Source organism: Nonomuraea sp. SYSU D8015, assembly GCF_008065375.1.
GTDB lineage: Bacteria > Actinomycetota > Actinomycetes > Streptosporangiales > Streptosporangiaceae > Nonomuraea.
Genome location: NZ_VJYI01000013.1, coordinates 167264 through 279935, shown reverse-complemented (window position 1 = coordinate 279935; position 112672 = coordinate 167264). Strand labels below are relative to the sequence as shown.

Below are 112672 nucleotides of genomic sequence, written 5' to 3'. Positions count from 1 at the left end.
TGAGCAGCTCCTCGTGCCGGATGACGTACTTCAGGCCCTCCCTGAGCTGCCCCTTCGCCCGCGGCACCGGCTCGGCCGGGTTGAGCTCGGACTTCCTCATGAAGATCAGGCTCGAGATGACGCCGCCGAACGTGAGCGCGTTGATCAGGAAGAGCGGCCCCGTGCCGCCGAGCAGGTAGATCAGCACGCCGGCGATCGCCGGGCCGACCACGCGGGCGAGGTTGAAGATGGAGCTGTTCAGCGCGATCGCGTTGGGCAGGTCGCGGCGGCCGACCATCTCGACCACGAACGCCTGCCGGGTCGGCACCTCCACGCAGGAGATCAGGCCGAGCAGGAACGCCATCACATAGACGTGCCACACCTGGGCGGTCCCGGTCATCGTGAGCACGCCGATGCTGAGCGCCAGCACGGCCATCAGCGACTGGGCCGCGATGAGGATCGGGCGCTTGGGGTAGCGGTCGGCGAGCACGCCGCCGAACATCCCGAACAGCAGCATCGGCAGGAACTGCAACGCGGTCGCCGTGCCCAGCGCCGCCGCGCTGCCGTGGGTGAGGTCGAGCACCAGCCAGTCCTGGGCGGTGCGCTGCAGCCAGGTGCCGACGTTGGAGACGGTGCCGCCGGCGGCGAACATGCGGTAGTTGCGAATCTTGAGCGACCGGAACATCCCGGTCTTGGGTTGCTCGGGCTCTATATCTTGCTGAGCTTCTCCAGAATCGGGGCGGCCTGCCTCAGGATCGACCGCTCCTCCGGCGAGAGCTCCTTCAGTCGCTGCGTCAGCCACGCCTCCTTGCGGCGCCGCTCCTCCTTCAGCAGCTTCTCGGCGGCCTCGGTCACGGTCACGGTCACCTGGCGCCGGTCGGTCGGGTGCGGGGTGCGGGCGACCAGGCCGCGTTCCTCGAGCCCCGCGATCACGCGGGTCATCGAGGGCGGCTGCACCTTCTCGAGCTCGGCCAATTCGCCGGGGGTTATCCCGGAATGCCGTTCCACCGCGGCGAGCGTCGCGAACTGTGTGGGCGTCAGCGAGTGCGCCGCCGCCTGTCGTCGGAGGCGCCTGGTCAGCCTTGCCAGTGACACGCGCAGGGCTGAAGCCAGGCCTGCGTCGCTGCGCAGGTCCATCTTGTGCTGGGTGTTGGTTAGCATGAGTCATTACCTTTGCTAACTATACGGCATGGCAAGATATTTCCCAATGTGAATCCATCTCACCTCTTGATACCCCGAAGCCGGCCCACCTGCGCGGGGAGCTTGCTCCCGCGACGGGAGAACGCCTCTTCCGAAGCTTTTGGGGGCCTCGCGGGGGGCGTGCCCCCCGCGAGGGCTTCGGTGCGTGGGGCTCAGACTCCGAACAGCGTCCGGATCGGGCCGATCGCGAAGTAGAGGACGAAGAGGATGGCGACGGCCCACAGCAGCGGGTGGACCTGCCGTGCCTTGCCCCGGACGACCTTGATCAGCACGTACGTGATGAAGCCGGCGCCGATGCCGTTCGAGATCGAGTACGTGAACGGCATGATCACGATGGTCAGGAACGCCGGGATGGCGATCTCGTAGTCGTTCCAGTCGATGTCGCGGACCGCGGTCATCATGAGGAAGCCCACCAGGACCAGCGCGGGCGCGGCGGCCTCGTACGGCACGACCTCGACGAGCGGCGTGAAGAAGATCGCCACCAGGAACAGGAGCCCCGTGACCACGCTGGCGAGGCCAGTGCGAGCGCCCTCGCCGACGCCGGCGGCCGACTCGATGTAGGTGGTGTTCGACGAGACCGAGCCGGCGCCGCCCGCCGCCGCGCCGATCGAGTCGACGAGCAGGATCTCCCTGGTACGCGGCAGCGTCCCGTCCGCCTGGACCAGGTCCGCCTGCCGGCCGACGCCCACGATGGTGCCCATGGTGTCGAAGAAGTCCGTGATCAGCAGCGTGAACACCAGCAGCCCGGCCAGCAGCACGCCGACCCGGACGAAGCCGCCGAACGGGTCGAACTCGGTGAAGAGCGTGAGCGGGTTGTCGAAGCCGAAGATCCGCTCCGGGACGGTGGGCCGGTTCAGCTGCCAGCCCCCGGGGTTCTCCGGAGTGAAGCCGCCCGCCCTGACGATCGCCTCGACGATGATCGCGAGAATGGTGGTGCCCACGATGCCGATGAGGATGCCGCCCTTGACCCTGCGCACCACCATCGCCGCCGTGGCCAGCAGCCCGACGACGAACACGAGGATCGGCCACGAGGTGAGCTGACCGGCGATGCCCATCTGCAGCGGCGTGCCCTCGGCCCGGCGCACGAAGCCCGCGTCCACGAACCCGATCAGCGCGATGAACAGCCCGATGCCCACGCTGATGGCGGTCTTCAGCTGGGCTGGGATGGCGTGGAAGACGGCCGTCCTCAGCCCGGTCAGCACGAGCACGGCGATGATGATTCCTTCGAGGAAGACCAGGCCCATGGCCTCTTCCCAGGTCATGACCGTGGCGATGTTGAAGGTGACGAAGGCGTTGAGGCCCAGTCCGGCCGCCATGGCGAAGGGCACCTTGCCGATGACGCCCATGAGGATCGTCATGACACCCGCCACGAACGCCGTCCCTGCGGCGACCAGCGCCAAGGGGGGCGTCGAGCCGTCCCCGATGTACTGACCGGTCACGTCTTTGCCGTTGGCGATGATGAGGGGGTTCAGCACCACGATGTACGCCATGGTGAAGAACGTGGCCAGGCCGCCGCGGATCTCACGGGAGAATGTCGACCCTCGTGCGGAGATTGCGAAAAAACGATCTATTGCGGTACGTGTGTCGCTCACGACGCGAAGAGTGACAGTCGTGGTGAACTGCGAAAAGAGTCGGTGATGAGATCGAGACCCGATTGCAAGCCCGATGAAGCAGGTTTCTTGTCGGTAGGCTGCATACGTGGAGAAGCAGTGGCATCCCGACCCTGAGCCGATCAAGACCAATGACGTGGCCGCCGTCGGCGTGGGCACTGCCCTGTGGGCCGTCGCCCTGGTCGTCCTGCTGATCTTCCGGCCCGCCCCCGAGAACACGTGGTGGATCTGGACGTGCGCGACCGGGGTCGGCTTCGGCTTCCTCGGCATGTGGCTGGTGCGCCGTCCCCGGGACAATTGACATTCGTCATGTCCGGCGATTCCCCGAAGTCACCCCCAAGTAGTGTTACCTCCCACTACATCGGCATATCCCGCACACACCATGCTTGTCAGCATGAAGAAGCCCATAGTGACATTCCTTCTGGGCGCGGCGGTCCTCGCCGGCTGCGGCACCGCGGAGAAGCCCGCGGCCACCACGCCTCCGGCGACCAAGACCACCGGTACGGGCGCGGGCACGGTCGCGTGGAGCCAGTGCACGGACCTGACCGGCGCCGACGGTCGGCCGACCACCCCCGCCTCCGGCGTCGAGTGCGGCAAGATCCAGGTGCCGCTTGACCACGCCAAGCCCGACGGCGACAAGATCGATCTTGCCCTGATCCGGGTGAAGGCCGGCGGCGACCGCCTCGGCTCGCTCGTGTTCAACTTCGGCGGCCCCGGCGCCTCGGGCGTGGACACGCTGGCGCTGGCCGCCAGGGCGTTCGGCAACCTGGGCGGCCGCTACGACCTGGTCAGCTTCGACCCGCGCGGCGTCGAGCGCAGCGCCGGCGTCAAGTGCGGCGGTCAGGTCGACAAGCTGCTCGAGGCCGAGTCCGACGCCGACGCCGACAAGCTGGCCGCGGAGTTCGCCGCCGCCTGCCAGAAGGACTCCGGCAAGGTCCTCCCGTACGTCGGCACCGTCAACGCCGCCAAGGACCTCGACCTGCTCAGGGCCGCGCTCGGGGACGAGAAGCTCAACTACTTCGGCCTGTCGTACGGCACCCACCTCGGCGCCGTGTACGCCACCCACTTCCCCCAGAACGTCGGCCGCTTCGTCCTCGACGCCGCCTTCGACCCCACTGTCACGTTCGAGGAGCGGGCGGTCACCCAGGCGACCGGCTTCGACCGCGCCTTCGAGGCGTTCGCCAAGGACTGCGTGGCGCAGAGCTGCGAGCTGGGCGCCGACCCGGCCGCCGTCGAGAAGACGGTCGAGAAGCTGCTGGACGGGCTGAAGGACAAGCCGCTCAAGGTGGGGAACCGCGAGCTCACGTACGGGTTGGCCCAGCTGGCCGTCATCACGCCGCTGTACGCCAAGGCCACCTGGCCGATGCTGGAGCAGGCCGTCGCGGCCGCCATCAAGGGCAACGGCACCGCGCTGCTCACCCTGGCCGACTCCTACACCGGCCGCAAGCCCGACGGGACGTACTCGACGGCCATGACGAGCCTGCAGGCCATCAACTGCGCCGACACCGCCGAACGGCCCAGCGCGGCCGAGACCGCCCAGATCAACGAGAAGATCGGGAAGATCTTCCCGATCCTGGAGACCGAGTCGTCGAGCGGCGTGTGCGCCCACTGGCCGGTGCGGGGGGACGACGCGGCCAAGCGCATCGACGCCACGGGCTCGGCGCCCATCGTGGTGGTCGGCGGCAAGGGGGACCCCGCGACGCCGTACGAGTGGGCCACCGAGCTGACCGAGCAGCTCAAGACCGGCGTCCTGGTCACCTACGAGGGCGAGGGCCATGGCGCGTACCTGAGCGGCAACGGGTGCGTGATGAAGACGGTGGACGCGTACCTGCTGGAGGGCAAGGTCCCCGGTCAAAACACCACCTGCGCGGTCTGACGCCGTATGACCCGGATCGCCTGACGCCCCGGCCCGCCGGCCGGGGCGTCGGCCGGATTGGGACGGCGGTGCGTGAGGCATGATGTCGGGATGGGGGATGTCGTGATCCGGGTGCTCGCCGCCGTGGCGGCGACCTGCTGTCTCACCGCCGTTCCCGCGTATGCGGCGGACGACGGGACGGAGAAGCTCTTCACCTTCAAGGACCCGGGGATCACGGAGTCCAGCGGGCTCGCCGTGTCGCCGACGCACGACGGCGTCTACTACACCCACAACGACAGCGCCGCCGCCCCGACCTTCTACGCGGTGGACGGCAGCGGGCGGACGCGGGCGACCTACCGGGTGCGGGGCGCGGAGGCCAGGGACTGGGAGGCCATGGCCGCGACCAAGGACCCGGCGACCGGGCGGGGGGTGCTCTGGTTCGCCGACATCGGCGACAACCTGGACGGGGCGTGGCCGGACATCTCCATCTACAAGGTGATGGAGCCGCGCACGCTCGGCGACGCGACGCTGCCCGCCACCCGCTACCGCTTCCGGTACGCGGACGGCGGGCGCAACGCCGAAGGCATGATGATCAACCCGAGGACCGGCCGGCTTTACGTGGTGTCCAAGGAGTTCGCGGGAGCCGTCTACGCCGCCCCCAAGAAGCTGCGCACGGACCGGGTGAACATCCTGCGCAAGGTCGCCGGTGCCCCCATCATGGCCACGGACGCCGCCTACGCGCCCGACGGCTCCTCGTACGTCATCCGCACGTACTTCTCCGCCACCCTCTACGAGCCGTCCGGCAAGACGATCGCCAAGGTGACGATGCCGGACCTGAAGCAGGCCGAGTCGATCGCCTACACCCTTGACGGCACGGCGCTGCTCACGGGCACGGAGGGGCCGCAGAGCCCGGTGTACCGCGTCCCGATCCCTTCCCGCGCCCAGCCGACGGCCACCCCCACACCCACCGCGAGTCCGGCCAGGGCGGCGAGCACGCCGGAGCCTCAGGCCGCGGAGGCGGTCATGACGGGGTTGACGGTCAAGGACATCCTGATCTGGCTCGCGGCGGCCTTGACGGCCATAGGCGTGATCACCTTCATTGCCCGCCGCACCCGCTGACCCCGGCGAGGTCGAGACCGGTCAGCCTGATCGTCGCAGGGCGTCGACGTATCGGTGGGCTTCTTGCGCGGCGCCGCGCCACAGGGCGAGTGTGGCCGCGCGGTCGTCCTGGGCCGGAATCGCGATCCACTCGCGCATGGTCCGCTTGCCCATGACGACTTTCTCGGCGGTTCCCGCGTCGACGAACTCGCCGGCTCGATCGCTCGGGAGTTTCACGATGAGCTGCCCCTCCTGCCCCAGGAAGGCGAAGATCTTGCCGCCGGCCCGAAGCCCGGGGCTGCGGAACATCGTCCCCATGACGACGTCGGGTTCGTCCTCGAAATCATCGGCGACCCGATCGAGGAGGTCGAGGTTGAGTGCTTCCGGCCTGTCAGTCATGTGACCCTCTTCCGGGGAGAACGCGTTGGAGCGCGGCGGTGGAGCCGTCCACGACCAGTCCTTCGGCTGTGGCCGCCCGTATGGTCAGCTGTCCGGTGAAGAGCGCGACCAGCACCTCGGGAGGCGCGGTGATCGTGGCGTCGGGCCGGCGCTCGGTCGAGCACGGGCGCACATCGACCTGGCCGTGTTCGGCGATGATGTCGCAGCCGTCGTGCAGGTCGCCCAGGCGTACGGTGATGCCCGGCTCATCGGGTGCGCCGTCGCGGCACAGGTGACGCAGCGGCAGCGAGAACCAGTGCATCCGGAACGCGTCGCCCTCCGGCGGGTCGAGCATCAAGGGCGCGCCCCAGCGGGTCAGCTCTCGGACGACGCCACTGAGGTCCTGGCCCCGGTCGGTGAGGCTGATCAGTGTGGCGGCGATCGGGGGCGGCTCGTCGTGCCGGGCGATCAGCGCGGCCGACTCCATCTCCCGCAGGCGCTCCGCGAGCAGGTTGCTGGCGATGCCGGGCAGCCCACGTCGCAGGTCGGAGAACCGGCAGGGGCCTTGGGTCAGCAGCTCCCGGACGATCAGCAACGTCCAGCGGTCGCCGACCAAGTCCAGGGCGCGCGCCATCGAACAGTACTGGTGGTACGAGCGCATGACGCCAGCTTACTCAGCATGGTTGCCATTCTCAATCGAATGGTTTAATTTCTCTACCTGTCCGATGAGGCCGATGCCAAGGGAGATCGACATGACCGTGGTCGGCGACAACGCGCCACCCGTGATCCAGGCGTACTACCAGGTGCTCACGAGCGGGATCGAGAACTACGGGGACGGCCGGGACCTGCTGCCCCTCCTGGCCGACGACCTCGACTTCGAAGGGCCCATCGCCGGCCGTGTGACCGGGGCCGCCCCCTTCAAGGAAGGCGTCAAAGGCTTCATCGCCAACGTCGCCGAGATCGACCTGATCCAGGAGGTCCACGACGCCGACGGCACGGCCACCGTGTACGACGCTCACATGCCGAAGGGGGTCGTCAGGATCGCGGAATTCTTCAGGGTCTCCGACGGCAGGATCCGGCGGCTTCGTCTGCAGTACGACCCGGCCGACTACATCGCCAAGGGCGGTGGGTGACGCCGTAGGCGGCCGATTCAAGGGAGAGGGAGTCTCCGGACCGGCAGCCCAGCGGATGACCCAAGCGGACCCGAGTCGGCGTGCCCGACCGAGAGCGGAAACTGTGCGAGGAGATCCGGTCGCTACGTCATCGAAAGTTGCGCATGGTGGCCGTGAACATGTCGCCGCGCAAGGCTTGCTCGACGACGGCGACGGAGCGAGCCAGGCGGACCAGACGAGGCCCCTCCTCACGATAGACGTCGAGCACCGCCTCGACGGCATGTGGAGGGAGATGCCCCTTGAGATCCACCGCGGCGCTTCGGTATCCCGCCCTGGCGGCTTCGACTGCCGCGTTCACGTGGTGAACGGCCATCCTGGCCAGGGCAATTGGATGGCGTTTCAAGACTTCGTAGGCCCTGTAGTCGGGGGGCACGGCGTCGAGCAGCCAGGCCACGGCAGAGGTCTCCCAATCGGGAACGCTGGGTGGACGGACCTCGGGCGGCCACTCCGGCGGGAGATACATACATCAATCGTACTCAGGTTCGATTAACGGTGGGAGAGTGCTTCGGGCCGCGCGTGGATGTCGAGAACCCGCCCGCGGCTCCGTCCCCGGAGTGAAACACGGCCACAATGGGCCTATACCACACCAGGGAGAAACACGATGGCCAAGTACCTGCTGCTCAAGCACTACCGGGGCGCGCCGGCGCCGGTCAACGACGTGCCGATGGAGCAGTGGACGCCGGAGGAGCTCTCGGCCCACGTGCAGTACATGCGTGACTTCGCCGCTCGGCTCGAGGGCACCGGCGAGTTAGTCGACAGTCAGGCGCTCTCCCCGGAGGGCACGTTCGTCCGCTACGACGGCGAGGGGCGGCCGCCGGTCACCGACGGCCCGTTCGCGGAGACCAAGGACCTGATCGCCGGCTGGGTGGTGATCGACGTCGAGACCTATGAGCGGGCAATCGAGCTGGCGGGCGAACTGTCCGCGGCTCCGGGTGCGGGTGGCAAGCCGATCCACGAGTGGCTCGAGGTGCGCCCGTTCTACGCCGCGCAGCCCACGGTGACCGAGTGAACGATTCGCTGCTGCGGGAGCTGGTGCCCGCGGTGATCGGTGTCCTCGTCCGGCGCGGAGCCGACTTCGCGGCGGCCGAGGACGCCGTGCAGGACGCCCTGGTCGAGGCCGTGCGCGTGTGGCCGGACGACCCGCCGCGGGACCTCAAGGCCTGGCTGGTCACCGTGGCCTGGCGTAAGTTCCTCGACGCCGCCCGCGCCGACACCTCCCGACGGCACCGCGAGGTACGCGTCGAGACCGAGCCCGTGCCAGGCCCGGGCGAGGCGGTGGACGACACGCTCCGGCTGTACTTCCTGTGCGCGCACCCGTCCCTGGCACCGGCCTCGGCCGTCGCGCTCACACTGCGCGCGGTCGGCGGCCTGACTACGCGTCAGATCGCGCGGGCCTACCTCGTGCCGGAGGCGACCATGGCCCAGCGGATCAGCAGGGCCAAGCGGACCGTCTCGGGCGTCCGGTTCAACCAGCCCGGGGACGTCGCCACCGTGCTGCGCGTGCTCTACTTGGTCTTCAACGAGGGCTACTCCGGCGACGTCGACCTCGCCGCCGAGGCGATCCGGCTCACTCGCCAACTGGCGGCCAAGACCAGCGACGAGGAGGTCGCGGGCCTGCTCGCGCTCATGCTGCTCCACCACGCACGGCGTACGGCACGGACCGCTCCCGACGGCAGGCTCGTGCCCCTTGCCGAGCAGGACCGCGGCCTGTGGGACACCCGCCTGATCGCCGAGGGCGTGGACGTGCTCCAGGCAGCCCTCACCCGCGACCGCCTGGGTGAGTTCCAGGCCCAAGCCGCCATCGCCGCGCTGCACGCCGACGCCCGCACAGCCGAGGAGACCGACTGGGTGCAGATCGTCGAGTGGTACGACGAACTGGTGCGCCTCACCGACAGCCCGGTGGCCCGCCTCAACCGGGCCGTCGCGGTCGGCGAGGCCGACGGCCCGCGGGCCGGCCTGGCCGCCCTGGCGGAACTCGACCCCGCCCTGCCCCGCTACACCGCCGCCGCGGCGTACCTGCACGAGCGTGACGGTGACCCAGTGACCGCGGCACGGCTCTACGCCGAGGCCGCCCGATCAGCGTCCAGCCTCCCCGAACGCGACCACCTCACGCGACAGGCCGCGCGGCTCAATGCGCAACTGCGCACTTGAGCGGCGACCCCAGGAGCCCCGTTCACGACGATTGACTGGAGGCCGCGGTGTCACACGGCGTTTCCCGTCGGGTGCCGTGCCAATGGCGATCGGCTCGGGCCGCGCACCGTCGGCGGGATCCGGTGCGAGCAGTCGGGCGCCGTGGGCGGAAGGGCGGCGGTGGTATCGCCCCGGCCGATAGTCCGGCGGTAGCGCGTCCGAGCCACGTCGTGTGGCTCCCTTTGTGTCCCTGAGGGCATAACAGTCCTTATATAAGGACTGTTATGATGTCCTCGTGGTCGAACCTCATGCATCAGATCCCACCGAGGAGAGCCTCTGGCGGCCTCTGCGGCTCCTCCAGGAGTCGATGGACGCGGACATCGCCCGGCTCTACTCCGAGAGGCGCATCAAAGGGCTCAAGCCGAGCTTCGTCATGGAGTTGCTCCGGCTCCACGCCCGCGGGCCGATGACCATCACCGAGCTGGCCGAGTCGGTCGGCCGGACCCATTCGGCGCTCAGCCAGAAGGTGGCCGCGATGCGGGCCGCCGGATGGGTCCGGACCGCCGCGGGCGACGACGCGCGAAGCAAGAAGGTGACGCTCACGGACGAGGCCCGCGCCATCGTCGGCCGTCTGGCGGCGGAGTGGCGGGCCACCGAGGCCGCCATCGCGGAGATCGAGGCCGAGATCCCGTACCCGCTCACCCGGGTCGTCGCCGACATCGAGCAGGCCCTCGCCCGCAAGAGCTTCCACGATCGGATCGCCGAGAAGCTGGCGGCGGACCCCGAGTGGGAGTGAGAGGAGCCCGAGGGGGAGCGGAAGGGGCCCGCGCGTGGGAGTGAAGCGGGCGCTGCTCGACGTGTCCCCCTTGCGGGCCTCGCCACCCTTCCGCCGGCTGTTGATCGGCTAGGCCCTGTCCGGGCTCGGCAACCAGATGACGCTCGTCGCCGTGATGTTCCAGGTCTGGCAGACGACGAAGAGCACCGCCTGGACCGGCGGCGCTACAGGGCTTATTCGGACACCTCCCACCCGCCGGAGTCCTGGGGCTGGTGGTCGCGCATGCCTGCTTGGCCGCTGTCGGCGGCCCGGCCTCACGCACCTTCGTTCCGCACCTGCTGCCCAAGGATCAACTGGCCGCCGGGCTGGCGCTGAACCGGATCGCCTCCCAGGCCACCATGCTCGTGGGCCCCGCGCTGGGCGGGCTGGTCGTGGGTGCGCTGGGCGTCGCCGGCTGCTACCTGGTCGATGCGCTCACCTTCGTCGTCGCGCTCTACGGCGTGCTCGGACTGCCGCCGATCACCCCTGTGGGCGAGCCCGCCCGTCCCGGTCTGCGGGGAGTGCTGGACGGCCTGGTCTTCCTGGCCCGCACGCCCGTCGTCCGCGGCGCCCTGATCACGGACCTGGCCACCACCGTGCTCTCGATGCCGGTCAGCCTGTTCCCCCTGATCAACGCGGACCTCGGCAACGTGCGCGGTGGTCTCGTCGCGGACGCCACGTCCGGCATGACGGCCCTGGTCAGCGGGGGCCTGCTGTGCCTCGGCGCCGTCGCCGTGGTGGGAGCCGCCACGCCGGCACTGCGGCGGAGGCCATCGGGCATCGTGGGGTGATGCCCCGGCCGAAGGCGATCCTCTTCGACGCGATGGGCCCAGACCGAGGGGGAGATTCGCGCCGCCTACCGTTCGGCCACGTCGGGACACATGACGACGGATCGTTCTGGTCGGTCGCCGGGTATCAGGGGAAGGGCGTGACGAGGACTACTGCCGACGGCATCAACTCACCGAAGGTGCGGTGGAGGCGCCGGCGGGCGGCGGTCTGGAGCTCGCCTGCGCACTCTCCCGGCAAAAGCCGTTCTGTGATCTCGGACCATGCCGGAGCTGATCGCCGCTGTTCGTGGAGATATGGCGGGAGCGGCTGGTTAGCCGGAAAATCGTCGTGTGACGGAGAAGATCGGGATCGTGGGTGCGGGCATCGTCGGGCTCGCGGTGGCGCGTGAGCTCGCCGCCACCAGGGGCGCCGAGGTGACGGTGCTGGAGAAGGAGGGCCGCGTCGCCGCCCATCAAACCGGGCACAACAGCGGCGTCGTGCACGCGGGCATCTATTACCCGCCCGGCTCGCTCAAGGCCAGGCTGTGCCGGGAGGGGGTGGCGCTGCTCAAGGAATACTGCGCTGCCAACGAGTTGCCGTACGACGAGGTCGGCAAGCTGGTCATCGCGAGCACCAGCGCCGAGCGGCCCCGGCTGAGCGCGCTGGCCGAGCGGGCGCGCGCCAACGGCGTGCCGGGCATCGCCGAGCTGGACGCGCTGGCGCTGCGCGAGATCGAGCCGCACGCGGTCGGCGTCGGCGCGATCCACTCGCCGCACACCGCGATCTGCGACTTCCCCGCCGTCGCCCGCCGCCTCGCGCTGGACGTGGTGGAGTTGGGCGGGTCCGTACGCCTCTCGCACCCCGTGCGGGCGATCAGGGAGCGTCCGGCGGGCGTGCAGGTGCTGGCGGGGCGGCGGCGGTTCGCCTTCGACCGGCTGGTGGTGTGCGGCGGGCTGTGGACCGACGCGGTTGCCAGGATGGCGGGGCATCCGGGGGACGTCAGGATCGTCCCGTTCCGCGGGGAGTTCTACGCGCTGAGGGGCGCGGCGAAGGACCTCGTCCGCGGGCTGATCTATCCGGTGCCGGATCCGCGGTATCCGTTCCTGGGGGTCCATCTGACGCGGCAGACCGACGGTGAGGTGCTGGTGGGGCCGAACGCGGTGCTGGCGCTGGCCTACGAGGGCTATCGATGGCGCAATATCCGGAATTTTCGGCAAATTCTTGGCTGGCCGGGCACCCTCCGCATGGCCCGCCAACACTGGCGCACCGGGCTCAAGGAGGTCCACGGGTCTCTCAGCAAGCGCGCCTTCCTGCGGGCGGCGCAGCGCTACGTGCCCGAGCTCACCTCCGCCGACCTGGTCCGCGTCCCCGGCGGTGTGCGCGCCCAGGCGGTGTCGAGGGACGGGCGGCTGGTCGACGACTTCGTGGTGGACGTGCACGGCAACGTGGTGCTGGTGCGTAACGCGCCGTCCCCCGCGGCCACGTCGAGCCTCGCGATCGCCAAGCACATCGCTGGAATTGTCCCAGCACTCGTCCGATGAGTGCATTCTTGGATGTGATGGAATCACGCCTGCTGATAGTCGAGGACGACCCCAACATCCTCGAGCTCCTCGCCGCGAGCCTCAGGTTCGCGGGTTTCGACGTGACCACGGCCAAGAGCGGCCTCGACGCCGTCGCCGCCGTGCAACGGCACCGCCCTGACCTCGTCGTGCTCGACGTCATGCTGCCCGACCTCGACGGTTTCGAGATCGTCAAGCGGATGCGCGGCGGCGGCCTGCACACGCCGGTGGTGTTCCTGACCGCCCGTGACGAGACCGAGGACAAGATCCGCGGGCTCACGATCGGCGGCGACGACTACGTGACCAAGCCGTTCAGCCTGGAGGAGGTGGTTGCCAGGATCCACGCGGTGCTCCGCCGTACGAGCGGGGAGCAGCCGGCGGCGCCGCCCAGGCTGACGTTCGCCGACATCGAGCTGGACGAGGAGAGCCACGAGGTGTGGCGTGGGGGCAACGCGGTGGCGCTGTCGCCGACCGAGTTCAAGCTGCTGCGCTACTTCATGACGAACGCCGGCCGGGTCCTGTCCAAGCCGCAGATCCTCGACCACGTGTGGGACTACGACTTCAGGGGCGAGGTGGGCATCGTCGAGTCGTACGTGTCCGTCCTGCGCCGGAAGATCGACAATCGCAGCCCCCGGCTCATCCACACCCTGCGGGGTGTCGGATACGTCCTTCGCCTGCCGCCGAGTCCCTGATGAGCGCTCTGCCGCTGAGGGTCAAGCTGATCGCGTCGATGCTGGCGCTGCTGGGATTCGGCATGACCTTCATCGGCCTGGTCAGCGTCTCGGTGCTGCACACCTATCTCATCGGCCGGGTGGACGGCCAGCTGGGGCTCCTCGCCCAGCGCATGCAGAAGAAGGTCGTGCACGACTGGAAGAAGGACAAGCAGACCTCCCAATCGCCCCTCCTCATCGAGTCCGACGCGATCGCCCTGGTCAAGGAGCCCGGCGGCGTGTTCGAGCCCATGCGCGACGACCGCGACGTCGACCTGAAGCCCAAGCCGGTCCTGTCGCCCACACCGGGGGCCGTTCCCTACACCACGCCCGCGGTCCAGGGCGGCGGGGAGTGGCGGGTGCTGCACTCCCAGATCCAGCGCAGCACCATCGTGGTCGCCGTGGACCTGGAGGAGGTCGATGCGATCACCCGGCGGCTGGCGCTCATCGAGCTGCTGGGCGGCGGCGGCATCCTGCTCATCCTGGCCGTCGTGGGCGTCACGATCGTCCGGCGCAGCATGCGGCCGCTCGGCGAGATCGAGCGTACGGCCGAGGCCATCGCGGGCGGCGAGCTCGGCCGGCGGGTGCCGGACGGCGACCCCCGCACCGAGGTGGGCCGCCTGGCCAGGTCGCTCAACGGCATGCTGGCCCAGATCGAGGCCGCCTTCGCCGCCAGGTCGGCCTCCGAGGCGGCGGCCAGGCGGTCCGAGGACCGCATGCGCCAGTTCGTCGGCGACGCCTCGCACGAGCTGCGCACCCCGCTGACCTCCATCCGCGGCTTCGCCGAATACTCCCGCCAGAACCCCGGCGCCGACCCCGCCGAGCTGATGCAGCGCGTGGAGAAGGCCGCGGGCCGGATGAGCCTGCTGGTGGACGACCTGCTGTTGCTGGCCAGGGTCGACCAGCAGCGGCCGCTGCAGATGCGGCCGGTCGACATGCTGGCGCTGGCCGCGGACGCCGTACAGGATGCCAGGATCCTCGCGCCCGAGCGGACGATCAAGCTGGACGTGGTCGGCGGCGCGGCCCTGATCGTCTCCGGCGACGAGGTACGCCTGCGCCAGGTCATCAGCAACCTCGTCACCAACGCGATCGTCCACACCGAGCCCGGATCGCCGATCATCGTCCGCGCAGGGGCGGGCGCCGACAGGGTCTTCCTCGAAGTCGTCGACTCCGGCCCCGGGCTCACCCCCGAGCAGGTCGAGCACGTCTTCGAACGCTTCTACCGCGCCGACTCCGCGAGGTCCCGCCGCCGCTCGGCCGAGGACCGGGGCAGCGGCCTGGGCCTGGCCATCGTACGGGCGCTCGTGCGGGCCCACGGCGGCGCGGTCACCGTGGACAGCTCGCCGGAGCGCGGCTCCACCTTCCGCGTCGAACTCCCACTTGCCTTGGAGTGAGCCTTCAGCTAACCCTCAGGTGACTGCGTCACTCTAAGTAGGTGACGAAACCCGAGGCGCTGATCATGGTGGTGGACGACGAGCCCAGCATCAGGGACCTGCTCTCCGCCAGCCTGCGCTTTTCCGGGTTCGAGGTGCTCACCGCCGCCGACGGGCAGGAGGCCGTCGAGGTGGCCGAGCGGGCCTCGCCCGATCTCGTGGTGCTCGACGTCATGCTGCCCGACCTCGACGGGTTGGAGGTGGCCAAGAGGATCGACGCGCCCGTGCTGTTCCTGACCGCCCGCGACGCCACCGAGGACAAGATCGCGGGGCTGCGGGTCGGGGACGACTACGTGACCAAGCCGTTCAGCCTGGAGGAGGTGCAGGCCAGGATCCGGGCGGTGCTGCGGCGCACCCGTTCCGACGGCGCGCCCGCCAGCAGGCTGAAGGTGGCCGACCTGGAGCTGGACGAGGACGCCCGCGAGGTGTGGCGGGGTGGGCGCCAGGTGCGCCTGTCGCCGACCGAGTTCAAGCTCCTGCACTACTTCATGGTCAATGCCGGGCGCGTGCTGTCGAAGGCGCAGATCCTCGACCACGTGTGGAACTACGACTTCGGCGGTGACGCCGGCGTCGTCGAGTCGTACGTCTCCTATCTGCGGCGCAAGGTGGACGATGTCGAGCCGCGCCTCATTCACACGTTGCGGAGTGTCGGTTACGTACTGAGAGAGCCGCCCGCGGGCCAGTAGTAGCACGTCAGGGCGGGTGGCGAGGTGCCACGCCGGGAGCCAGGGCGAGCTGGACTAGGGACAGCCAGTCCATCGGCAAGGTCCCTATGCCGCTGTGCATGTTGTCTGCGTGCAGCCTGTTCTGCATGGTCAGGGCGAAGACGAACGTCAACTACCACAGGCTGAAGCCGATGGTTTGCTCTCACGGTCCCGTCTGGCTGAAGGGAAGCCGGTAGCGTGCGGCTGGTTGACAACAGCCCAGCCCGCAACACCGCGTGCTGCGATGTTGCGGGCCGCGATGTGATCGGCGTGCCCAGCGAGGCCACACCGGGTGCAGGAGAACCGGCCCCGCGCCGGCCGATTCGCCCGGGAGACATACCCGCACTCCGGACACGCCTGCGACGTATACGCGGGATCGACCAACACGAAAGCGATCCCGGCGCGGGCGGCCTTGTAGCGGGTGAAGGCGATCTGCTGGGCGAAGGCCCAGGAGTGGAGAGTGCGCCGCTGGAGCCGGTGAGCCCTTGCCCGCCCGCGGATGCCCTGGAGGTCTTCCAGGGCGATGCCGCGGCCGGTGCGTTCGGCTTCGCGCACCACGTACTTAGATATTTGGTGGTTGAGGTCAGTCATCATCCGGTGCTCACGCCCGGACAGGCGGCGCAGCACTCGCCGCGCCGCAGGAGTGCCCTTCTTCTGAAGGCGGCGGCGTTGACCATGCCGCCGCTGCCTTAGCGCGCGGACGTGGCCGTTGAAACTAATCGTCCCGCTCAGCGCGAGACCGGGCAGCACCACACCGTCGCTGGTGACCGCCAGGTTGGCCACTCCTTGGTCCACTCCTATGAAACCGTTGACCGGCTCACGAACCGCCGGTTTAGGCAGAGTGACGGCGACCTGGAGCAGCCATATGCCGCGACGGCAGATCAGGTCAGCCTCCCCGATCGGCAGCGTGTCGATGGCCTTGAGGGCTTCTAGCCGTCCGGTGTAGGGCAGGGTTACGCGGCCTCTGGGTGTCCACAGGGACACGGCGCGGGCATCGCGGTTCCAGCTCATCAGGCGCGCGTCGTAGGGGATGGCGCCGTGAGGGCGGAAGATGTGAGCCCGCTTTTTCGTGGCGCGTCGGTTGGCATATGCGCCGGCCACCCTGGCGATGGCCCGTATAGCGGCCTGCGCGCCCAGCCCGACCACCTGTGTGCGCACTGGATGGTAGGCCAGCCGGTGCAGGTTCAGTACTGTAAAGACACGCTGCTGCCAGGCCAAGCGGGAGATGACGGTCGCCGCTTGATTGCACACCCGCACTGCTGCGGTCAGTGCGTCGGCCTGATCCGGGGTGGGCGTGAGCCGCAGTTGCACCACCGACGGCAGACCTTGCCGTTTGGTGGCAGAGCGGCGGATCGCCATCGCGCATCTCCTGTCACAGCTACATCACGCATTCCATAGGTTACCCAATGTGACAGAGTCTTTCCATAGTGTTTTCGAAAGAGGGGTGGCGCTTCCTTCGGTGTCGCAGGACCGGTCCGGTCACGACACCGGCCGCCTCGACGCCGCGCTCGCGCTGCTCAAGGCCGTCGAAGCCGGGCTGGTGGCGGCCCGATCCGGGATTCCGCTCTCGAACCCGGCAATGTGAGTCCCTATCTGCGAAAACAGTCTCCCCGTGGAAGCTCTCAGGCGAAATGGGGGTCTAGCGTGGGGGTATGGACCTGCTGAGCGCGTTGGAGAGGCTGCGCCGGCCGTTGGATCGCGAGCTGTTCCCGCTGGCGATCGGTGAGGCGGCGGCGGACCGGCGTGCGCTGCGGGAGCTGACCGGGCAGCTCGACGACTACCTGCTCCCCAGGCTGCGCGCCCTGGACGCGCCGCTGCTCGCCGTCGTCGGCGGGTCCACGGGCGCGGGCAAGTCCACGCTGGTCAACTCGCTGGTCGGGGCCGACGTGGCCGAGCCGGGGGTGCTGCGGCCCACCACGCTGGTGCCCACGCTCGTGGTCAACCCGGCCGACCGAGCCTGGTTCATGGGACAGAACGTGCTGCCCGGCCTGTCCCGCGCCACCGGCGACGGCCCCGGCGCGCTGCGCGTGGTGACCTCGCCGGCTCTGGGTGCCGGTCTCGCGCTGCTCGACGCGCCCGACATCGACTCGGTGGTGACCGCCAACCGGGAGCTCGCCGCGCAACTGCTGGCCGCCGCCGACCTGTGGCTGTTCGTCACGACCGCCGCCCGCTACGCCGACGAGGTCCCGTGGAGCTTCCTGCGCTCGGCCCGGGAACGCAGCACGGCGCTGGCCGTCGTCCTCGATCGGGTGCCCCCGGACGCCGTGGACCCGGTCTCGCGCGATCTCGCCCGCCTGCTGGCCGAGAACGGACTCGACGGCACCCGCCTGTTCACCGTCCCCGAGGCCGTCCTCCCCTCCGAGAAGGCCAGGCTGCCCGCCGAGTCGGTGGGGCCCATCGTCTCCTGGCTGGCCGGGCTGGCGGAGGACGCGGCGGAGCGGTCGCGTGTCGTGCGCCAGACGCTGTCGGGGGCGCTCGACAGCCTGGACACCCGGGTGCCGGCGCTGGCCGTGGCGATCTCGCGCCAGCAGGGCGCCTTCGACGGGCTGCGTTCGATCGTCTCGGGGGCGTACGCGGGCGGGATGGCCGACTTCGACGAGGGCATGCGGGACGGCTCGCTGCTGCGGGGCGAGGTGCTGGCCCGCTGGCAGGACTTCATCGGCACCGGCGACCTCATGCGTTCCCTGGAGAGTCGGGTGGGGTGGCTGCGCGACCGGATCGTCGGCTTCTTCACCGGGCGGGTGCCGGAGGTCCAGCTCAAGGAGGCACTGGAGAGCGGTGTCGAGGCCCTGATCAGGGGCGCCGCCGACGGGGCCGCCGAGCGCGCGCTGGAGGGCTGGTCGGCGGCCCCCGGCGGGCCCGGCCTGCTCGAACGGCTCGGCGCCGTCGAGTCCGCCCGGCTCGGCCGCGCCTCGCCCGACCTCGGCAAGCGGGCCGAGGCGGCGGTGCGGGGATGGCAGGAGTACGTCCTGGACCTGGTGCGGGCCGAAGGGGCCGAGAAGCGGACCACCGCCAGGTTGGCCTCACTCGGAGTGAACGGGGTCGGGCTGCTGCTCATGCTGGCCGTGTTCGCCTCCACCGGCGGACTGACCGGGATCGAGGTAGGGATCGCGGGCGGGACGAGCGTGCTGTCGCAGAAGCTGCTGGAGGCGGTGTTCGGGGATCAGGCGGTGCGGACGCTGACGGTGCGGGCACGGGAGGACCTGCGGGAGCGGGTGCGCGGGCTGCTGGAGGCCGAATCCGCCCGCTTCACCGCCCTCCTGGAGTCCATCGAGCCGCCGCGCGGCACGGCGGCCGAGCTGCGCGCCGCCCTGCAGACGGTACGCGCCCACCGCGCCGACCTTCCCCCGGCGACCGCACCTGCCTCACCACGGTCCGGTGACACGGCCGAGCTCCCGGCGGTCGCTGCACCAGACACGACGGCCGACCGGCGGCAGAGCGACACGATCGAGTTCCCGCCCCTGCCCGCAGGTGACGCGCGAGGCGCAGGACCGGGCGCAGGACCGGGCGCAGGACCGGGCGCAGGACCGGGCGCTGGCGCCGCTGAGCCCTCTACGCCGCCTGCGTCTCCGCCGTCCGGGGGCGGCGGTGGTGCGGGAGAAGGGGAGGGCCGGTGAGGCTGCTGCGCCGTAAGGAGGGGCCCTCCCTCGACTCCCGGCTGGCCGCACTGCTGGAGGCGGCGTCGCTGGGGGAGGGGCGGTTGGCCGAGTCGGCGGTGTCCGAGGCGCGGGCAGTCGCCGAGCGAGCCGGGGTACGCCGCGAGCTCTCCATCGACCACACCGTCGCCGCGCTGGCCGGGGCCACGGGCAGCGGGAAGTCGTCGATCTACAACGCCCTGGCCGGAGAGGACCTGGCCGCCGTCGGCGTCACCAGGCCCACGACCTCGACGGCCCAGGCGGCGCTCTGGGACGGGGAGGGAGCGGGCCCGCTGCTGGACTGGCTGGAGATCCCGCAACGCCACTCCGCCACAGCGGCAAACCCCGACATCAATCCCGAAATGTCGGGACTCGTCCTCCTGGACCTCCCGGACCACGACTCCATCCGGCTCTCCCACCGCCTGGAGGTGGACCGCCTGGTCGAGCTGGTCGATCTGCTGGTGTGGGTGGTGGATCCGCAGAAGTACGCCGACGCCGCGCTCCACGACCGCTACCTGCGCCCGCTGGCCGAGCACAGCGACGTGATGCTGGTGGTGCTCAACCAGGTGGACCGCCTGCCCCCGCAGGCCGTCGAGCGCTGCGTACGCGACCTGCGCCGCCTCCTGGAGGAGGACGGGCTGGCGGGGGTGCCGGTGCTCCCCGTCTCGGCCCGCACGGGCACGGGCCTGGCCGAGTTCCGCTCACTCCTGGCGGATCGCGTGGCCGAGCGTACGTCCTGGTCCGCCCGCCTGACCGCCGACATCACCACCGCCGCCGGACTCCTCGCCACCGCCCCGGCGGCTTCGACGGACCGGGCGGTGGGCGCGCTGATCGGGCCCGCATCGAGTGCTGCGGGTGCCGCGGATGGCATGGATGGCATCATGGCGCAGGCGGCCACGCACCGCGACTCGCCCACAGCGCCGCTCGAGACAGCGGCGTCGGTCAGGGGCTCGGAACCTGGTGAGCGCGTGAGCTCGGGAAGCAGCGCCGGGCCCGGTGGGGTCCTGGGCTCGGGCCGGAGTGCCGAGCCAGGCGGGCGCGTGGCGGTGGGCGGTTCCGCGGGGGTCGCCCACGGTGGGAAGCGTGGCGTGGCGCTGGAGCGAACGCTCACGGGGGCGCTGTCCGAGGCGGCCGGGGTGCCGCTGGTTCTCGAGGCCGTGGCCAAGGGGCACCGGCACCGGGCGGTCGTGGCCACGGGGTGGCCGGTCACCCGGTGGATCCGCAGGTTCCGGCCGGATCCGCTCCGCAGGCTGCGCATCGCCGCCATCGCCCCCGCCAGGAAGCCGGGCGGACCGGCTCGCGAGGTCGTCGGCCGTACGTCCGTCCCCGCCGCGTCCGCCACGCAGCGGGCCCAGGTCGAGACGGCGATCAGGGACGTCGGTGAGGCGGCCGCGGCCGGGCTGCCCGGGCCGTGGGCCGCGGCGGTGCGGCATGCGTCCCGATCCCGCCTGCAGGACCTGGCGGACGCGCTGGACAGGGCGGTGGCCACCACCTCTGTCGTCGCGACCAGGCGCCCCCGGTGGTGGCGGGTCGTGAACGTGCTGCAGTGGCTGGTGTTCGCGGCCATGGCGGGCGGGGCTTTGTGGCTGGGCGGGTTGTTCGGGATGGACTACCTGCGGCTGCCGCAGCCGCCCCTCCCCACACTGGGGACGATGCCGTGGCCGACGGCGCTGTTGATGGGCGGGGCGCTCGCGGGTGTGCTGATCGCTCTGTTGTCGCGGCTGGCGGCCTGGGCGGGCGGCAGGCGCCGCGCCCGGCGTACGGCCAAGGCCCTGCGTGCGGCGATCGGCCAAGTCGCCAGAGAGCACGTGCTGGACCCGGTGGAGGCGGAGCTGGACAGGTACGCCCGCTTCACCGAGGCGCTCGACGTCGCCCGAGCCGAAGCCTGAGCAGCGCCGTAGCGCCTGCCACCAGTGCCGGGACGAACCACGGCACGGCCTGTCCGGGCACTCCGGACAGGCCGAGCAGCGTACGGTGCGGAACAGTCATACGACGACGTCAGCCACGAAGATCACGACGAGGGGCAACCGTTGGCGGCGTTGAGGTTGTCGATGTTCTTCTGGGGCATCGGCTTTTCGTGCACGACAATGGTGGCCGATCCGGGCTCGTTGAGGGTGCCGCCGTGCACGAGCCACGAGTCCGGCACGGAATCCGCCACGTCGTAGTCACGGGCGTCCTTGGAGTCGGGATCGGTGACGATGAACTCCTCGATGCTCACGCCCCGCTCCCGCAACATGGCCCGCACCTCGGCGACGCTCTTGTTGTAGTAGGGGACGCAGTGCATGGGCTCGCCCTTGGCGTCGAACGAGGTGGTGCTCTCATAGCGCTCGCCCGGCCGCGCCTTCCTGCCAACGTCGATGTGGGCGGTGCCCTTGAAACCGACTGGGATCTTCACCCCGATGGCACAGCCGTCCATCTTGCCGCACTGGCCGGGCGGGTTGATGCCCTGGATCTCGGGCAGGTGCCGCTTGTCCGGAGATGTGGGGAAGACCGAGCCCTCGAGCGCGGGGGTCGTGGGAATCACCCGCAGCGAGATGTTGAGTCCCACAGCTCGCAACTGAGTCTCGTAGCTCTCCGGATCGGCGTAAAGGTCCTTGATCGCGATGATGTAGTAGCCACCCTCGCGCTTGATGTCCAGCGCGACCGCGGATGAAGTGGGCAACAGCCAGCTCATCGCCAGGACGGCGGCCGTGAGCAGGGCGCCCGCGGGTATGGCCACCCGCAGGCTCAGACGCCTGCGGGTCCTGCGGGGCGCGGGCTCGGCGGTGCTCATGATGTCATGCATGAGCTCGCGGGCGCCCTCGCTCACCTCGGTGACGGGCGGGGCCGCGAATCGGGCGACGAGCGCGTCGATGTCCCTGGTCATGAGTCTCCTTTCGCGAGCGACACGACCCGCCGGCCGTAGCCGGTGAGGTCGGGGTCGAGGTCGGCGAGTTCCTTGGCCAGCCGTTTGCGGGCGCGGTGGAGCCGGAGCCGCGCGGCTCCGCGCGAGCAGCCGAGCACCTTGGCGATCTCGGGACCGCTGAGTCCCTCCCAGGCGACCAGCGAGAGCAGCTCCCTGTCGTCGTCGGAGAGCCGCCTGAACGCCTGGTGGGCGAGGCCGTCGCCGGTGACGGACGTCTCCCAGGTCGTGATCTCGTCACGGAGCCGCAGGGCCAGGGCGGCCCGGCGTTCCTCGGCGCGGAAGTGGTTGGCGAGCACGCGCCTGGCCACGCCGTACAGCCAGAGCCGCGCCTCGTCGCCCTTGGGGACGTCGCTCAGCCGGCGCCAGGCGGTGGTGAACGTCTCGGAGATCACGTCCGCGATGTCGTCGGGTGAGGAGGCGCGCCGCCGGACATAGGTGGCCACGGCGGGATAGTGCGCCATGTAGATCTCCTCGAAGCGTTGTTCGGGCTCGGGTGGCCCCATGTGGCGATCCTTCCGTTGGGCTAACACACCTGAGGAGATGTCCGGATAAGAGGGGGTGTTTCATCCGCTCTTCATGCCGGGCGGGGCGGCGACCGTGCGGAGGTCGACCGTGCGGAGGTCGACGGGGCGGGCGTGCCGCTGTCGCAGAGACCGCCACGACGGCGATCGCCGAGGCGTCGAGCGCCACGTCCACGCAGTCCGTCCTGGCCAGGTGGCGGTACTACGACACCTTCGTGCTCTGGACCACGTGCATGGACAAGGGCGCAGAACTGGTGCGGACCGGATACGCGAGCAGGTACGACTGCAGGTCCGACCACCCCTTCTGGCAACTGTGGGTCTTACGCTGACCTGCTGACGGCTCACGCCCTCCGGTGTAGGCACCGGGGGCGTGGCCTGGAGGAGCGGGCCGCCCTCGCGGCCGAGCGCCGGTGCGTACGCCGTCCCTCACCCCGTTCCGAGCGAGGCGGCGACCGTGCGGAGGGCGGAGAGGAGGGGGCGCACGAGGGGATGGGAGTCGGCGCCCCTGCGGACGGCGGCGAAGACGCGGCGTTCCGGCCCGGGCGCGTGGCGTACGACGACGCCCGGCAGCACCATGTCCCGCAGCGCCAGCCGCGGTACGAGGGCCACCCCCGCGCCCGCGCCGACGAGGGCGACCACGGCGCGGAAGTCGTCGGAGCAGTGCGCGAGGTCGGGGGTGAAACCCGCCCGCTGGCAGGCGAACGTGATCACGTCGTGCACGGGGTTGCCCGGATACGGGCCGATCCAGGTCTCGGAGGCGAGAGACGCGAGGGACGTGAGCGGGGCCTCCGCCGCCGGGTGGTGGCCGGGGAGCACCAGGTCGAACGGCTCGGCGTACAGCGGCAGGCGGGACAGGCGACGGTCGGAGGCGTCGGGCGCGCCGCGGTATTCGACCGCGATCGCCAGGTCGGCCTCGGAGTCGAGCAGCATGGCCAGGCTCTGGTCGCCTTCGGCGTCGAGCACGCGCACCCGGACGCCGGGCGCGTTGTCGCGCAGGGCGATGATCGCGGGGGACAGCACGGCGCTGATGGCGGTGGCGAAGCAGGCCACGGTGACCTCGCCGACCTCGCCCGCGGCGTACGCGGCCACCTCGGCCTCGGCGCGCTCGAGCTGGGCGAGGACCTCGTTGGCGTGGCTCAGCATGATCTTGCCGACGGCGGTGAGGTGGACGCCGCGCCCGTCGCGGGTGAACAGGCGGTGGCCCACCTCGTGCTCCAGCGCGACGAGCTGCTGGGACACGGCGGAAGGGGTGAGGTGCAGCGCGGCCGCCGCGGCGGTGACCGTGCCGTGGTCGGCCACCGCGCGCAGCGTGCGCAGCCGCCGCGTGTCTATCACGCAGCGAGAATACTCACCGGCGGACCGGGCGCGGTCCTCTTGGGGGTCGGGCGGGCCCGCGGGTCGGCGGGCGCGCCGCTCCAGGCTGGAAAAGGGGCGCGGGTCGGCGGGCCCACGCCGTCCTCTCGGATGGGGAGGGGTCAGCCTCGTGCCTGGATGAAGGCCTGGACGGCGCGTTCGACGTCCTCCTCCGAGTGGGCCGCCGACAGCTGGACGCGGATCCTGGCCTGGCCGTGCGGCACGACCGGGTACGAGAACCCGATCACGTAGATGCCCAGGTCGAGCAGGCGCTCGGCCATGGCGGCGGCCTCGGCGGCGTCGCCGATCATCACGGGCACGATCGGGTGGTCGCCGGGCAGGATGTCGAAGCCGGCCTTGGTCATCTCGCTGCGGAAGCGCGCCGTGTTGGCGCGCAGCCGCTCGCGGGCCTCGTTCGAGGTCTCCAGGAGGTTGAGGATGCGCAGCGACGCCGAGGCGATGACCGGGGCGAGCGAGTTGGAGAACAGGTAGGGCCGGGAGCGCTGGCGCAGCAGCTCGCAGATCTCCTTGCGGGCCGCGACGTAGCCGCCGCTGGCCCCGCCGAGGGCCTTGCCCAGCGTGCCGGTGATGATGTCGATCCGATCGGTGACGCCGTGCAGCTCGGGTGTGCCCCGGCCGGTCGGGCCGACGAAGCCGACGGCGTGGGAATCGTCGACCATGACCATGGCGTCGTAGCGTTCGGCCAGATCGCAGATGTCCCGCAACGGCGCGACATATCCGTCCATGGAGAACACGCCGTCGGTCACGATCAGCCGCCGCCGCGCCTCCGACGCCTCCTTCAGCCGGGCCTCCAACTCGGCCATGTCGCGGTTGGCGTACCGGAAACGCTGGGCCTTGGAGAGCCTGATGCCGTCGATGATGCTGGCGTGGTTGAGCGCGTCGGAGATCACCGCGTCCTGGCCGTCGAGCAGGGTCTCGAACACGCCGCCGTTCGCGTCGAAGCACGAACTGTAGAGGACGGTGTCCTCCATGCCGAGGAAGTCCGACAGGCGTGCTTCGAGCTCCTTGTGCACCTCCTGGGTGCCGCAGATGAACCGCACCGACGCCATGCCGAACCCCCACCGGTCCAGCGCCGCCTTGGCCGCCTCGATCACGTCCGGATTGTCGGCCAGGCCCAGGTAGTTGTTGGCGCAGAAGTTCAGCACCTCGCGCCCGGCCACGCCGACCTGGGAGCTCTGCGGGGTGGAGAGCACACGCTCGGGCTTGAGCAGCCCGGCCTCGGTGATCTCGTCGAGCGTCGCACGCAGCTGCTCGCGTACGTTCGTGAACATCAAGCGCTCCTGTCTATGGTCGCGGCCGCTTCGGCCTCCGTTGGCTCGTTCCTCGCTCTCTCCGGCCGAGCTCCTCCGCTCCAGTCCAGGATGACCTTGCCGGTGCGGCCGCTCGCGGCGGTGTCGAAGGCCGCGTCGAAGTCCCGGTACGAGAACCGATCGGTGATCACGGGAGTGAGGTCGAGGCCCTTCTCCAGCAGGACGGACATGTTGTACCAGGTCTCGAACATCTCCCGGCCGTAGACCCCCTTGATCGTGATCATGGAGGTCACGACGGTGGCCCAGTCGATGGCGAACTCCTCGGCGGGCAGCCCGAGCATGGCGATCTTCCCGCCGTGCGTCATGTGGGCGATCATGTCGCGCATGGCCTGGGGGCTGCCGGACATCTCCAGGCCCACGTCGAAGCCCTCGCGCATGTGGAGCCTGCGCATGCCTTCCTCGAGGGACTCGCGGGAGACGTTCAGCGCGAGCGAGACGCCGAGCTTGCCGGCCAGCTCCAGCCGCTCGTCGCTGACGTCGGTGATCATGACGTTGCGGGCGCCCACGTGCGTGGCCACGGCCGCCGCCATCAGCCCGATCGGCCCCGCGCCGGTGATCAGGACGTCCTCGCCGACCACGGGGAAGGACAGCGCGGTGTGCACGGCGTTGCCGAACGGGTCGAAGATGGCCGCCACGTCGGGGTGGACCTGGACGCGGTGGACCCAGACGTTCGAGGCGGGCAGGGTGACGTATTCAGCGAAGGCGCCGTCCCTGTTGACCCCGAGCCCGATCGTGTTGCGGCACAGGTGCCTGCGCCCGGCCATGCAGTTGCGGCACTTGCCGCAGACGAGGTGCCCCTCGCCGCTGACGAGGTCGCCGACGGAGACGTCCTCGACGCCCGGCGCCACCTCCACCACGTGGCCGGAGAACTCGTGCCCGACGATGAGCGGGAGTTTCAGGGCGTGCTTGGCCCAGTCGTCATATTTCCGGATATGGAGGTCGGTGCCGCAGATGCCGGTCCTCAGGACCCGGATCTTCACCTCGCCCGGCCCCACCTCCGGCTCCGGCACGTCGACCAGCCACAGACCGGGCTCGGCCTTCTCCTTGACCAGCGCTTTCATGGCTCCCATTCCCCCTAGGTCGAACTTAACGCACTCTGCCCGCCGGCCCCGGTCCATGTCCATCGAGGACTTCTTAAGTGCCCCCACAGCTAAGCTTCACGCCGTGGACGATCTGCGCATCGGGGTCATCGGCCTCGGCCTCCGTACGAGCCTCGCGCTGAACGCGCACCGCCCGGGCAAGGGATCGGTCGTGACCGCGTTATGCGACTCCGACCCGGCCACGCTCAAGCGGCAGGCCGATCGCTTCGACGCGGGGTTCACCACATCGGACCACCGCGAGCTGCTCGACCGCGACGACCTGGACGCGGTCATCGTGATGACGCCGGACGACACGCACGAGCGCATCGCGATCGACTGCCTGGAGGCCGGCAAGAGCGTCTACCTGGAGAAGCCGCTGGCCATCACCGTGGAGGGCTGCGACGCCATCCTCCGCGCCGCCCGCCGCACCGGGACCAGGCTGTACGTCGGCCACAACATGCGGCACATGGGCGTCGTACGCCTCATGCGCGACATCATCCGCAAGGGCGTCATCGGCGAGCCGAAGACCGTCTGGGTGCGCCACTTCGTCTCGTACGGCGGCGACTACTACTTCAAGGACTGGCACGCCGACCGCACCCGCACCACGGGGCTCCTGCTGCAGAAGGCGGCCCACGACCTCGACGTGATCCACTGGCTCGCGGGCGGCTACACCACCAGGGTCAACGCCTTCGGCGACCTCATGGTCTACGGCGACCTGCCGCACCGCGCCCCGGGCACGCCGCGCCCCGAGGGCTGGCTCAAGGAATACCAGTGGCCGCCGACCTCGCGCCGGGACCTGCACCACGTCGTGGACGTCGAGGACGTGTCGGTGATGAACATGCGCCTGGACAACGGCGTCATCGCCGCCTACCAGCAGTGCCACTTCTCGCCCGACTACGTGCGCAACTACACGGTCATCGGCACGGAGGGGCGGCTGGAGAACTTCGGTGACGGGCCGGGCGACACGGTCAAGGTGTGGAACACCGGGCCCACGGGCTACCGGGACGACTGCGACATCGCGTACAAGGTGCCGCCGGCGCAGGGGCCGCACGGGGGAGCGGATGCGGAGATCGTGGCGGAGTTCTGCAGGTTCGTCCGGGACGGTGGCGCCACGGACACCTCGCCGGTGGCGGCGCGGATGAGCGTGGCGGCCGGGTACATGGCGACGATGTCGCTGCGGGACGGGGGGATGCCGTACGACGTGCCGCCTCTGGATCCGGAGCTGGCCGCGTACTTCGACGGTGGGCAGGCTTGATGGCCGGGGAGGTGGGGGCGACGCCCGATGTGCCGAGCGCTCGGGTGGTGTCCATGCTCACGGGAGCGCCGGTGGAGGTCGATATGAGGCCCGGCAGCCCGCGTCCAGACGGTCTCACGCGAGGGACACGGCCGAGTGGCTGGACCTCCTGGCCACGATCAGGTGCCGCGTGCCGGAACCTGATGAGCCGGCCGGACAGTAGATATGTGTGGACATGTCATTACGGGCCCGGATACGGAGCGGGGATAAAGCCGCGTTCGGCGAGCTCTTCGACGACTACGCCAAAGCCGTCTACAACCATGCCTTCCGCCTGACCGCCAACTGGTCCACGGCCGAGGACGTGATGGCGCTGACGTTCCTCGAGGCGTGGCGATCAAGGGCACGGATCGACCCCGAGGGCGGCTCGCTGAAGCCCTGGTTGCTCGTCATCGCCACCAACGTGGCCCGTAACGTGCGCCGGGCCGCCCGCCGCCACGACGACGCCCTGGCCCGGCTGCCCAGAGGTGAAGAGGTGCCCGACTTCGCGGACGAGGTGGTGGGCCGCATGGACGACGCCGAGCGGCTGGCCGCGGTGCGTCAGGCGTACGGCCGGCTGCGCCGCCACGAGCAGGACGTCTTCGCCCTGTGCGTCCTCGGCGGCCTCGACTACGCCGAGGCCGCCGAGGCGCTCGGCATCCCCGTGGGCACCGTCAAGTCCCGGCTGTCGCGGGCTCGCAGAAAGCTCGCGCTTCTCGGGGAACCGCCCCCGGCGCCGCGACAGGTAGTAGGTGACCGAGGCCCCGAGAAGGAGGAGATCCGATGAACTGGCCGGCTGAACGCGATCTTCCCGAGGGCCGTCACCGACTGCTCAAGGAGTTCGTGATGACCGAGATCGACGCCAAGCCCGCGCGCAGGCGCCTCCCGCGCCTCGCCATCCTCGCCCCCGCCCTCGGGCTGGCGGCCGCCGCGGCGGTGGCCGTGCCGCTGCTGCTCGGCGGCAGCCCCGCGTACGCCCTGGCCAAGAGCCCCGAAGGGCTCATCAGCATCACCATAAACGAGGCCAAGGATCCGAAGAGGCTCCAGGCGGACCTTCGGGCGATGGGGGCGAACGTGGTCGTGGACTACATCCCCATGGGCAAGAAGTGCAGCCCGCAGCCGCGCAGCAGCCGCTTCCTCAGCAGTGAGGAGGCGCCGCTGTCGGTCTTCCCGCCGCCCAAGGGCTGGGAGCCGAAGAACGCTTCGGAGCTGAGCTTCCTCATCGACCCGCGTGTGATCGGCCCTGGTCAGACCGGGGTGCTGGAATTCAGCGTCTCGGAGGGCGACCGGGGGACGGTCGCGGGCATCTGGGCGCGCGTCGGCGAGGGGCCGATCGCCGAGTGCACGCTGGTGGACACCACGGATGCGCCCCTGTCCCACTGACTCCGGTGGCACGGCGAGTTCGGCGGGGGCGCGCTACGCCGTACGGAACGACGCCCGCCGCATGATCGGATGCGGCGGGCGTCGCCCTGGTCAGCGGGAGGTCAGCGCTCGGCCTCCTTGCGCTCACGCTCCAGGTCCGAGAACGGGGACGGCTCCTGGGCGCCCTGGGTGAGCTGGCGGGGGCCGTTCGGGCTCTCGGCCTCCTGCGCGTCGGCGACGGCCTCGGCCGCTGCCTCCGCCGCCTTGGCGGCCTCCTCCTCGGCCACCGCCGCAGTCTGCGGCACCTCGTCCCGCGTGGCGGCCGACCGCGGCAGCGCCTCCGTGAAGGCCTTCGAGACCCCCTGCAGCGCCGAGGTGACCTCGCTCGGGATCACCCAGAACGTGTTGCCGCTGCCCTGCGCCAGCTGCGGCAGCACCTGGAGGTATTGGTAGGCCAGCAGCTTCGGGTCGGGGTCGTTGCGGTGGACGGCCTGGAAGACCTGGTCGATGGCGCGCGACTGGCCCTCGGCCTCCAGGACGGCGGCGGCCCGCTGGCCCTCGGCCCGCAGGATGCGGGCCTGCTTGTCGCCCTCCGCCGTGAGGATCTGCGACTGGCGCTGGCCCTCGGCGTTGAGGATCGCGGCACGCTTGTCGCGCTCGGCCCGCATCTGCTTCTCCATCGCGTCCTTGATGGTCTTGGGCGGGTCGATGGCCTTGATCTCGACGCGGTTGACGCGCAGGCCCCACTTGCCGGTGGCCTCGTCGAGCACGCCGCGCAGCTGGCTGTTGATGGTGTCGCGCGAGGTCAGGGTCTTTTCGAGGTCCATGGAGCCGACGACGTTGCGCAGCGTGGTCACCGTGAGCTGCTCGACGCCGGCGATGTAGTTGGCGATCTCGTACGCCGCCGCCCGCGGGTCGGTGACCTGGAAGTAGAGTACGGTGTCGATCTCGACGACCAGGTTGTCCTCGGTGATGACGGGCCGCGGAGGGAAGGACACGACCTGTTCACGCAGGTCGATCATGGGATAGACACGGTCGATGTACGGGATGACGAAGTTGAGGCCCGGTTTGAGCGTGCGATGGTAACGGCCGAGACGCTCGACGTTGCGCGCCCGGGCCTGCGGGACGATCCGCACGGCCTTGAGCACGGTGAACACGGCGAAGAGTATGACGAGAAGTCCGACGAGCAAGAGCGGATCCATGGATCACTCCCGGGGATAGACGAGGGCTGTCGCCCCCTCGATCTCGATGATGTCGACGGTCGCCCCCGCGGGGATCACCAGGGTTTCGTCGTAGGCGCGCGCCGACCATTCCTCGCCCCCGACGCGTACTCGCCCGTCGCGCCCCGTCACTTCCGAGATCACATAGGCGGGTTTGCCGACCAGCGCTTCCACGCCGAACCGCTGGAGCTGCGGCTGCTTGATATGGCGCATCGCCAGCGGCCTGACGACCAGCAGGCCGGCCGCGGAGGAGGCGGCGAAGAACAGTAACTGCAGGGGGACGGGCAATCCGATGGCGGCGGTCGCGGCGGTCAGGAGAGCCGCCACGCCGAGGAGACCGAGCGCGGCCGTGAACGTGAACAGCTCAGCCACACCGAGGACGAGTGCGAGGATTACCCAGATGATCCATTCATCCATGTCCGGCCCTCCTGTCGAGACAACGGGCCCGAGTCCGTGAGTGGTTCCCCTTTCTCTACCGTAATCCTGTATTTATCCCTGCGGCACCCGTCCACCTGCGGAATCGGCGGGAAGCAGAGAGCTTCCCTGTCTCCATTCCTCCCACGACAGTTGCCAGAAACCCCATCCGTTGTCCCACTCGAGCTCGCGGTCTGTGCCGGTGATGGTGACGGGGTCGCCGCGCAGGGTGGTGGCGTAGAACCAGGCGGCCTGATCGGGGCGGGAATTGATGCAGCCGTGGCTGACGTTCGCCTTGCCCTGCGCCCACACGTTGTCCTTGGCGTGCACGTATTCGCCGCTGTTGGAAATGCGCACGGCGTGGTCGATCATCAGGTCGTAGTAACCGGGCTCGCCCTTTTCCCGGCCGGGGGAGACCATGCGGACCGGATTGCCCTTGTCCATGGTCAGGTGGATGCCGCTGGTCGTGGTGTATTCGCGGGTGGTGGCCATGCCGGCGCTGATGGCCATGCGCTGGGCGACCTCGCCGTCGCGCAGGACGACCATCTGGTGCGTCCTGGTGTCGATCGTGCTGGTCTGCCCGCGGCCGACGGTGAAGGCGAAGGTGGAGTCGGTGGCGCCGTAGACGCCGGCGGCCGGGCGCACGCCGGCCAGGTGGGCGGTGACGGTGACGCGCTGCCTGGGCGCCCAGAAGCGGCGGGTGCGGTAGACCACCCGGGTGTCGCTCGTCCACCGCCACGCACCCTCGACCGGCTGCTCGGCCTTGACCTCGAGCGCCCGCTCGACGGCCGCCTTGTCGTCCACCGGGGTGTCGAAGTCGATGATGATCGGCATGCCGGTGCCGACGGTCTCGCCGGGGAGGGGCGCGGTCGCGGCGATCCCGAAGGCCCGCCCGGCCGGGCGGGTGCGGAAGCGGCCCATCGCCACCGTGGCGGGACCACGCGCACCCGCTGCCGTGGCGGCCACCGTGTATTCGGCCGCGGGTTTGAGCGTCCAGTCGGAGCGCCAGATCGTCTTGGAGGCGTCGAGCCTGCCGGGGACGGGCTCACCGCTCACATAGGCCGACACCTTGGTCAACCTGCCGCCGGACGCCCTGATCACCAGGCCGCGGTCGGGCCGGGCGCGCTTGCTGTCGAGGGCGGGCGAGATGTGCACGACCGGCGGTGTGACCGGTGTCTCCGCCGTCACGGGACCGCAGCCGCAAATCAGGAGAAAAGCGACACAAAGCGTCGCGGCTCGCCGCATGTGACTCCTGCTTTCCGAGGGAAGGGTGCTCCCAGGGTAGCGGTCAGTCAGCGGCCGAGCACGCTGAGTCACCTACACGATAGTTCCGGAAACCTCCCCCAATGTCAGGTCGCCGGCGGTGGCCCGGATGGTCACGGTGTCGCCGTCCTCGAGGAAGGCGCGGGTTTCACCGCCCGCCAGCTTGATCGGGTCGGTCCCGTTCCAGGTCAGCTCGATGAGCGAGCCCCGCTCGCCCGGCTCGGGTCCCGAGATCGTGCCGCTGGCGAACAGGTCACCGGTCCGCAGCGACGCCCCGTTCACAGTCATGTGCGCGAGCATCTGGTCGGGCGTCCAGTACATGCTCGAATACGGCGGCCGTGATACGACCTCCCCGTTGAGCAGGATCTCGAGGGAGATGTCCAGCCCCCAGTCGCCCTGCCTACGGAGGTACTCGACCGGCTCAGGGTCCTGCGGGCGCCCGGGGATCCTGGGCAGCGCCTCCAGCGGCGTGATCCACGGCGAGATCGACGTGGCGAACGACTTGGCCAGGAACGGCCCCAGCGGACGGTATTCCCACGCCTGGATGTCCCGCGCGCTCCAGTCGTTGACCAGCGTCACCCCGAACACGTGCTCCTCGAAGGCCCCGGCGGACGTGCCGAGGGTCGTGGGCACGCCGACCACGAACCCCAGCTCCGCCTCCAGGTCGAGCTTTTCGCACGGTCCGAACCGGCCCTCGCCGAGCTGCCCCCGCGGCCGTTTGACCGGCGTGCCGGACACGACGACCGTGCCCGCCCTGCCGTGGTATCCGATCGGCAGGTGCCGCCAGTTCGGCAGCAGCGGCTCGGTGTCGGGGCGGAACATCCGGCCGACGTTGCTCGCGTGGTCGAGCGAGCAGTAGAAGTCGACGTAGTCGCCCACCTCGAACGGCATGTGGAGCTGCACCTGCGCCAGCGGGATCAGGTGGGGCTCGGTCACGGACAGGTCGTCGGTGAGCTTGTTCCTGATCAGCTCCCGGGTGTCGTGCCAGGCCGTGCGCCCCCTGGCCATGAACGGGTTGAGCGACGGGGCGGCGAACACCTCGTCGTGCAGCGCGGCGGTCAGGTCGAGCACTTTGTCGCCGTACCGCACCCCCACCCGGGGCGACTCCCCGGGCAGGGAGAAGACGCCGTAGGGCAGGTTGTCCACTCCCCAGCTCACGAATACTCCTCGATCAGTCCGAGCGCCTGCAGGTCTTCCGCGGGCGTGCTGGTGTTGCACGAGCCGTAGCTCACGAGCAGCCGCCGTGCCCGCTTGGCTGTCTCCTCCGACACGGCGTGCGCGAGCCGTACGAGATGGCCCACGTCGGTGCTGCGCAGCACGGGCGCGGGATCGCGTCCCTCGGCCGCCTCGCAGACCGCGAGCAGCAGATTGAGGAAGCCGTGCCGGTCCACGCCGAGCGAGGGGTCGAAGTGGCGTACGGCGTGGTGCAGCCCGGCCGTGGCCTTGAACGGCACGTCCCGCTCGACGCAGGACCTGATGAACATCCCGAGCTGCTCCGCCGCCGGGAAGGCGTCGGCGGTCAGGCCGCCGCAGCGCACCTTCAGCCCGGCGCCGTCGGGCACGTCCATGCCGATCCTGCGCGGCGGGACCTCGGCGAACAGCCGGACCCCGTCGGGCAGCCGCAGCCGCTGGGCCAGCGCCTCCACCGTCTCGCCGTCCGGCAGCGGCATCTCGACGATGTCCACCGGCAGGTCGTCGAAGGGCGGCAGCTCCGGCGTGTCCACGATCAGGCCGATCCGCCGCGGCCGGTAGTCCTTGGCCCGCAGCCGGTCGATCCGGCTGGCCGGGCAGAGGAAGCGGTGCGTGAGCACCGGGTTGCCGCGCTCCAGGTCCCGCCGGTTGCGGGCGAGCGCCTCGTCCATGTGCAGGGACGTCGGCGGGAACAGTCCCGCGTCGTCCACCAGTGCCGTGTAGAGCATCATCGCGACCAGGTCCACGCGTAGCCGGGATCCTCGCAGGACAGAGCGCCCTGACCGAGGTCGAGCGGGCGGAAGGTGTCGACCATCACGGCCATCTCGCTCGTGGTCGTGACGCCCCGCGCGACCGCGTCGATCACCGCCTCGACCGCGCCGGGCTGCGGCCCGTGCGTGAACCCGGCCGGGTGCAGTGAGATCGAGCCGACGTCGATGCCGGAGCCCTTGCGCGCGGAGTAGTCGCCACCCACGTAGAACATGAACTCGTCGGAGTCCACGTTGTGGTGGTTGTAGGGGATCGGGATCGCCTCGGGGTGGTAGTCGAGCGGCCGCGGGCAGAACGAGCACACCACGAACCCGGGCCCCTCGAACGTCTGGTGCACGGGCGGCGGCGCGTGCGTCTTCTTCACGATCGGCTCGAAGTCGTCGATGTTGAACGCGAACGGATAGAGGTAGCCGTCCCAGCCCACCACGTCGAACGGGTGGTTGCGGTAGACGAGCCTGGTCAGCCCGCCGCGCGTGCGCACCAGCACCGGCACCTCCTCGCCCTCGACGACGAGCGGCTCGGCGGGGGAGCGCAGGTCGCGCTCGCAGTACGGCGCGTGCTCCAGGAACTGCCCGTACTGCGACAGGTAGCGCTTGGGCGGCCTGATGTGCCCGGACGCCTCGATGGCCAGCACGTTGACCCGGCCGTTCGGCACCCACCGGTGAATGGTCCCGGTCGGGATGACGACGTAGTCGCCCTCGCCGGCCTCGATCACGCCGTATGTGGACTCGAACCGGACGGAGCCCGCCTGCACGTAGACGCACTCGTCGCCCATCGAGTTGCGGTAGAGCTCGCTCGGCTGGTCGCTGGTGGCGTACGACAATCGGACGTCGCCGTTGCCGGCCAGCAGCATGCGCCCGCTGACGAGGTCGCCGGCGCTGGACAGCTCCTGGGTGCGGAAGTGGCGCGGCGAAAGCGGCAGGTTGGGCTCCAGGCGCGTCTCCGTGACCGGTGTGACGGCCTCCGCCTTGACGATCGCGGTCGGCAGGTAGCGGTGGTAGAGCAGCGAGGAGTCGGACGAGAACCCCTCCTCGCCCATCAGTTCCTCGGCGTAGAGACCGCCGTCCGGCCGCCTGAACTGCACGTGCCGCTTGCGCGGCACCTCCCCAACGACGCGATAGTACGGCATCGGCCCCTCCAGCGTTCGTCCGTTTATCGGACGGAACTGTCCTCTATGTGTAACTACCGTCCGCTATCGGTCTGGAGATGTCAACCCAGCCCCTTCAACCGAGCCCCTTTAACGGAGCGCTGACGACAGCTCGGCCGCGGCGGCCACCACCCGCGGCCCCGTGGACTCCTCCAGCGGGCCGAACGTCACCACACCCACTGAGGCCTCCAGCCACGGCAGCCCGGTGACCGGCGCGGCGACCCCCCGGGCACCCTCCTGCAACTGCCCCTCCGTGACGAAGTAGTCGTCGCGCCCTTCGCGCAGCGCCAATATCGCCTGCCCGGCCGCGCCTTTCGTGAGCGGATGGCGCGAGCCCTCCCGGTAGGCCACGTGCATATTGGTCCAGGACGGCTCGACCACGGCCACGGCCAGCCCGTCGTCGCCCTCGGCCACGGTCAGGTGCGCGGTCGCGCCGACCTTCTCTGCCAGCCGCCGCAGCGTCGGCACCGCCGCCGCCCGCAGCAGCGGCTGCACGGCCTGCGCCAGCACGAGCACCCCGAACCCGAGGTGCACCCGCCCCTCGGCGTCCCTGCGGACGAAACCCTCGTTCATCAGCGTCGTCAGCAGCCGGTAGACCACCGGGCGGCTCAGCGACAGCTCGGCGCTCAGCTCGGTCGGCGTGCGTCCGCCTCTGCCGTCGGCGAGCAGTCTGAGCAGGCGGAGCCCACGCTCCAGGGTCTGGGCGGATTCAGCGACCATGGTCCGATTATCCAGTGGCACTGCCTGGTGACGCTGTGCGGTGATGGGGGTACGTAGGGGAAGTAGCCGGAGCCAGGGGGTGACGATGAGGCGAAGGTGGGTTCTCGTGCTGGCCGGGCTGGCCGTGTGCGCGCTGGCCGCCGTGGTGCCTTCCGTCTCCACCCCCATGACGTTGATGTCCCGGCACGTGCCCGCCGACCCGCCGCAGAGCCACCTGGTCGAGGACACCTTCTACGTCACCGAGGGCATCGAGGTCAGCCTGCGGCTGCTGCCCGTCGCCAAGGGCGTCGCCTTCCGCTCCGGAGACCTCGCCGTCGGGGTCAAGGTCGACCAGAGGGGCCGGCTGTACGGCACGCCGGAGCGCTCCGGCACGTACGTCGCCCCCGTCCAGTTCTGCGCGGGTCAGGCCTGCCACGAGCAGGAGGTCACCCTCGTGGTGCTCGGCAACGTGCCCTGGGGGCCGCGCGACCTCACCTTCCCCGGCAAGGTCGGCGCCCCGCTGGACGGCGAGATCGGCATCAATGGCGGCCCCGCCGGCGTGCTCCCCGCCTTCACCGTCACCGACTACGCCAAGCTGCCCGACGGCGTGACCATCGGTCCGGACGGCCACGTGAGCGGCGTCCCCACCACGCCGGGCATCTCCGAGGTCCCGGTGCGCATCTGCGTGGCGGGCAACTGCGCGGGCGTCGTCGTGCGGCTCATCATCGTGTGAGACCGGGGACGGTAGGGCGTACCCCACCTGAACTGGGGGGACGGCGGGCGTGATCGGTGCGGCGCCGCGGCGGAGACTCCTCATGTAAGGCCCTCACCCCCTTTGGAGGTTCGACATGAGCACCGTCGCAGAAGCCCGCAGGACCGAGTTGCCGCCCGTCGTGCCCGCCGCCGCCATGCTCTGGCTGTCGGCCGTCGCGCTCGGCGCGTTCGAGGCCGCGCTGATGGTCAGCCAGGAGCTCCTCGCGGGCACGTCCACGGTCGCCGGAGTGCTGCCCGGACTCGGGTTCCGGCTGGCCGTCTTCGCCGGCGCGACCTTCCTGGCGTTGCGGCTCAAGCGCGGCCAGAACTGGGCGCGGTGGACGCTGGCCGGCACGCTGGGCGTGTTCGGCACCCTGTCGCTCGTGGTCGAGCCCGTCCGGTGGCTGCTGGACGGCGGCTCGATCGCCGAGGCCGTCGCCGGGATGGACGCCGTGGGCTGGGTCTTCGCGGTCAGCCGGATCCTGCACCTGACGGCCGTGCTCGGCGCGATGGTGCTGATGTTCCAGCCCCGGGCCAACGCCTACTTCGCCTCGGCGTCCGCCCGGGCCGGCGCGAGCTGAGGCGCGCGCAGGTTGCGCACTCCCGGGGCGAGCAGCGCGGCGAGGGTGCACAGCACGACGATGGCGGCGCAGCCGAGCAGGGCGCCCTCCGTGCCGAACACCTCCGCCGCCGGCCCCGCCAGCATCAGGCCGATCGGCCCGAACATCAGCGACCCGAGCATGTCGTACGAGCTGACCCGCGACAGCGCCTCGGCCGGCACCTCGCGCTGCATCGTGGTCTGCCAGAGCACGCCGAACACGTCGAAGGAGACCCCGAGCACGAACGCCCCGGCCACGATCCCCCAGATCGGCGCGTCCAGCCCGAGCAGCACGTACGGCAGCGCGGTCGGCAGGCAGAGAAGCACCCCTAGCATGATCGGCCGGCTGGGCCGCAGCCGGATGGAGAGCAGCACCCCGGCGATCATCCCGATGGCCTCGCCCGCGAGGAACCACGACCACGTCAACGCGCCGTCCGCGTTCTCCTTGGCCCACAGCGGGCCGAGCACCCCATGCCCGGCCTGGATGGCCATGACCAGCAGGGAGAACTGGGCGACCACCACCCAGAGCCACTGCCGCGAGCGGAACTCCCGCCATCCGTCGCGCAGGTCGGCCAGCACGGAGTGCCGCTCCTCGCGGGGTCGCTCGCCCGGCTCCAGCCGAAGCATCCCGATCAGCACGCCGGCGAGGGCGAACATCGCGCCACTCGCCGCCAGCGCCCAGCCGCCGCCGAACAGCGCAACCGTCCCGCCGCCGAGCACCGCACCGGCCACCCGCGAGGCGTTCGCGCCCAGGCCGAGCATCGCGTTGCCGGTCTGCAGCCGGTCCTGCGGCACGACCTCGGGGATGATCCCCTGCAGCGCCGGGAACACGACGGCCGCGGCGGTCCCGCCCAGCGCGGCCGCGGCGACCAGGGCGGGCAGCGGGGTCCAGCCCGTGAGCAGCATGACGCCCAGCGTGGAGAACGCCGCCGCCATCATCAGCTCGCCCGCCATCATCACCCGCTGCCGCGGCATCCGGTCCGCGATCACGCCGCCGACCAGCATGAACGCGATCATTGGCAGTGACTCGGCGGTGAGCACGACGGAAAGGGTGGTGGCGTCCGCGCCGGGCAGTTCGAGGATGCCGAAGGCCAGTGCCACGGGGGCGAACGTGCTGCCCAGCACGGAGATCGTCCGCGCGGTGAGAAGCATCGCGAACCGGCGATCCCGGAGCAGCCCGAGATCGCGTCCATAACCTTGCACTGGCGTTTACCCCCTACAAACAGCCAAACTCCCCTATCTTGCCGCACTTCTTGTCACCTCGTAACAAGACCGAATGAGGAATGTGCAGGGGTTTGGCAAGAATCCCGCCCTCCTTCTCCCGTAATTTGCTAGGTCCCTGAAACGAGGGGACTCGGCATGCCTGACACGTTGATCGACCGGGTGGCGCGGTGGGCTCGGGAGGCGCCCGGCGCGCCCGCGTACACGTTCGCCGACTACCTCGGGGACGGCGCGCGCCGGACGTACACCTGGGGCCAGGCCGACCTCAAGGCCAGGGCGCTGGCCGTGCGGCTGCGCGAGCTCGCCCGGCCCGGCGACCGGGCGGCGGTGCTCGCGCCGGCGGGGCTCGACTACGTGGTCGCGGTGCTGGGCACGATGTACGCGCGGCTCGTGGCGGTGCCGCTGTTCGCGCCCGGGCTGCCGGGGCACGCCGAGCGGCTGGATCGGGCCTTCTCCGACGCCGACCCCGCGGTGGTGCTGACCACCACGGCCGCGCTGCCCGGGGTCGCGGACTTCACCCGGCTGCCGGTCGTCACCGTGGACACCGTCTCCGACCTGCTCGCCGACGAATGGGAGCCCGAGCCCGTCGGGCCGGACGACCTGGCCTACCTGCAGTACACCTCCGGCTCCACCCGCGCGCCCGCCGGCGTCGAGATCACCCACGGCAACCTGGCCGCCAACGCCGCCCAGCTCTGGGAGGCCTTCCGGGCCCGGCCCAGGACGTCGGTGGCTGTTTTGTGGCTGCCGCTCTTCCACGACATGGGGCTGGTCGCCACGGTGGCGATGCCGATGATGGGCGGCAACCAGGCCGTGTTCATGGATCCGGTGGCGTTCGTCATGAGCCCGGTGCGGTGGCTGCGGCTGCTGTCGGAGTACGACGACGTGTTCACCGGCGCGCCCAACTTCGCCTACGAGTTCACCGCCGCCCGCGTGCGCCCCGGCGACAAGGCGGGGCTCGACCTGTCCAGGGTGCGGGTCATGCTGAACGGCGCCGAGCCCGTCAGGCCGGGCGCGATCGAGGCGTTCGACGCGGCCTTCGCCGGGTGCGGGCTGCGGCCCGAGGCGCACACGCCCGCGTACGGGCTGGCCGAGGCGACGGTGTTCGTGTCCGCGACGGGCCGGGACGAGGCGCCCGTGGTGACCGGGTTCTCCCGCGAGGCCCTGAGCGAGGGCTGGGCCGTGCCGTGCGCGGAGGGGGAGCGCAGCCTGCTTGTCTCCTGCGGGCGGCCGTACGGGCAGCGGGTCAGGATCGCCGGCGAGTCGGGCGCGCTTCCCGACGGGCGGGTGGGGGAGATCTGGGTGCAGGGGCCGAACGTGGCCCGCGGCTACTGGCGCGACCCTGAGCGGACGGCGGAGGCGTTCACCCACGGCGCGGACGGGACCTGGCTGCGCACCGGCGACCTCGGCGTGATCCACGACGGCCGGCTGTACGTCACCGGGCGCATCAAGGACATGGTCATCGTGGACGGGCGCAACCACTACCCGCAGGACATCGAGGCCACCGTGCAGGAGGCGCACGAGGCGGTGCGGCGGGACCGGGTGGCGGCGTTCGCGGTGCCGGGTGAGGAGACCGAGCGGCTCGTCGTGGTGGCCGAGCGGTCGCGCCGCGGGTTGTCGGCCGACGTGAAGGAGGTCGGGCGGGCGGTACGGGCCGCCGTCCGGACGAAACACGATTTATCCGTACATGACTTCGTGCTGACCGAGGCCGGGGCCGTCCCCAGGACGTCCAGCGGGAAGATCGCCCGGCGCGCGTGCCTGCGGGCGTACCTGGACGGCGCCCTTGTTTGAGTCCGCCGGCCGGCTGGTCTACCGCGGCAGATGGACGCTGCTGGTGCTGAGCCTGGCGGCGGCCGTCCTCGTGGTGCCGCTGGGGTTCGAGCTGTTCGGGCGGATGGCCGACGGCGGCTTCGAGGACCCGCGCGCGGACTCCACCACCGCCGCGCGCTGGAACGACGAGTGGTACGGCCGCCACGCCCCCGACGTGGTCGTCCTCTACCGGCACCCGACGGTCAAGGCGCGGGACCCGCGATACAAGAGGGCGGTGCACGACTCGCTGCGGGCGCTGCCGAAGGAGCACGTGCGCGGGCTGGCCACGTACTGGACGACCGGGTCGAAGCGGATGGTGTCGAAGGACGGGCGGTCGACGTACGCGCTGGTCACCCTCAAGGGCGACAAGCAGGCCGCCTACGCCGCGATCGCCGACCGGCTGCGCCGCGTCCACAACCTGTACGTCGAGGTCGGCGGGTCCGTGCCGCTGCTGAAGGAGCTCAACGACCAGACCGCCGCCGACCTGGCGCGCGCCGAGGCCATCTCCATGCCGGTGCTGCTGGTGCTGCTGGTGATCGTCTTCGGCAGTCTGGTGGCCGCCGGGCTGCCGCTGCTCGTGGGGCTGTTCGCGGTGCTCGGCGCGCTGGTGCTGCTGCGGCTGCTCACCGAGGTCACCGAGGTCTCGGTCTTCTCGCTGAACGTCGTCACCATGCTCGGGCTCGGGCTGGCCGTGGACTACTCGCTGTTCGTGCTCAAGGCGTTCAGGGAGGAGATCGCCGGCGGGGCCTCGAACGAGCAGGCCGTGGTGCGGACCATGGCCACGGCCGGGCGGACGGTGGCCTTCTCCGGGCTGACGGTGGCCACGGCGCTGCTGGGGCTCCTGCTGTTCCCGCAGATGTTCCTGCGCTCGATCGGCCTGGGCGCGGCCGCCGTGGTGCTGGTCGCGATGGGGGCCGCGCTCGTCGTGCTGCCCGCAGTGCTCGGGATACTCGGACGCCACGTGGACGCCCTGCGGATCACCCCTCGGTTCGGTGACGGGCGGCGCGACGGCGGCATGTGGCACGCCGTGGCGTCCAGCGTGATGCGGCGGCCCGTCCTGTATCTGGTCGCCGTGAGCGGCGTGCTGGTGGCGCTGTCGCTGCCGTTCCTGCGTGTGGAGTTCGGCAACGTGGACCACCGCGTGCTGCCGGCCGCCTCCGAGAGCCGGCGGGTCGCCGAGGCCGTCGATCGCGACTTCGCCAGGAACTCCATGGCCGCGATCGACGTGCACGTCCTGGTCGAGCGCTCCTTCACCGAGCAGCCCGCCATCCCGGGGCCGCTCGGCCAGGGGCACACGGGGATCAGCGCCGTCACACCCGTGTCCCCTTCCGACGCCAAGCCGCTCGCCGACCGGCTGCGGCGGCTGCCGCACGTGGCCGGGGTCGACGTGGCCGGGATGTCGCAGGACAACGGGGCCGTGCGGCTCGCCGTCCGCTACGACGTGGACCCCATGTCGGACGAGGCCGAGGAGCTCGTCAGGTCGATCAGGGGCCTGGCGCCGCCCGAGCCGAACGTGCGGCGGGTCGTGGTCGGTGGGCCGACCGCCGCGCAGATGGACCTGATGGACAGCCTGGCCGCCACGCTGCCGTGGATGGCGCTGGTGGTGGCGGCGGTGACGGCGGTGTTGCTGTTCGCGGCGTTCGGGTCGGTGGTGCTGCCGCTGAAGGCGCTGCTGATGAACGTTTTGTCCATCGGGGCGTCGTTCGGGGTCGTCGTGTGGGCCTTCCAGGACGGGCACCTCGCCTCCGCGCTGGGGTTCACCTCCACCGGGTCCATCGAGGCGACCGTGACCGTGCTGATCCTGGCCGTGGTGTTCGGGCTGTCCATGGACTACGAGGTGTTCCTGCTGTCGCGGGTGCGGGCGGAGTGGCTGCGTACGGGGGACAACGCGGCTGCCGTGGCGGCGGGGCTGCAGCAGACGGGCGGAGTGATCACCAGTGCGGCGCTGTTGCTGCTGGTGGTCATCGGGGCCTTCTCCACGGCGGGGATCACGATCGTGAAGCTGCTCGGGGTGGGGCTGTTCGTGGCGATCGTGGTGGACGCGACGCTAGTGCGGGCGCTGCTGGTGCCGGCCACCATGCGGCTGATGGGCGGCGCCAACTGGTGGCTGCCCCGTCCGCTCCGCGCCTTCCACCGCCACATCGACGCGCACGACCGGCCTGCCCCCGCCCGCGCGCTCCCTCCCACGGTCCACGCGGCTGCCGCACCGCGCCCCGCCCCGGCCCGAGGGCTCCCCGCACTGGCCCACGGGCTCCCCGCCCCGGCCAGCCCCGCCCCGACTCTCCCCGCCCCGGCCGGCTCCGCCCCGGCTCGCCCCGCGCCGGCGCCGCGGCCCGTCGCCCCGCCCGTGGGGGCGGCTGGTGGCCGGCGTGCGATCGAGCCCGCCGCGGAGGGCGGCGCCGGGCCCGCGGTGACCGTCAACGGGCGGCCCGCCGTCTTCGGCGTGGACACCGACCCCGTGCCGCTGGCGGCCGAGCACGAGTCGGCGCCGGCCGAGCGCGGGCCGGTGCGAGCCGAGGGCGGGCCGGTGGTGGACCCGGGTGGGCATGTCAACGGGCGGCGGCAGCTCGTCCAGGCCAGCTCCTTCAGGAAGCATCCCTACTCCGCTCTCGCCGAGTCCGCGTCACCCGAGGAGCCCGAGGATGAGGACGACCGGCCGCGGTGGGTCAGGGTCACGGCGGGGCGGACCCGGGAGGTGCGGGCGACCCCGGACGGGGCGGGATGGATGTGGGTGGAGGTCGACTCGTGAGCGGCATCGCCCTCACCCGGCGCCCCGCCACGACCGGGCCGCTGCTGCTGGTGGTGGTCGGGCTGGCCGGCTTCCTGACCACCCTGGACAACACGGCCGTCACCGTCGCGCTCCCCAGCATCCAGCGCGACCTGGGCGCCGGCCTGTCCGCGCTCGAATGGGTGGCCACCGGCTATCTGCTGACCTTCGCGGGCCTCATGCCGGCGGGCGGCCGCCTGGCCGACGTCCACGGCCACCGCAAGGTGCTGCTGGCCGGGCTCGCCGCGTTCACCGTGGCCTCGCTCGGCGCCGGGCTGGCCACGACGATCCACCTGCTGGTCGCCGCCCGCCTCGCCCAGGGCGCCGGGGCGGCGCTGGTCCTGCCTGCCACGCTGGCCGTGCTGGCCGGCCGGGACGAGCGGCAGCGGTCCATGGGCGTGGCCGTGTGGATGGCGTCCGGGGCGGGCGCGCTGGCGCTCGGGCCGGTCGTGGGCGGGTACCTGAGCCAGCACGCCCACTGGAGCTGGGTGTTCCTCGTCAACGTGCCGATGGGCGCCGTGGTGATCGCGCTGGCCTCGGTGGCGGTTCCGCACGCGGGTGGCGGGGTCCGGAGGTCGCTGGACGTGCCCGGGGTGCTGGCCTCGGTGGCGTTCCTGGCTTCGGGGACGTTCGCGTTGATCCAGGGCGGCGCGCACGGCTGGGACTCGCCACCGGTCGTCGCCGCCCTGCTGGTCTGCGCGGGCAGTGGGGCGGCGTTCGCGCTGGTCGAGCGGCGGGCCGCCGATCCCATGGTGGACCTGCGGCTGTTCGCGGTCAGGGCCTTCACCGGCGGCGTGGTCGCGCAGGTGCTCTGGGGACTCGGGGTCAACGGGGTGTTCTTCTACACGGCGCTCTTCCTGCAGGGCGTGCTCGGGTTCACGCCCACCGCCTCCGGGCTGGCGTTCGTGCCGCTGGCCCTGCTGGTCGTGCTGGTCACGCCGCTGGCGCCGGCGGTGGAGCGGCGGCTGGGCGCCGGGCGTACGGTGGCGATCGGGCTCACGCTGGTCGCCGGCGGGATGGCGGTCGCGGCCACGCTGGAGGCGGGCGACGGGTGGGCTCGGCTGCTGCCCGCGGTCTGTGCGATCGGGGTGGGGTCGGCGCTGACCATGCCCCTGGGGTCCGCGGTGCTGGGCGCGGTGCCGGAGGAACGGGCCGGGGTGGCGGGCGGCGTGTTCTCGGTCAGCCGCGAGATCTCCGGTCTTTTCGGCATCGCCGCCGTCGGGGTGATCGTGCACGCCGCCGCGGGCTTCGCCAGTGGGTACGCGGCCGGCCTGCTGGTGGCGGCCGGGTTGGTGCTGGTGGGGGCGCTGGTCAGCCTGGCGGCGCTGCCATGAGGACGGCCGTGCTGGCCCTCGGCTCCAGGGGCGACACGCAGCCGTGCGCGGCGCTGGCCCGAGGGCTGGCAGGGCGCGGGCACGAGGTCACGCTCGTCGCGGCCGGGCGGTACGCCGGGCTGGCCGGGCCCGGGGTGTCGTTCGCGCCGTTGGGCGTGGATCCCGTCGCGATCATGGAGAGCGAGGAGGGGCAGGCCTGGCTGCGGAGCGGGCCCACGGGGTTCGTACGAGGCCTCAGAACCGTCGTCGAACCGCTGGCCGCGAAGCTGGTCGCCGAGGTGGACACCGCCTGCGCGGGCGCGGACCTGGTGCTCGCCCCCGCGCTCGGCGCCTTCGGCAGGCACCTCCACGAGCGATACGGCATCCCGTACCGGATCCTGCAGCTCCAGCCGAGCGAGCCCACCGGCGCGTTCCCGAATCCGCTCCTGCCGTTCGCCTCCCTGGGGCGGCTCGGCAACCGGGTCAGTTACGCGCTCGTGGAGCGGCTCGGGTGGCTGGTGCTCGGGCGGATGGTGAACCGGCTGCGGGCCGGGGTGCTGGGGCTCGGGCCGACGCGGGGCAGCCCGTTCGCGGCCGACCGGCGGGACCGGGTGCCGGTCCTGTGCGGGGTCAGCCCGCTGGTCGTGCCGCGGCCCAGGGACTGGCCCGAGTACGTGCACCTCACCGGGTACTGGCGGCTCTCGGGGAGCGGAGGGCTGGGCGATCTCGAGGATTTCCTGGCGGACGGGCCGCCGCCCGTGTACGTGGGGTTCGGGAGCATGGTGCCGGGAGAGCCCGGGCGGGTGGCCGAGGAGGTCGTCGCCGGACTGCGGCGGGCCGGCCTGCGGGGCGTCGTCCAAGGGCTGCCCGTCGAGGTGTCCGACGACGTCGTGCGGGTGGGGGAGGTGGCGCACGACCTGCTGTTCCCGCGGATGGCGGCCGTCGTGCACCACGGCGGGGCCGGGACCACGGGGACGGCGTTGACGGCCGGGGTGCCGGGCGTCGTGTGCCCGTTCTTCTCCGATCAGCCCTTCTGGGGGCGGAGGGTGGCCGCGCTCGGGGCCGGGCCGCCGCCGTTGCCGATCGGGCGGTTCAGCGGGGGCGAGCTGGCTGCGCGGCTGCGCGCCGTACCGAAATATCGCGAAAAATCAGCGCAACTGGGGCGGCTACTCCGCGTGGAGAACGGCGTGGAGAAGGCCGTCGATCTCATTGAACGTTGTTGATCGTCCAGATATGGTGCATATGCCCACGATCACCCCCTGGAAGTTAGGTGCCATGCGACAGCGGCTGCGGCAGCTCCTCGTCATCGGACTAGCCCTCTCATTCCTCGGCGTCGGCGTTCCAGCGTGGTCGGAGGACGACCCGAGAAGCTGTAACGACCTGCTGTCCAGCGACACCCCCGCGTTCGTGGTCTGCACGTGGATGGCCACGCCCGAGGAGGCCGCGGACATCGCGAGGTTCTGGCTGAACAACGACGGCGAGAACATGAAGGAAGCCGGTCCCCTGAACGCCCCCGAGGTCGACTGCACCGACCCGGGCACCGACTGCACGCACGACAGCGAGGGCGACGGCGAGGCGCACGACGTGGGCGACCCGGACGTCGAGGGAGCCGAGGACGGCGGCAAGCCCGAATGCCAGAACGGCGAGGAGTGCTACACCGACCCCACCGGGATCACCGCCGAGGAGAAGACCGCCGCCCAGCAGACGCCGGCCGGCCAGGCCGCGCAGACCGCCGCCCAGACCACCATGCGCCTGTGGATCGAGACGGAGCTGGCCGACGACTACAAGGCGGGCAAGCTGGCCGAGGCCGCCAAGAAGATCGCCGCGCTGGCCGCCGCGCAGCCGGGCGTCGTGGGCATCCGCTTCACCTCGCAGCTGGGCTACAACCAGACGTTCGCCAGGGCGGAGGAGCTGGACGAGTTCGTCACCGAGGCGACGGCCGCGCTGCGTGGCCTGGTGCCGGGCAAGAAGCTGGCCGCGCACACGCTGGTGCCGGTGTTCGGCTGCGGTGCGAACGACGCCTGCAAGGCCGAGATCGCCAAGAAGTACCCGCTGCTCGACCCCGACCGTATCGGCGCCTGGCTGGCCAAGGGCCACATCGACCAGCTCGCTCTGGACAGCGGCCACTTCGCCACCGAGTACGCCACCTGGAAGATCGACGCCGCCGAGGCCCAGCGCAACCAGTCGATCCAGGTCCGCGCCCGCGCCTGGGACGCCTACGCCCAGATCGCCGTCGAGGACGCGATCTTCGCCGCCGCCCCGCTCACCGAGGAGCAGACCGCCAAGGCCATCACCGACCGCATCGCCGCCCCGCTCCAGGACGACGCCGCGGAGACGGTCACCCTGTGGACCCGCTGGCAGAACGACCAGGGCCAGGTCAGCCGTGTGTACGGCGAGAAGTGGGCCGCCAACGCCACCTGGGACCAGCTCAAGAAGCTCGGCTCGGTCCGCGCCCGGCTGGCCACCGTCTACGACCCGGCCAGTCCCGAGGTGGACGTGGCCACCGACCTGAAGAACCTCTCCGAGGTCTTCGGCCAGGTCTACCTGCACGCCGCATAGGCCGTCACGTCCTTCGCGACCCGTCGGCTCGACGCCGGCGGGTCGCCGCGCGTGAACCGGATCTCCGCGCGCTCGCCGCCGGTGTCTAGCCGTTCCGCAGTCCCAGCGCGGACACGATCATCGGGTACGACCTCTTGAACTCCCGGATCCAGTACGGCCACGTATGCGTGCCGTTCCCGTACAGATGGAGCGTGTGCTGGATGCCCAGCCGATCGAGCCGCGCACTCAGCGCCTTGCCCGTGTAGGCCGAGAGCGGCTCCCCGAGGTGCGCCGGATGCCACGGCGAGCCCGGCGGGTCCAGCGGGCCCTGGAAGCTGGTGGTGCCGCTGGAGATGTAGATGCTCACGCCCTTGAGGTTCGGCGCGAGGGCCATGGGGTCGTTGGCGGCCCACACCTTCTCGTCCCTCTTCGGGTGTCCCCACAGGGCGAGTGGGTCCTGCTTCTCGCTGGCCTGGGCCTGCATGATGATCGCGGGGATGCCGGGGAGCCGGGTGGCCAGGATGCCGCTGTAGGCCCCGGCGAAGCGGAACATGCCGGGGTGGCGGGCGGCGTACTTGATCGCGCCGTACGCGCCCATCGACAGGCCCGCCACCGCGCGGCGGGTCCCGGCGCGGTAGCCGATCTCCAGCAGCCGGCGCACCTCGTAGGTGTGGAAGGTGGCCCACGCCGGGCTGCCGCCCCTGCCGCCGTTGTGCCAGTCCGAATAGTTGCCCGCCCGGCCGGCCTCCGGCATGACGACGATGGCGTCCAGGTTCGCCGTGTACGCGGCCACGTCCGTCATACGGGTCCACGACGTGTAGTCGTCGGCGCCGCCGTGCAGCAGGTACAGCACCGGCCACGTCCGCTTCGCGCCCCTCGACCAGCCTTTGGGGAGGAGCAGGCGGACCGGGGTCAGCAGGCCGACGGAGGGCGAGGAGACGAGCAGGTCCAGCGTGCGGGCGTCGAGCCGGCGCTCGCTGACCACGCGGGCGGGTCCGGCCAGCGCCTTCTGACCGGGCGCGTAACCGGTGGGTTTCGTGGTGGGTTTCGTGGTGGGTTTCGTGGTGGGCTTCGGCGCGGGCTGCTCGTGCTCGTCCGTGAACGACCAGTCGGGGTCGGCGAGGGCCGGGCTCGCGCAGGAGAGCAGCAGCATCGTCGCCGTCGCCAGTGCCAGGAGGGCACGCATGAGAGTCCCCTTCGCTGTGGGTGCAGGCGAGGGTAGGGGCGAAGCGGAGCAGGCGGCTATGACGTGGCGCAACGAAATCCCGCCGCTCGTTGTGGCCTGCGGGACAAATCCGCTCGGGTTATCACCGGCGTGACAAAACCCAACCGAAGAATGTTCCGTACGGGCCTGCCGTCCGCCTGCCGAGCCTGGGTATGTTGGCCGATCACCCCCCGGCCTCGGCAGCATGGGAGTGTTCCATGGACGTATCCGAAGGCGAGATCCGGCGCTTCCTCACCGCGCGACTCGGCGGGCAGGTGGATCCCGACCGGCCGCTGGAGGAGCACGGGCTGTCGTCGCGCGAGGCCGTGGCGGTGGCGGGCGAGCTGGGCGAGCTGCTGGGCCGCGAGCTGAGCCCGACGCTCGTGTGGGAGCACCCCACGATCAACCTCCTGGTCCGCGCGTTGTCCACGCCCCGCGAGGACCAGGAGGTGCCCGGCGCGGAGGGGGAGCCGGTGGCCGTGGTCGGGATCGGCTGCCGGTTCCCCGGCGCGCACGGCCCCGAGGCGTACTGGGAGCTGCTGATCGAAGGGCGGGACGCGGTCGGCGAGGTGCCCGCGGGGCGATGGGAGGCGTTCGACGACGGGTCGGCGCGTACCCGCGAGGTGCTGGCCGGCACGACCCGGCACGGCGGTTTCCTGGACGACGTGGCCGGCTTCGACGCGGAGTTCTTCGGCCTCGCGCCGGGCGAGGCGGCGTCCATGGACCCGCAACACCGCATGCTGCTGGAGACGGCCTGGGAGGCGCTGGAGCACGCGGGCATCGCGCCGAGATCGCTGGCCGGCACGCGGACCGGCGTGTACGCCGGGCTCTCCGCCACCGAGTACGCCTACCTGACCGGCGCCGACCTGGCCGCCGTGGACGCCTGGACGGCCACGGGCGCCGCGCCCAGCATCGCCGCCAACCGCCTGTCGTACCTCCTGGACCTGCGCGGCCCGTCTATGGCCGTGGACACCGCCTGCTCCTCCTCCCTCGTGGCCACCCACCTGGCGGTCGCCGGCCTGCGCTCGGGCGAGTGCGGCCTGGCCCTCGCCGCCGGCGTGAACCTGCTGCTCTCACCCCTGATCACGGTGGCCTTCGACCGGGGCGGCGGCACGGCGGCCGACGGGCGGTGCAAGGCGTTCGACGCCGCGGCGGACGGCATGGTCCGGGCCGAGGGGTGCGGGGTCGTGGTGCTCAAGCGGCTCTCCGACGCCGTACGCGACGGCGACCGGGTGCTCGCGGTGATCCGGGAGAGCGTCGTCAACCAGGACGGCCGCTCCAACGGGCTGGTCGCGCCCCGCCCGGAGGCGCAGGAGTCGCTGCTCAGGCAGGCGTACGGCGGCCTGGGCCGCGGACCTGACTACGTCGAGGCCCACGGCACCGGCACCTTCCTCGGCGATCCCATCGAGGCGCGGGCCATCGCCGCCGCCGTCCCGTCGCCGGTGCTGCTCGGCTCCGCCAAGACGAACCTGGGACACCTGGAGGCGGCCGCAGGGGTGGCCGGGCTCATCAAGACCGTCCTCGCCCTGCACCACGGCGTGATCCCGCCGAGCCTCCACTTCCGGCGGCCCAATCCGCACATCCCCTGGGAGCGGTTGCGCGTGGTCACCGAGCCGACGCCGTGGCCGCGGGCCGACGCCCGAGCGGGGGTGTCCGCCTTCGGGTTCGGCGGCACGAACGCGCACGTCGTGCTGGACGCCTGGACAGCTCGTCAGGAAACCCGCGTGGAGCGGGCCAAGCACGTCTTCCTGATCACCGACACCACGCCGGAACGGGTGGAGCGCCACGCCCGCGCTCTGGCCGCCCGGCGGCCGGACGCCGACCTCGCCGACGTGGCCCACACCCTGGCGAGGCGGGCTCGGCGCGGGCGGGCCGCGGCGGCGGTGGTGGCGGGGGACGGTGAGGAACTGGCCGCCGAGCTGCGGAACATCCGGCCGAAGACGGTGGCGGCGGCCTCCGGGCCGGTGTGGGTCTTCAGCGGCTACAGCCCGCAGCGGCCCTCCATGGACCTCTACGACACCGAGCCCGCCTACCGGCGGACGATCGACCGGCTGGCGCCGCTGCTGCGGGCCGAGGCGGGCATCGACGTCCACGAACCAGGCTCGGGTGTCGCGACGCTGCAGCCGATCGTCTTCGCCGCGCAGCTGGCGCTGGCGGAGACGTGGCGGGCGTACGGGTTCGAGCCCGCCGCGGTGATCGGGCACTCCATGGGGGAGGTCGCCGCCGCGGTGGTGGCCGGTGGGATCGGGGTCGAGGACGGCGTACGGGTGATCTGCCGGAGAGCCCGGCTCCTGGGTGGTCTGGGCGGCGGCGGGGCGATGGCGGTCGTGGAGGTGGGCGCGGACGAGGTGCCGGACGACCTGCACGTGGCCGTGTACGCCTCGCCGGTCCAGACCGTGGTGACGGGGGATCCGGGGCGGGTGGCGGAGTTCGCGGCGTCGGTTGCGGACCGGGGGCTGTTCGCGCGGACGCTCACGGCTGAGGGCGCGGGACATTCGCCGCAGGTCGGGCCGTTGGTGCCGCGGCTCAGGGAGGAGCTGGGCGGGATCATGGGCGGCAAGCCCGGCATTTCGTATTACTCCTCCGTTCTTGAGGATCCTCGTGAGGTGCCGGTGTTCGAGGGCGCGTACTGGGCCGCCGGGCTGCGCCGGCCCGTACGCCTCATGCAGGCCGTACGGGCGGCCGCCGAGGACGGCCACACCCTGTTCACCGAACTCGGCCCGCGCCCCCTGCTGACCGGCGCGCTCCGCGACACTCTCCCGCCGGCCGCCCTGATCACCGAGGGCCCCTTCCACGACCAGGTGGCCACGGCGGCCACCGCCGTCGTGCCGCGGACCCGGGGTCGCGTCGTCGACGTGCCGCACTCTCCCTGGCACCACGTACGGCACTGGGCGGCGCCGAAACGCCCGCCGACCGGTCACCCGCTGCTCGGCGCCCACGTGGAGACCCCGGCCGGTCATGCCTGGACGACCACCCTCGACGACCTCTCCGACGCCCCCTGGCGGCTGCGGCCGGAGGAATGGCGCCGCGACGGCCACCCCGTGCTCCCGCGCACCGCCGTGACCAGGCTCGCCCGCGCCGCGGCGACCGAGGTGCATGGGGAGATCGAGGTGCACGACGTCACGCTCCGGGGCCTGCTCCCCCTGCCCGCCCAGGTGACGATCACCCTGTCGGGCGACACGATCGAGCTGTCCGCCAAGAACGCCGCCGGCGCCTGGACCGTCTACGGCACCGCCACCGTCGCCCCTGCCGACGCGGCGGGCGGCTCTCGGCGGGCCGGGCGCATGGCTCTGGGCGGGACTTTCTCACCTGCCGAGACCGTCGGCTTGCTCCCGGGCCCCATCCCCACGAGGCTTGACGCCAAGCTCTACAGGCGCGTCTGGGTGAGTGCCCCACCGACGGAGGCGGGCTCGACCCGCGCATGGCTCATCCTGGCCGATGAGGGGGATGCGCGGGCGGCCCGCCTCCACACCCTCCTGGGCGAGACCGACGATCCGGCGAACGTCCTCGTCCTGGTCCCCCGCCACCTCGACCCGCCCGGCGCCCGGCGCATCCTGCTCCGGGCGGCCGAGCAGGCCCGGCGAGGCTCCAGGATCACGGTCGCGACCGAGCGGGCGCAGGCCGTACGGGACGGCGAGCCGCCGGACCCCGGCCCCGCCGCGCTCAGGGGGCTGATCAGGGTGCTGGCGCTCGAACACCCCGAGACCCGCGCCACCCTCGTGGACTTCGACGACCTCGACGACCTGGCCGTGGAGCTGGCCGGCGACTCCCCCGACGACGAGGTGGCCTGGCGCGCCGGAACTCGCTACGCGGCCCGCCTGCGCCGCATCCCGCTTCCGCCCGCCCGGCCGGCGCCGCTCTCGCCCGCCGGGCCCGCCCCGCTCCCGCCCGCCGGCCCCGCCCCGCTCCCGCCCGCCGGCCCCGCTTCGCGCTCGCCCGATCCGGTCGTCGGCCCCGGCGCGTACGTCATCACCGGCGGCTACGGCCACCTCGGCCGCATCGCCGCCCGCTGGCTGGCCGCGCGCGGCGCCACCCGCGTCGTGCTGAACGGCCGCTCCCCGGCGCCCGCCGACGGCATGGCCCAGGTGGTCGCGGGCGACCTGGCGACGCCCGCCGACGGTATCGTGCAGGTGGTCGCGGGGGACCTGGCGGCGCCCGGCACGGCCGAGCGCCTGGTCGCCGCCGCCACCGAGGGAGGGCTGCGGCTGCGCGGCGTCATCCACGCGGCCGGAGTCCTGGACGACCGGCTGATCGCGGACCTGGATCCCGGCAGCCTCGAACGCGTGTGGGCCGCCAAGGTCACCGGCGGCCTGCGCCTCCATGAGGCCACCAAGCATCTCGACCTCGACTGGTGGGTCGCGTTCTCCTCGGCCGCCGGGCTGCTCGGCTCCCCGGGCCAGGCCGCCTACGCGGCGGCGAACGCCTGGCTGGACGCGCTGTGCGAGCGCCGCCGGGCGCACGGTCTGCCCGCGATCAGCATCGACTGGGGCCCGTGGTCCGGGACCGTCGCCCCGGACGCCATGCCCGCCGTGGAGCCCCTGACAGTGGGGGAGGGATTGGAGGCTCTTGAAGCGCTGATTCAGCGGGATATGTCGGGCGTCGGGGTGATCAAGCTGGACGATGCCCAAGCAATCACGATATTTCCGGCTATTTCTCGAATGCCCTACTTCTCGGAAATCGCGGACCTTCCGTCTGCGGCGGCCACCCAGGACCTCGCCGACCTGCCGCCCGACGAGGCGCTGGCCGTCGTGTCCGGGAAGGTCAGGGAGCGGGTGGCCACCATCCTGGGGGTGGACCCGGCCCGGCTGGCGGACGACGCCGTGCTGACGGAGCTGGGTCTGGACTCCCTGGCCGCGACCAGGCTGCGCGGCACCGTCGAGCACGACTTCGGCGTCACCGTCCCCACGGCCCCCCTCCTCAAAGGCGGCACCCTCGGCGCCCTGGTCCGCACGGTCGCTCTGGGCTCAGGAGACGTGCCCGGGACGGCGGCACCGAACTTCATCGGGCAGGCGGAGGCCGATCGGGGCCTCGTCCGCGCCCTGACCACCGGCAGGCGGGGGAGGCCGATCTTCCTGGCCCACCCGGCGGGCGGCACCGCCGACGTCTACACCCTCCTGGCCGACCGCCTGCCCGCCCCCGTCCTCGGCCTGGAGCGCCTCGGCGACCCTCTGGGGATCCCCGAACGCGCATCCCGCTACGCACAGGCCATCAAGGACGGCGGCGCGGGCCCGTACCGCCTGGGCGGCTGGTCGTTCGGCGGCATTCTCGCCTTCGAGATCGCCCAGCAGCTGGGCGAGGTCGAGCTGGTGGCGATGATCGACTCGGGCCTCCCCGAGCAGGTTCCCGAGGCGGCGAGACGCGAGATCAACGCCCGCAGATACGCGGATTTCGCGGCCTACCTGCGGAAGACCTACGGTGCGGACATCCGCCTCGACCTGGCCGAGCTGCTCCCCCTCGACGAGCGGGCCCAGCTGGCGGTCACCGAGGCCAGGGTGGCGGAGTCGGGGGTGCTCGACCGGCTGAGCCCCGCCGTCGTCCGCCACCAGCTCACCTCCCACGAGGACACCAGGGCCATCGAGCGTTACCGCCCGAGCCGCCCGTACCAGGGCCGGGTCGTCCTCTACCGCTCCACGGACCCGACCCCCTGGACGGTCGAGGACCCGCGTTACGCGCACGAGAACGACCCGGCCAGGGGCTTCGCCCCGTACTGCGCCGATCTGGAGATCGTCGAGGTCCCCGGGTCGCACCACCTCAACCTGCTCGACCCCCCGCACGTCGAGGTCATCGCCGAGCACCTGAAGGGACTCCTATGACGCTGGCAGAGGCCGTGGTGGCGGGCGCGGAGCCCGCCGAGCTGGAGCGGCTGGACGTGCCGTCCGCCTACCGGGCCGCCCACATCCGCAAGGACGACGTCGGGACCTTCGACCGGGACGAGCCCGACAAGGACGTCCGCAGGACGCTGCACGTCGGCGAGGTACCGATGCCCGAGCTGGCCGCCGACGAGGTGCTGATCGCGGTCATGGCCAGCGCGATCAACTACAACACGGTGTGGTCGGCGATGTTCGAGCCGGTGCCGACGTTCGCGTTCCTGGAGCGGTTCGGGCGCACCGATCCCCGGCACGACCTGCCGGCGCACGTGCTCGGCTCGGACGCGGCCGGGGTGATCGTCCGTACGGGGCGGGCGGTGCGGCGATGGCGGGTCGGCGACCGGGTGGTCACCAGCCCCGCGTACGTCGACGGCGAGGACCCCGCGATCCAGCACGACGGCATGCTGGCCGGCGACCTGCGGGCCTGGGGCTTCGAGACGAACTTCGGCGGCCTGGCCGACTTCGCCGTGGTCAAGGCCACCCAGCTGCTCGCCAAGCCCCGGCATCTGAGCTGGGAGGAGGCGGCCTGCAACATGCTGTGCGCCTCGACCGCGTACCGGATGCTGGTGGGCGAGCGCGGCGCGCGCATGAAGCAGGGGGACGTGGTGCTGCTCTGGGGCGCGACGGGCGGTCTCGGCGGGTACGGCGTGCAGCTCGTCAGGAACGGCGGCGGCATCCCGGTCGGCGTCGTGGGCACGCCGGAGAAGGCCGAGCTGCTGCGCCGGATGGGCTGCCGGCACGTCGTGGACCGCTCGCAGTTCGAGGGGCTGGGCGACGAGAAGGGCTGGCGCAGGCTCGGCGCCGAGATCAGGCGGCAGGTGGGCGAGGACCCGGCCATCGTGTTCGAGCACACGGGACGGGAGACGTTCGGCGCCTCCGTGTACGTCGCGCGGCGGGGCGGCGCGGTGGTGACGTGCGGATCGTCCAGCGGATACGCCCACGAGTACGACAACCGGCACCTGTGGATGAAGCTCAAGCGGATCATCGGCTCCCATGGGGCGAACTATCAAGAATGCCACGAGGTGAACCGGCTGATCTCGCTCGGCATGATCCATCCGACGCTCTCGACCGTGTACCCGCTGGAACAGGCGGCCGAGGCGGCGCGGGCCGTACAGCTGAACCGGCACGTCGGGAAGGTCGGCGTGCTCGCCCTCGCGCCTCGGGAGGACCTCGGGGTCGAGGACCACGCGCTGCGCGAGCGCATCGGCGAGGACCGCCTCAGGCTCTTCCGCGCTCCTTGCTCTCGCTGAGGGCCTGACGGGCGCGGAGCGCGATCTCCAGCTCGAACCGGACGTCCGGGTCGGCCAGTTGGTCGCCGTACAGCTCCTCCAGCTGCCGCAGCCGGTACCGCACGGTCTGCGGGTGCACGTGCAGCCGGGCGGCCACCTCGCCCGCGCCCCTGCCGTGCCGCAACCATGCCAGCAACGTCTCCGCCAGCCGGTCCTGCTGGGTGGGACGGAGGTGGGCGAGAGGCGCGAGGCGCACCTCGGCCAGGGCGCTGACCAGCTCCTCGTCCTTGAACACCACGAGCGTGGCCATGTGGTCCTCGCACCGGAGCAGGCCGCGCGGCAGCACGCCGCGCCGCGACAGCTCCAGCGCCTCCCGTGCCCAGCGCAAGGAGGTCGCGGCCGCGGCCAGCGGCACGGCCGGTCCGATCGCGCCCCAGTGTCCGCGCAACGCCTGCTCCAGCATCTGCGCCTGACCCGGCCCGCTGGGATCGGGCACCAGCAGGCAGGGGGTGGGCCGGTCCAGCCCGGTCAGCACGTCGGGCGGGAGCGGCGGCATGCGGTAGACCCCGGACCAACCGCCGCTGGGCAGGCCGCCATCGGACCGGCCGTTGGCCTGTCCGGCAACCGCCCGGCCGGAGCCGAGCCCGCCGAGACCCTGCTGGTCGTCCAGGGCGACGCAGGCGACCGTCCGGGGGAGTCGCCAGCCCGCCGCCTTGGCGAGGTCGGCGATGGCGTCGGGGCTGGCGGGCGGCTGGCTGAGCAGCAGGTCCAGGAGACGGCCGCGGCGGCGCTCGATCTCGCCGGCCGCGTCCGCCCTGGCCTCCTCGAAGCCCTCGGCCGCCGCGTCGGCGAGCTGGTCGAGGTAGACGAAGATGGCCTCCCCCAGGTCGTACAGGGACTGGGGGGACAATCCGAGCGGCTCGGCGATCTCGGTCAGCCGTCGCCAGCCGACCCGGGCCCCGAGCCGCATCGCCGTCTGGAGTGGCTCCAGGTTGCGGCCCTCCGCCGCCTCCCCCTTGCCGATCATGCGGAACGGCTCCGGGTCCCAGGGGGCGCCGGGGTTCTCGATGCGGTCGAGGAAGCCCTCGATGGCCTGCTCGACCGCCATCCTGACGACCTTGATGTAGAGCTCGTCGTCGGGCCGGGCGTACTCGGGGATCCGGGCCTGGATCTCCTCGATCACCTCCTGGGAAACCCGGCCGATGCCCGACCTGAGCGTTTTCACGATGTCCGCGGGTGTACGGCTTTCGCTGCTGTCACTCTTGATGGCCATCGTCCCTCCTGTCGCCATTGTGACCCAGGCGACAGGGGATTTCGAGCAAATGCTTGGTTTGGTATCACTTCTGGATGAAGGCCCCGAACTCCTCCATGTCGATCAGCCCGTCCCCGTCCTTGTCGAGCCTGCGCACCCCTTCCTGCGCGGCCTCCAGCGTCACCGGCTGGCCGAGCACCTCCATGAGCCGGACGAGCTCGGTGGCGGAGATGCGGCCGTCGTTGTCCGCGTCGATCAGGTCGAAGGTGATCGCGTAATCGCTCATGGGTCTGGCTCGCCCTTCTGCGGGATCCGGTGTCGCGTCAGACCTTAGTGGCGACCTGTCGTAGCGCGTCGATGAATGCCGCGACTTGTGGACTCCTGTCCCCTTCTCTCCAGGCGATCGCCAGCTCGCCCGGCGGCAGCCCCGCCACCGGCCGGTAGGCCATCCCGGGCCGCCGGTAGAGCTCCGCGTTGCCTTCGGCCACGAGTACGACGCCGAGTCCGCTGGTCACGGCCTCGAACACCTCCTCCGGCGTGCTGGCGGTGACCCCCACGACCGGCTCGTCGTCCCGTACGTCCCGGCCGAGCCAGAAGTCCCGCAACGGCCCCGCGGCCGGCGGCAGGGCGATGAACGGCTCGTCGCGCAACGCCGCGAACGGCACCTCCTCCAGCCCGGCCAGCGGATGGTCGGCGGGCATGGCCACGCCCCTGCCCTCGGTGGCCAGCACGTACGTGCTCAGCCCCGGCGGCACCGGCAGCCAGAGGAACGCCACGTCGGAGGAGCCGTCCAGCAGCCCGCCGCTGGGATCGTCCCATCCGACCAGCCGCAACGACACCTCCCACCCCGGCATGGCCGCCCGGAACCGACGCAGCGCCGCCTGCTGCAGCCCTCTCCCCACGGCCGTCTGCATCCCGATCACGAGCGTCCCCGTGGGCGCCGCCGCCCGCGCGTCCTCCAGCCCCGCCGCCCACCGTTCGAGCAACTCCCGGGCGACCGGCAGCAACGCCTCACCCTGCCGCGTCAACACCACCCCACTGTGGACGCGCTCGAACACCCGGAACCCGAGCTCCCGCTCCAGCATCTTGAGCTGCTTGGACAGCGCGGGCTGCGACACGAACAACCGCTCGGCCGCCCGCGTCACGTTGAGCTCCTCGGCCACGACGACGAAGCTCTTGAGCACCTTCAGATCCATGCCTCTGCCAGGGTCGTGTGTGGGATGAACCTGCTGCCGGCCACTCTACGGGCGAGGGCCTTTGACACCATCCTTATCGCCCCGCTGTCAGCATGCGGGATCATGTCTGGGAAACCCGCGGAGACGACACCCGGCCGCGCGAGAACGTTCGCCCTCGCTGGCCAGGTACTGGCCCTGGGGTTGATCGTCGCAGCGATGGACCGTGTCGCGTTCGCCATGACCCGGCAGGACATCCTTGAGCTTTTCCGGCAGCTCCGCGCGGACGGCAACATGTGGCTCGACCAGGGGGCCCAGCAAGAACTCCTGGGGTTCACGAAGAGCGGCGGTTCGAACATCCTGCCGTTCACGATCTTCTGCGTGATCGCCGCCCTTCTCCACGCCCTCGCGGCGATCGGCCTCCGGCGCGGCTCGCGCGGGTCCACGGCCGCCGGTCTGTACGTCGTCGGCATGCTCACCCCGTTGTACCTGGTCGGGCTCCTGCTGGTGTCGCGCTGGATGGAAGGGGGCGTGCTCCACGACTTCATGTCGTCGTCCGACGCCGAGATGATCATGAGGTCGTCGACTCCCGACTGGTACGCCCCGGCGCGCCTCGCCCTGCTGGGCGCGGCCGCCACGGCGTACGTGATGACGGGATCCGTCCTGCTCAGGCGTGCCGCCCCGGTGCTGCGCGACTGGACGGCGCCGCGGCGCGCGACGCTGATCCTCGGCCATGCGCCGCTGGCCGGGCTGTTCGTCGCGGTCTTCAACTTCGTGGCGCTCGATCAGGCGCACCGGCTGTCGGACGGCAAATACTACGTGCGCTTGTTCGGGAGCGGCCTCTGGGCTTACGTCTGGTGGTCTGCCGCGGCCATGGTGCTCGTGTGGGGGCTGACCTGGATCGGACGCCGGCCCGGGAAGTCCCACCTCCTGGTCGCCGGACTTGGCGCGATCACGGTGCCGTTCCTGCTGTTTCAGCTGGTGACGTGGTTCGTCATGTACGAAACCATGAAGGGGGCCACCTTCGACGACGTGGACGGCGTCATCGGCAGCGGCCTCTCCTGGTACGGGCCCGCGTTGATCACTCAAGCCTCCCTTGCCGCCGTCGCCTTCGTCGCCGCCGTCGTGCTGACGCTACGCGCCGCCAGACGGGCCCCACTGCCATAACCATCGGTTATCGCAACAGGTCTTGGACGCCGCGCCGGAGTGCCGCGCATGATCTGACCCATGAGAACACGCCAGCTGGCAACCCTCCAGGTCCCCGCCATCGGCTACGGCGCCATGGTGCTGTCGCCCGGCATCTACGGCGCGATCGACGACACCCGTGCGGAGGCGGCGCTCAAGGCGGCCCTGGACGGGGGCGCCACCCATGTGGACACCAGCGACGCGTACGGCGTGGACGGCCACAACGAGCGCCTGGTGGGCCGCGCGATCAAGGGTCGCAGGGACGAGGTGGTGGTGGCGACCAAGTTCGGCCTGGCGGTCCCGGAGGGGGAGCCGAGCCGGTCTCAGCCGGTCGGGTACGCGTTCGGCGAGCTGCGCGTGAACGCCGAGCCCCGCCTCGTCCGCCGCTACGCGGAGCGCAGCCTGCGCAACCTGGACACCGACGTCATCGACCTGTACTACGCCCACTACCCGGACCCCGGGGTGCCGATCGAGGACACGGTGGGGGCGATGGCCGACCTGGCGCGCGACGGCTTGATCAAGCACGTCGGCCTGTCGAACGTGACGGCCGCCCAGCTGCGCGCCGCCCACGCCGTGCACCCGGTGACGGCCGTGCAGAACGAGTGGTCGATGTGGCGGCCGGTGGACCCCGAGCTCCTGGCGACGGCCCGCGAACTCGGCGTCGGAATCGTGGCTTGGAGCCCTCTGGGCACGGGTTTCCTGACGGGCACGGTGCAATCGCTCGGGGACGGCGACTTCCGCCACAACGCCCCCCGCTTCTCCGCGGAGAACCTGGCGGCCAACAACGACCGCTACGCCCCGATCCGCGCCCTGGCCACACAGCTCGGCATCACCCCGGCCCAGCTCGCGCTGTCCTGGCTCCTCCACCAGGACGACCACGTGGTGGCGATCCCCGGCAGCCGCACCCCGTCCCACATCCAGGAGAACCTGTCGGCCGCCGACCTGACCCTCCACCCGGACACCCTGGCCAGGATCGACGAGGCCCTGGCCAAGTTCGAGGTCACCGGCGGAACCCTGCTCTGACACCCCCCGGGGACGCCCGCCTAGGCCGCAGGAGCGGTGGACGGCTCGCGCGTCGTGGTGGCGGCCAGGTGGCGCAGCCTGTCCTCCGACTCCGAGCCGGGCTCGGCGGCGAACAGGTCCATCCCCTGGAGCTCCGGGTCTCCGGGCAAGGCGACGAGCTCGGCGGACAGTCGCAGCTCGCCCACGACCGGGTGGTTCAGGACGTAGTCGCGGTGCGTCGCGGCCGCCACATGGTGTTCGTTCCACAAGTGGCGAAAGTCTGGACTCTGGCTGCAGATGGCGTCGACATGCTCCATGATCTGCGGATTTTTCGGGTAGCGCGCGGCCAGGAGCCGGAGCTGGGCCACGTGCTCCTGAGCGAGGCGCGGCCACCCCTCGCCGTGCATCCGCTTGATCTCCTCATCCAGGAAGATCAGGTGGCCGATGGTCCGGCGATCTTCGGGGATCGCGGCGAAGTCGGCGAAGACCGCGGCCGCCAGCCTGTTCCAGGCGACCACGTTGGCGTGCCGCCCCAGCACGAAGGCCGGGGTGAGGATCATGGAGTCGAGCAGCCGCTGCAGCCCGGGCCGCACTCCTGTCTGCGGGAAGTCCCGGCATCTGTGCGCCGGACGGGCCAGCGCGTGCAGGTAGGCCCGCTCGTCCGCGGTGAGCCGCAGCACGTCGGCGATGGCGTCCAGCACCTGGGCCGACACGTTCTGGCTGCGCCCCTGCTCCAACCGGGTGTAATGGGCGACGCTCACTCCGGCGAGCAGCGCCAGCTCCTCGCGGCGCAGCCCGCGCACCCGCCGCGTCCCGTGGTTCCTGTACGGCAGACCGGCGTCCTCCGGCCGCAGTCGTGCCCTGCGGGACTTGAGGAACTCGCTCAGCTCGACTTCACGATCCACATCGATCCAGCCTAAGCAATGTTTGAGTAGTCAAGGCACGGGACTGGCTGGGGTCCGGGACCGCGATCAGGCTGTCCGGCATGCGACTCGTGATCCCTCTTGTACTCCTGGGCCTGGGCAGCATGATCACTGCCTTGGACTTCACCATCGTTTACGTCGCGCTGCCGCAGATCGCGCGCGACGTGGGGTTCTCCCCGTACTCGCTGCAGTGGGTGGTCAGCGCCTACGCGGTGCCTTTCGGAGGGTTCCTCCTGCTCGGCGGTCGGTTGTCCGACATGGTGGGCAGGCGGCGGATGTTCGTTCTGGGCATGCTGCTGTACGGCGTCGCCTCACTTCTCGGCGGGCTGGCCGCCTCCCCAGGTCTCCTGATCTGCGCGCGGGCGCTGCAGGGGCTCGGGGGCGCGGTGCTGATGCCCGCCACCTTGTCGCTGGTGGTGACCATGTTCGACGAGGGACCGGCACGCAACCGGGCGATGACCGTGTGGGCGGTCTGCGGCGCCAGCGGGCTCAGCCTCGGCGCGCTTCTCGGCGGCATGCTGACGGGCGTGTTCGGGTGGCCTGCGGTCTTCTTCGTGAACGTGCCGCTGACCGTGGTGGGTGCCGTGGCGGCGTTCGCCGTGCTGACGCCGGACGTCGCTCGGCGGGCCGGCAGGTTCGACGTGCCCGGCGCGCTCACCGGCACCGCGGGCATCACGGGGCTGGTGTTCGCCATCGCACACGGCGCCGAGCGGGGCTGGACCTCCGCCGGCGCAGTGGTGTCCTTCGCCGCCGCGGTGGCCCTGCTCGCCGCCTTCCTGACGATCGAGGCCCGCACCAGCAGCCCGCTGATGCCGCTGCGGCTGCTGGCCAACAGGCACACGAGCGCCGCGGCCTGGGCGATCCTGGTCTACGGCTTGACCTTGCAGTGCGTACCCTACTTCGTCACCCTTCACTTCCAGGACGTCCTCGGCTACGACGCCATGCGCTCCGGCCTGGCCTTCCTCGGCCCGACGCTCGGAATCACGGCGGGCAATCTGATCAGTGAGCGGTTGATTCCGCTGCTGGGGCTGCGCAGCACAATGATCTTCAGCGTGCTCGTCGGAGTGGCGGGGACGGTGGTGCTGGCGTTGAGCCTGTCCGTCGGCGGATCCTATGCGGGCCTGCTGGTCGGACTCGTCGGCTTCGGTCTGGGCGCGGGACTGTCGTTCAACACCATGTTCATCCTCGCCGCGACCGGTGTGGCCGCGCACGAGCAGGGCGCGGTCTCCGGGCTCGCCTCCACTGTCCTGCAGGCGGGCAGCAGCGCGGGCCTGGCCGTCCTGGTGGCCGTGGCCGGCCGCGACACCACCGGCCTGACCGGGGAGGCGGTGCGCGCCGCCACCGCCGACGGGCTGCGGTCCGCGCTCCTCGTCGCCGCCGCGATCGCCGTGACCGGCGTGCTGGCCGGGCTCACGCTTCCCCGCGCAGCCCGGCGCTCACCGGAGTCCGAAACGGTCAGGGGCGCGTGAATGCCGGGGGTACGGAATAAGCCTACGAACCTCCGTACCCCCTTGTCGGCAGGGACTAGCGGAACGCGGGGGCGTGCTCGGCGGCCCATTCCGCGAAGGTCCGCGCCGGGCGACCCGTGAGGCGGGGGACGACGGCGGCCCACTCCTCGTTCACCGGGGCGGGCTCACGGGCCGACTCCGCCCACATGCCGAAGAGCCAGTCCCCCACCTCGGCCGGATATCCGTCCCTGGTCCACTGCTCCCGCGCCGCCACCGGCTCCTGCTCCTCGAACCGCACCCGCTCGCCGAGACGCCTCCACGGCCCGCTCCACCACTCGGTAACCGTCCTCGAAGAGCTCGTCCTCGGCCCCGGCGCCCGAGAGGTCCACGATCCGCCGCACCCCGGACTCCACGGCCAGCGCGACGACCTCGGCGGCGGTATGCGCCACCGGGAACAGGTACAGCCGCTCCACGCCCGCGAGCGCCGCCCGTACGGACTCCGGACGATCCAGGTCCCCTTCGTACACCTCCACCTCGCCGGGCAACCCCGCGGTGGCGGGGCGGCGGGTCAGAGCGCGTACGGTGCGGCCGGCCTTGAGCAGCTCGGCGACGACGCCTCGGCCCACGACGCCTCGGCCCACGACGCCTCGGCCCACGACGCCGGTCGCCCCCGTCGCCAGGATGGTCATGCCGCCTCCCCGAGGAAGTCGGCCGCGTGGTCGCGGGCCCACTGGGCGAAGGTACTGCGGCGGGCCGACACCGACCTATTCGCCCGGCACCTGACGGTGTTCGGCCCGCCGGGACTCGTACCAGGTCTCGCCGACCGGCTCGCCCGCCAGGTTCCAGCTCCACGACACGGTCGGCGTGATGCGGGTGTAGAGGCCGGGACCGACCATGCCGACCCGTTCGACCGGCTGCCCGGCCCGGCCGTACACGCGCACGCCGCGCGCCGCGAAGGGGTCCAAGGACACCAGGTCGTCCACGACCAGGGCGACCTTGAGATGGCCCGCCCTCACGTTGCGGAACTTGCGGGTCCGCAGGACCTCCTCCCCTGAACCCCCGATCCAGAAGCCCGTCCCGTCGAACTCGAACGCGACCGGCACCACGTCCGGCTGCCCGTCGTCCGACAGGGTCGCCAGCCGGGCGAGCGGCTGCGACTGCAAGTAGGCGATCTCTTCTTCGGTGAACGACATCGCGAGGTCGCTCCTTTCGCGTGGCTCACTTCATGAACTACACGAGCGGAGTCGTCCGGGATCGACAGACGGGGCCGCGGGATCTATAAGGGGAACAATGAACGCCCAGGCGCCGATCCCCCTCATCCTCGACTGCGACCCCGGCCACGACGACGTCTTCGCGATCTGGCTGGCCGCCGGGCACCCGGCGATCGACCTGCGGGCGATCACCACCGTCGGCGGCAACGGCCGGCTGGCCCACACCACCTACAACGCCCGGGTCGTGACCTCGCTGGCGGGCATCACCGACGTGCCGATCTCGCCGGGCGCCCCCGGCCCGCTGGTCCGCGCGCTGTCCCCCGCCGAGCGGATCCACGGCGCCAACGCGCTCGGCGGCCCGGAGCTGCCGCCGCCTGATGTGGCGGCGGATCCGCGGCCCGCGATCGAGCTCATCAGGGACACCGTGGACGCCGCCGACGACGTGACGATCGTCGCCACCGGCCCGCTGACGAACATCGCCATGTTCGCCCGGATATATCCGGACAGGATGTCGAAGATCAGGGAGATCGTCTGGATGGGCGGCTCCACCGCCCGGGGCAACGTCACGCCGTACGCCGAGTTCAACTCCTGGTGCGACCCCGAGGCCGCGTCGATCGTGCTCGGGTCCGGGCCGCCGTTCACCATGATCGGTCTGAACGTCACCCACCAGGCGCTCGTCACCCAGGAGGTCATCGCCGGGATCGGCGCGATCGGCAACAAGACCGCCGCCTTCGGCGTCGAGCTGCTGGACTTCTTCAACTCCACGTACGAGACCGACCAGGGCATGCCCGAGGCTCCCCTGCACGACCCGATCGCGGTCGCACTGGTGGCCGAGGCCGCCACGGTCACCACCGTGCGGGCCCGGCTCGACATCGAGCTGCACGGCACCGAGACGGCCGGCGCGACCAGCGTGGACCTGATCGGCAAGCTCATGCGCGAGCCCAACGCGAACGTCGCCACCGGTATGGACGTCGAGCGGTTCTGGCGGCTGGTGGAGGACGCGATCCGCACGCTGGCCTGAACGCATCGCTCACGGGTAGCCGGGACGGATGCGACTGACGTACACCTCCGACGTCTGGTACAAGAATGCCGTCGTCTACTGCCTGGACGTGGAGACGTTCAAGGACGGCAACGGCGACGGCGTGGGCGACTTCCACGGGCTGACGCAGCAGATCGACTATCTCGCCGGGCTCGGCGTGACCTGCCTCTGGCTCATGCCGTTCTTCCCCACCCCCAACCGGGACGACGGCTACGACATCACCGACTTCTACAGCATCGACCCGCGCTTGGGGACGCTGGGCGACTTCGTGGAATTCATGCGCACCGCGCACGACCGCGGCCTGCGAGTGATCGCGGACCTGGTCGTGAACCACACCTCCGACCAGCACCCGTGGTTCAAGGAGGCGCGCAAGAGCAAGGACTCGCCGATGCGCGACTGGTACGTCTGGTCCGACACCCCCGAGCCGGACGACCCCAGCCAGGTGGTCTTCCCCGACAAGGAGAGCTCCTTCTGGGAGTACGACGAAGGCTCGGGCCAGTACTACCTGCACAGCTTCTACCGGCACCAGCCGGACCTGAACGTCGGCAACCCCGAAGTCAGGGACGAGATCGCGCGCATACTCGGGTTCTGGATGGAGCTGGGCCTGTCGGGCTTCCGCGTGGACGCCGTCCCGTTCCTCATCGAGAACGTCAACCCCAAGCTGGCCGACCCGCACGAGTTCCTGCAGGACCTGCGGGCGTTCATGACCCGGCGCAAGGGCGGGTCGATCCTGCTGGGCGAGGTCAACCTCCCGTACAAGGACCTGACCGGCTACTTCGGCGACGGCCTCGGCGACCAGATCACCATGTGCTTCGACTTCGTCGGCATGCAGAAGGCGTGGCTCGCGATGGCCCGCCAGGACGCCCGCCCCCTCGCCGCCGCCCTCCGCGAGCGCCCCAAGCCGCCGAAGGACTGCCAGTGGGCCATGTTCCTGCGCAACCACGACGAGCTCACCCTCGACAAGCTGAGCGAGGAGGAGCGGCAGGAGGTCTTCCAGGCCTTCGGCCCGCACGAGAGCATGCAGATCTTCGGCCGCGGGCTGCGCCGCCGCCTGCCCACCATGCTCGGTGGCGACCTGCGGCGCATCAAGATGGCCTACAGCCTGCTGTTCTCGCTGCCCGGCACTCCCGTGATCTTCTACGGCGAGGAGATCGGGTTAGGGGAGAACCTCGACGAGGAAGGTCGGATGGCGGTCCGCATCCCGATGCAGTGGTCCGGCGACGGCGGCTTCACCCAGGGGGAGGCGGCGCCGGTGCGGGAGGTCCCCGAGGGCGCCTTCGCGCCCGACCGGGTGAACGTGGCCGATCAGAAGCGGGACACCAACTCCCTCCTGCGCTGGTTCCAGCTCCTCATCGAGCGCTACCGAGAGTGTCCGGAGCTGGCATGGGGCGACTCCACGGTGCTGGACACCGGTCACCACGCGGTCCTCGCCCACCGCTGCGACGTCGACCGCGCCACGGTCGTGGTGGCGCACAATCTCTGCGACACGGCATTAGACGTGGAGGTGACGCTGGCCGGGCTGGAGCGCTGCCAGCTGACGGACCTGCTGGTGGACGACACGCTGGAGGTCGCGGACGACGGGACGGCGCGCCTGCCACTGGGCCCGCACGGCTGCCGCTGGCTGCGCGCCTCGCCGCCAGAGGTCCCCCCAGAGGACGCCTCGGTCAAGGCCCAGTAGCGGAGCCCGGCCTGGGTCACCCGACGCCCTCCCGGCGGCCGACCGGCCAGGCCGACATGGCGAGCGCGGCGATGCGCAGCAGGTCGGCGTGCCCGGCGCCGTCGCGTGCCTGCGTGGACATGCCCTGGATCACCGCGGCGTAGAACGTGGCCAGCCCCGCCGTGTCCGTGCCGGCGGGGATGAGCCCCGCGGCCGCGTCGTCGTCGATGCGCCGCTTCAGCGCCGCCTTGGCCTCCTCCCGGAACCCGCGGAGCAGCTCCTCCACCTCAGCGGATGCGGGTCCGCAGTTCACCGCCGCCGAGATGATCAGGCAGCCCCTCGGGTGCTCCTCGCTCGTGTACTCGGCGGCCGCCTCCCGCAGCACCCGCTCGATCGCCTGCCGGCCGGTCGGCTCCTCGGTCAGCGCGCGGGTCGTGAAGGCGCCGTGGGTCTGCTGGTAGCGGCCCACGACCTCCTCGAAGAGCCGCCGCTTGTCCCCGAAGGCCGCGTACAGGCTGGGCGGCCTGATCCCCATCGCGGCGGTGAGCTCGGCGATCGAGGTCGCCTCGTAGCCGTGCCGCCAGAACGTCCGCAACGCGGTCTCCAGCGCCACGTCCCTGTCGAATGCCCGCTGCCTCGCCATGCGCCAATTCTATAGCGATCGCTATGTTATGGTTTCTGTATCGATCGCTATAGAAAGGATTCTCCATGAGGACCGCCCTGGTGACGGGAGGGAGCAGGGGCATCGGCCGCGCCATCGCACTGCGCCTGGCGGGTGACGGCTTCCGCGTGGCCGTGACGTACACGGCCGACGAGACCTCCGCCAAAGAGGTGGTCGGCCGCATCGAGGAGGGCGGGGGCAGCGCCTTCGCCGTCCGCGCCGACCTGGGCGCGCACGACGACGTCCGCCGGCTCGCCGAGCGGCTCCAAGACGCGGCGCCCGTGCTCGACGTGCTGGTCAACAACGCCGGTATCGCGGGCTCGGGGCCCATCGGGGCGGAGACGCCGGAGACGTACGATCGGGTCTTCGCCGTGAACGTCAAAGGGCTGTTCTTCCTCACCCAGCGACTGCTGCCGTTGATCCCCGACGGGGGCAGGATCGTCAACATCACCTCTGGTGCGACCCGCATCGCCTTCCCGGAGGGCATCGCGTACGCGATGACCAAGGGCGCGGTGCAGGTGTTCACGCTGGCCCTGGCCAAAGAACTCGGCCCACGCGGCATCACGGTCAACAACGTCGCCCCCGGCATCATCGACACCGACGCCAACGCGGGCTGGCTGCGCGGTAACCCTGAGGCGGAGGCGTACGCGGCGAGCCGGCACGCACTCAACCGGATCGGCCGGGCGGACGAGATCGCGAACGCGGTCGCGTTCCTGGCCTCGGACCAGGCGAGCTTCATCACCGGCAGCACCATCGACGCCACCGGCGGCGGCAACCTCTAGGAGCACCGAAATGCCTACGGCCACCCACACCTCCGGCGACGTCCACTACAACCGGCAGGGCGCCGGCCCCGGCCTCGTCCTGGTGCACGGCACCGGCGGCGACGCCGTCACCAACTGGGCCCACCTCGTGCCGGCCTTCACCGACATCCGCACCGTCATCACCCCCGACTACGCAGGCAGCGGCCAGACCGCCGACCCCGGCGGCGACCTCACGCTCGACCTGCTCGCCGGGCAGGTCGCCGCGGCGTTCGAGGGCCCGTCGGACCTGGTCGGCTTCTCGCTGGGCGCCGCCGTGGCCGCGGCGGTCGCGGCCGAGCGGCCGGAGCTGGTCAGACGTCTGGTTCTGATCGCCGGCTGGACGCACCTGGCCGATTCCCGGCTGGAGCTCGGCCTGCGCACCTGGGCCCGCCTGGCCGCCACCGCCCCGGAGAGCTTCGCCGCGTACGGCCCGCTCGTCGCGTTCAGCCCGGATTTCGTGAGCCGGCTCGGCGCCGACGCGCTGGTGGGCGAGCCACCACGCGGCACGGTGCGCCAGATCGAGCTGGACCTCAGGGTGGACCTCAGGGACCTGCTGCCGAAGATCACCGCGCCCACGCTGGTGATCGGCAACACCCGGGACTACCTCATCCCGGTCGAGCACGCCCGGGCGCTGCACGCCGCCATCCCCGGCAGCGAGTACGCCGAGCTGGACAGCGGTCACGTCGTCCTGCACGAGCGCCCGGCCGAGGTCGCGGCCCTGATCCGGGACTTCGTTCAAAGGTAGGACGGGCCGGTCACCCGGTGCCGGAAGGTCCACCACACCCAGCCCTGGGCGGCCACCAGCGGCGGGATCAGCACCAGGATCACCGGCACCAGGAAGGAGCCCGCCGGGCCCGGGTGCAGCGGCAGCTGCAGCCCGGCCAGCGTCCCGACGGTCAGCAGCGCCGCCGACGTGAGCGCGTACGTGCGGACGTCCACCCCGGGCCCGACGGAACTCCCGTGCCCGGCCCCGCCGGACAGGACGGCCGCCCGCTCCCGCAGCACCCCGCGCAGCCGCAGCGCCGCGAACGTCAGCCCGTGCGTGGCGAACAGCGCGGCCAGCACCAGGGCGGGCAGCACCGCGACCGGCCCCTCCATTCCGAGCAGGACGTGGCTGAGCAGCAGCCCCCAGCTCAGCGCCAGCCCCCAGCTGCCGGCCACGACGGCGCCGTCCCAGAACGTCTGCCAGCCCGATCCCGGCAGCCGCCCGCGCAGCCACAGCCCCATGTCGCGGACGACCCACGCCAGCAGCAGCGTCACGACGAGCGTGTAGTTGCCGCTCAGCAACTCGCCCTCCAGCTCGGGGAACAGCCCCACGAGCACGCCGCCCGTCGCCACCAGCCACACCTCGTTGCCCAGGAAGAACGGCGCGATCGCGGCGATCACCTCGCGCCGCTCGGCCGCCGACCGGCCCAGGTACGGCAGCGTCATGCCGACCCCGATGTCGGCTCCGGCCAGCACGAGGTAGCCGAGTGCGAAGAAGGCGAGAATGAAGATCTCCATGACGGCTCCTCAGAAGGTCGGTGCGGGGACGGGGGCGTCGATCGGGCGGTCGCCCAGCGCGACAGCGCCGGGCCCGCGGCGGGCGTGCCTGGCCAGCAGCCAGTAGTTGATGACGATCAGGACCGAGAACACGGCCGCGAAGGCGGTGATCGAGAACCGCATCTGGGCCTCCGTGACGGGCGACATCGCATCGGCCGTCTTGAGGAGCCCGTACACGGCCCAGGGCTGGCGCCCCATCTCGCGGAAGATCCAACCGGCAATCATGGTGACGAACGGGACCGGGATCATCAGGGTCAGCAGCCCATGCCAGAGCCGGAATCCGCGAACGGCCGCCCGGAAGGCCATCAGCACGCAGCTGACCGTGGCGACCAGCATCATCACGACGAACAGGATCACCATCGTGAGCCCTCCGCCCTGCACCCACTCCACCGGCGGCAGGTAGTCGCCGGGGCCGAACCTGGCCACCATCTGGGCCTGGGCCTCGGCCAGCCGCTCCGGGCTGCCCACCCAGGCGGCGATCTTCGTCGGCTGCAGGGTCTCGAAGCTCATGCCGCCGAAGGACGCGGCGAAGAACGTCGCGGGCAGCGCCACCCCGATCCCGATCCGCAGCGACTTGCGGAAGAAGTCCTGCTCGTCGGTCCGCTTGCGCAGGTGGTACGCGCTCACCCCGGCCATGAAGAACCCGCCGACGATCATGGCGCCGCTCAGGATGTGCAGGAAGGCCACCTGCGCTGCCGGGTTGGCCACCATCGCCCCGAAGTCGACCAGCCGCAGCGTGCCGCCCTCCACGACGTGGCCGACCGGGTTCTGCAGGAAGCCGTTCGCGATCATGATCCAGAACGCCGACGCGTAGGCGGTCAGCGTGACGATCCAGATCAGCGCCAGGTGCGCCCATCGGTTGAGCTTGTTCCAACCGAAGATCCACAGTCCCAGGAAGGTGGACTCGATGAAGAACGCCACCAGCGTCTCGATCGCCAGCGCCGAGCCGAAGACGTTGCCCGCGTACTCGGTGAGGCCGCTCCACGACAACCCGAGCTGGAACTCCATCACCAGGCCTGTGACGATGCCCATGGCGTAGTTGATGATGTAAAGCTGACCCCAGAACCGCGTCATCCGCATATGCAGCGGGCTGCCGGTCGACGTCGCCCTGGTCTGGACGACGGCCACCAGGGTCGCCAGGCCGAGCGTCAGCGCGACGAAGAGAAAGTGCGCGCCTGCGGTGAGCGCGAACTGCAGGCGGGCCAGGTCCACTGTTTCCATGCCTCAGAGCATTCGGGCACGGCTACGCTCACCGCGTCATGCCTGGGCGGGCAGTTGCGTACATCCCGGGATGCAATTGGCGCCTCCCGGCGTACCTCTCAGGGTGTAAGCCAGCCCGGCGTGATCATGCCGGCCTCGTACGCGAGCACCACGATCTGCGCCCGGTCGCGGACCGACAGCTTGGTCATGATGCGGCTGACGTGCGTCTTCGCCGTGGCGGGGCTGAGCACGAGCCGGGCCGCGATCTCGTCGTTCGACAGACCGGCGGCCACCAGGGTCATGACCTCGCGCTCGCGCTCGGTGAGCGCGTTGAGCTCCGGGCCGGGGTCGGGGCGCTTGACCCGGCCGGCGAACTCGGCGATGAGCCGCCGGGTGACCGACGGCGAGATCAGCGCGTCGCCCCTGGCCACGACCCGGACCGCGTGGATCAGCTCGGCCGGCTCCGTGTCCTTGACCAGGAAGCCGCCGGCGCCGGCCCGCAGCGCGCCGTACACGTAGTCGTCCAGGTCGAACGTGGTCAGGATGATCACCTTGACCCCGTCGAGGGCCGGGTCGCCGGCGATCCTGCGGGTGGCCTCCAGGCCGTCGAGCTCGGGCATCCGGATGTCCATCAGCACGACGTCGGGGCGGTGCTCGCGGGCCCCGGCGACGGCCGCCGCGCCGTTGGCCGCCTCGGCGACGACCTCGATGTCGTCCTCGTCGCTGAGTATGGACCGGAACCCGGCGCGTACCAGGGTCTGGTCGTCGGCGAGCAGCACGCGGATCATGTGGCCCCGTTCGATGGCAGGTTCAGTGGCAGGCGGGCGAGGACGCGGAAGCCGCCCTCGGGGCGCGGGCCGGCCTCCAGGGTGCCGCCGAGCGCGGCGGCGCGCTCGCGCATGCCCTGCAGGCCGAAGCCGCTGCCTCCGTCGTACGTGGCCCCCGGTCCGTCGTCCTCCACGCGGATCATGATATTTCCGGACGTGTTGGCGATCGCCAGCGTGGCCTTGGTCGTGCCGGAATGGCGGGAGACGTTCGTCAGCGCCTCCCTGATGATGCGGGTGGCGGCCAGGTCCACCTCCGTCGGCACCGCGTCGAGCGGACCGGACAGCTCGGTGCGTACCTCCAGACCGGAGGTCGCTACGAGCGCGTCCACCCGCGCCAGGCTGTCGGCGGGGGCGGTCGGCGCGTCCTCGTCCACCTGCCGCAGCACCCCCAATGTGGTCCGCAGCTCGCGCAGCGTCTCCTTGCTGGTGTCCTTGATCGTCCGCAGCGCCCGCTCGGCGTCCTCGGGCCGTTTCTTCAGCCCGTGCAAGGCGGCGGCCGCCTGCACGTTGATCATGGAGATGTTGTGCCCGAGCACGTCGTGCAGCTCTCTGGCGATGCGCAGCCGCTCCTCGCTCTCGCGCCGCCTGGCCTCCTCCTCCTTGCTGTGCTCGGCGTCGGCCGCACGCCGCTCGGCCTCCAGCAGGTAAGCCCGGCGGTTGCGGGTGACCCCGCCGAACGCGATGGCCGCCACCACCCACCCGGCGACCGCGACGAACAGGCTGTCGTCCACGTGCCTGACCCCGCCGCTCTCGCCGAGCCCCATGCCCAGCAGCAACGCCGCGCCCGCGGCGATGGCGGCGGTGAGGGCGCCCCGGTCGGCGGCGGTGTAGAGCGCGACGAACACCAGCATGATGAGGGGCCCGTCGAGCCTGGCCCACGGGTAGTAGGCGGCGACGGAGGCGGCCACGATGATCAGCGCCGTGATGGGATATCTGTGCCGCGCGAGCGTCGCGGCGGACGCCAGGAACGGCAGGACGATGTCGAGCGCGTTCGGCGGCGTGTCGCTCCGGAACGCGTACGTGACCAACGTGCCGGCCAGCACGGCGGCGATCACCACGAGCGACGCGGTCGTGCTGGTGAGCGGCCTTCGCATGCCACCCATTCTGTACGGGTAGAGCGGATGAATGAGCACTAGGGACGAACTACGCCGGATCGAAGAGGATCTGGCGCGGCTCCGGGCCGAGAACCGGGACATTCGAGAACAGATCCGCGACATGGGCGCGACTGACCAGATAGAGAAGGCGGCCGTGATCAGCCAGGCGGACGAGCAGGTGGAGCTGATCGCCGACCTCGAACGCCGGCGCGACTCCCTGATCGCCCGCCTGGAGAAGGAAGAGGAAGCTCTGGGCTAACGCAGCGGGGCGCCGACCTCGTGCAGGTGGCGCAGCGCCTGCCCGTACGAGTCGATCAGCCCGGTCTGGAGGTAGCTGACGCCGAGCTCGGCGCAGTACTGCTGCACGATGGGCTGCGCCCGGCGGAGGTTCGGGGCCGGCATGTGGGGAAAGAGGTGATGCTCGATCTGGTAGTTGAGCTGCCCCAGCGCCACGTCGACGAACAGCCCGCCCCTGACGTTGCGCGAGGTGAGCACCTGCTTGCGAAGGAAGTCGAGCTTGTCCTCCTTGGTCAGCACGGGCATGCCCTTGTGGTTCGGGGCGAACGTGCACCCGAGGTAGAGCCCGAACAACCCCTGGTGCACCGCCAGGAACACCAGCGCCTTGCCGACCGGCAGCACGGCGAAGACCGCGCCGAAGTAGAGCGCGAAGTGCGTGACGAGCAGCCCCAGCTCCAGCGGTCGCCGCTTGGCCGAGGGCTTGAGCAGCGCTTTGAAGCTGGCCACGTGGAGATGCCAGGCCTCCAGGGTGAGCAGCGGGAAGAACCAGAAGGCCTGATGCCGCGCGATGAACCGCGGGAGGCCCCGGCTGCTGACGGCCTGGTCCTGCGACCAGACGATGACGGCGGGGGAGACGTCGGGGTCGTGGTCCTCGTGGTTGGGGTTGGCGTGGTGGCGGTTGTGCTTGGCGTTCCACCATCCCCAGCCGAGTCCGATGCCGAGGTTGCCGATCAGCAGGCCGGCGACGTCGCTGGGCCGCCGCGTCCGGAAGACCTGCCGGTGCCCGAGGTCGTGGGCGACGAACCCGAACTGCGCGAAGACGACGGCCAGCGCGACCGCCACGAGAAGCTGCAGCCACGAGTCGCCCACCCAGGCGAACAACGTCCAGCAGCCGAGGTAGGCGACGACGGCGATGCTGATCCGTGTCGCGTAATAAAAGGGACGCCGGTCCAATAGGCCGGCGTCCGCAATCTTGTGGGCTAGTCGGGCGAAGTCGCTGCCCCGAGTCTCTAGCGTGCCAGGACTGGCCACAGGTCTCCTTACCTCGCGGTGCACGTAGCCCTAACCCTGGCGTATCAGGGCGGGAAGCGGAAGCCCGTAGTCTGACGGGATGATCTACGTCGACACGCCGCTGACCCCTGCCATCAGGGAGGCGGTCGCCGTGGCCTGGGGGGTCACGGGGGAGGGCGAGCGGCTCCACGGGGGAGAGGAGTCCGCAGCCTACCGCCTGGATGGCCATGTGATCCGCGTCGGCCCGATCGGCCGCCCGCCCGCCGAGTCCGACTGGTGTCACACGATCGCCCGCCACGCCGCCGGCAAGCTCCCCGAGGCCCTCGCCCCGCTGCCCGCGCCCGAGGGCGGGACGGTGATCGTGGTCGACGGCCGCCCGATCTCCTGCTGGCCGCACGTCGAGGGCTCCTGGCCGGACGACGACCTCTACGAGCAGGCTGCGCGGCTGCTGGCCCGGCTGCACGAGGCCCTGGCCGGCTTCGACCCGGGCCCGCGCCCCGTGCCCGCCTTCCAGGAGTCCGGCCTGTACGGCGACCGCCCCGCCGACGCCGCAGAGCTGGACGACCCGGACCTGGACCGCTGGCTGGCCGCCTTCCACGCCCGCCACCGGCTCCGCCACCCGCTGCACGGCGACTACTACACCGGCAACACCCTCGCCAGGGACGGCACGATCGTGGCGGTCCTCGACTGGGACGAGAGCTTCGTCGGCGCCCCGGAGGTGGAACTGGCCGCCGCGGCCCTCGAATGGGGCGACGACGAGCTGGGCCCGAGCCGGGACTTCGTGGCCGCCTACCACGCGGCCGGCGGCACGGCGGAGGAGCTGGACGAGGAGGTTCTTGCCCAGCTCATCAGGCACAAGCTCCGCCGCGAGTACGCGTACTTCCAGAAGGCGGTCCGCAGGGGAGTCCGGCATGACGCGGACGGCCTGGAATACCATCGGGCCAGGGTCGAGCTGTTCCACCGGCTGCGCCCCTGACAGCGGAGCGACCTCCTATATCAACCCCAGCCGCTCCCGCAGCTGCTCCAACGGTAGATGCGGCACCGTCGCCTCGCCGAACTCGGGCAGGCCCACGACCAGCTCGCCATCCGCCACCCGAAGCCCCGCCTCCGCGCAGGGCCTGCTGTAGCGCCGGGGCTCGAGGTTGTAGAAGCTCCCCGTCCCATAGTCGATGCGCACGCTCTCCACCCCCGGCCGCGCTTCGGCCAGGCATGCCCCCATCGGCAGCCCGAGGCCGGTGGGCGTGGTCGGCGTGTGGGCGTTGCCGACGACGACCAGCGTGGGGGCCGCGTGCGCCGCCAGCACGCGGCGCGCCATCGAGGCGTCCCGCGCCGACCAGTCCTCGGTCATGTCCCCGCCGTCGAAGAGCGTGACCCGTAAGCCGTCGATCTTCCTCAGCACCGCCAGGTGCCCTGCGGTGACGCGCCCGTCGCCGAGCCACCACAGTGGATGGTCGAGCCCCGTCCCGTCGGCCAGATAGCGTTCGAGCTGCGGTTGCAGGCCTTCGGGCCACTCCAGGGCCAGGTGGGTCAGCCCGAGCAGGCGCATGAGGCCGAGGATGATCAGCGGGTTCTCCCTGACCCCGTGCACCTCGCCGAGCAGCAGCAGCCCGGACGCGTCGAGCGACTTCCCGGCCCGGTCGAGCGCCGCCGGCTCGGCGGGCAGTTCGTAGTGGTCGGCATCTGACTCGGCGACGGCCCGCTGGAGGCCGTCGAGCGTATCGACGCTTGGCATGCCTCCACAGTGTTCGCCGCGGCCCTCCGGTGCAACGGGCCGGGCTATGAGAACACCTTGGCCTTGAGCGACGGCATCCGCTGGACCAGGCGCAGGAACGTCTTGAAGCCCATTCGGGCCACCCTGCTCTCGCCGACGAACTGCTCGGCCGAGCGCAGGGAGTCGCGTACGGCGGCGAAGCCGTACTCGCGCATCTCCGCCTCATAGCCGGCGATGGCCTGGACCGGGTCGCCGCCGGCGGTCAGGGCCCCGACAAGAGCACTGCAGAGCACACGGGCGTCGCGCAGGGCGGTGTTCGCGCCGATGCCGCGCATGGGGGTCATGCTGTGGATCGCGTCGCCGAGCAGGGTGATGTTCGTGGCCGGCCAGGGGCCGATCGGGACGGACGTGCGGATCGGCAGCAGGCTGACGGTGTCGGGGTGCGACAGGTCGATCATCGTACGTAGATCCGGGTGCCACGACCTCATCATGCTTGCCACGGTGTCCTTGAGGTGTTGGCCCGACATTTCGGAAATGTCGGACGGGAAGCGGCCCGCCGCCGCGCCGACCGCCCACAGGATGTAGCTGCTGGTGTTGTCCATCAGCGCGCCCTCCTGCTCGGTCGCCCCGATCCCGCCCTCCGGCAGGTCCACGTCGCTCAGGTCGTGCGGCGCGCAGAACAGGCTGACGCCCTTGGGCGAGATGATGGTGTTCGGCCCGTCCACCAGCCGCGGCGCCAGCAGCTTCCTGGTCTCGGCGGTGAGCGGGAACTTGCCCGCCACCGTGGTGATCCCGGTGTCCACCCGCTCGGCGTGCGGCAGGTACTGCCTGCGCACCCGCGAGTTCCCGCCGTCCGCGGCCACCACGATGTCCGCGATCTCGCTCGTGCCGTCCGCGAAGTGCAGCCGCACGCTCCCGCTGGGCAGGCGCTCGTACCGCTCGAACGTCTTGCCGAACCGTACGACGTCCTCCATCCCCGAAAGCAGCACCTGCCTGAGCGTGATGCGGCTGACCGAGTGGTGGTCGTCCGCCGGGTCCGGGGCCTTGGGGGTCTCGATCAGCGCGAGGAGGCCGAGCTGCTCGGTGAGGAAGCCGAAGTCCTGCCCGCCCTGCCCGGTGGTGTCCAGGAACGACTGCCACAGGTGCTCGGGCAGGCAGTCGTGCAGCGCGCGGGCGCCGTGGGGGTCGATGTGCACGCGGTAGCCCTGCAGCCGGTCGGACGGCGTGCGGTCCCGCTCGTAGACGGTCACGTCGAGGTCCGCTTTGCGCAGGCCCTGGGTCAGGCAGAGCCCGCCGATCCCGCCACCGATGATCGCGATGCTCTTCGTCGTCGTCTTCGTCATGCCCTCAACAATCAACCATGCGGATAATTCTGTCAACCATACGGATGGATGATAAAGTCGACGCATGAGACGAGCACCGGAGGAGAAGCAGCGCGACCCCGAACGCACGAAGGCCCGGATCCTCCAGGCGGCGCTGGAGGAGTTCGCGGCCAAGGGGTTCGCGGGGGCGCGGGTCAATGAGATCGCCGCGCGGGCCGGGGTCAACAAGCAGCTGATCTCGTACTATTTCGGCGGCAAAGAGGGCCTCTTCCAGGCGCTCACCACGCGCTGGCAGAGCGAGGAGAGCGCGTTCGCCGACCGCTCGTCCTCACTCGGCCGGCTCGTGGCCGGCTATGTGCGGGCCAACGCCGAGCGGCGTGACTTCGGCAAGCTGATGATCTGGCAGGGCCTGACCGAGGACACCGTCCCGCCCGACCCCGCCTTCGCCGAGGACGTGCGCCGCGACGTGGAATGGCTGCGCAGGCGCCGGCAGGCGGGTGAGTTCCCCGCGGACCTCGATCCGGCCGCCCTGCTGGTCGCGCTGTTCACCATGGCCTCCGCCGGCATCGTCTACCCACAGCTCGTCCGGGCCGCCTGCGACCTCGACCCGGCGTCCACCGAGTTCGGTGAGTACTACGCCGAGCAGCTCGAGAAGCTGATCGAGCACCTGGCCGAGGTCACCGATTCGTAAGATCCGCAGGCCCCGGGCCGGTGTTGGATCGGCGGCATGCGCGTGCTCCTCACCGGCTCGGCCGGCTTCATCGGCAGCCACGTCGCGGAGGTCCTCGACCACGAGGTGATCGCCGCCGACCTCCGCACGGGCGTGGACGTCCGCGACGAGGCCGCGCTGGACCGTCTCCTGCCCGGCGTCGATGCCGTGGTCCACCAGGCCGCCAAGGTCGGGCTCGGGGTCGACGTGGCCGATCTGCCCGCGTACGCCTCGGTCAACGCGTACGGCACGGCCACTCTGCTCGCGGCCATGGCCAGACACGGCGTGGGCCGCCTGGTGCTGGCCTCCTCCATGGTCGTCTACGGCGAGGGCGCCTACGACTGCCCCCGCCACGGCCGCGTCCGCCCGGGCCCACGGCGGCCGGAAGACCTGGCCTCCGGCCTGTTCGACCCGCGCTGCCCGCTGTGCGAGAGCGTCCTGTCCCCGTCGGTCATCGAGGAGGACGCCCCGCTCGACCCCCGCAACGCCTACGCCACCACCAAGCTGGCCCAGGAACACCTGGCCGCCAACTGGGCCCGCGAGACCGGCGGCACCGCCGTGGCCCTGCGCTACCACAACGTGTACGGCCCGCGCATGCCCAGGGACACGCCGTACGCCGGGGTCGCGTCCATCTTCCTGTCCGCCCTGCTGGCCGGGCGGGCGCCCACGGTCTTCGAGGACGGGGGCCAGCGACGCGACTTCGTCCACGTGCGGGACGTGGCCCGGGCCAACGCCCTGGCCCTCGGGGCGGGGGCCGAGGGGGCGCTGGCGGCGTACAACATCGCCAGCGGCACGCCGCACACGGTCGGCGACCTGGCGGCGGCGCTGGCCGCCCGGACCGGCGGCCCGGAGCCGGTGACGACGGGGGACTACCGGCTCGGGGACGTCCGCCACATCGTGGCGTCCCCCGCCAAGGCGACCAGAGAATTGGGCTTCACGGCCGACATCTCCTTCGAGGACGGCATGAAGGAGTTCGCTCAGCGGTAGGGCCCATCGCCAAGTTAGCCTGCCATGCGCATCACTTACTGGATCGCACCTCACCGCCGGATGGTGCTGTTGACGTGTTCCGTAAGACAGGGATGCGCAATGATCGCGAGGTCGAGCGGGCGCGGCGAGCCATGCGGCGCTGTGTCGAGCTCGAGCACACCGTCGACGAGGAAGAAGCAGGGACCGTGCCCACGCTGCCCGTCCTGGAGCGGCTGGCGCGCGCCCTGGACGCGGACCTGGAGGTCCGCCTGACGCTCCGCGTGCCCGCCGCCTGACGTCATCGGTCCGTAAGGTCCGGAGCGGGGTGCGGGCCCTAGCGTCTGAGCTGTGATCGATGTCGTGTTGCCCTGCCTCGACGAGGCCGAGGCGCTGCCGTGGGTGCTGGACCGGATGCCGGCCGGCTACCGTCCCATCGTCGTCGACAACGGCTCCACCGACGGCTCCGACCAGCTGGCCGCCGCCCGCGGAGCCCTCGTCGTACGTGAGCCGCGCCGTGGGTTCGGCGCCGCCTGCCACGCCGGCCTGCTGGCCGCCTCCAGCGAGATCGTCTGCTTCATGGACGCCGACGCCTCGCTCGACCCGGGCCAACTCCCGCTCCTCACCACGCGACTGGGCGAGGCGGACCTGGTGCTGGGGCGCCGGGTGGCCACCGCGGCGGGAGCCTGGCCGGTGCACGCCCGCTTGGGGAACGCGGTCCTGGCCCGCCGGTTGCGGCGCGCGGCCGGCGTTCCGGTGCGTGATCTCGGCCCGATGCGGGCCTGCCGTCGCGCCGCGCTGCTCGGCCTCGAGCTGGCGGACCGTCGTTTCGGTTATCCACTCGAAATGGTGCTGCGGGCGGCGGCGGCCGGATGGCGGGTCGCGGAGGTCGACGTCCGTTACTACCCGCGGGCCGGCCGTTCCAAGGTCACGGGCACCGTACGCGGAACGCTGCGGGCGATCAAGGACATGCGTGCCGTGCTCGCCGCCCATCAGGGGCAGCGCACCACCATCCCCGCGTAGGACAGATTGCCGCCGAACCCGAACAGCAGCATCGGCTCCCCGCGCCGCACCACCCCCTGCTCCAGCAGCTTCGACAGGGCCAGGGGAATGCTGGCGGCCGAGGTGTTCCCCGACTCAACAACGTCGCGCGCCACGATCGCGTTGACCGCGCCGAGCTTCTTGGCGATGGGCTCGATGATGCGCAGGTTCGCCTGGTGCAGCACCACCGCGGCCAGGTCCTCGGGCCGTACGCCGCCGCGCTCGCAGGCCCGCCGGGCGATCTCGGGCAGCCGGGTGGTGGCCCAGCGGTAGACGGTCTGGCCGTCCTGGGCGAAGCGAGCAGGGGTGCCCTCGATGCGTACGGCGGTGCCGAGCTCGGGCGCCGACCCCCACACCACGGGCCCGATCCCCGCCTCCGGGGCCGCACCGACCACGGCCGCCCCCGCCCCGTCGCCGGTCAGCACACACGTGGTGCGGTCGGTCCAGTCGGTGACCGACGTCATCTTTTCCGCGCCGACGACCAGGGCGTTCGTGGCCGCGCCCGCGCGGATCGTGTGATCGGCCACGGCCAGGGCGTGGGTGAAGCCCGAGCACGAGACCCCGACGTCCATCAGCGCGGCGGCGGGCACGCCGAGGCGGGCCGCGACGCGGGAGGCGATGTTGGGGGCGCGCTCGGTCTGGGTGCAGGTGGCGATCAGCACCAGGTCGATGTCGGCCGGGTCCAGGCCGCTGCCCGCCAGCGCCTTGGCGGCGGCGTGCGCGGCGAGGTCCGCCACGCTCTCGTCGGGCCCGGCCACGTGCCGCGTGCGGATGCCGACCCGCTGCCTGATCCACTCGTCGCTGGTGTCCACCATGCCCGCCAGCTCGTCATTCGTCAGGACCTTGGCTGGTTGGTAGTGGCCCGTGGCGACAAGTCGTGATCCGTTCATGCTGCAGACTATAGCAACCGAACGTTCGGACGCTAATGTAGGCCACATGAGCCCGCGCAGGTCCGTCGCCGAGGCCCTCGGCACCCGTTCCGCCATCCTCGACCGCTCGGTCGCCATCGCCTCCGCCGAGGGGCTCGAAGGGCTGACCATCGGCCGCCTCGCCCTGGAGCTGGGCATGAGCAAGTCGGGCGTGCTCGGGCACTTCGGCTCCAAAGAGGCGCTGCAGCTGGCGGCGCTCAACCGGGCGGAGGAGGTCTTCCGCGCTGAGGTGTGGGCGCCCGCCCAGCCCGCCGCGCCCGGCCTGGCCAGGCTCCGCGCGCTCTGCGAGGCGTGGATCTCCTACCTGGAACGCGGGGTCTTCCCCGGCGGGTGTTTCTTCGTGGCGGCGGCGCACGAGTTCGACGGCCGCGAGGGGCCGGTGCGCGACGCGGTCGAGGCCATGTTCGCCGCCTGGCGCGGGCGGCTGCGCAAGGAGGCGCGGCGCGCCGTGGAGGCCGGCGAGCTGCCGGCGGGCACGGACGCCGAGCAGCTCGCGTTCGAGCTGCTCGGCCTGGTCATGGCCCTGAACCACGCCCTCCAGCTCCACCGCGACCCGGAGGCCGTCACCCTCGCCCGCCGCGCCGTACGCGCCCGCCTGGGCGGTTGAGCCGCGAGACCCGTTCGAGCGGCCGGGCCCGCGCCGGCTCTCCGATCACGAGGGCGAGCGCGGCCAGGCTCAGCAGACCGCCCACGAGCACCGTGCTCCCGACGCCGGAGCCGGACAGCAGGACGCCGCCGATGAACGCCCCTGCGGTGATCCCGGCGTTGAAGGCGGTGGACATGCCCGCCGAGGCCAGGTCGACGCTGCCCGGGGCGACCTGCAGCACCCGGCCGGTCACGGCGGTGGCCAGGGCGGCGAACGACAGCCCGGACAACGCCACCAGTCCGGCCGCCACCACCGGCACACCGCCGAAGACGTGGAGCCCGAGGAGTGACACGGCCTGCGCCGTCACGGGGACGACCATCGCGGCGCGGGGGTGGCGGTCGGCGAGGTGCCCGCCGACGGCCACGCCGAGCACGCTGGCGAGGCCCCGAACCAGCAGGAGCGGCCCGATCGCCGCCGCGGAGAAGCCGCTCACGTCGGTCAGGAACGGGGTGACGTACGTGAACGCGGTGAACGTCCCGGTGACCGCGAGGGCGCACACCGCGATCAGCCTCCAGTACGCCCGGGCGTCGGGAGCGGTTCCCGTGGTGGCGGGCTCGTGCCCGGCCGTGCTCGCCGGCAGCAGCGAGGCGATCGCCACCAGGGCCAATAAGCCGATGGCGCTGAGCGCGAGGAAGGACGCCCGCCAGCCGGCCTGCTGGCCGATCCAGGTCCCGGCGGGCACACCCAGCACCGTCGCGAGCGAGCTTCCCGCGAACACCACGCCGATCACGCGGCCGTGCACGCGAGGCGGGAACAGGCTGGTGGCGGTGGAGACGACGACGGCCCAGAACACCGCCTGGCTGAGCGCGGTGATCGCCCGGGCGCCGAGGAGGAGCTCGTACGTGGTGGCGACGGCCGAGAGCCAGCCGGCCACGACCAGCACGGCGAGCAGCCCCGTCAGCAGGAGGCGGCGCGGCATGCGGCAGGTCAGCCGGGTCAGCGGGACGGTGGCGAGGACGACCACCAGCCCGTAGCCGGTCACCAGCATGCCGACGGCCGAGTGGGAGGCCGACAGGTCCGTCGCGATCAGCGTGAGCAGGCCGATGGGAAGCGCCTCGACGGTGACGTAGATGAACGTCGACACCGACAGCGCCGCCAGCGCGCCGATCGACCGTGCGGTGCTCCTATGCCTGTCCATTCTGCTTCTCCTCTAGCGATGTTTGCTGGTAGCAGATAGTGGGCTCCGCCGGAGGTGGCGGCCGGGATCAGGGGGCGCGGTCTCCGGGCCCGCGGGTGTCAGCCGGATGTTCCGGTGTCGGCGGTGGCGCGCCGGGCGGCCCGCCGGCGTTCGGTGAGACGGCGCGCCTTGACGTCCGTGCCGCAGTCGGCCATCCGGCACCATCTGCGCGAGCCGTTGCGGCTGCGGTCGAGGAAGACCCAGCCGCAGCCGCCGCTCTCGGTCGGGCAGCGGCGCACGCGCTCGACGTCGGCGGTGCGCAGCAGGTCGAGGGCGGCGTCCACGGCGCGGTCGGGCACCAGCGACGCGGGGACGACGCCGACGACGAGCCGAACAGCGGAGGCGCCCCGCGGATCGGGCGCCAGCGTGGAGCGGCCCGCCGCGGCGAGCCAGCGGCAGTGCAGCCGGTCGAGCGCGGCGCCGCAGGACGCGGCGTCGATCGGCTCCGGCGCCAGGGCGGCGGTGGCGAGGAGGGCGAGGTGCAGTGACTCGCGGATCTCCCGGGTGGCCTCCAGCGCGGCGTGCGCCGCGCCGGGGTCGTGGTCCCAGGCTTCGGTGACCGCCCGGGCCTCCGCCTCGTCGATCATCCCCGCGCGGCGTGCCCAGAGCAGGAGCGCGGCCGGTTCGGACACGTAGTCGCGCGGCTCCCAACCGGGGGCTGGGACGCCTCGTTCCACGGTGTTGACCAGATCCAGGGCCGGGTGACCGCCCACAAGTGGCAGCTCGGACACATCCATGCCCTGATGCTACCTATCAAATGCCTTTTGGTGGTAGCTACATTTTGCATACCCCGGCGGGGAGACCGCCCAGCCGGGTGGTCAGCTCGCCGAGAGGCGGTCGAAGAGCTCCAGCGCGGCCTGGCGCACCTCGTCAGGAGACAGCCCGTCCAGCGTCTCCCTGGCCTGGGCGATGTCCCGGGTGGTGGCCAGCGTGATGGCCACGGACGAGGCGGCGGCGCGGTCGATCGATCCCGTCGGGGCGGCGTCGGCCAACTGCTGGGCGCTCGCGGCGAGGTCGAGGTTGTCTCTCAACGGATCTCCTCGGGTGAAGACGGCTCGGCCCATTGCATCATCTGGTGTCGTGTCTCATCCACCATTCGGTGAATTCCCGGCATCGACCATCGGGCACGAATCGGATCACCCAAAGATTGCTATAGGTTTTGTCTGGATATGTGGTGACCCCTTGAATGACGCCGAGATCCTCCGTCACGCACACCGGATGCCACTCGAACGTGGCCTCACCCGGCTTGTCCCGCCGATCCAGCCAGTTGGCGACGATCTCCTCGCGTCCGTGCCACGGCGCGCTGTACGGCTCGGTGTAGTAGACGGCGTCCTCCGTGAACAGGGCGGAGATGTCGTCGGGGTCGTTGGAGTTCCACGCGCGCACGTACCCCTCGATCCACGGACGCGGTTCGGCCATCGGGCTCAGCCTCTCAGGGGATCATGTCCGACGGACATGAGCTCGCGCCGCGACTGGTCGTCGGTCTTGTCGCCCATGGTCTCCACGATCTCGACGACCTGCCGCATCACCTCGAGGTCGTCCTTGGTCAGGTCGCCCTTGCGCTTGCTCAGGACGTGCAGGACGCCCCGCCCCAGGCTGTCGATGCCCAGATCGGGATCGGCCGGGAAGCCCTCCTCGTTCGAGGCGTCCGCCAGCAGGTACGCGCGCAGTTCCTCGGAGTTCATGTTGACGGAGCGATGGAACTCTTCCCAGAGCATGTCGGTGTCAAAGGCCTCAGTCATACGCCACCGCCTACCCGTCTCACCCCGCCTTACGCACCCGGCACGGCCAGTCCGGACTCGTACGCGGCGATCACGGCCTGCACTCGATCCCGCAGGCCCAGCTTGCTCAGCACGTTGCTGACATGCGTCTTCACCGTGTGCTCGCTGACCACCATGGCCTCGGCGATCTCGGCGTTGGACAGCCCGCGGGCGATCAGCCGCAGCGTCTCGCGCTCGCGGGCGGTCAGCACGTCGACGGTCGCCGCCACGGGCCGGGCCGCCGGTCGCGAGGTGAACTCGGCGATCAGCTTTCCGGTGACGGCCGGCGCCAGCAACGAGTCGCCCGCCGCCACCACCCGCACCGCGTTCACCAGCTCGTCGCGCCGCACGTCCTTGAGCAGGAACCCGCTGGCCCCGGCCCGCAGCGCGTCGAACACGTAGTCGTCGAGGTCGAACGTGGTCAGCATCAGCACCCGGCACCGGGTCTCCGCGCACACGATCCCGGCCGCCTCGATGCCGTCCATCCTCGGCATGCGGATGTCGAGCAGGAGCACGTCGGGGTCGTGCTCGCGGACCGCGGCCACCGCCTCGACCCCGTCGCCTGCCTCGGCGACCACGTCGATGTCGGGCTGGGCGTCCAGGATCATCGCGAACCCGCCCCTGACCAGCTCCTGGTCGTCTGCCACGACGACGCGCACGCTCATGACGCCGCCAGCGGCAGCCGTACCGACACCACGAAGCCCGCGCCGTCCGGCCTGGGACCCGCCGTGGCCGTGCCGCCGCAGGCGGCGGCACGCTCGCGGATGCCGATCAGCCCGTTGCCGCCCGAGGGCAGCTCCCGGCCGGCTCCCGGCCCGTTGTCCGTGATGTCGATCATCAGGTTGTCGTCCTCCCAGGTGAGGCGGATGTCGGCGCGGTCGGCGCCGGAATGCTTGACGATGTTGGTGAGCGCCTCCTGCGTGATCCGGTAGGCGGCCACCGCGCTGTCGGGCGCGAGCGGGCGCGGCTCGCCCGACTCGGCGAAGGCCACGTCCAGGCCCGTGCCGCCGACCTGTCCGGCCAACGCGGGCAGCTCGGCGATGGTGGGCTGCGGCACGCGCGGCGCGTGCTCGTCCTCCTTCAGCACGCCCAGCAGGCGGCGCAGCTGCACCATCGCGTCCCGCCCGGCCGCGGCGATCGCGTCGAAGGCGGCCTCCGCCCTGGCCGGGTCGCTCCGCACCACCACGGGCCCCGCCTCGGCCTGCACCACCATCAGGCTGACCGCGTGGGCCAGGATGTCGTGCATGTCGCGGGCGATCCTGGCGCGCTCGCGCTCGGCCGCGCGCTCGGCTTCCATCCGGCGCTCCCTTTCCAGCCTGGCGGCACGTTCCTCGAGGGCGGCCGCGTGGGCGCGGGAGGTGGCCGCGGCCCGGCCGATGGCGTACGCGGCGACGATCTGCACCACCCCGCGCAGCGCGGTCTCCCACGACCCGACCGTCAGCAGGGCGCCGACGAGGGCCACGATGAGCATGGCCATCCGGTATCCGGGGGAGCTGTAGGCGGCCACGGTGTAGAACGCCACGAGGACGCCGTACCAGATGGGCTGGTTGGCGAGGGGCTCTGCGAGATCGTAGAGGGCGCTCGTGCCCAGACTGATCACCAGGACCGTCACCGGCGCCCGCCGCCGCCACACCAGGGGGACGGAGGCGCCGATCGCGACCACGTATCCCCACCAGTGCCATGGCTGCCCGGTGTAGCTCTGTGCCGAGATCAGCGGCCACAGCTGCACCACCGTGATCACCCCGGCGAGCACCCCGTCGACCCAGAGGTGGGGGAGCGCCCGCAGCCTGCGCCGCGCGACATCGACGATCGTCGGATCGGACACGGTGCTCATTTTCCCTCACGTACGGGCGAGCGCTCGCGGGGCGGCGGGGGAGGTGCCGCGGGACATCGACCAGAACACTCCCACGAGGACGATCGCGCTGACCGGGATGAGGTCCTTGTCGATCACCGGGAGCACGAGGCCGGCCAGCATCATGACCGGCATCCAGGCCTTGACCTGCCCGCGGACGGCAAGGTGGACGACGAGCGCGAACTGCGCCACGTAGAACAGGAACGGCCCCACGTCGTAGACGGCGAGCCGAACCGCGGGCAACGCCTGCACCTGGTCGAACATCGTCCCCATCGCGTCGCGATCGGCCGCCATGAACCCGATCACGATGTCGATCCCGAACTGGGCGAACAGGCACGCGATCCCGGCGAGCCCGAGAATCACGCTGATCGTGGCGGGCCAGGCTCTTCCTAGCCGCCGGTACAGATCCCGAAATATCACGACGAAGAACACGAGCCCGCCCATGAAGGCCAGGTGCCCGGCCGTCCAGGCGAGCCCGGGTCCGTAGACCCCGTCGAGGCCGTCGAGGATGCGGATCAGGCCGTAGGCGAGCATGAGCAGAGGCGCGGCGATGAAGGTGAAGCGAGGATTCATGGGGAAATCGTCGCCTCGCCGGGGGTCCGCGGACATCGCCGGTACCGGCGATCCTGCTCCTCCCTCTCAGGAGTGAGAAGAAATGGGCCGCATCGGCGAGCGCCCACTCCGAGCGCCTGCCCGCCGCCGGTCGTCATCCAGCTCGACCCGGACGCGCCCATCCCGCCGATCAACCCCACGGCGCTGCAGCAGCCCATCGCAGGCCTGCCCGCGGCCGAGGCCACCGCCGCGATCGTCCGGGTGAGCGGCGCCAAGGGCTCGTGGAAGGGCGTGACGGGGGTGGCCGACCTCACCACCCAGCGCAAGGCGTCGGCGCACGTACGCTTCCGTGCGGGCAGCGTGACCAAGATGTTCACCACCGCGGTGGTGCTGCAGCTCGTGGCCGAGCGCAAGGTCTCGCTCGACGGGACGGTCCAGGACCACCTGCCCGGCCTGCTGCCCGGCACCTCCCCGCGCGTCCGCGGCCCGCACCACAAGGGCTACCAGGTGGTCCCCGCGGGCTTCGAGAGCGCCATCCCCTACGGTGAGGGCCATGTGGTCGACATGACCGAGACCAGCGTCACCTCGACCTGGGCCTCGGGCGATCTCGTCTCCACGGTCGCGGACCTGGAGAAGTTCGTCAAGGCGCTGTTCTCGGGGAAGGCCGTGCCGCCCGGCGGCATCGTCGCCTACGGCAAGACCGGCGCCCGCCACGGCTACGCCGCCGGCGTCGGCGCCACCCGCGACCTGAGCCGCACCCTCGTCTACTCGGTCAACTCCACCGACGCCAAGGCCTCCGGCCAGAACCAGCGAACGCTGGGCATCGCACTGGCCGTCTCCGCCCGATGAGGTCATCCCGCGCCGCCGCTCATCACATGTCTGGGATTCGTCCAAATTTATTTAGGTATGGGGGTACTCATGTGGCACCCCGCGTGCTCCGTCATTCTGAGCTTGCCGCGAAGGAGGGGACGGTACGTGCCGTGGGTCGAGACGAGCGGTCTGCCAGCCGCCGTCCCGGCCCGCGGTACGCGCCGAGCGGTGGCCGGGGTGTCCCGGCCCCGGGTCAGCGTTCGACGGCCAGGCGGACGCCGAGGCCGATGAAGATGCCGCCGGTGGCGATGTCGACCTTGCGACGGGCGGCGTGGCGGCGGCGCAGCCAGCCGCCGATCCGCCCCCCGAGCACCCCCACCGTGCCGTCCACCACGAACTCCAGCGCGATCAGAATGGCGCCGAGGATCGCGAACTGCAGCCAGACCTGCCCCAGCTCCGGGTTGATGAACTGGGGGAGGAAGGCGATGGTGAAGGTGACCATCTTCGGGTTCAGCAGGTTCGTCAGCAGGCCGCTGCTGAACGCCCGGCGGCCCGTCAGCGCCGCGCGGCCGTCCACGGCCATCTCGCTGTCGACCCCCTTGCGGTTACGCAGCATCTGGACGCCGAGGTAGATCAGGTACGCGGCTCCGGCGATGCGTACCACGGTGAAGGCGACCGGCACCGCCTCGAAGAGGGCGGCCAGGCCGACCGCTGCCACGGCGACGTGGACCGCCTCGCTCGTGGCCACGCCGGCCGTGGCGAGCAGGCCGGCGCGCGGGCCGCCGCGCATCCCGCAGCCCAGGACGAACAGCATGTCCGGCCCAGGAGTGATCATCGCGACGATCGTGGTGACAGTGAAGAGCGCAAGCAGGTGGGGGTCGATAGGCATGACACAATCGTCGCATATCGCCCCGCTCAGGGTGCGGGAGCGGAGCCGCGCTGCTCAAGCCCCGGGAGCCGGGCCGGTGCTGCCGCGCGGCGTGAGGACGGCGGCCTGGTCCTCGTACGGCGGCACGCTCTCGCCCGCGATCAGCGCCAGCAGCCGCTGGGCGGCGTGCGCGCCGTAGGCCGGGATGTCGCGGGTCAGGGCCGTCAGCGGCGGGCGCACGACCTGGGAGAGGGGCGAGTCGTCCCACGCCACGATGGACAGGTCGCGCGGCACGTCGACCCGCATCTCCTGCGCGACGGACAACCCCGCCACGGCCATGATGTCGTTGTCGTAGACGATCGCCGTGGGCCGGTCGGGCGAGCTGAGCAGCCGCCGGGTGGCCCGGGCGCCCTCGTCGCCGGTGTAGTCGGTGTGCACGATGACGTGCTCGGCCGCCCCTTCGCACGCCGCGGCGAACGCCTGGTCGCGCACCCGGGTGTGGACCAGCTCGGGCATCCCGGCCACCCGCGCGACGCGGCGGTGCCCGAGCGCCACGAGGTAGCCCACGGTCTCGCGGACGGCCTGGCCGTCGTCGGACCAGATGGCCGACAGCGAGCCGGACTCGGAGGGATGGCCGATGACGACGACCGGCATGCCCAGCCGCTCCAGCTCGGGCACCCGGGCGTCAGAAGAGTGCAGGTCGACGAGGAAGACGCCGTCGATGCGGCTCTCGCCCCACCAGTGCCGGTAGACCTCGCTCTCCTGCCGGTGGCTGGTGACCACCTGGAGCAGCAGCGCGTACGACCGGTCGGCGAGCACGCCCTCGATGCCGCTGATCAGCTCCATGAAGAAGGGCTCGACGCCGAGGATGCGGGCGGGACGGCACAGTGCGAGGCCGACGCAGTTGGCGCGGGCGCCGTTGAGTGCCCGGGCGGCGCTGTTGGGCCGCCAGCCGATCTCTTCGGCAATGGCGACGATCCTGGCCCGCGTCGCCTCCGACACCCCCGGCTGCCCGTTGAGCGCGTAGGACACCGCCACCTTGGACACACCCGCCCGGGTGGCGATGTCGGCGATCGTCGGTCGCTTCACGGGGCTCCCTCCCTGAACCGGGTAATCCCCACTACTGTAGGCCACGCTGACGGAGAGGGAATTAACCGCTTAAGCCACGTGCCAGGGCCTGGCGTCTTCGGTCTCCTGGGCCGCCCCGGCCACGCGCAGCGCGTACGTGGGCCGCTCCGCCCCCTCGACGGGGCCCAGGTAGGTGTGCCCGGTCAGGTGGCACCAGGCCGGCAGGTCGACGGGCGCGGCCGGGTCGGTGGCGATCAGGTGGATCACGGCGCCGGGACCGGCCTGGCGGACGTGGCCGCGCAGCTCGATGAGCAGCTGAACGCACAGCTTGTCGCCGCCGTCCACAACGAGATCAGGCATGCGTATAGGAAACCACCTGATCCCCTTGCACGTGGAATTCCGGCCTCGGCCCCGGCTCCTCGCCGAGCGCCCGCGCCCGTGCCGGTCTCATGCCCATGCTGTGCCCGTGTCGGTCCGGTCTCCGTGTCACCGCCCGCGCTGTGCCAGTGCGGTGTCGTGCAGTGACGTGAGGGGCCGGATGCCCTGGGTGAGGGAGCTGGGGGGTGGCGTGTGGCGCGGGGTCAGGAAACGCCGGGCGGGGAGGTGGAGTCGCGGATGACGAGCTGGCACGGCATCTTGTGCACCCCCGGGGTGGCCTTGCCGTCGATGGCGGCGAACAGGTGCTGTGCCGCCGTCCGCCCCAGCAGCTCCAGGTTCATGTCCACAGTGGTGAGCGCGGGCCGGGTCTCGGTGGAAAGCACCTCCCAGTTGTCGTAACCGACCACCGCGATGTCGTCCGGCACCCGCCGCCCCCGCTCCCGCGCCGTCTCCACGAACCCGGCGGCGATCTGGTCGCTGCCGCAGAAGACGGCGTCCACGTCGGGCTCGGCCATGAGCAGCATCTCGGCCGCGTGCCTGCCCCACCGCTGCGACCAGGGCCCTGACAACGTCTGCCCCACCTGCTCGACCCCCGCCTCCGCGAGCGCCAGGCGCAACCCCTCCTCGCGGTCTCGGGCGGCCTTGTAGTGGGTAGGTCCCGTGATGTGCGCGATCTTGCGGCGGCCCATCGCCAGCAGGTGGTTGACGGCCATGGCGGCGGCCCCCACGTCGTCCGGCACGAACGACACGTCGTCCGGGTCCTCCGACGGGCCGTACGCGTACACGACGGGCACCGGGAGGTCCTTGCTCACCGACGGTCGCGGGTTGGTGCTCTCGCCCACCACGATCAGCCCGTCCACCCGGCGCGACAGCAGGGCCCGCAGGTGGTGCTGCTCCCTGATCGCGTCGCCACGCGCGTCACAGAGCAGCACGGCCATCTCGTCGGCCCCGAAGGCGTCCTCCGCGCCGAGCAGCACCGGGATGCCGAACCGGCCGACGCTGTCGGAGGTCAGCAGCCCCACGGTGCGCGTCTGGCCCGACAGCAGCCCGCGCGCGAGCGCGTTCGGCTGGAAGGAGAGCTCCGCCGCGGCGGCGAGCACGCGCTCGCGCGTCGCCGGTCGCACGTCCTGGCGTCCGTTGAGCGCCTTCGACGCGGTGGCGATCGAAACCCCCGCCAGCGAGGCCACATCGTTGATGGTCGCCCGCTTTGTCGCCATACTTCGAAACCCTTTTCGTCGCCTGTGAACTGCTTAGAACCCTAGCACCCATTGACAGGGCCACAGGTTTCTTCTACGTTTCCGAAAACCTTTAAGTCCAGGAGCACATCATGAGACGAAGGCTGGCCGGGATCTCCCTCCTCGGTGTGTTAGCGCTCACAGCAGCTGCCTGCGGCAACAGCGGAGGCGGTGGCGGTGGGGGTGGTGGCACGCAGCCCGCGGACGGTCCCGTGACGATCACCATGTGGACCCGCGCCGCCACTCAGGCGCAGAGCGAGCGGCTCGTCCAGGAGTACAACAAGACGCACAAGAACCAGGTGAAACTCACCGTCATCCCCACGGACAACTACCAGCCGCGCATCGCCGCCGCGGCCGGCGCCAAGCAGCTGCCCGACGTCTTCGCGGCCGACGTCATTTTCGTCCCGAACTACACCTCGCAGGGCCTGTTCATGGACATCACGGACAGGGTCGCGAAGCTGCCGTACAAGGACGGCCTGGCCCCCTCGCACATGAAGCTGGGCACGCTCGACAACCGGATGTACACGCTTCCCCACACCCTCGACCTGTCGGTCTGGTTCTGGAACAAGGATCTCTACGATAAGGCCGGGCTCGACCCCGAGAAGGGCCCGAAGACGCTGAAGGAGTTCGCCCAGCACGCCACCACCATCGACGAGAAGCTCGGCAAGGACGGCAAGGTCCACGGCACGTTCTTCGGTGGCAACTGCGGCGGCTGCTACGTCTTCACGTTCTGGCCGTCCGTCTGGGCCGCCGGCGGCCAGGTCATGAACGCCGAGGGCACGCAGTCTCTGAACGACCAGCCAGCGATGACCGACGTCTTCAAGATCTACCGCGACCTGTACGAGAAGAAGGCCACCGGGCCGACGGCCAAGGAGGAGCAGGGCCCGACCTGGACCGGCTTCTTCCCCAAGGGGGAGATCGGCGTCATGCCGATGCCGTCGACCACGCTCGGCCTGATGCCCAAGGACATGAAGATCGGTGTCACCCCCATCGCCGGCCCCGACGGCGGCGAGTCCACGTTCGTCGGCGGCGACTCCATCGGCATCTCGGCGACCAGTAAGAACGCCGACGCCGCCTGGGAGTTCCTGTCCTGGACGGTCTCCGACCAGGCCCAGGTCGAGGTCATGGCCAAGAACAAGGACGTGCTGGCCCGCACCGACCTGGCCAACAACAAGTACTCCGCCGAGGACCCGCGCGTGGTGCTGATCAACTCGCTGGTGGCCAAGGGCCAGACCCCGTACGCGCTGCGCTTCGGCCAGACCTTCAACGACCCGCAGGGCCCGTGGCTGCGTTACGCCCGCGAGGCCGTCTTCGGTGACGTCTCGAAGCTGCCGCAGCTCAACGCCGAGATCACGAAGTCGCTGCAACAATGACCTTGACGATCAACCGTACCGGGCGGAAGGCGGCACACTCCGCGCCGTCCGCCCGGTGGCGGAGCAGGAAGGTCCAGGGCTGGCTGTACGCGGCGCCGACGGCCGTCATCGTGGGCGTGCTCTTCATCGCGCCCCTGGTGCTGGTCGTCTGGATGTCGCTCAACCGCTGGCCCCTGCTCGGCCAGGCCACGTTCAACGCCCCCGCCAACTACACCAAGATCGCCGACAATCCGCTCTTCGTCGACGCCGTCTTCTTCACGCTCAAGTACACCGCGATCACCACCGTCGTGCTGTCCGCGGCGGCGCTCGGCCTGGCCCTGCTCGTGCAGGACCGCAAACCGGGCATCGGCTTCTTCAGGACCGCGTTCTTCCTGCCCGGCGCGGTCGGCTTCGCCGCCGCGGCCCTGCTGTTCTACGGCATGCTGAACAACGACTTCGGCCCCATCGACCCGATGCTCCAGTCGCTGGGCATCACCGACGAGCCGGTGAAGTGGATCGGCACGCCGAACATGGCGCTGTTCTCCACGATCACGCTGGTCATCTGGCGGTTCGCCGGGTTCAACATGCTCATCCTGCTGACCGGCCTGCAGGCCATCCCGACCGAGGTGTACGAGGCCGCGAGGAGCGACGGGGCCAACCGCTGGCAGGTCTTCACCAAGATCACCCTCCCGCTGCTCCGGCCGACGCTGGCGCTGATGCTCATCCTCAGCGTCACGGGCTCCCTGCTCGCCTTCGACCAGTTCTTCGTCTTCACCAACGGCGGCCCCGACAACAGCACGGTCTCCATGGTCATGGTCGTCTACCGTGACGCGTTCTTCCGCTTCGACCTGGGCGGCGCCGCGGCGCTGTCGGTCGTGCTGCTCGTGGCCCTCGTCGGGCTCAACACGCTGATGATGCGGAGGCTGCGATGAGCCGTTACCTCACGCTGTCCTGCCTGGCGGTGCTGTTCCTGTTCCCGCTGGTGTGGAGCGGCTACGCCTCGCTGGAGGAGCCGTCCAACTACCTGGAGATGGCCCGCTTCGGCGAGGGCGTCGGCACGTACGCGACCAACAGCGTGCTGGTCTCCGGCATGACCGTGGCGGGCACGCTGGTCGTCTCCGCGCTCGGCGGGTACGGGTTCGCCCGCTTCGACTTCCCCGGCAAGAACCTGCTGTTCCTCGCCACGCTGGCGATCCTCATGGTGCCGTACGCGACCATCCTCATCCCGCTCTACGTGCTGCTCGGCTACCTGGGCCTGCAGAACTCCCTCGTCGGGCTGTCGCTGGTGTTCGTGATGTTCCAGCTGCCGTTCGCGCTGTTCATGATGCGCAACGCGTTCGAGGCGCTGCCGCGCGAGCTGGAGGAGGCGGCGCTGGTGGACGGCTGCGGGACGTTCCGCGCCTTCTCCAGGATCCTGCTCCAGGCCGTGCGCCCCGCGCTGATCACGGTGGGCCTGTTCGCGTTCCTCGCCTCGTGGAACGACTTCTTCGCGCCGCTCATCCTGCTCAACGACGGCGCGTCGTTCACCCTGCCGGTGGCCGTGGTGAGCATGACGCAGCAGACGTTCGGCGCGATCGACTACGGCATGCTCCAGGCCGGCGTCATGGTCATGGCATTCCCCTGTCTCATTCTCTTCATCGTGTTGCAGCGCCACTACGTGCGCGGATTCATGTCAGGAGCTCTGCGTGGCTAACCCCGTCCTGCCCTCGTCGGGCGTGCTGTCCCCCCTCGGCCTCGACGCCGTACGCACCTCGCCCGGTTTCTGGGGCGACCGGGTCGCGCTCAACCGCGAGGTCACGATCGCCCACTGCCAGGAATGGGAAGAGCGCGAAGGCTGGATCGGCAACTTCCGGGGCGAGCGCCCCCGCAGGGGCCGGGAGTTCAGCGACTCCGAGATCTACAAGCTGCTGGAGGCCATGGCCTGGGCCGACCACCCCGGGCTGCCCGCGCTGGCCGAGACCGTGGCCCAGGCCCAGGAGGGCGACGGCTACATCAACACCCGCTGGTCCGGCAGCCGCTACACCGACTTCGAGTGGGGTCACGAGCTCTACTGCTTCGGCCACCTCATCCAGGCCGGGGTCGCCCGGCTGCGCATGCACGGCGAGGACCGGCTGACGCAGGTGGCGGTGCGGGCCGCCGACCACGTCTGCCGCCGGTTCATGGAGGGCACCGAGACCTGCGGGCACCCGGAGATCGAGATGGCGCTGGTCGAGCTCTACCGGGTGACCGGGGCCGAGCGCTACCTGGAGATGGCCCGGCGCTTCGTCGACCGGCGCGGCCTGCCCGCGCTCGCCGACATCCCCTTCGGCCGCGCCTACTACCAGGACGACATGCCGGTCCGGCAGGCACAGGTGTTCCGCGGGCACGTCGTGCGGGCCCTCTACCTGGCCTCCGGCGTGGTGGACGTGGCCGTCGAGACCGGCGACGAGGAGCTGCTGAAGGCGGTCGAGGCGCAGTGGGAGCGGACCGTCGCCCGCCGCACCCACCTGACGGGCGGCATGGGCTCGCGGCACATCGACGAGTCGTACGGCGAGGACTACGAGCTGCCCCCGGACCGCGCCTACAACGAGACCTGCGCGAGCATCGCCTCGATCATGCTGGCGCACCGGCTGCTCCTGGCCACCGGCGACGTCCGGTACGCCGACCTGGCCGAGCGGACCCTGTACAACATGCTCGCCACGGGAGTGGCGCTGGACGGCCGGTCGTTCTTCTACGCCAACCCGCTGCAGGTTCGGGTGCCCGCGGTGCCCCTCGAAGGGGTCAACCACGCCGCCGAGGGCGGGCTCCGCTCCCACTGGTTCGACGTGTCCTGCTGCCCGAACAACATCGCCCGCACGCTGGCCTCCCTGCCCGCCTACCTGGCGACGTCCTCGGCCGACGGCATCCAGATCCACCACCACACGCCGTCGGAGATCCGGCACGGCGACCTGGTGGTGCGGGTGGAGACCGGCTACCCGTGGGACGGCGCGGTGACCGTCCGGGTGCTGGAGGACGGCGAGGGCCGGATCTCGCTGCGGGTCCCGGCCTGGGCCGAGGACGCGACGCTGGCGCACGGGGGGATGGTCCGCGAGGTGACCCCGGGGTACGCGGTCGCCGACGGGCCGTGGCGGGCCGGTGACGAGATCCGGCTGGAACTCCCCATGACCCCCCGCTGGACGTTCCCCGACCGGCGGATCGACGCGCTGCGCGGCAGCGCCGCCGTGGAGCGCGGGCCGCTGGTCTACTGCGCGGAGTCGGTGGCCGACGAGCCGCCGCTCGGCGACGTCACGGCGCGGGTGGCGCCGCCCGTGGAGCACCACGAGGACGGCGTGGTGGAGCTGGAGGTCGAGGCGTCGCTCGGCGCCGGAGACCCGAGCGGCTGGCCGTACGGGGCCGCGCAGGACGGGCGCCCATCGGGTGCGGGCGTCGGTCTGCGGCTGGTGCCGTACCACCGCTGGGGCAACCGGGGTCCCGCGACCATGCGTGTCTGGCTACCGATCCTCTGATGGAGAGACTCATGCGTAAGAAGCTGAGCTACTTAGCGGTGTTAGCGCTCACAGCGTCGCTCGCCGCGTTACCCACCCCTGCGGCGGCGGCGCCGGACGATCTGGGCATGCCGGTGTTCACGGGCGGCGATCCCGTGCCCGACGAGCCCGTGGGTTACCACCCGCGGAAGATGATGGAGGAGATCTACAAGAAGGAGAAGGGCGGCGACTCGTACTGGATCGACCGCATGCTGGCCAGGCCGGGTGAGGACCCGGCGGGTCCGTGGTTGATGACGCGCGGGCGGGCGCTGTTCATGAAGGAGCACGATCCGCGGAAGATCGGGTTCGGCGGGTACGTCGCCTACTGGGAGAGCATCGACAACCGGGACGCGTACACGATCTCGCTCGGGACCACGTTGACCGAGGACGTCTCCAAGCGGCTGCAGATGCCCAGCCACTGGACCGGCCAGTACGCCGGCGACGGGCTGTCGGTCGGCGTGAAGAAGTTCATCACCCACGAGAACGTGGCCGTCACGACCCTGGAGATCACCAACACCGGGTCGGCGGCGAAGTCGGTCCCGATCACGGTGACCTCGCCGTACACCAAGGACGCCGACGGCGACCGGGAGCTGACCGGCGCCGTGTTCGCCAAGAACCGGCTGACCACGATCTTCCCCAGGCTCAGCGGTGACGGGCTGAAGGTGGCCGACGGCGCCCTCAAGGGATCGGTAACCGTCGAGCCCGGCAAGACCGTGGGCACCAAGGTCCAGATGGGCTTCGTCACCGAGGAACTGCCCGAGTCGCGCGACGAGTACGACGGCTACAAGGGCCGCTCGGCGGAGAACGCCCTGCGCCGGCACCTGCAGGACTACAACGCCTGGTGGGCGAAGAACGTCCCGTACATCGACGTGCCCGACGAGAACATCAAGAAGTTCGTCTACTACCGCTGGTGGCTGATGCGCTTCAACTTCCTCGACGCCGACATCCCCGGGAACGACTACCAGTTCCCGACGTCGGTGGAGGGCGCGCTCGGCTACAACAACGCGATCGTGCTGACCGTGCCGATGTTCGTGCAGGACCTGAAGTACCTGCGCGACCCGATCTACTCGTACGGGCCGTGGGTGTCGGCGGGCGAGGTCTCGCGCAACTCGAAGTACACCGACAACCCGGGCGACCCCGAGAACTGGTCGAACAGCTACACGCAGTACATCTCGCAGGCGGCGCTGGAGAGCTACCAGATCCACGGCGGGCAGCCGGCGATCCTGCGCAACCTCGCCCGCTACGCCGAGAAGGACGTCTACGGCCAGCTCGACGCCTACGACTCCAACAAGAACGGCGTGATCGAGTACGACTGGGAGGCCATGACCGGCAACGACGCCGACGCGGTGTCGTTCCACTACTACGACCGGGCGAACGAGCGGCTCGAAGGCGCGTACGTGTACGCCAACGCGATGGCGGCGGCGCAGGCGTACGAGCTGACGGGCGACCAGATGAAGGCCGCCGAGATGCGCGGCGTGGCCGACAAGGTCAAGAACGGCATCCTCACCCTGCTCTGGGACGAGGAGAACAAGCTGTTCAAGCACCGCGACCTCCAGACGGGCAACCTGATCCCGTGGAAGGAGTCGAACAACTACATCCCGTACGCGACCGGCCTGGTGCCCACCGACGACCCGAAATATCGGGAGCCGCTGCGGTTGTGGTCCGACCCAGCGGAATATCCGATATTTCCGGCGTACACCGCCAACCAGAAGGACAAGGCGGAGGCGGCGGCCCGCGGCATCCCGGGTTCGAACAACTTCTCGCAGATCAACTCGACCCGGAACTTCGCGCTGTTCTCCAAGGCCATGCGCCAGTACCAGACCTCGCACATCACCGCTGACCAGTACAAGCAGCTGCTCTACTGGAACGCCTGGTCGCAGTACGTCGACGGCGACACCCGCTACCCCGACGCCAACGAGTACTGGGCCAACTGGAACAAGACCACCAAGACCATCGGCTACCGCTCCTGGATCCACCACACGATCCTGGGCAGCAGCAACTGGACCGTCATCGAGGACGTCATGGGCCTGCGCCCGCGCTCGGACGGCAAGGTCGAGCTGTGGCCGGTGGACATCGGCTGGGACCACTTCACCGTCAACGGCGTCAACTACCGGGGCGACGACCTGACCATCGTCTGGGACAAGCCGGGCGACGGGACCACTCACTACGCCGGGGTGCCCGAGGGGTACTCGATCCTGATCGACGGCAAGCGCAAGGTCACCCTGTCCGGGCTCGCGCACGCGGTGTGGGACCCGAAGACGGGCACGGTCGAGGGTGGAACGGTGGTGCACGCCGAGAAGGCCGCCTCGATGAAGGCCCCCGTCCAGGTCGAGCTGGAGGGCGACCGCGTCGAGGACCTGTTCAGGAAGGCCGGCGTGGACCTGCGCTCCACCCGCCCCAACCTGGTCAAGTCCGCCACCGCCTCGCACGGCGACCCGGCCGGCGCGGTGGACGGGTTCACGATCAACGAGCCGTACTGGGGCAGCAAGGGCTCCGGCAAGGCCCAGGACTGGCTGGAGATCGACCTCGGCTCACCCCAGACCGTCGACCGGCTGAAGCTGTACTTCTTCAACGACCGCAAGGCCGGCGGCTACCGCGAGCCCGCCTTCTACTCGGTGCAGTACCTCGACGGCGACACCTGGAAGGACGTGGCCGGGCAGGCCAAGAAACCGGTCTACCCGCGGGCGAACCTCAACGAGGTCCGCTTCCCGGCCCTCACCGCGCAGAAGCTGCGGGTGCAGGTCACGCACCAGCTCGGGTACGCCACGGGCCTGAAGGAGGTGCAGGCGTACCGGACGGGCGCGGACGCCGGCTCGGTGAGCAACCGGGCGCCGCACCTGGTGGCCGTGGTCGACCCCGCCCACAACCGGCCGGGCCAGGTCAGGATCGACCTGGTGGCCAAGGACGACGCGCTGCCGTCGGGCAGGCTCACCACCCAGTGGTCCAAGGTGGACGGGCCCGGCGAGGCGTTCTTCACCGCCCCGACCGGCAGGAGCACGGTGGTCTCGTTCTCCGAGCCGGGCACGTACCGGCTGAAGGTCACCGCCACGGACGGCGAGAAGACCACCTCCACGACCGTGACCGTCGCCGCCACGCCCCAGGCCGCGCAGGTCAACATCGCGCCCAAGGCCACGCCCACGGCCTCCTACACCTCGCCGTGGGAGAAGGTCACCGCGATCAACGACGGCATCGACCCGCCACGCTCCAACGACGGCGCCAACCCGCGCTGGGGCACCTGGCCGCAGCAGGGCTCCCAGTGGGTGCAGCTCGAATGGCCGGTGCCGGTGCGGGTGAACAAGGCCGACGTGTACTTCTTCGACGACACCGGCGGCGTGCGCCTGCCCGCGTCGTGGAAGATCCAGCAGTGGGACGGCGACTCCTTCGAGGACGTCACCGGCGTCGCCTCCTACCCGAAGGCGATCGACGCCTACAACACCGTCTCGTTCGACACGGTCACGACGTCGCGGCTGCGCGTCCAGTTGGAGGCCGGCGGGGCGTCGGTCGGGCTGCTGGAGGTCAAGGTGTACGAGGTCCCGCCGGACTCCGTGCGCCCCGTGCACGTCCCCACCCTGGTCGACACGCTGCCCACGTTGCCGGCCACCGTGGAGACGCTGTACGCGGACGGCGCCCGCAGCACGGCCGCCGTCACCTGGCAGCAGGTGACGCCCGACCAGGTGAAGACCGGCGGCACCAGCTTCACCGTCACCGGGCTCGCCGAGGGCGTCCGCGCGCCCGCCCAGGCCACGGTGTACGTCCGCACCACCGCGGCCGTGACGATCACCTCGATCGCCGAGGAGGCGGTCACGACCAGGGCCGGCGTGGCGCCGTCGATGCCGAGGACCGTCGTGGCGACGTACAACGACGGGTCCAAGGACAGCTCGGTGGCCGTCACCTGGGAGGCGATCAGCCCTGACAAGTACGCCCAGCCGGGCACCTTCACCGTGACCGGCCAGGTCCAGGGCACGACGCTCACCGCGAAGGCCACGGTGACCGTCGGCTGAGACCCGGGGCCCCCGCCCACCGGCCGGGCGGGGGCCCCGCCTCCGGCATCCCGCCTCTACCTGACCGGCGCCGAGGACGTCATAATCCTTGCAGCTCAGGGAAAGCGGGGGACATGGCAGCGAACACTCGTGCGGTCACGGTGGCCCGGGTCGTCGCGGTCGCCATGGCCGTGGCGTCGCCGGTGCTCGGCGTCGCGGCGGTGCTGATCTGGGCCGGGCTGCCGCCGGAGTGGTCGCCGAAGGGGACGGTCAGCCCGCAGTCGGTGGTCGCCCTGACCTTTCCCGCGGTGGGCGCGTTCCTGATCTTCCACCGGCCGCGCCTCAACATGGCGTGGCTCATGTCCGTCGGCGGTTTCGCGGCCGGCCTCAGCGACTTCTCGGGCGCGATGATGTTACGCCTCGCCGCCGACGGGGACCTCGCCCTGGCGGGGTGGCTCAGGGTGCCGCTGCATCTCGGGTGGGGGTTGTGCGGCCTGACACTTACGCAGCTGCTGCCGCTCTACTCGCCGAACGGCCGCCTGCCTTCCCGGCGCTGGCGGCCGGTCTTGTGGCTGGGCTCCGCCGCCATCACGATCATGGTGGTGCGCAACGTGAGCCGGGCGCTCCCGGACGACGAGGGTTACCCGTTCCCGCGGATCATCCCCAACCCGCTGCAGATCCCGGCGCTGACCCCGTACCGCGACGTGATGGAGGTGGCCGGCTGGGCGGGCATCTTCGCGGCGATGACGCTGGCGGCGCTGTCGCTGGCGCTGCGGATGCGGCAGGCCGACTCGGTCGTCAGGCGGCAGATCGGGTGGCCGCTGTTCGCGTTCTCCGGCTACATCGTGTTCCTGATCGCGGGCCTCTTCGTGTCGTGGGGCATCTGGGTGGCGATCGCCTGGGCGGCGGCGATCCCGTTCACGGTGGCGTTCTCCGTGATGCGCTACCGGCTCTTCGGCATCGACACGCTCGTCAGCCGCACCTTCGTGGCGGTCGGCCTGGTGGCCGCGGTCAGCGCGGTGTACTTCGGCGTCGGCACGCTGTCGAGCCTGCTCGTCGCCGACTACGACAAGGTGGCCGGGGTCGCCGCCGCCCTGTTCGCCGGCGGGTTCTTCCAGCCGCTGCGGCGTGGCCTGCAGCGTACGGTGGACCGGCTGCTGTACGGCAGCGTCGGCGACCCGGTCGTGCTCGCCGAGCGCCTCACCCAGGCGGTGCGCCGCGGCGACCCGGCCAAGGCACTGACCTCGGTGGTGAGCGTGCTGCGCGACGGGCTGGCGGTCGAGGGCCTGGCCATCGAGGTGGCCGACGGCGAGCCGCGCTACGTCGAGAACGGCCGCGTGGGCGACGCGCCCCGCGAGGTCCCGCTGGTCTGGCACGGGGAACGCGTCGGCCGCCTGCTCGTCGGCCCTCCGGGGCCGCGCCGCTTCCCGGCCGCGCACAACGAGCGGGTGCTGACGACGCTCACCCCGTACGCCGCCGACGTGGCCCACGCCGTGCGGATGGCGGCCGACCTGCAGCGCTCCCGCGAGCGCATCCTGACCACCAGGGAGGAGGAGCGCCGTCGCCTGCGCCGCGACCTGCACGACGGCCTCGGCCAGACCCTCTCCGCCATGGCCATGACCATCAACATGGCCCGGCTCACTCTGAAGAACTCCCCGGACTCGGCCGACGAGCTGCTCAAGGAGCTCCACGGAGGGATGAGCGCCGTCACCAACGACATCCGCGAGCTCGTCTACGGCCTGCGCCCGCCCGCGCTCGACGACCTCGGCCTCGCCCGGGCGGTGCGCGAGCTGGCCGGCCAGTCGTCACCGGACACCGAGGTCGAGGTGCAGATGGAGGGCAGTCTGCAGAACCTGCCCGCGGCCGTCGAGGTGGCGGTCTACCGGATCGTCCAGGAGGCCCTCACCAACATCCGCAAGCACGCCGCGGCGTCGCTCGCCCGCATCGTGCTCCAGCGGGAACGGTCGGTGCTGCGGGTGCTGATCAGCGACGACGGCAAGGGCATCCCCGAGTCGTACCGGGCCGGCGTGGGCCTGGGGTCGATGCGGGAGCGGGCGGCCGAGCTCGGCGGGATCTGCGTGATCGGCGGCGAGCCCGGCGCGGGCACCCGCGTGGAGGTCATGTTCCCCCTCCTCGCAGCCCCGTCCGAGGCCCTGACCTGAGCGCCGCGAAGAACCCGCGGATGTCCTCGGCCAGCAGGTCGGGCGCGTCGTGGGCGGCGTAGTGGCTGCCGCGGTCGTAGTGGTTCCAGGACATGATCTTGGTGTGCGCGTGCTCGGCGAAGGCCCGGACCGACCCCAGGTCGCCCGGGAACTGCGCGACCCCGAGCGGGACCGTCATCGGGCCGGTCGGCGGCTCCTCCCGCTCGGCCTCGGCGTAGATGCGGATGGCCGAGCCCGCGGTGCCGGTGAGCCAGTGGATCGTGACGTGGGTGAGCAGCACGTCGGGGTCCAGGCCGCGCATGGCCTGCGCGTTCCAGCCGAGCAGGCCGGCGGGGGAGTCGGAGAGCGCGTGCGCCAGCGTCTGGGGCTGCTGGCCCTGCACGGCACCGTAGGAGGACTCGTGCTCGACGTAGTGCCGGAAGGCGTCCCAGGCGGCCCGGTCTTCGGGCGACAGCTTGTCCGGCCAGGTCGGGTCGTCATCGGGAGGCGCGGACCAGGCCTGGGTCACGTGCACGCCGACCACGGCCTCGGGGGCGATCCGTCCCAGCTCCGGGGAGATGAACGATCCCCAGTCGTTGCCTGCCGCGCCGTAGCGTTCGTGGCCGAGCCGCCGCATCAGCGCGGCCAGGGCTCGCGCGATCCGGCGGGGACCCCAGCCGGTGTCGGGCGTCGGCCCGGAGAAGCCGAAACCGGGCAGGGAGGGCACCACGAGGTCGAACGCGATCGTCGGATCGAGGCCGTGCCCGCGTGGGTCGCTCAGCGGGCCCAGGACCTCCAGGTATTCGGCGACCGTCCCCGGCCAGCCGTGACTGAGCACGAGCGGGAGCGCGTCCGGCTCAGGGGAGCGGACGTGCAGGAAGTGGACGGTCGTGCCGTCGACGGCGGTCGTGTACTGAGGGTAAGCGTTGAGTCTGGCCTCCCAGGCCCGCCAGTCATAGCGCTCGCGCCAGTGCTCGACCAGCTCCCGCACGTAGGCGAGCGGCACGCCGTAGCCGCGGTCGCCGCCGGCCGGCTCGGGCGCCCAGCGGGTGCGGGCCAGCCGGTCCCGCAGGTCGGCGAGGTCGTCGTCGGGGATCTCGATCCGGTACGGCCGGATCGTCTCGTCGGCCATCACTCGCCGCCCATGATCGGCCGGATGATCGTTCCGCGGGCGGGCTGCGGCCCGGGGCAGTGGCTCAGCCGGGCGGCGATCTCGGTGGCGCGGTCGAGGCCGGCGCACTCGACGATCCAGTAGCCGGCCAGCACCTCCTCGGTCTCGGCGAAGGGGCCGTCGGTGATCACCGCCGTGCCGTCGCGCCACAGGACCTGGCGCGCCTCCACCGGCGCGGTGAGCCCCTGCGTGTCGACCAGCTCCCCGGAGGCGGCCAACTCGGCGGTGAACTTCGCCAGGAACTCGCCGATCGCCGCCCCCTCCTCGGTGGACGTGTCGTAGTCCCGCTGCGAGCCGTAGACCAGGATCATGTACTTCACGGTCGTCTCCTTCCTCGTCCGGTGCCCTGCACAAGGGGGACGAAGTGGCGCCCGGCAACCGGACATCCCATGAGCATTCACTCATGACGGTCGCGTGGTCCGGCATTGCCGTTCATGACGGGGCGGTCGCATAGTGAGGGCCATGGACCGATCCCTGCGGGTCGCGGTCATCGGCGACCGCGACCCGGCGTTTCCTCCGCACCAGGCCACCGACGACGCCCTGCGCCACGCCGCCGCGCATCTCGGCGTCGGGGTGGACGTCCGCTGGGTGGCCACCGAGCCGCTCGAGTCCGATCTGGCCGAGGCGGAGGCCGCCGACGTGCTGTGGTGCGCGCCAGGAAGCCCGTACCGGAGCCTGCTCGGCGCGGTCGCCGCGCTCCGGCACGGCCGCGAGCACGGCGTCCCCACCCTGGGGACGTGCGGCGGATGCCAGCACATGGTGATCGAGTACGCCCGCCACGTGCTCCGGTACGAGGACGCCCAGCACGCCGAGTACGACCCGTACGCCTCGCGCCTGTTCGTCTCGGAGCTGACGTGCTCGCTCGCGGGCAAGACCATGCCCGTCACGCTCACCCCCGGCTCCCGGGTGGCCGCGCTCTACGGGGAGACCGAGGTCGAGGAGGAGTACTACTGCGACTTCGGCATCGACCCGGCGCGGCAGGGCACCCTGCACGACGGCGGCTTCCTGGTGACCGGCGTGGACGGCGACGGCGAGGCCCGGGTGCTGGAGCTTCCCGGGCATCCGTACTACGTGGCCACGCTGTTCGTGCCCCAGGCGCGGTCGCGGCCGAAGGCCCCGCATCCGCTCGTCGTCGGGCTGCTGCGGGCGGCGCTGTGACGTTCACGCAGCTCAGGATCCTGCAGGCGGTGGCGCGTGCCGGGAACATGACCCGGGCGGCCGAGGAGCTGTCCACCACGCAGTCCGCCGTCAGCCACGCGCTGCGCGCCCTGGAGCGCGAACTCGGGGTCGCGCTGCTGGTCAGGGGGAGCCAGGGGGTGGGGCTGACCGCGGCCGGCCGGGTCGTCCTGCGCCGCGCCACGCTCATCCTCACCCAGGTCGAGGCGCTGGAGCAGGAGGTGGCGGCGGCGCGTGGGCAGGAGCGCGGCAGCCTGCGGGTCGGCGCCATCCCGAGCGCCAACGCGCGCCTGCTGCCGCCGATCCTGAGGAGGTTCGGCGAGTCGCATCCGCGGGTGCGGCTCGCCGTGATGGAGGGCTCGGACGAGGAGGTCCTCGAATGGCTCCAGACGGGCGCGGTCGACGTCGCCACCGTGACCGCCGCCGTACCGGGGCTGGTCACGCGGCCGCTGGCGACCGATCGCATGCTGGCCGTGCTGCCCAGCGGTCACCGGCTGAGCACCCGCGATCCGGTTCCGGTCCGTGAGCTGGGCCGGTATCCGTTCATCATGTCCACGGGCGGGTGCGAGCCGCTGATCACGGCGCTCGCCCGGGCGGCGGGGGTGAGTCTGCGCTGCCACTACCGGGTGCGGGACACCGGCAGCATCCTCGCCATGGTCGCCGAAGGGCTTGGGGTGAGCGCGATTCCCGAGTTGTCCATGCCCGTCCAGTGTCCGGGTGTGCACGCGGCGCCGATGGAACCGGCCGCGGACCGTACCATCCTGCTCGCCCTGCCGCCCGACCCGCTCCCCACCGCCACCGCCTTCGCCGACCTGGCCACGGCGGTAGCTTCAGAGGTAGGGCCAGGTCGAACGTGACAACCTCAACGAACTCCTCGCCGACGCCGGTCTCCACGGCCACAAGTACGCCATCGACGCCATGCTGTGCGCCACGGCCCCTGGCCGCGCCCGGTTCTGTCACTGCCCTCACATCCGACCCCGGAGGACCTCACCGCCCTGTGCGGCGGCCGCGTCGTCGTCATCAAGATCTGAGATGCCACCCGCTGCCTTCCGGATCCTCGCCACGCCGGGTGCGGCGAGGCGAGGATCCGGTGGCCGACCGGGGAGGGTGGCGCCGGTATGCCGGGGGAAGGCGCGCCGGCCGGGACCGGTGCGCCGGGAGGAGCGCGCATCCCGGCGGAGGTCCGCCGCTCGTCCAGGACGCCGCGTTCGCTGACAGGCCGCGTCCCGGGGTCAGAAAGGTGTCAGGACGACGTGCAGGTGTAGGAGCCCGGGGCGGAGGTGTTGCCGCTGGGGCGGGCGGCCTGGAAGCCGAAGGTGGCCGAGGCGCCCGGCGCGAGGGCGCCGTTGTAGCTCAGGCTGCGGGCCGTCACGGTCTGCCCGCTGACGCTCAGCGCGGCGTTCCACGAGCCGGTGATCGAATGCCCGCTCGGCAGCGTGAACGTGACCGTCCAGCCGCTGATCGCCGCCGACCCGCTGTTGGTCACGGTGACCGGCTGCACGACGTACCCGCCGCTCCACTGGTTCTGGACGGTCCCCGCGGCCGTGCACCCGCCACCGGGGCCGCCGCCCGACGTCGTCGTGAACGTCGTCGTGGCGGAGTTGGCCGACACGTTCCCCGCCACGTCGCGGGCCCGCACGTACACCTGGTACTGGGTGGACGGGCTCAGCCCGGTCAGCGTGACCGAGTTGGTCGTGGACTGGCCGAGGAGCGTGTCGTTGGCGCCCTGCTCGCGGAAGACGTCGTACCCCGCCATCCCGGATCCGCCGGAGTCGGTGGAGGCCGACCACGTCAGGGTGGCGCCGGTCGAGGTCACGTTGGACGCCGACGGCGTGCCGGGCGTCGTGGGCGCGGTGACGTCGCCGCCCCCGCCGCCGAAGTACGTGGCCTCACGCGAGGTCTGCCCGATGCCGTTGGCCCCGTTGAAGATCCGCTGGCCCCACGAGGTCAGCGCGGAGGGGTTGAAGTTGGTGACCATGTCGAGGTATTCGACGCCGCCGCTGTTGCCGCTCCACGACCAGCCGATGTAGCCGACGCCCCGCTGCTGGGCCTGGGCCATGATCGTGTCCTCGTCGGGGTTGCCGTCGGAGTGGTTGTGCCCGAACTCGCCGATGACCAGCGGCAGGCCCGCGGTCTGGAAGGCGTTCAGGTACGCGGTGATCTCCGCGGCCGTGTCGAACACTCCGTACATGTGGACCGAGAACACCGTGTTGCGCTGCGGGTCCGCGTTGAACACCGACTGGGCGTTGTCCCGCATGGTGAACTGCCAGTCCTGCCCCCAGTTGGGCGCGTCGACCATCAGCAGGTGCTGGAAGCCCAGGCTCCGCATCCGGCTGATGGCGCTGGTGGTCGCGTTGGTCCAGGCGGAGACGTTGTTGTTGCCGTACGGCTCGTTGCCGATGTTGATGACGATGTAGTCCTCGGTGCCGGTGAGCGCGCTCCTGATGCTGCTCCAGTAGGTGACCGCCTGGTCGAGCGTGTACGCCCCGCTCTGCTCGCCGTACCCGGTGGTGTCGTGGTTCTCGAGCACGCATATTAACCGGTTCTGCCGACACAGCGAGACCACGTTGGCCACGTCGGAGGCCCCGTTGGCGGGCCACCTGCCGCCGCTCAGCACCACGCGCACCGTGTTGGCCCTCAGGGACTTGATGGCGGCGAAGGAGCTCGTCTGGCTCGTGTACCAGGTATGGGCATGGCTGACGCCGCGCATCACGAACGCGTTCCCGTTGGCCTCCACGATCCTGGTGCCGCTGACCCGGAGCCCGACCGCGGCGTGCGCCGGAGCGGCCGGGACGATCAGCATCGAGACGAGGAGCGACAGGAACGCCGCCGCCACGAGCCCGAGTCGTTTCCTCATGAGGGTGTGCCCTTCTCTCGGCATTAACCGGTTAGGCACACGTTCTTCTTCATCGGCCCCGATGTACAGCAATCGGGAACAGGCGGCGGAGAATGCCTGGATTCCGGTGAAACTTTCACCGGAGCGTCGGCAGGCCGGCGGCCATCGCACTGAGCATGCGGACGAGCGTGGGCACGAACGACGGGCAGGTGGCGGCGAGGTCGGGGTCCTCCGCGTAGACCTGGAGGATGGTCGGGGGCGGGTGGGAGGCGGGATAGAGCAGTCCGCCGAGGCCGGCGGCGGCCATGACGAGCTCCACGCCCTCGCCCTCCGTCAGGTCCGTGACCTCGGCGACCTTTCTGCCCAGGTCGCCGAGGTGGCTGTGCACGGCCCGCTTGTAGGTGCGCGCCGCCGGCACCGACACGTTGTGCTCCAGGCTGGTCGAGGCGTGGCTGAGCAGGTCGCACAGCAGCGGCCGCTCGTCGAGCGTCTCCGCCAGTGCTTTCACCACGTCGGCCGTGCCGGTGGCCGTCCGCAGCCGCTCGGTGACCGCCTCGACCCACTGCTCCCCCTCCTCCGCGGCCAGGTGGAGGTAGATCTCCTCCTTGGTGCCGAAATAGCGCACGATGTTGGACTTCGCCAGGCCGACGGCCTCCGCGACCGCGCCCAGGCTCACCGCACGTACGCCCGAGGCGGCGGCGAGCTCGCGCGCGGCGTCGAGGATCGCCTCGCGCCGCTGCTGCTTGTGCTCCGGCCGCCTGGCCCTGAGGAAAGTCATGGCGCTGCCAGGATAAGCCCCGACTTAAAAGAACACCGTTCTCTTGTTAAGAGTACGCCGTTCTGTTAGCGTCCCGGTGTGTGACCGAGATACGGATGCGAGTGAACGGCGTCGAGGAGAAGCTCGACGTCGAGCCGTGGGTCAGCCTGCTCGACGCGCTCCGCGAGCGCTTGGGGGTGACGGGCCCGAAGAAGGGCTGCGACCAGGGCGCCTGCGGCGCGTGCACGGTCCTCGCCGACGGCATGCGGATCAACGCCTGCCTGGCCCTGGCCGTCCAGTACGCGGACAAGGAGATCACCACGATCGAGGGGGTGACGCCGCACCCGCTGCAGGAGGCGTTCGTCCGCCACGACGGGTTCCAGTGCGGCTACTGCACCCCGGGCCAGATCTGCTCGGCGATCGCCATGCTGGACGAGTACGCGGCGGGCATGCCGAGCGCGGTCTCCGACGGAGCTCCCCAGCTCACCGAGGCCGAGATCAGGGAGCGCATGAGCGGCAACCTGTGCCGCTGCGGCGCCTACAACGGCATCGTGGACGCGATCAAGGAAGTGGCCGGATGAGACCGTTCGCGTACGTCAAGCCGCCCGACGTCGACGCGGCCCTGCAGGCGGTGGCCGCCGACTCCGGCGCCAGGTTCCTCGGCGGCGGGACCAACCTGGTCGACCTCATGCGCGAGGGCATCGAGCGGCCGTACACAGTCGTGGACGTCACCGGGCTGCCGCTCGACGAGGTGGCCGAGCTGCCCGGCGGCGGCCTGCGGATCGGTGCGCTGGTGCGCAACAGCGCCCTGGCCGCCGACCGGCGGGTCCGCACCCGCTATCCCATGCTGTCGCAGGCCATCCTGGCCGGCGCCTCGGCCCAGCTGCGCAACATGGCCACCGTGGGCGGCAACCTGCTGCAGCGCACCCGCTGCCCCTACTTCTACGACCAGGCGTCGGCCTGCAACAAGCGCGAGCCGGGCGCCGGCTGCGACGCGATCGGCGGGTTCAACCGCTCGCACGCGATCCTGGGCGTGAGCGACAGCTGCATCGCCACGCATCCGTCGGACATGTGCGTGGCCCTGACCGCCCTGGACGCCGTCGTCGAGGCCCGCAGCGTGCGCGGCACGCGCCGGATCCCGCTGGCGGACTTCCACCTGCTGCCGGGGGACACCCCGCACGTCGAGACCGCGCTCGCGGCCGACGAGCTGATCACCGCCGTCGAGGTGCCGCCGATCGCCGCCCCTTCCCGCTACCGCAAGGTCCGCGACCGGGCCTCGTACGCGTTCGCCCTGGTCTCCGTGGCGGCGGCGATGGAGGTCGAGGACGGGACGATCACGCAGGTCCGGCTGGCCCTGGGCGGAGTGGCGACGAAGCCGTGGCGTGCCCGCGAGGCCGAGCGGATCCTCCTCGGCGGGCCGGCCGCCGATGAGGCGTTCCGGCGGGCGGCCGACGCCGAGCTCGCGTCCGCCGTCACACGGCCGGGCAACGCGTTCAAGGCCGGCCTGGCCCGGGCCACGATCGCGGCCACGCTGCGCGACCTGACCCCCGGAGAGGAAGCGGCATGACCACCACGTACGCCGAGCGCACGGCCACCGAGAAGTACGTCGGCCGCCCCGTCGATCGGCTCGACGGCCCGGCCAAGACCACCGGCGAGGCCCGCTACGCCGCCGAGCACCGATATCCCGACCTCGCGTACGCCGCCCTCGTCCACGCGACCGTCGCCCGCGGCCGCATCACCGCCATCGACACCGCGGCCGCCCGCGCGGTGCCGGGCGTGATCGAGGTGCTCACCCACGAGAACGCCCCCGCCATGAAGCCCTTCAAGGTCAGCCTCCTGGACCCCCTCGGCGCGATGGCCTCCGGGACGTCGGTCAACTACCTGGCCACCGACGAGGTGCACTGGAACGGCCAGCCGGTGGCCGTCGTGGTCGCCGAGACGCACGAGGCCGCGCGGCACGCGGCGTCCCTGGTGCGGCCCGCGTACCAGGAGCTTCCGGCCGTGGTGGACTTCTCGGCCGAGGAGCCGAACGCCACTCCGCAGAAGAGAAGCATGCTGTTGGAGAGCGAGGCCGACAAGGGCGACGCGAAGGCCGCGCTGGCGGCCGCGCCGGTCTCGGTGGACCTGAGGTTCACCACGCCGCCGCACAACCACAATGCCATCGAGCCACACGCCACCACCGCCGCCTGGAACGGCGACCACCTGACCGTGCACGAGGCCACGCAGGGCATCCCATGGGTGCGCAAGCAGCTCGCGCTGCGGTTCGGCGTGCCCGAGCGGAACATCCGGGTGCTGTCGCCGTTCGTGGGCGGCGGGTTCGGCGGCAAGGGCCCGATCTGGGCGGGCACGCTGCTCGCCGTGCTGGCCGCGCGGGCGACCGGCCGGCCGGTGCGGCTGGCGCTCACCCGGGCGGGCGTCTACCACACGGTCGGCGGCCGGACCCCCAGCACGCAGCGGGTCGCGCTGGGGGCCGACGAGGACGGCAGGCTCACCGCCCTGATCCACACCAGTGTGGCCAGGACGGGAAGGGTCGGGGGTTGGCAGGAGCAGATCACCTCCGCCTCCCGGCACCTCTACGCCGCCCCGAACATTCACCTGCGCCAGCACCTCGTCCAGCTCGACCTGCTCCCCAACACCCCCATGCGGGCGCCGGGCGAGTCCATCGGCAGCTTCGCCCTGGAGTCGGCCGTGGACGAGCTGGCCTGGGAGCTCGGCATGGACCCGATCGAGCTGCGCATGCGCAACGAGCCCGAGCGCAACCCGGTGGACGGCAAGCGGTTCGCCCGGCGGTTCCTGCGGGAGGCCTACGCGCTGGGGGCCGAGCGGTTCGGCTGGAAGGAGCGGGACCCGCGGCCCGGCGCCATGCGGGACGGGCGGTGGCTGGTCGGCATGGGCGTCGCCACCGCGTACCACCCCGCGATGCACATGCCGGTGAGCGCCGCCGTGCGGCTGTCCGCGGACGGCGGGGTCGTGGTGCGCTGCGCCATGGCCGAGATCGGGGTGGGCGCCGCCACGGTGCAGGCGCAGATCGCCGCCGATGAGCTGGGCGTGCCGCTGGAGGCCGTACGCGTCGAGTCCGGCGATTCCGAGCTGCCGCTGGGCGCCATGGCGGGCGGCTCGACACAGACCGCGAGCGTGGCGGCGAGCGTGCTGGCCGCCTGCCGCAAGCTCAAGCAGTCCGCGCTGGCGCTGGCACGCCGGTCCCCGGACTCGCCGCTGCGCGGCCGGCGGCTGTCCGACCTGGAGGCCCGCGACGGCGGCCTCTTCCGCGGGGGGAGTGGCGAGACGTACGCGGCCATCCTGACCCGGGCGGGGCGCGATCACCTGGAGAGCGAGATCAAGCCCGGCATGCTGGGTCTCGTGGGCCCTCTCCGCGACCGCATGCGCTGGGTGAAAGCGGCGTGCGGCGCGCAGTTCTGCGAGGTGCGGGTGGACCGGGACACCGGCGAGGTGCGGGTGTCGCGCTGGCTCGGCGTGTTCGACGTCGGCCGGGTGATCAACGCCAAGCTGGTGGCCAGCCAGCTTCGTGGCGGCATCGTGATGGGCATCGGCCTGGCGCTGTCGGAGGAGACGCTGATCGACCCGCGCACCGGACGGATCGTGAACGCGAGCCTGGGCGAATACCACGTGCCCGTGCACGCCGACATCCCCCGTATCGACGTGCACTGGCTGGACGAACCGGACCCGACCATGCCGCTCGGATTGGTCGGGGTGGGCGAGGTCGGCATCACTGGGGTCGGCGCGGCCGTCGCCAACGCCGTGCGTCACGCCACCGGCAGGCGGATCGCCGACCTGCCCATCACTCTCGACAAGCTGCTGTGACGGCCGCGGCGGCGGCCCGGCCGGCCGCCCGCGCCGCCGTCGCCGCGCCCAGCGGATTCACCATCGCGGTGACGGTGGCCCCGTCGACCAGCACGAGCAGCTGCTCGGCGAGCAGGTCCGGGTCCGCCGCCCCCGCCTCGGCGGCCAGCCCGCGCAGGTAGTCGCGCAGCCGCTGCTTGTGCCGCCGCACCACCTCCTGTACGGCCTCGGACGTGCTGCCCAGCTCCCCGTAGGCGTTGACGAAGCCGCACCCGCGGAAGTCGTCCTCGCCGAACCACCGCTCCAGCCACTCGAACACGGCGGCGACCTTGACGGGCCGTTCCTCCACAGAAGAGATGAGCGAGGACATCCACCGCTCGTCCCGCCGCTCCAGGTATGCCACGACCAGCGCCTCCTTGGACGGGAAGCATTGGTAGAGCCGCTTGAGCGACACGCCGGAGGCGGCCCGCACGTCATCCATGCCCACCGCCCGCACGCCGCGCCGGTAGAACAGCTCGCCCGCCGCGACGAGGACCCGCTCCGCGTGTTCCATGACTCCTCCACTTGCCCGAGAGAACGAGCGTTCTCTAGGCTACCGATGGAGAACGATCGTTCTCCACCTGTCCTGAGGAGGCCCCATGACCCGCCCGCCCGTCCCGCCGTTCACCGAGGAGACCGCCCGCATCAAGGTCCAGGCCGCCGAGGACGCCTGGAACACCCGCGATCCGGACCGCGTCGCGCAGGCGTACACCGAGGACTCCGTCTGGCGCAACCGCGACGAGTTCCTGAAGGGCCGCGACGAGATCAGGGAGTTCCTGCGCCGCAAGTGGGCCAGAGAGCTGGACTACGCGCTGCGCAAGGAGCTGTGGGCGGTGTCGGGCAACCGCATCGCGGTGCGCTTCCAGTACGAGTCCCGCGACGCGTCCGGGCAGTGGTGGCGCAGCTACGGCAACGAGCAGTGGGAGTTCGACGAGTCCGGGCTGATGCGGCGCAGGGAGGCGAGCATCAACGACGTGCGCATCGACGAGAGTGAGCGGCGCATCTTCGGTCCCCGCCAGGGGCCGGAGGAGCTGCCGCTCAGGTGACCAGGTAACGCAGCCACAGGTACGGCACCGACAGCGCGACGGTCACCAGCGTCACCACGACGCCGTACCTGGTGAACTGCCAGAAGCTGATCGGCGTGCCGTTGCGGGCCGCGATGCCGATGATCACCACGTTGGCCGCCGCCCCCACCGCCGTGGCGTTCCCGCCCAGGTCGGCGCCGATGGCCAGGGCCCACCACAGCACCTGGGCCCCGCCGTTGGCCTGGACCAGCTCCTGGACGATGGGGCTCATGGTGGCCACGTACGGGATGTTGTCGATCACGGCGGACAGCCCGGCCGAGGCCCACAGCAGCAGCATGGTGGTCAACGCCAGTTGCCCGTGTGTGGCCTGCGCCGCGGCCTGGGAGATCAGCTCGATCACCCCCGTCTCCACCAGCGCGCCGACCATCACGAACAGGCCCGCGAAGAACACCAGGGTCGGCCACTCCACCTCGCGGATGGCGTCCTCGGTCGTCACCTTGGTCGCCGCCACCAGCACCCCGGCTCCGAGCAACGCCACCACCGACGGCTCGTAGTGCAGCACCGGATGCAGCACGAACGCGGCCATGACCAGGGCCAGCACGGCCAGCGACTGCCAGAGCAGGCGGCGGTCGGCGATGGCCTCGCGCTCGTTCAACGCCATGATCTCCGCGGCCAGGTCGGGGTCGTACGTGAACGACTTCCTGAACAGCCACCTGCACAATGCGATGAAGACGCCCACCAGCAC

General features: G+C 71.2%; 107 protein-coding genes and 1 pseudogene (2 of these 108 cut by a window edge). 54 read left to right on the top strand and 54 right to left on the bottom strand.

Annotation, left to right across the window (positions count from 1 at the left end; all coding sequences use genetic code 11):
• The 3 genes from ID574_RS40570 to ID574_RS40560 all read right to left on the bottom strand — a co-directional run.
• Nucleotides 1–664 carry the 5' portion of an MFS transporter gene (locus ID574_RS40570; protein ID WP_188194330.1) on the bottom strand. It extends 563 nt beyond the left edge of the window, so the window shows 664 of its 1227 coding nt (coding positions 1–664); it begins with the start codon at nt 662–664; its stop codon lies beyond the left edge, outside the window.
• A gap of 23 nt (nt 665–687) precedes the next feature.
• Entirely contained in the window at nt 688–1140 is a 453-nt protein-coding gene (locus ID574_RS40565) for a MarR family winged helix-turn-helix transcriptional regulator (RefSeq protein ID WP_188194329.1), read from the bottom strand.
• Between the two features lie 191 nt (nt 1141–1331).
• Nucleotides 1332–2771 carry an NCS2 family permease gene (locus tag ID574_RS40560; RefSeq protein WP_188194328.1) on the bottom strand — a complete coding sequence of 480 codons (1440 nt, stop codon included), beginning with the start codon at nt 2769–2771 and terminating at the stop codon, nt 1332–1334.
• 106 nt (nt 2772–2877) lie between these two features.
• Here ID574_RS40560 and ID574_RS40555 point away from each other — a divergent pair, with 106 nt between their 5' ends.
• From ID574_RS40555 to ID574_RS40545, 3 genes are all read left to right on the top strand, one after another.
• A complete protein-coding gene (locus tag ID574_RS40555; protein WP_188194327.1) occupies nt 2878–3090 on the top strand; it encodes a DUF2530 domain-containing protein in 213 nt (70 codons plus the stop codon).
• Nucleotides 3091–3198: 108 nt separating this feature from the next.
• The gene (locus tag ID574_RS40550) at nt 3199–4665 is read left to right on the top strand and encodes an alpha/beta fold hydrolase (protein ID WP_223167579.1); all 1467 of its coding nucleotides are present in this window, start codon (nt 3199–3201) and stop codon (nt 4663–4665) included.
• 90 nt (nt 4666–4755) lie between these two features.
• On the top strand, nt 4756–5763 hold the full coding sequence (locus tag ID574_RS40545) for a hypothetical protein (RefSeq protein WP_188194325.1): 1008 nt from the start codon (nt 4756–4758) through the stop codon (nt 5761–5763).
• Nucleotides 5764–5784: 21 nt separating this feature from the next.
• Here the strand turns inward: ID574_RS40545 and ID574_RS40540 are convergent, their stop codons facing one another.
• Together ID574_RS40540 and ID574_RS40535 are read right to left on the bottom strand one after the other, a co-directional pair.
• Complete coding sequence (locus ID574_RS40540; RefSeq protein WP_188194324.1) at nt 5785–6141, bottom strand: hypothetical protein; 357 nt, start codon at nt 6139–6141, stop codon at nt 5785–5787.
• A complete protein-coding gene (locus ID574_RS40535) occupies nt 6134–6781 on the bottom strand; it encodes a winged helix-turn-helix transcriptional regulator (RefSeq protein ID WP_188194323.1) in 648 nt (215 codons plus the stop codon). The genes ID574_RS40540 and ID574_RS40535 overlap by 8 nt, the downstream gene beginning before the upstream one ends.
• Before the next feature lie 91 nt (nt 6782–6872).
• On the opposite strand from ID574_RS40535, the gene ID574_RS40530 reads away from it, so the two are divergent.
• The gene (locus ID574_RS40530) at nt 6873–7253 is read left to right on the top strand and encodes a nuclear transport factor 2 family protein (RefSeq protein WP_188194322.1); all 381 of its coding nucleotides are present in this window, start codon (nt 6873–6875) and stop codon (nt 7251–7253) included.
• Nucleotides 7254–7380: 127 nt separating this feature from the next.
• On the opposite strand, the gene ID574_RS40525 is transcribed toward ID574_RS40530, so the two are convergent.
• The gene (locus tag ID574_RS40525; protein WP_336245601.1) at nt 7381–7686 is read right to left on the bottom strand and encodes a hypothetical protein; all 306 of its coding nucleotides are present in this window, start codon (nt 7684–7686) and stop codon (nt 7381–7383) included.
• A gap of 207 nt (nt 7687–7893) precedes the next feature.
• Here ID574_RS40525 and ID574_RS40520 point away from each other — a divergent pair, with 207 nt between their 5' ends.
• From ID574_RS40520 to ID574_RS40485, 8 genes and pseudogenes are all read left to right on the top strand, one after another.
• Nucleotides 7894–8301, top strand: coding sequence for a YciI family protein (locus ID574_RS40520; RefSeq protein ID WP_188194320.1), 408 nt, complete (start codon nt 7894–7896; stop codon nt 8299–8301).
• The gene (locus ID574_RS40515) at nt 8298–9443 is read left to right on the top strand and encodes an RNA polymerase sigma factor (protein ID WP_188194319.1); all 1146 of its coding nucleotides are present in this window, start codon (nt 8298–8300) and stop codon (nt 9441–9443) included. The genes ID574_RS40520 and ID574_RS40515 overlap by 4 nt, the downstream gene beginning before the upstream one ends.
• Nucleotides 9444–9717: 274 nt before the next feature.
• Nucleotides 9718–10218 (top strand): MarR family winged helix-turn-helix transcriptional regulator, encoded by a 501-nt coding sequence (locus tag ID574_RS40510; protein ID WP_223167578.1) that lies wholly within the window; start codon nt 9718–9720, stop codon nt 10216–10218.
• Nucleotides 10219–10442: 224 nt separating this feature from the next.
• Nucleotides 10443–11027 (top strand): annotated as a pseudogene (locus ID574_RS40505) (MFS transporter); the annotation flags it as partial.
• A 327-nt stretch (nt 11028–11354) separates the two neighbouring features.
• Nucleotides 11355–12545 carry an L-2-hydroxyglutarate oxidase gene (gene lhgO / locus ID574_RS40500; RefSeq protein ID WP_188194318.1) on the top strand — a complete coding sequence of 397 codons (1191 nt, stop codon included), beginning with the start codon at nt 11355–11357 and terminating at the stop codon, nt 12543–12545.
• Between the two features lie 17 nt (nt 12546–12562).
• Complete coding sequence (locus tag ID574_RS40495; RefSeq protein ID WP_262496108.1) at nt 12563–13255, top strand: response regulator transcription factor; 693 nt, start codon at nt 12563–12565, stop codon at nt 13253–13255.
• Complete coding sequence (locus tag ID574_RS40490; protein WP_188194316.1) at nt 13255–14667, top strand: sensor histidine kinase; 1413 nt, start codon at nt 13255–13257, stop codon at nt 14665–14667. Before ID574_RS40495 ends, ID574_RS40490 begins: the two co-directional genes overlap by 1 nt.
• Before the next feature lie 65 nt (nt 14668–14732).
• Nucleotides 14733–15392: a response regulator transcription factor gene (locus ID574_RS40485; protein WP_223167587.1), complete on the top strand. Its 660-nt coding sequence runs from the start codon at nt 14733–14735 to the stop codon at nt 15390–15392.
• A gap of 147 nt (nt 15393–15539) precedes the next feature.
• Here ID574_RS40485 and ID574_RS40480 read toward each other — a convergent pair whose 3' ends face one another.
• A complete protein-coding gene (locus ID574_RS40480; RefSeq protein ID WP_223167577.1) occupies nt 15540–16769 on the bottom strand; it encodes an RNA-guided endonuclease InsQ/TnpB family protein in 1230 nt (409 codons plus the stop codon).
• A 49-nt stretch (nt 16770–16818) separates the two neighbouring features.
• Here ID574_RS40480 and ID574_RS40475 point away from each other — a divergent pair, with 49 nt between their 5' ends.
• From ID574_RS40475 to ID574_RS40465, 3 genes are all read left to right on the top strand, one after another.
• Entirely contained in the window at nt 16819–16995 is a 177-nt protein-coding gene (locus ID574_RS40475) for a hypothetical protein (RefSeq protein WP_188194314.1), read from the top strand.
• Nucleotides 16996–17062: 67 nt separating this feature from the next.
• The gene (locus ID574_RS40470) at nt 17063–19027 is read left to right on the top strand and encodes a GTPase family protein (RefSeq protein ID WP_223167576.1); all 1965 of its coding nucleotides are present in this window, start codon (nt 17063–17065) and stop codon (nt 19025–19027) included.
• Nucleotides 19024–20934 carry a GTPase family protein gene (locus ID574_RS40465; RefSeq protein WP_188194313.1) on the top strand — a complete coding sequence of 637 codons (1911 nt, stop codon included), beginning with the start codon at nt 19024–19026 and terminating at the stop codon, nt 20932–20934. The genes ID574_RS40470 and ID574_RS40465 overlap by 4 nt, the downstream gene beginning before the upstream one ends.
• 122 nt (nt 20935–21056) lie before the next feature.
• On the opposite strand, the gene ID574_RS40460 is transcribed toward ID574_RS40465, so the two are convergent.
• The 5 genes from ID574_RS40460 to tdh all read right to left on the bottom strand — a co-directional run bounded on the left by ID574_RS40460 (nt 21057) and on the right by tdh (nt 26216).
• Nucleotides 21057–21911 (bottom strand): hypothetical protein, encoded by an 855-nt coding sequence (locus tag ID574_RS40460; protein ID WP_188194312.1) that lies wholly within the window; start codon nt 21909–21911, stop codon nt 21057–21059.
• Complete coding sequence (locus ID574_RS40455) at nt 21908–22453, bottom strand: RNA polymerase sigma factor (RefSeq protein ID WP_188194311.1); 546 nt, start codon at nt 22451–22453, stop codon at nt 21908–21910. Before ID574_RS40455 ends, ID574_RS40460 begins: the two co-directional genes overlap by 4 nt.
• Nucleotides 22454–22897: 444 nt before the next feature.
• Nucleotides 22898–23806 (bottom strand): LysR family transcriptional regulator, encoded by a 909-nt coding sequence (locus ID574_RS40450; protein ID WP_188194310.1) that lies wholly within the window; start codon nt 23804–23806, stop codon nt 22898–22900.
• Nucleotides 23807–23946: 140 nt separating this feature from the next.
• A complete protein-coding gene (locus tag ID574_RS40445; protein WP_188194309.1) occupies nt 23947–25116 on the bottom strand; it encodes a glycine C-acetyltransferase in 1170 nt (389 codons plus the stop codon).
• Nucleotides 25116–26216 (bottom strand): L-threonine 3-dehydrogenase, encoded by a 1101-nt coding sequence (gene tdh / locus ID574_RS40440; protein WP_223167575.1) that lies wholly within the window; start codon nt 26214–26216, stop codon nt 25116–25118. Before tdh ends, ID574_RS40445 begins: the two co-directional genes overlap by 1 nt.
• 103 nt (nt 26217–26319) lie before the next feature.
• On the opposite strand from tdh, the gene ID574_RS40435 reads away from it, so the two are divergent.
• The 3 genes from ID574_RS40435 to ID574_RS40425 all read left to right on the top strand — a co-directional run bounded on the left by ID574_RS40435 (nt 26320) and on the right by ID574_RS40425 (nt 28887).
• A complete protein-coding gene (locus tag ID574_RS40435; RefSeq protein WP_188194308.1) occupies nt 26320–27489 on the top strand; it encodes a Gfo/Idh/MocA family protein in 1170 nt (389 codons plus the stop codon).
• A 214-nt stretch (nt 27490–27703) separates the two neighbouring features.
• Complete coding sequence (locus ID574_RS40430) at nt 27704–28291, top strand: RNA polymerase sigma factor (RefSeq protein ID WP_188194307.1); 588 nt, start codon at nt 27704–27706, stop codon at nt 28289–28291.
• Nucleotides 28288–28887 carry a hypothetical protein gene (locus ID574_RS40425; RefSeq protein WP_188194306.1) on the top strand — a complete coding sequence of 200 codons (600 nt, stop codon included), beginning with the start codon at nt 28288–28290 and terminating at the stop codon, nt 28885–28887. Before ID574_RS40430 ends, ID574_RS40425 begins: the two co-directional genes overlap by 4 nt.
• A gap of 101 nt (nt 28888–28988) precedes the next feature.
• Here the strand turns inward: ID574_RS40425 and ID574_RS40420 are convergent, their stop codons facing one another.
• The 7 genes from ID574_RS40420 to ID574_RS40390 all read right to left on the bottom strand — a co-directional run bounded on the left by ID574_RS40420 (nt 28989) and on the right by ID574_RS40390 (nt 35589).
• A complete protein-coding gene (locus ID574_RS40420; protein WP_188194305.1) occupies nt 28989–30068 on the bottom strand; it encodes an SPFH domain-containing protein in 1080 nt (359 codons plus the stop codon).
• Nucleotides 30069–30071: 3 nt separating this feature from the next.
• Nucleotides 30072–30503, bottom strand: coding sequence for an NfeD family protein (locus ID574_RS40415; protein ID WP_188194304.1), 432 nt, complete (start codon nt 30501–30503; stop codon nt 30072–30074).
• A 72-nt stretch (nt 30504–30575) separates the two neighbouring features.
• Nucleotides 30576–31688 (bottom strand): L,D-transpeptidase, encoded by a 1113-nt coding sequence (locus ID574_RS40410; RefSeq protein ID WP_223167574.1) that lies wholly within the window; start codon nt 31686–31688, stop codon nt 30576–30578.
• A gap of 129 nt (nt 31689–31817) precedes the next feature.
• Nucleotides 31818–32921: a fumarylacetoacetase gene (gene fahA / locus ID574_RS40405; protein WP_188194302.1), complete on the bottom strand. Its 1104-nt coding sequence runs from the start codon at nt 32919–32921 to the stop codon at nt 31818–31820.
• Entirely contained in the window at nt 32918–33700 is a 783-nt protein-coding gene (locus ID574_RS40400) for a hypothetical protein (RefSeq protein ID WP_223167573.1), read from the bottom strand. Before ID574_RS40400 ends, fahA begins: the two co-directional genes overlap by 4 nt.
• Nucleotides 33682–34851, bottom strand: coding sequence for a homogentisate 1,2-dioxygenase (locus ID574_RS40395; RefSeq protein ID WP_188194301.1), 1170 nt, complete (start codon nt 34849–34851; stop codon nt 33682–33684). The genes ID574_RS40400 and ID574_RS40395 overlap by 19 nt, the downstream gene beginning before the upstream one ends.
• Nucleotides 34852–34959: 108 nt before the next feature.
• The gene (locus ID574_RS40390; RefSeq protein WP_188194300.1) at nt 34960–35589 is read right to left on the bottom strand and encodes an IclR family transcriptional regulator; all 630 of its coding nucleotides are present in this window, start codon (nt 35587–35589) and stop codon (nt 34960–34962) included.
• Between the two features lie 85 nt (nt 35590–35674).
• On the opposite strand from ID574_RS40390, the gene ID574_RS40385 reads away from it, so the two are divergent.
• Both ID574_RS40385 and ID574_RS40380 read left to right on the top strand, forming a co-directional pair.
• A complete protein-coding gene (locus ID574_RS40385; protein WP_188194299.1) occupies nt 35675–36301 on the top strand; it encodes a hypothetical protein in 627 nt (208 codons plus the stop codon).
• A gap of 115 nt (nt 36302–36416) precedes the next feature.
• Entirely contained in the window at nt 36417–36902 is a 486-nt protein-coding gene (locus ID574_RS40380) for a hypothetical protein (RefSeq protein WP_188194298.1), read from the top strand.
• On the opposite strand, the gene ID574_RS40375 is transcribed toward ID574_RS40380, so the two are convergent.
• The gene (locus tag ID574_RS40375) at nt 36863–38122 is read right to left on the bottom strand and encodes an MFS transporter (RefSeq protein ID WP_188194297.1); all 1260 of its coding nucleotides are present in this window, start codon (nt 38120–38122) and stop codon (nt 36863–36865) included. The two genes, ID574_RS40380 and ID574_RS40375, sit on opposite strands and share 40 nt — an antisense overlap.
• Before the next feature lie 156 nt (nt 38123–38278).
• Here ID574_RS40375 and ID574_RS40370 point away from each other — a divergent pair, with 156 nt between their 5' ends.
• From ID574_RS40370 to ID574_RS40350, 5 genes are read left to right on the top strand one after another with little or no spacing between them, the layout of a single operon-like run.
• Nucleotides 38279–39928 (top strand): fatty acyl-AMP ligase, encoded by a 1650-nt coding sequence (locus ID574_RS40370; protein ID WP_188194296.1) that lies wholly within the window; start codon nt 38279–38281, stop codon nt 39926–39928.
• Entirely contained in the window at nt 39921–42695 is a 2775-nt protein-coding gene (locus ID574_RS40365; protein ID WP_188194295.1) for an MMPL family transporter, read from the top strand. The genes ID574_RS40370 and ID574_RS40365 overlap by 8 nt, the downstream gene beginning before the upstream one ends.
• Nucleotides 42692–44047 carry a DHA2 family efflux MFS transporter permease subunit gene (locus ID574_RS40360; RefSeq protein WP_188194294.1) on the top strand — a complete coding sequence of 452 codons (1356 nt, stop codon included), beginning with the start codon at nt 42692–42694 and terminating at the stop codon, nt 44045–44047. Before ID574_RS40365 ends, ID574_RS40360 begins: the two co-directional genes overlap by 4 nt.
• Entirely contained in the window at nt 44044–45249 is a 1206-nt protein-coding gene (locus ID574_RS40355) for a glycosyltransferase (protein WP_188194293.1), read from the top strand. The genes ID574_RS40360 and ID574_RS40355 overlap by 4 nt, the downstream gene beginning before the upstream one ends.
• Nucleotides 45250–45301: 52 nt before the next feature.
• Nucleotides 45302–46585: a hypothetical protein gene (locus ID574_RS40350; RefSeq protein ID WP_188194292.1), complete on the top strand. Its 1284-nt coding sequence runs from the start codon at nt 45302–45304 to the stop codon at nt 46583–46585.
• A gap of 85 nt (nt 46586–46670) precedes the next feature.
• Here the strand turns inward: ID574_RS40350 and ID574_RS40345 are convergent, their stop codons facing one another.
• Nucleotides 46671–47750, bottom strand: a complete 1080-nt coding sequence (locus ID574_RS40345; RefSeq protein ID WP_188194291.1) for an alpha/beta hydrolase — start codon at nt 47748–47750, stop codon at nt 46671–46673.
• Nucleotides 47751–47986: 236 nt separating this feature from the next.
• On the opposite strand from ID574_RS40345, the gene ID574_RS40340 reads away from it, so the two are divergent.
• Nucleotides 47987–53581: a type I polyketide synthase gene (locus ID574_RS40340; protein WP_188194290.1), complete on the top strand. Its 5595-nt coding sequence runs from the start codon at nt 47987–47989 to the stop codon at nt 53579–53581.
• Complete coding sequence (ccrA, locus tag ID574_RS40335) at nt 53578–54885, top strand: crotonyl-CoA carboxylase/reductase (RefSeq protein ID WP_188194289.1); 1308 nt, start codon at nt 53578–53580, stop codon at nt 54883–54885. Before ID574_RS40340 ends, ccrA begins: the two co-directional genes overlap by 4 nt.
• On the opposite strand, the gene ID574_RS40330 is transcribed toward ccrA, so the two are convergent.
• The 3 genes from ID574_RS40330 to ID574_RS40320 form a co-directional block, all read right to left on the bottom strand.
• Nucleotides 54854–56137, bottom strand: coding sequence for a PucR family transcriptional regulator (locus ID574_RS40330; RefSeq protein ID WP_223167572.1), 1284 nt, complete (start codon nt 56135–56137; stop codon nt 54854–54856). The two genes, ccrA and ID574_RS40330, sit on opposite strands and share 32 nt — an antisense overlap.
• 64 nt (nt 56138–56201) lie before the next feature.
• Nucleotides 56202–56402, bottom strand: coding sequence for an EF-hand domain-containing protein (locus ID574_RS40325; RefSeq protein ID WP_188194288.1), 201 nt, complete (start codon nt 56400–56402; stop codon nt 56202–56204).
• A 37-nt stretch (nt 56403–56439) separates the two neighbouring features.
• Nucleotides 56440–57312, bottom strand: a complete 873-nt coding sequence (locus ID574_RS40320) for a LysR family transcriptional regulator (protein ID WP_188194287.1) — start codon at nt 57310–57312, stop codon at nt 56440–56442.
• A 24-nt stretch (nt 57313–57336) separates the two neighbouring features.
• On the opposite strand from ID574_RS40320, the gene ID574_RS40315 reads away from it, so the two are divergent.
• Together ID574_RS40315 and ID574_RS40310 are read left to right on the top strand one after the other, a co-directional pair.
• A complete protein-coding gene (locus ID574_RS40315) occupies nt 57337–58455 on the top strand; it encodes a hypothetical protein (RefSeq protein WP_188194286.1) in 1119 nt (372 codons plus the stop codon).
• 60 nt (nt 58456–58515) lie between these two features.
• On the top strand, nt 58516–59496 hold the full coding sequence (locus ID574_RS40310; protein ID WP_188194285.1) for an aldo/keto reductase: 981 nt from the start codon (nt 58516–58518) through the stop codon (nt 59494–59496).
• A gap of 20 nt (nt 59497–59516) precedes the next feature.
• Here ID574_RS40310 and ID574_RS40305 read toward each other — a convergent pair whose 3' ends face one another.
• Nucleotides 59517–60380: a helix-turn-helix domain-containing protein gene (locus ID574_RS40305; RefSeq protein ID WP_188194284.1), complete on the bottom strand. Its 864-nt coding sequence runs from the start codon at nt 60378–60380 to the stop codon at nt 59517–59519.
• Nucleotides 60381–60460: 80 nt separating this feature from the next.
• On the opposite strand from ID574_RS40305, the gene ID574_RS40300 reads away from it, so the two are divergent.
• On the top strand, nt 60461–61867 hold the full coding sequence (locus ID574_RS40300; protein WP_188194283.1) for an MFS transporter: 1407 nt from the start codon (nt 60461–60463) through the stop codon (nt 61865–61867).
• A 164-nt stretch (nt 61868–62031) separates the two neighbouring features.
• Here ID574_RS40300 and ID574_RS40295 read toward each other — a convergent pair whose 3' ends face one another.
• Together ID574_RS40295 and ID574_RS40290 are read right to left on the bottom strand one after the other, a co-directional pair.
• On the bottom strand, nt 62032–62535 hold the full coding sequence (locus tag ID574_RS40295; RefSeq protein ID WP_223167571.1) for an SDR family oxidoreductase: 504 nt from the start codon (nt 62533–62535) through the stop codon (nt 62032–62034).
• Nucleotides 62536–62610: 75 nt separating this feature from the next.
• The gene (locus tag ID574_RS40290; protein ID WP_188194282.1) at nt 62611–63039 is read right to left on the bottom strand and encodes a PPOX class F420-dependent oxidoreductase; all 429 of its coding nucleotides are present in this window, start codon (nt 63037–63039) and stop codon (nt 62611–62613) included.
• A gap of 97 nt (nt 63040–63136) precedes the next feature.
• Here ID574_RS40290 and ID574_RS40285 point away from each other — a divergent pair, with 97 nt between their 5' ends.
• Together ID574_RS40285 and ID574_RS40280 are read left to right on the top strand one after the other, a co-directional pair.
• Nucleotides 63137–64078, top strand: a complete 942-nt coding sequence (locus ID574_RS40285; RefSeq protein WP_188194281.1) for a nucleoside hydrolase — start codon at nt 63137–63139, stop codon at nt 64076–64078.
• 28 nt (nt 64079–64106) lie between these two features.
• Nucleotides 64107–65774 carry an alpha-amylase family protein gene (locus tag ID574_RS40280; protein WP_188194280.1) on the top strand — a complete coding sequence of 556 codons (1668 nt, stop codon included), beginning with the start codon at nt 64107–64109 and terminating at the stop codon, nt 65772–65774.
• Between the two features lie 16 nt (nt 65775–65790).
• Here ID574_RS40280 and ID574_RS40275 read toward each other — a convergent pair whose 3' ends face one another.
• Nucleotides 65791–66396, bottom strand: coding sequence for a TetR/AcrR family transcriptional regulator (locus ID574_RS40275; protein WP_188194279.1), 606 nt, complete (start codon nt 66394–66396; stop codon nt 65791–65793).
• Nucleotides 66397–66461: 65 nt separating this feature from the next.
• Here ID574_RS40275 and ID574_RS40270 point away from each other — a divergent pair, with 65 nt between their 5' ends.
• Nucleotides 66462–67196, top strand: a complete 735-nt coding sequence (locus ID574_RS40270; RefSeq protein WP_188194278.1) for an SDR family NAD(P)-dependent oxidoreductase — start codon at nt 66462–66464, stop codon at nt 67194–67196.
• 10 nt (nt 67197–67206) lie between these two features.
• Nucleotides 67207–67959: an alpha/beta fold hydrolase gene (locus ID574_RS40265; RefSeq protein WP_188194277.1), complete on the top strand. Its 753-nt coding sequence runs from the start codon at nt 67207–67209 to the stop codon at nt 67957–67959.
• On the opposite strand, the gene ID574_RS40260 is transcribed toward ID574_RS40265, so the two are convergent.
• From ID574_RS40260 to ID574_RS40245, 4 genes are all read right to left on the bottom strand, one after another.
• Entirely contained in the window at nt 67950–68717 is a 768-nt protein-coding gene (locus tag ID574_RS40260; RefSeq protein WP_188194276.1) for a cytochrome d ubiquinol oxidase subunit II, read from the bottom strand. The genes ID574_RS40265 and ID574_RS40260 overlap by 10 nt on opposite strands.
• A 9-nt stretch (nt 68718–68726) precedes the next feature.
• On the bottom strand, nt 68727–69977 hold the full coding sequence (locus ID574_RS40255) for a cytochrome ubiquinol oxidase subunit I (RefSeq protein WP_188194275.1): 1251 nt from the start codon (nt 69975–69977) through the stop codon (nt 68727–68729).
• Nucleotides 69978–70075: 98 nt separating this feature from the next.
• Nucleotides 70076–70744, bottom strand: a complete 669-nt coding sequence (locus ID574_RS40250; protein ID WP_188194274.1) for a response regulator — start codon at nt 70742–70744, stop codon at nt 70076–70078.
• Entirely contained in the window at nt 70741–71877 is a 1137-nt protein-coding gene (locus tag ID574_RS40245; protein WP_223167570.1) for a sensor histidine kinase, read from the bottom strand. The genes ID574_RS40250 and ID574_RS40245 overlap by 4 nt, the downstream gene beginning before the upstream one ends.
• 31 nt (nt 71878–71908) lie before the next feature.
• On the opposite strand from ID574_RS40245, the gene ID574_RS40240 reads away from it, so the two are divergent.
• Entirely contained in the window at nt 71909–72136 is a 228-nt protein-coding gene (locus ID574_RS40240; protein WP_188194272.1) for a hypothetical protein, read from the top strand.
• On the opposite strand, the gene ID574_RS40235 is transcribed toward ID574_RS40240, so the two are convergent.
• Nucleotides 72133–73068 (bottom strand): fatty acid desaturase family protein, encoded by a 936-nt coding sequence (locus tag ID574_RS40235; RefSeq protein WP_223167569.1) that lies wholly within the window; start codon nt 73066–73068, stop codon nt 72133–72135. The two genes, ID574_RS40240 and ID574_RS40235, sit on opposite strands and share 4 nt — an antisense overlap.
• Nucleotides 73069–73225: 157 nt before the next feature.
• Between ID574_RS40235 and ID574_RS40230 the strand changes: the two genes are divergently transcribed.
• The gene (locus tag ID574_RS40230) at nt 73226–74101 is read left to right on the top strand and encodes a phosphotransferase enzyme family protein (RefSeq protein ID WP_188194270.1); all 876 of its coding nucleotides are present in this window, start codon (nt 73226–73228) and stop codon (nt 74099–74101) included.
• A gap of 15 nt (nt 74102–74116) precedes the next feature.
• Here the strand turns inward: ID574_RS40230 and ID574_RS40225 are convergent, their stop codons facing one another.
• Complete coding sequence (locus tag ID574_RS40225) at nt 74117–74857, bottom strand: hypothetical protein (RefSeq protein WP_188194269.1); 741 nt, start codon at nt 74855–74857, stop codon at nt 74117–74119.
• 44 nt (nt 74858–74901) lie between these two features.
• The gene (locus ID574_RS40220) at nt 74902–76179 is read right to left on the bottom strand and encodes an FAD-dependent oxidoreductase (RefSeq protein ID WP_223167568.1); all 1278 of its coding nucleotides are present in this window, start codon (nt 76177–76179) and stop codon (nt 74902–74904) included.
• Nucleotides 76180–76243: 64 nt separating this feature from the next.
• Between ID574_RS40220 and ID574_RS40215 the strand changes: the two genes are divergently transcribed.
• The 4 genes from ID574_RS40215 (at nt 76244) to ID574_RS40200 (ending at nt 78853) form a co-directional block, all read left to right on the top strand.
• A complete protein-coding gene (locus tag ID574_RS40215; RefSeq protein WP_188194268.1) occupies nt 76244–76849 on the top strand; it encodes a TetR/AcrR family transcriptional regulator in 606 nt (201 codons plus the stop codon).
• A 36-nt stretch (nt 76850–76885) separates the two neighbouring features.
• On the top strand, nt 76886–77854 hold the full coding sequence (locus ID574_RS40210) for an NAD-dependent epimerase/dehydratase family protein (protein WP_188194267.1): 969 nt from the start codon (nt 76886–76888) through the stop codon (nt 77852–77854).
• A 74-nt stretch (nt 77855–77928) separates the two neighbouring features.
• Nucleotides 77929–78129 (top strand): hypothetical protein, encoded by a 201-nt coding sequence (locus tag ID574_RS40205; RefSeq protein WP_188194266.1) that lies wholly within the window; start codon nt 77929–77931, stop codon nt 78127–78129.
• A 52-nt stretch (nt 78130–78181) separates the two neighbouring features.
• The gene (locus ID574_RS40200) at nt 78182–78853 is read left to right on the top strand and encodes a glycosyltransferase family 2 protein (protein ID WP_223167567.1); all 672 of its coding nucleotides are present in this window, start codon (nt 78182–78184) and stop codon (nt 78851–78853) included.
• Here the strand turns inward: ID574_RS40200 and ID574_RS40195 are convergent.
• Nucleotides 78823–79761, bottom strand: a complete 939-nt coding sequence (locus tag ID574_RS40195; protein ID WP_188194265.1) for a beta-ketoacyl-ACP synthase III — start codon at nt 79759–79761, stop codon at nt 78823–78825. The genes ID574_RS40200 and ID574_RS40195 overlap by 31 nt on opposite strands.
• Nucleotides 79762–79807: 46 nt before the next feature.
• On the opposite strand from ID574_RS40195, the gene ID574_RS40190 reads away from it, so the two are divergent.
• Entirely contained in the window at nt 79808–80407 is a 600-nt protein-coding gene (locus tag ID574_RS40190; RefSeq protein ID WP_188194264.1) for a TetR/AcrR family transcriptional regulator, read from the top strand.
• Here ID574_RS40190 and ID574_RS40185 read toward each other — a convergent pair.
• The 8 genes from ID574_RS40185 to ID574_RS40150 form a co-directional block, all read right to left on the bottom strand.
• On the bottom strand, nt 80364–81584 hold the full coding sequence (locus tag ID574_RS40185; RefSeq protein WP_188194263.1) for an MFS transporter: 1221 nt from the start codon (nt 81582–81584) through the stop codon (nt 80364–80366). The genes ID574_RS40190 and ID574_RS40185 overlap by 44 nt on opposite strands.
• A 98-nt stretch (nt 81585–81682) precedes the next feature.
• Nucleotides 81683–82360, bottom strand: a complete 678-nt coding sequence (locus ID574_RS40180) for a CGNR zinc finger domain-containing protein (protein ID WP_223167566.1) — start codon at nt 82358–82360, stop codon at nt 81683–81685.
• A gap of 81 nt (nt 82361–82441) precedes the next feature.
• On the bottom strand, nt 82442–82654 hold the full coding sequence (locus ID574_RS40175) for a hypothetical protein (protein WP_188194262.1): 213 nt from the start codon (nt 82652–82654) through the stop codon (nt 82442–82444).
• A gap of 37 nt (nt 82655–82691) precedes the next feature.
• A complete protein-coding gene (locus tag ID574_RS40170) occupies nt 82692–83042 on the bottom strand; it encodes a nuclear transport factor 2 family protein (RefSeq protein WP_188194261.1) in 351 nt (116 codons plus the stop codon).
• A 5-nt stretch (nt 83043–83047) separates the two neighbouring features.
• Entirely contained in the window at nt 83048–83365 is a 318-nt protein-coding gene (locus ID574_RS40165; protein ID WP_188194260.1) for a DUF3140 domain-containing protein, read from the bottom strand.
• A gap of 29 nt (nt 83366–83394) precedes the next feature.
• Nucleotides 83395–84048, bottom strand: a complete 654-nt coding sequence (locus ID574_RS40160) for a response regulator (RefSeq protein WP_188194259.1) — start codon at nt 84046–84048, stop codon at nt 83395–83397.
• Entirely contained in the window at nt 84045–85208 is a 1164-nt protein-coding gene (locus ID574_RS40155; protein WP_223167565.1) for a sensor histidine kinase, read from the bottom strand. Before ID574_RS40155 ends, ID574_RS40160 begins: the two co-directional genes overlap by 4 nt.
• Before the next feature lie 15 nt (nt 85209–85223).
• Nucleotides 85224–85808 carry a hypothetical protein gene (locus ID574_RS40150; RefSeq protein ID WP_188194257.1) on the bottom strand — a complete coding sequence of 195 codons (585 nt, stop codon included), beginning with the start codon at nt 85806–85808 and terminating at the stop codon, nt 85224–85226.
• A 72-nt stretch (nt 85809–85880) separates the two neighbouring features.
• Here ID574_RS40150 and ID574_RS40145 point away from each other — a divergent pair, with 72 nt between their 5' ends.
• Nucleotides 85881–86636, top strand: coding sequence for a serine hydrolase (locus ID574_RS40145; RefSeq protein WP_188194256.1), 756 nt, complete (start codon nt 85881–85883; stop codon nt 86634–86636).
• Between the two features lie 214 nt (nt 86637–86850).
• On the opposite strand, the gene ID574_RS40140 is transcribed toward ID574_RS40145, so the two are convergent.
• From ID574_RS40140 to ID574_RS40125, 4 genes are all read right to left on the bottom strand, one after another.
• A complete protein-coding gene (locus tag ID574_RS40140) occupies nt 86851–87486 on the bottom strand; it encodes a LysE family translocator (protein ID WP_188194255.1) in 636 nt (211 codons plus the stop codon).
• A 54-nt stretch (nt 87487–87540) separates the two neighbouring features.
• The gene (locus tag ID574_RS40135) at nt 87541–88554 is read right to left on the bottom strand and encodes a LacI family DNA-binding transcriptional regulator (RefSeq protein ID WP_188194254.1); all 1014 of its coding nucleotides are present in this window, start codon (nt 88552–88554) and stop codon (nt 87541–87543) included.
• A gap of 69 nt (nt 88555–88623) precedes the next feature.
• Nucleotides 88624–88893 carry a sulfurtransferase TusA family protein gene (locus tag ID574_RS40130; protein ID WP_188194253.1) on the bottom strand — a complete coding sequence of 90 codons (270 nt, stop codon included), beginning with the start codon at nt 88891–88893 and terminating at the stop codon, nt 88624–88626.
• A 221-nt stretch (nt 88894–89114) separates the two neighbouring features.
• Nucleotides 89115–90128 carry a LacI family DNA-binding transcriptional regulator gene (locus ID574_RS40125; protein ID WP_188194252.1) on the bottom strand — a complete coding sequence of 338 codons (1014 nt, stop codon included), beginning with the start codon at nt 90126–90128 and terminating at the stop codon, nt 89115–89117.
• Between the two features lie 110 nt (nt 90129–90238).
• Between ID574_RS40125 and ID574_RS40120 the strand changes: the two genes are divergently transcribed.
• The 6 genes from ID574_RS40120 to ID574_RS40095 all read left to right on the top strand — a co-directional run bounded on the left by ID574_RS40120 (nt 90239) and on the right by ID574_RS40095 (nt 101143).
• A complete protein-coding gene (locus tag ID574_RS40120) occupies nt 90239–91519 on the top strand; it encodes an ABC transporter substrate-binding protein (protein ID WP_188194251.1) in 1281 nt (426 codons plus the stop codon).
• On the top strand, nt 91516–92430 hold the full coding sequence (locus tag ID574_RS40115) for a carbohydrate ABC transporter permease (protein ID WP_188194250.1): 915 nt from the start codon (nt 91516–91518) through the stop codon (nt 92428–92430). Before ID574_RS40120 ends, ID574_RS40115 begins: the two co-directional genes overlap by 4 nt.
• Nucleotides 92427–93191, top strand: a complete 765-nt coding sequence (locus ID574_RS40110) for a carbohydrate ABC transporter permease (protein ID WP_188194249.1) — start codon at nt 92427–92429, stop codon at nt 93189–93191. Before ID574_RS40115 ends, ID574_RS40110 begins: the two co-directional genes overlap by 4 nt.
• On the top strand, nt 93184–94983 hold the full coding sequence (locus tag ID574_RS40105) for a glycoside hydrolase family 127 protein (RefSeq protein WP_188194248.1): 1800 nt from the start codon (nt 93184–93186) through the stop codon (nt 94981–94983). The genes ID574_RS40110 and ID574_RS40105 overlap by 8 nt, the downstream gene beginning before the upstream one ends.
• Nucleotides 94984–94994: 11 nt before the next feature.
• The gene (locus ID574_RS40100) at nt 94995–99002 is read left to right on the top strand and encodes an Ig-like domain-containing protein (RefSeq protein WP_188194247.1); all 4008 of its coding nucleotides are present in this window, start codon (nt 94995–94997) and stop codon (nt 99000–99002) included.
• A 113-nt stretch (nt 99003–99115) separates the two neighbouring features.
• Nucleotides 99116–101143 carry a sensor histidine kinase gene (locus tag ID574_RS40095; protein ID WP_188194246.1) on the top strand — a complete coding sequence of 676 codons (2028 nt, stop codon included), beginning with the start codon at nt 99116–99118 and terminating at the stop codon, nt 101141–101143.
• Here ID574_RS40095 and ID574_RS40090 read toward each other — a convergent pair.
• On the bottom strand, nt 101100–102254 hold the full coding sequence (locus tag ID574_RS40090; protein WP_188194245.1) for an epoxide hydrolase family protein: 1155 nt from the start codon (nt 102252–102254) through the stop codon (nt 101100–101102). The genes ID574_RS40095 and ID574_RS40090 overlap by 44 nt on opposite strands.
• The gene (locus tag ID574_RS40085) at nt 102254–102604 is read right to left on the bottom strand and encodes a YciI family protein (RefSeq protein ID WP_223167586.1); all 351 of its coding nucleotides are present in this window, start codon (nt 102602–102604) and stop codon (nt 102254–102256) included. The genes ID574_RS40090 and ID574_RS40085 overlap by 1 nt, the downstream gene beginning before the upstream one ends.
• A 151-nt stretch (nt 102605–102755) precedes the next feature.
• On the opposite strand from ID574_RS40085, the gene ID574_RS40080 reads away from it, so the two are divergent.
• Both ID574_RS40080 and ID574_RS40075 read left to right on the top strand, forming a co-directional pair.
• Nucleotides 102756–103451, top strand: coding sequence for a CTP synthase C-terminal region-related (seleno)protein (locus tag ID574_RS40080; RefSeq protein WP_188194243.1), 696 nt, complete (start codon nt 102756–102758; stop codon nt 103449–103451).
• Complete coding sequence (locus ID574_RS40075; protein WP_188194242.1) at nt 103448–104326, top strand: LysR family transcriptional regulator; 879 nt, start codon at nt 103448–103450, stop codon at nt 104324–104326. Before ID574_RS40080 ends, ID574_RS40075 begins: the two co-directional genes overlap by 4 nt.
• Nucleotides 104327–104712: 386 nt before the next feature.
• Here the strand turns inward: ID574_RS40075 and ID574_RS40070 are convergent, their stop codons facing one another.
• Nucleotides 104713–106326, bottom strand: a complete 1614-nt coding sequence (locus ID574_RS40070; protein WP_188194241.1) for a cellulase family glycosylhydrolase — start codon at nt 106324–106326, stop codon at nt 104713–104715.
• A 115-nt stretch (nt 106327–106441) separates the two neighbouring features.
• On the bottom strand, nt 106442–107083 hold the full coding sequence (locus ID574_RS40065; protein WP_188194240.1) for a TetR/AcrR family transcriptional regulator: 642 nt from the start codon (nt 107081–107083) through the stop codon (nt 106442–106444).
• 95 nt (nt 107084–107178) lie between these two features.
• Here ID574_RS40065 and ID574_RS40060 point away from each other — a divergent pair, with 95 nt between their 5' ends.
• Genes ID574_RS40060 through ID574_RS40050 form a run of 3 tightly spaced genes read left to right on the top strand, consistent with a single transcriptional unit; the run spans nt 107179 to nt 110884 of the window.
• The gene (locus tag ID574_RS40060; protein WP_188194363.1) at nt 107179–107643 is read left to right on the top strand and encodes a 2Fe-2S iron-sulfur cluster-binding protein; all 465 of its coding nucleotides are present in this window, start codon (nt 107179–107181) and stop codon (nt 107641–107643) included.
• The gene (locus tag ID574_RS40055) at nt 107640–108629 is read left to right on the top strand and encodes an FAD binding domain-containing protein (protein ID WP_188194239.1); all 990 of its coding nucleotides are present in this window, start codon (nt 107640–107642) and stop codon (nt 108627–108629) included. The genes ID574_RS40060 and ID574_RS40055 overlap by 4 nt, the downstream gene beginning before the upstream one ends.
• A complete protein-coding gene (locus ID574_RS40050) occupies nt 108626–110884 on the top strand; it encodes a xanthine dehydrogenase family protein molybdopterin-binding subunit (protein WP_188194238.1) in 2259 nt (752 codons plus the stop codon). The genes ID574_RS40055 and ID574_RS40050 overlap by 4 nt, the downstream gene beginning before the upstream one ends.
• Here the strand turns inward: ID574_RS40050 and ID574_RS40045 are convergent.
• A complete protein-coding gene (locus tag ID574_RS40045; RefSeq protein ID WP_188194237.1) occupies nt 110862–111416 on the bottom strand; it encodes a TetR/AcrR family transcriptional regulator in 555 nt (184 codons plus the stop codon). The genes ID574_RS40050 and ID574_RS40045 overlap by 23 nt on opposite strands.
• A gap of 85 nt (nt 111417–111501) precedes the next feature.
• On the opposite strand from ID574_RS40045, the gene ID574_RS40040 reads away from it, so the two are divergent.
• Nucleotides 111502–111948 (top strand): nuclear transport factor 2 family protein, encoded by a 447-nt coding sequence (locus ID574_RS40040; protein ID WP_188194236.1) that lies wholly within the window; start codon nt 111502–111504, stop codon nt 111946–111948.
• Here ID574_RS40040 and ID574_RS40035 read toward each other — a convergent pair.
• Nucleotides 111941–112672 carry the 3' portion of an ArsB/NhaD family transporter gene (locus tag ID574_RS40035; RefSeq protein ID WP_188194235.1) on the bottom strand. 555 nt of this gene lie beyond the right edge of the window, so the window shows 732 of its 1287 coding nt (coding positions 556–1287); the start codon falls outside the window, past its right edge — the gene reads right to left on this strand; the stop codon is at nt 111941–111943. The genes ID574_RS40040 and ID574_RS40035 overlap by 8 nt on opposite strands.

Bases quoted from the DNA above. Each gene is read 5' to 3' on its own strand.
- ID574_RS40565 (WP_188194329.1), bottom strand. From the start codon at position 1,140: ATGCTAACCAACACCCAGCACAAGATGGACCTGCGCAGCGACGCAGGC.
- ID574_RS40545 (WP_188194325.1), top strand. From the start codon at position 4,756: ATGGGGGATGTCGTGATCCGGGTGCTCGCCGCCGTGGCGGCGACCTGC.
- ID574_RS40540 (WP_188194324.1), bottom strand. From the start codon at position 6,141: ATGACTGACAGGCCGGAAGCACTCAACCTCGACCTCCTCGATCGGGTC.
- ID574_RS40535 (WP_188194323.1), bottom strand. From the start codon at position 6,781: ATGCGCTCGTACCACCAGTACTGTTCGATGGCGCGCGCCCTGGACTTG.
- ID574_RS40530 (WP_188194322.1), top strand. From the start codon at position 6,873: ATGACCGTGGTCGGCGACAACGCGCCACCCGTGATCCAGGCGTACTAC.
- ID574_RS40520 (WP_188194320.1), top strand. From the start codon at position 7,894: ATGGCCAAGTACCTGCTGCTCAAGCACTACCGGGGCGCGCCGGCGCCG.
- ID574_RS40495 (WP_262496108.1), top strand. From the start codon at position 12,563: ATGGAATCACGCCTGCTGATAGTCGAGGACGACCCCAACATCCTCGAG.
- ID574_RS40490 (WP_188194316.1), top strand. From the start codon at position 13,255: ATGAGCGCTCTGCCGCTGAGGGTCAAGCTGATCGCGTCGATGCTGGCG.
- ID574_RS40485 (WP_223167587.1), top strand. From the start codon at position 14,733: ATGGTGGTGGACGACGAGCCCAGCATCAGGGACCTGCTCTCCGCCAGC.
- ID574_RS40480 (WP_223167577.1), bottom strand. From the start codon at position 16,769: ATGGCGATCCGCCGCTCTGCCACCAAACGGCAAGGTCTGCCGTCGGTG.
- ID574_RS40470 (WP_223167576.1), top strand. From the start codon at position 17,063: ATGGACCTGCTGAGCGCGTTGGAGAGGCTGCGCCGGCCGTTGGATCGC.
- ID574_RS40460 (WP_188194312.1), bottom strand. From the start codon at position 21,911: ATGACCAGGGACATCGACGCGCTCGTCGCCCGATTCGCGGCCCCGCCC.
- ID574_RS40455 (WP_188194311.1), bottom strand. From the start codon at position 22,453: ATGGGGCCACCCGAGCCCGAACAACGCTTCGAGGAGATCTACATGGCG.
- ID574_RS40445 (WP_188194309.1), bottom strand. From the start codon at position 25,116: ATGTTCACGAACGTACGCGAGCAGCTGCGTGCGACGCTCGACGAGATC.
- tdh (WP_223167575.1), bottom strand. From the start codon at position 26,216: ATGAAAGCGCTGGTCAAGGAGAAGGCCGAGCCCGGTCTGTGGCTGGTC.
- ID574_RS40430 (WP_188194307.1), top strand. From the start codon at position 27,704: ATGTCATTACGGGCCCGGATACGGAGCGGGGATAAAGCCGCGTTCGGC.
- ID574_RS40425 (WP_188194306.1), top strand. From the start codon at position 28,288: ATGAACTGGCCGGCTGAACGCGATCTTCCCGAGGGCCGTCACCGACTG.
- ID574_RS40420 (WP_188194305.1), bottom strand. From the start codon at position 30,068: ATGGATCCGCTCTTGCTCGTCGGACTTCTCGTCATACTCTTCGCCGTG.
- ID574_RS40415 (WP_188194304.1), bottom strand. From the start codon at position 30,503: ATGGATGAATGGATCATCTGGGTAATCCTCGCACTCGTCCTCGGTGTG.
- ID574_RS40395 (WP_188194301.1), bottom strand. From the start codon at position 34,851: ATGCCGTACTATCGCGTCGTTGGGGAGGTGCCGCGCAAGCGGCACGTG.
- ID574_RS40390 (WP_188194300.1), bottom strand. From the start codon at position 35,589: ATGGTCGCTGAATCCGCCCAGACCCTGGAGCGTGGGCTCCGCCTGCTC.
- ID574_RS40385 (WP_188194299.1), top strand. From the start codon at position 35,675: ATGAGGCGAAGGTGGGTTCTCGTGCTGGCCGGGCTGGCCGTGTGCGCG.
- ID574_RS40380 (WP_188194298.1), top strand. From the start codon at position 36,417: ATGAGCACCGTCGCAGAAGCCCGCAGGACCGAGTTGCCGCCCGTCGTG.
- ID574_RS40370 (WP_188194296.1), top strand. From the start codon at position 38,279: ATGCCTGACACGTTGATCGACCGGGTGGCGCGGTGGGCTCGGGAGGCG.
- ID574_RS40355 (WP_188194293.1), top strand. From the start codon at position 44,044: ATGAGGACGGCCGTGCTGGCCCTCGGCTCCAGGGGCGACACGCAGCCG.
- ID574_RS40350 (WP_188194292.1), top strand. From the start codon at position 45,302: ATGCGACAGCGGCTGCGGCAGCTCCTCGTCATCGGACTAGCCCTCTCA.
- ID574_RS40345 (WP_188194291.1), bottom strand. From the start codon at position 47,750: ATGCGTGCCCTCCTGGCACTGGCGACGGCGACGATGCTGCTGCTCTCC.
- ID574_RS40340 (WP_188194290.1), top strand. From the start codon at position 47,987: ATGGACGTATCCGAAGGCGAGATCCGGCGCTTCCTCACCGCGCGACTC.
- ccrA (WP_188194289.1), top strand. From the start codon at position 53,578: ATGACGCTGGCAGAGGCCGTGGTGGCGGGCGCGGAGCCCGCCGAGCTG.
- ID574_RS40330 (WP_223167572.1), bottom strand. From the start codon at position 56,137: ATGGCCATCAAGAGTGACAGCAGCGAAAGCCGTACACCCGCGGACATC.
- ID574_RS40325 (WP_188194288.1), bottom strand. From the start codon at position 56,402: ATGAGCGATTACGCGATCACCTTCGACCTGATCGACGCGGACAACGAC.
- ID574_RS40320 (WP_188194287.1), bottom strand. From the start codon at position 57,312: ATGGATCTGAAGGTGCTCAAGAGCTTCGTCGTCGTGGCCGAGGAGCTC.
- ID574_RS40315 (WP_188194286.1), top strand. From the start codon at position 57,337: ATGAACCTGCTGCCGGCCACTCTACGGGCGAGGGCCTTTGACACCATC.
- ID574_RS40310 (WP_188194285.1), top strand. From the start codon at position 58,516: ATGAGAACACGCCAGCTGGCAACCCTCCAGGTCCCCGCCATCGGCTAC.
- ID574_RS40300 (WP_188194283.1), top strand. From the start codon at position 60,461: ATGCGACTCGTGATCCCTCTTGTACTCCTGGGCCTGGGCAGCATGATC.
- ID574_RS40295 (WP_223167571.1), bottom strand. From the start codon at position 62,535: ATGACCATCCTGGCGACGGGGGCGACCGGCGTCGTGGGCCGAGGCGTC.
- ID574_RS40290 (WP_188194282.1), bottom strand. From the start codon at position 63,039: ATGTCGTTCACCGAAGAAGAGATCGCCTACTTGCAGTCGCAGCCGCTC.
- ID574_RS40285 (WP_188194281.1), top strand. From the start codon at position 63,137: ATGAACGCCCAGGCGCCGATCCCCCTCATCCTCGACTGCGACCCCGGC.
- ID574_RS40280 (WP_188194280.1), top strand. From the start codon at position 64,107: ATGCGACTGACGTACACCTCCGACGTCTGGTACAAGAATGCCGTCGTC.
- ID574_RS40275 (WP_188194279.1), bottom strand. From the start codon at position 66,396: ATGGCGAGGCAGCGGGCATTCGACAGGGACGTGGCGCTGGAGACCGCG.
- ID574_RS40270 (WP_188194278.1), top strand. From the start codon at position 66,462: ATGAGGACCGCCCTGGTGACGGGAGGGAGCAGGGGCATCGGCCGCGCC.
- ID574_RS40265 (WP_188194277.1), top strand. From the start codon at position 67,207: ATGCCTACGGCCACCCACACCTCCGGCGACGTCCACTACAACCGGCAG.
- ID574_RS40260 (WP_188194276.1), bottom strand. From the start codon at position 68,717: ATGGAGATCTTCATTCTCGCCTTCTTCGCACTCGGCTACCTCGTGCTG.
- ID574_RS40255 (WP_188194275.1), bottom strand. From the start codon at position 69,977: ATGGAAACAGTGGACCTGGCCCGCCTGCAGTTCGCGCTCACCGCAGGC.
- ID574_RS40250 (WP_188194274.1), bottom strand. From the start codon at position 70,744: ATGATCCGCGTGCTGCTCGCCGACGACCAGACCCTGGTACGCGCCGGG.
- ID574_RS40245 (WP_223167570.1), bottom strand. From the start codon at position 71,877: ATGCGAAGGCCGCTCACCAGCACGACCGCGTCGCTCGTGGTGATCGCC.
- ID574_RS40240 (WP_188194272.1), top strand. From the start codon at position 71,909: ATGAGCACTAGGGACGAACTACGCCGGATCGAAGAGGATCTGGCGCGG.
- ID574_RS40230 (WP_188194270.1), top strand. From the start codon at position 73,226: ATGATCTACGTCGACACGCCGCTGACCCCTGCCATCAGGGAGGCGGTC.
- ID574_RS40225 (WP_188194269.1), bottom strand. From the start codon at position 74,857: ATGCCAAGCGTCGATACGCTCGACGGCCTCCAGCGGGCCGTCGCCGAG.
- ID574_RS40220 (WP_223167568.1), bottom strand. From the start codon at position 76,179: ATGACGAAGACGACGACGAAGAGCATCGCGATCATCGGTGGCGGGATC.
- ID574_RS40215 (WP_188194268.1), top strand. From the start codon at position 76,244: ATGAGACGAGCACCGGAGGAGAAGCAGCGCGACCCCGAACGCACGAAG.
- ID574_RS40210 (WP_188194267.1), top strand. From the start codon at position 76,886: ATGCGCGTGCTCCTCACCGGCTCGGCCGGCTTCATCGGCAGCCACGTC.
- ID574_RS40195 (WP_188194265.1), bottom strand. From the start codon at position 79,761: ATGAACGGATCACGACTTGTCGCCACGGGCCACTACCAACCAGCCAAG.
- ID574_RS40190 (WP_188194264.1), top strand. From the start codon at position 79,808: ATGAGCCCGCGCAGGTCCGTCGCCGAGGCCCTCGGCACCCGTTCCGCC.
- ID574_RS40185 (WP_188194263.1), bottom strand. From the start codon at position 81,584: ATGGACAGGCATAGGAGCACCGCACGGTCGATCGGCGCGCTGGCGGCG.
- ID574_RS40180 (WP_223167566.1), bottom strand. From the start codon at position 82,360: ATGGATGTGTCCGAGCTGCCACTTGTGGGCGGTCACCCGGCCCTGGAT.
- ID574_RS40170 (WP_188194261.1), bottom strand. From the start codon at position 83,042: ATGGCCGAACCGCGTCCGTGGATCGAGGGGTACGTGCGCGCGTGGAAC.
- ID574_RS40165 (WP_188194260.1), bottom strand. From the start codon at position 83,365: ATGACTGAGGCCTTTGACACCGACATGCTCTGGGAAGAGTTCCATCGC.
- ID574_RS40160 (WP_188194259.1), bottom strand. From the start codon at position 84,048: ATGAGCGTGCGCGTCGTCGTGGCAGACGACCAGGAGCTGGTCAGGGGC.
- ID574_RS40150 (WP_188194257.1), bottom strand. From the start codon at position 85,808: ATGAATCCTCGCTTCACCTTCATCGCCGCGCCTCTGCTCATGCTCGCC.
- ID574_RS40140 (WP_188194255.1), bottom strand. From the start codon at position 87,486: ATGCCTATCGACCCCCACCTGCTTGCGCTCTTCACTGTCACCACGATC.
- ID574_RS40130 (WP_188194253.1), bottom strand. From the start codon at position 88,893: ATGCCTGATCTCGTTGTGGACGGCGGCGACAAGCTGTGCGTTCAGCTG.
- ID574_RS40125 (WP_188194252.1), bottom strand. From the start codon at position 90,128: ATGGCGACAAAGCGGGCGACCATCAACGATGTGGCCTCGCTGGCGGGG.
- ID574_RS40120 (WP_188194251.1), top strand. From the start codon at position 90,239: ATGAGACGAAGGCTGGCCGGGATCTCCCTCCTCGGTGTGTTAGCGCTC.
- ID574_RS40115 (WP_188194250.1), top strand. From the start codon at position 91,516: ATGACCTTGACGATCAACCGTACCGGGCGGAAGGCGGCACACTCCGCG.
- ID574_RS40110 (WP_188194249.1), top strand. From the start codon at position 92,427: ATGAGCCGTTACCTCACGCTGTCCTGCCTGGCGGTGCTGTTCCTGTTC.
- ID574_RS40100 (WP_188194247.1), top strand. From the start codon at position 94,995: ATGCGTAAGAAGCTGAGCTACTTAGCGGTGTTAGCGCTCACAGCGTCG.
- ID574_RS40095 (WP_188194246.1), top strand. From the start codon at position 99,116: ATGGCAGCGAACACTCGTGCGGTCACGGTGGCCCGGGTCGTCGCGGTC.
- ID574_RS40090 (WP_188194245.1), bottom strand. From the start codon at position 102,254: ATGGCCGACGAGACGATCCGGCCGTACCGGATCGAGATCCCCGACGAC.
- ID574_RS40085 (WP_223167586.1), bottom strand. From the start codon at position 102,604: ATGATCCTGGTCTACGGCTCGCAGCGGGACTACGACACGTCCACCGAG.
- ID574_RS40080 (WP_188194243.1), top strand. From the start codon at position 102,756: ATGGACCGATCCCTGCGGGTCGCGGTCATCGGCGACCGCGACCCGGCG.
- ID574_RS40070 (WP_188194241.1), bottom strand. From the start codon at position 106,326: ATGAGGAAACGACTCGGGCTCGTGGCGGCGGCGTTCCTGTCGCTCCTC.
- ID574_RS40065 (WP_188194240.1), bottom strand. From the start codon at position 107,083: ATGACTTTCCTCAGGGCCAGGCGGCCGGAGCACAAGCAGCAGCGGCGC.
- ID574_RS40060 (WP_188194363.1), top strand. From the start codon at position 107,179: ATGCGAGTGAACGGCGTCGAGGAGAAGCTCGACGTCGAGCCGTGGGTC.
- ID574_RS40055 (WP_188194239.1), top strand. From the start codon at position 107,640: ATGAGACCGTTCGCGTACGTCAAGCCGCCCGACGTCGACGCGGCCCTG.
- ID574_RS40050 (WP_188194238.1), top strand. From the start codon at position 108,626: ATGACCACCACGTACGCCGAGCGCACGGCCACCGAGAAGTACGTCGGC.
- ID574_RS40045 (WP_188194237.1), bottom strand. From the start codon at position 111,416: ATGGAACACGCGGAGCGGGTCCTCGTCGCGGCGGGCGAGCTGTTCTAC.
- ID574_RS40040 (WP_188194236.1), top strand. From the start codon at position 111,502: ATGACCCGCCCGCCCGTCCCGCCGTTCACCGAGGAGACCGCCCGCATC.